Source organism: Nonomuraea typhae (genome assembly GCF_009760925.1).
GTDB classification, from domain to species: Bacteria; Actinomycetota; Actinomycetes; order Streptosporangiales; family Streptosporangiaceae; genus Nonomuraea; species Nonomuraea typhae.
In genome coordinates this window covers 99,996-210,161 of sequence record NZ_VRLV01000016.1, presented here as the reverse complement: position 1 = coordinate 210,161, position 110,166 = coordinate 99,996, and the positions used below count along the sequence as shown (strand labels likewise).

Below are 110,166 nucleotides of genomic sequence, written 5' to 3'. Positions count from 1 at the left end.
TCGCCACCCGGCCGCGCGGCGTCCGGGCCAGCAGGCCCTGCCGTACCAGGAACGGCTCGGCGACCACCTCGACCGTCTCGGGCTCCTCCCCCACGGCCACCGCCAGCGTCGACAGGCCCACCGGCCCGCCGCCGAACTTGCGCAGCAGGACCCCGAGCACCGCGCGGTCCAGGCGGTCCAGGCCCTCGGCGTCGACCTCGTAGAGGTTCAGGGCGGCGGCGGCCAGATCACGGGTGATCACGCCGTCGGCGCGCACCTCGGCGAAGTCGCGCACCCGGCGCAGCAGCCGGTTGGCGATGCGGGGCGTGCCGCGCGAGCGCCGGGCGATCTCGTGGGCGCCGTCGCCGGGCAGGTCGACGCCCAGCAGCCGGGACGACCGGGCCAGCACCCGCTCGAGCTCGGCGACCTCGTAGAAGTCCATGTGGGCGGTGAAGCCGAAGCGGTCGCGCAGCGGCGCGGGCAGCAGACCGGCCCGGGTGGTGGCGCCGACCAGGGTGAACGGGGCGATCTCCAGCGGGATCGCGGTGGCGCCCGGGCCCTTGCCCACGACGATGTCCACCCGGAAGTCCTCCATGGCGAGGTACAGCATCTCCTCGGCGGGGCGGGCCATCCGGTGGATCTCGTCGATGAACAACACCTCGCCCTCGGCCAGCGTCGACAGGATCGCGGCCAGGTCTCCGGCGCGTTCCAGCGCCGGGCCGGAGGTGATGCGCAGCGGCGCGCCCAGCTCAGCCGCGACGATCATGGCCAGGGTGGTCTTGCCGAGCCCCGGCGACCCGCTCATCAGCACGTGATCCGGCGGCCGCTGCCGGCGCAACGCGCTCTCCAGCACCAGCGACAACTGCTCGCGCACCCGCCCCTGGCCGATGAACTCCGCCAGCCGCTTGGGCCGCAGCGCCGCCTCGATCTGCAGCTCGTCGCCCCCGAGCTCGGCCGAAACCAGCTCCCGCTCCAACCCGCCGGACCCGCCGTACGCGGCATCCCGCTCCAACCCGCCGGACCCGCCGTACGCGGCATCACGCTCCGGACCGCCCGGCCCGCCGTCCAGGCCCCCGCCGGCGTCGTGCCACTCGCTCATCGCACGCTCAACGCCCTCAGCGCGGCCTTGAGCAGGGCGGCGACCTGCGGCTGGCGGCCCTCGGCCACGGCGGCCTCGGCTTCGGGGGCGACGGCGGCGACGGCCTCGTCGGCGTCCTTGCCGGAGTAGCCGAGGCCGACCAGCCCGGAATGCACCTGCTCGCGCCAGGCGGGCCTGACCGCGTCACCGGCGATGGCGGCGTTGACCATGGCCTCGGGGGTGCCCAGGCGGTCCTTGAGCTCCAGCACGATGCGCTGGGCGCCCTTCTGGCCGATCCCGGGCACCTGGGTGAGCGCCTTCAGATCGGCGCTGGAGACGGCCACCCGCAGGGCGTTGGGCGTGTGCACGGCCAGCATCGCCAGGGCCAGCTTCGGCCCCACCCCGCTGGCGGTCTGCAGCATCTCGAAGACGGTCTTCTCGTCGTCGGTGGCGAAGCCGAACAGGGTCAGCGACTCCTCCCGCACCACCAGCGAGGTGGCCAGCCTGGCCTCCTCCCCGACGCGCAGCCCCGCCAGCGTGCCCGGCGTGCAGTGGACCAGGATGCCCACCCCGCCGACCTCGACGACGGCGCCGTCGGGGGCGACCTGCGCCACCCTTCCCGCCACGGACGCGATCACAACCCCACACCCTTTCCAGTGGTACGGCCGGCCGCCCCGCCACCCGGAGCCGCCGAAGATCCGGGACCCGGGTCACCCGGGCCGCCGCCCCCACGCCGGGGCGCCAGCACGCGGGCCGCGGCGCGGGAGGTCTGGGCGCGGGCCAGGGCCTGGGCGAGGCGCTGCTGGTTGCCGCCGCGCCAGACGTGGCAGATGGCCAGGGCGAGCGCGTCGGCGGCGTCGGCGGGCTTGGGCATCTCGCTCAGCCGGAGCAGCCGGGTGACCATGGCCCCGATCTGCTTCTTGTCGGCGGTGCCGCTGCCGGTGATGGCGGCCTTCACCTCGGACGGGGTGTGCAGCGCCACCGGCAGCCCGCGGCGCGCGGCGCACAGGACGGCGATGCCCGCCGCCTGGGCGGTGCCCATCACGGTGCGGACGTTGTGCTGGCTGAACACGCGCTCGACCGCGACGGCGTCGGGGCGTACCTCGTCGAGCCAGCGCTCGATGCCCGCCTCGATGCCGACCAGGCGGGCGCCGAGCTCGTCGTCGGCCGAGGTGCGCACCACGCCCACCCCGACCAGGGTCAGCGCGGCGCCGGGCCGTCCCTCGACGGCGCCCACGCCGCACCTGGTCAGCCCGGGATCGACGCCCAACACCCGCACCGCACGCCCCCTCGATCGCCGAACACCTGTTCGGCACGGAACTCTACCTCCGATCCCCGGCCCGCGCACCGCGAACACGCGCTATGACCGGGCTTCGACGTCCCCTGCGGTTCAGAAGTAGTCCAGCATGTACGGCCGGCCGGCGAACACGGCGTCCAGGGTCTCGTCCGCCTCGTCCGGCCCGGCCAGGAGCCCCGCGCGCCGCAGGGTGGCGGTGGGCACCCCCGCGTACAGGGCGGCCATCCCGCCCGCGCCCAGCCGTGCCGCCTCCCGGGAGGGTCCGCCGGCGGCGGTGGCCGTACCGGATCCGCCGGAGACCTCCAGCCGCCACGCCCCCGAGTTGCCCGGCCGCTGCGCGTCCTCCACCTCCAGCAGCGCCGACGCGGTGAGCGCGGAGGGGTACCCGCGGCGGGCCACGGCGAGGGGCAGGTCGATCAGCCGGTGCATCCAGCGCACCTGCTTGGCCGTCTCCTTGGTGCGCTCGCCCGTCAGCCACAGCACGGGGTCGTCCGGCGCGACGGCGGCGGTGACGTGCCGGGCGATGGAGGAGGCGCTGCCGATGAGCGACCACAGCGCCCTGCCGGTCTCCTCGGAGGCGGCCACGACGGCGTCCACCTCCAGGTCGCCGTCGGACCAGCGGTAGACGGCGTAGCCGTCGTCGGCCAGGTAGAGGAAGTCGTCCTCCTCGGCCAGCCATACGCGCCAGGTGCGCTCGTCCCAGGTGATGGGGCCGCTGGCGCGGGATTCCGCGTGGGCGCGGCCGATGACCGACAGGAGTTCGGGGGCGTCGTCGGGGCCCATGCGGCGGAGTTTGACCTGGCCGTTGTGGCGGATGCGGCGCAGGGCGTCGGCCGGCAGGGTGATGAGGTTCTGGGCGCCGGCGTGCTCGTAGCCGAGCGAGCGGTAGATGGGGGTGGTGGCCGGGTAGAGGGCGGAGACGGCGTCGCCCAGGTCGGCCGCCCTGTCGATGAGGGCCGTCATGAGGGTGGTGCCGACGCCGCGGCCGCGGTCCTCGGGGTTGACGGTGACGCCCGCGACGCCGGCCATCGGCTGCGGCCGGCCGTGCCACCACTGGGTGAAGGCGCGGATACGGCCGGCGGCGGCGAGCCGGTCGCCGTCGAAGACGCCCAGGTAGCGGCCTTCGGCCATGATCGGCGGCATCGCCTTGAGCCAGAGTTCGCGCTCGCTGGGAGACAGCGGGCCGAAGGAGCGTCTGCGTATGTCGAGGATGGCGTCAAGGTGGTCGAGGGTCAGATCACGTGTGTCCACCGGACCAAGCTACTTGCCGACGCTGATGGCCAGGCGATCCAGGTAGAGCAGCTGGGCGGCGACGGCGGCGGCCAGGGCGACGAGGATGACCGGCAGCGGGGTCATCAGGCCGACGTCGGGACCGCCGCCCCGGTAGGCGCCGAGGGAGGCGCGCAGCATGACGACCGCGGGGCCGGACTCGGTCTCCCGGGAGACGAGGGTGGGCCACAGGCCGTCCTGGGCGTTGACGAGGGTGACGGCGCCGGCCAGGACGCCGGCCATGGGCAGCGAGGGCACGACGACGCCGCGCAGGAAGCCGGTCCGGGCGTTCTGGGCCAGGCTCCGGCACACCAGCGTCAGCACGAGCAGCGCGGGAACGCTGACGAGCAGGGGCGGGATGACGGCGGCGAAGGTGCCCACGAGGCCGAGGTCGCGCACGAAGGACCAGCCGGCGATGCTGAGCGGCCCGGTGCCGACCAGCAGCCAGGGCGCGAACGGCAGCAGGAGCCACTCGCTGCGCCGGCCCAGGGGACGCAGGCCGCCGATGCCGAGCGCGCCCAGATAGGCGACGCCGACCGAGACCAGGGCGCCGATGAGGGCGGGCAGCCAGGTCCGTACGTGAGTGCCGAGGGTGGCGGGCGCCGGCTCCGCCGTCCCGGACAGGGCGAGGAGCCAGGGGGCGGCGAGCGCCAGACCGGCGAGCGTGACGAGGACCAGGGCCAGGATCCCCGCGAGCCGGCCCGCGGGGGTGGCCGGGGTGGTCCCGGTGGCGACGTGGATGCGCAGGCCGGTCAGCACCACCAGGAGCACCACCACCAGGCCCAGGATCCCGGCCAGGACGCCGGTCGTCGTGGCGATTGCGGCCGCCGAGCCCAGGCGCCCGATCATGAAGCCCTCGGAGACCATCAGCGCCCCCAGGGTCTCGGTGCCCGTGGGGCCGCGCCGCGACAGCGCGCCGGAGAAGGTGTACGCCTGCAGGCCCACGGCGAGCAGGGTGAGCGCGACGACGGCGGCCATGACGGCGGTGGCCGGGAGCGGCCGTTCGCCGCGCAGGGCGGGCAGGTAGGCCAGCGTCGCGGTGGCGATGACGACGCCGAACGTCATCGCCCCGATCGCCGGCGGCAGCAGGAGGGCCGCGGAGTCGCCGAGCAGGCCGCGCAGGAACACGGCGAGGGTGGATGCGCCGCGCATGGCGCCGAGCCAGGCGGCGACCACGGCCATCGGGGAGAAGGTGATGACGGCCAGGGTGAGCACGACGCGTCCGGCCCGCCGTACCCCTGCTCCGCCGCGGTCGAGGGAGACGGCCAGCACGGGCGCGAACGCGACGGCGACCAGCAGCGGGACCAGCGTGAACAGAACCGAGAACAGCAGCGCCCGCCAGAAGACGGGCCCGCCGAGCAGCTGCGCGTAGGCGGCCAGGCCGATGAACTCACCGCCGTCCGCGCGCAGCAGGAGGCGGCCCGAGCGCATGCTGAGCAGGATCGTCTGGACGCTGGGCACCACCAGGGACACCACGAGCGCCAGGACGGCGGGCGTCAGGAGTAACCAGCCGAGCGCGGCCGGGGGGCGGGAGGCGGGGGCCGGGATCATGGCCCCTCACCCTAATGCCCGCTATGCGTCGAGCTTCTCCATGATCTCGTCGGCGACGTCGAAGTTGGCGAAGACGTTCTGCACGTCGTCGCTGTCCTCCAGCGCGTCGATGAGGCGGAAGACCTTGCGCGCGCCGTCCTCGTCGAGCGGCACGTTCATGGTCGGCAGGAAGCTGGACTCGGCCGAGTCGTAGTCGATGCCCGCCTCCTGCAGCGCCTTGCGGACCGGGACCAGGTCGCCGGCCTCGGAGACGACCTCGAAGGAGTCGCCGAGGTCGTTGACCTCCTCGGCGCCGGCGTCGAGGACGGCGGTGAGCACGTCGTCCTCGCTCAGGCCGTTCTTCGGGACGATGACGACGCCCTTGCGGTTGAACATGTACGACACCGAGCCGGGGTCGGCCAGCGAACCGCCGTTGCGGGTCAGCGCCACGCGCACCTCGGAGGCGGCGCGGTTGCGGTTGTCGGTGAGGCACTCGATGAGGACCGCGACGCCGCCGGGCGCGTAGCCCTCGTACATGATGGTCTGCCAGTCGGCGCCACCGGCCTCCAGACCGCCGCCGCGCTTGCGGGCCCGCTCGATGTTGTCGTTGGGCACCGAGTTCTTCTTGGCCTTGAAGATGGCGTCGAAGAGCGTGGGGTTGGCATCCGGATCAGGGCCACCGGTCCTGGCCGCCACCTCGATGTTCTTGATGAGCTTCGCGAAAAGCTTGCCGCGCTTGGCGTCGAGCGCGGCCTTCTTGTGCTTCGTCGTCGCCCATTTGGAGTGGCCGGACATTACCTAGAGCTCCCTCACCATGTTTACGAAGTATTCGTGCACGCGAGCGTCCCCGGTCAGCTCGGGGTGGAACGATGTCGCGAGCAGAGGCCCTTGGCGGACCGCGACGATCCTATCTCCCGGAGGCGCGGTAGCCAGCACTTCAACCTCCGAACCCACCGATTCCACCCAAGGGGCGCGGATGAACACGGCGTGGATGGGGGCGCCGGCGAAGGACAGGTCCGCTTCGAAGGAGTCGACCTGGCGGCCGAAGGCGTTGCGCCGCACGACCATGTCGATGCCGCCGATGGTCTGCTGGCCCTCGATGCCGTCCTGGATGCGGTCGGCCAGCATGATCATGCCGGCGCAGGAGCCGTAGGCGGGCATGCCGGCCTTGACCCGCAGGCGCAGGGGGTCGAGCATGTCGAAGATCTCGGCCAGCTTCCACATGGTCGTGGACTCGCCGCCGGGGACGACCAGCCCGTCGACCGCGTCCAGCTCGGCCGGCCTGCGCACGGGCACCGCCGTGGCGCCTGCCGCCTCCAGCATCTGGACGTGCTCACGCACGTCGCCTTGGAGCGCGAGTACACCGATCGTGGGCACGCTGGTCCTTCCGTCCTGGTCCGGGGTTCGCATCATTCAACACCATCGGGGGCGTTCGTCTTCCTACAGGGCGGCCCTCATGTGCAGCGGCTGGTGGTCGGAGACCCGGGTGCGGGCGTCCAGACGGCAGCTCAGGACGCGGCCGGTGAACAGGTAGTCGAGTTTCTTGGCCCGCATCGTGGGCCGCCGCCGCGGGTCGCACTCCTGGAAGCGGCCGTAGACGGGCGCGAGCGCGCGGGCGCCGGGCCGCAGGTTGAGGTCGCCGCCGAACACGTGCGTGTAGCCGGGCTTGGTGAGCGCGAACAGCCGGCGCACCTGCTTGCTCCGGTACGGCGCGCCGGGCTGACGGTCGTCGTAGGGCAGCCCGACCGACAGGTGGCTGGTGCACGCGCGCACCCGTTTGCCCGGCAGCTCGGCGCACACGGCGGCCCGTCTCACCGACCAGGGCGGGTAGGCCATGGGGTGCACCTCGAAGGTGGCCGGTCCGGCGGCCGCGACGGTGATGCTCTGGGTGCCGCGCGGGCGGCCCAGCAGGTCGGGGTGGCAGGAGTGCGGCCTGCCGTCGCGGTAGGTGAGCCCCCACGAGCGGACGGTCCAGTCGCGGCCGGTGCCGCGCTCCAGCCAGCCTTCCAGGGCGGCGTCGGCGCCGGTGCAGAACTCCTGCAGGAACAGCACGTCGGTGCCGCGCCCCGCCTGGGCGCCGATGGCGCGGGCGAGCTCGGGGGCGGTGGCCCGGTAGAGGGAGCAGGCGGAGTTGGTGCCGGCGCAGACGTTCCACGTCATGACCGAGATCTCGGGGCGGGACACGGCGATCGGGCTCACGGCGAGCCCTGCCGCCAGCACGGCGTGTCCGATCATGCCCGCTATGCAACCACGGCGTCCCCGAGGATGCGGCCGATGTCCACGCGCCGCGGGGAAGCCGGGCGGGACCGGCGGGACGTGGCCCTTCCTCCCCGCCGTGCGGCTCCTTCAGCCGAGCTTGGCCAGGACGGGCAGCGCGGCCTTGAGGGCGGCGCGTTCGGCGGGGGTCAGCGCGGCGAGTTCGCGGGCGAGGCGGCCGATCCTGGCGGTGCGTACGGCCAGCAGCCGCCGGCGGCCCTCGCCGGTGAGCTCGACGGTCCTGACCCGGGCGTCGGCCGGGTCGCTGCCGCGGGCGACGAGGCCGGCGTCCTCCAGGCGGTTGATCTGGACCGTCATGGTGGGCAGTTGGACGGCGTGCTCCTCGGCCAGTTCGCTCATCCGGCGCGGGCCGGATTCCAGGGAGCCCAGGACGGCGTACTGCTGGCTGGTGACCGGCTGCCCGGCGACCGTGCGGCGCAGGAGCAGGACCAGGTGGCGCAGTGCCGCGGAGACCTGCTCGGCCAGTTCGGCTGACTCGTCCCTCATGCTTAGCCAGACTAACTTAGTCTGGCTAAGCATCCAACCACGCATGGGGCGGCGGCCGCGCGGGGACGCCGCCCTCCGCGCCTTACGGCCGCTCGGTCTCCAGGCGGACCGTGTCCTCGATCGTGATCTCGCCGGCCGCCCTGGCCGCCGGGTCGACCGGGCGCAGGTAGGTCTGCTTCACGCCGGGCACCCGGTCTTCGACGACGAAGGTGGCCTTGGTGTGCACCCCGGAACCGGGCGCCTGAACCTGCGGCACCACCTTGAAGTCGGCGGTCATGAGCTCGCGCTCGATCTTGGTGAGCACGTAGCCGCGCTGGTTGTTGTAGAACTTCAGATGCGGGTTGATCTTCAGGAACGGGTGCGTCTTCGGGTCGGAGTCGCTGCCGTCGCCGCCGGTGCTGATGGAGGTGGCCACCAGCTCGGAGCCGACGGTCGGGCCCGTCGGGTCGTCGTAGTCGAGCTTGAGGTCGCTGGCCCAGTGGGCGTGCACGTCGCCGGTCAGCACGACCGGGTTGCGCACCCCGGCGTCCATCCAGCCCTGGGTGATGCGGCGGCGGGAGGCGACATAGCCGTCCCAGGCGTCCTGCGAGGTCACCTTCTGCGGGCCGGCGTTGTTGTCACGCTGGGCGAAGAAGACCTGCTGGCCCAGGATGTCCCACTGGGCGCGCGACTGGCGGAAGCCGTCCAGCAGCCACGCCTCCTGCTCGGCCCCGGTGATCGAGCGCGCCGGGTCCACGGAGGCCGGGCAGTCGCGGTAGCCGTCGCCGCAGCCCTGGTCGTCGCGGTACTGGCGGGTGTCGAGCATGTGGAAGGTCGCCATCCTGCCCCACCGCACGCGCCGGTAGAGCTGCATGTCGATGCCGCGCGGGATCGAGGTACGGCGCAGCGGCATGTTCTCGTAGTAGGCGCGGAAGGCGGCCTTGCGGCGCCGGCGGAAGTTCGGCTGCGGGATCTCGGGTTTCTCCGGGATCTCGTCGGCCCAGTTGTTGTCCAGCTCGTGGTCGTCCCACACCACCAGCCACGGCGCGGCGGCGTGGGCGGCCTGCAGGTCGGGGTCGGCCTTGTACTGGGCGTGGCGCTGGCGGTAGTTGGCCAGCGTCTCGGTCTCGGGGCCGTCGTGGTGGCGGACGTTGCCGCCGGGGATGACGTAGGTGTTCTTGGTGTATTCGTACTGGTAGTCGCCCAGGTGCAGGATGAGGTCCGGGTGCTCCTCGGCCAGGCGGCGGTAGCTGGTGAAGTAGCCGTGCTCGAACTGGGCGCAGGAGACGAAGGCCATCGACAGGGCGCTGCCGTACTGGAAGGGGAAGGGCGCGGTGAGGGCGCGGCCGATCGGCGAGACGTGGCGGCCGGTCTTGAAGCGGTACCAGTACTCGCGGCCGGGCAGCAGGCCGGAGATCTCGGCGTGGACGCTGTGGCCCCATTCGGGGACGGCGCGCACGACGCCGGTGCGCACCACGTGGCGGGCGCGCTCGTCGGCGTAGATCTGGTACTGGACGGTGTAGGGACGCGGGGGGACGCCGCCCATGCCGTCCTCGGCGACGGGGTTGAGGGCGAGCCTGGTCCAGATGACGAAGCCGCTGTGGTCGGGGTCGCCGCTGGCGACGCCGAGGGTGAAGGGGTTGGCGGGCAGGTCCCGGCCGTGGGTGGCGGCCTGGGCGGTGGCGGGGATTCCGGCTGCCGCTCCCGCGGCGAGCCCGGTGACGAGGAAGTGGCGCCGGTTGAGGTTGCGCACGGGGGAGGCTCCCTGTCGATCTTGGGAATCAGGGTCGCCCGTAGCCTCACTCAGGCCCATGACTTACGGGTGAACGCCACCTAACACGAAAAAGGCGACACCCAGCGGGATGTCGCCTTTTTCGGCATACCTTGCGTGATGTTGTACGGATATGCGCTAAAGCGCCGCGCGGAGTGCGCCAGGCGTCAGCCGGCCGGGATGTCGCGCCCGCGCAGCCCGGCGGCGCCCGCGGCGATCAACGCCAGCGCCAGCGCGCTCATCACCGCCAGTGGCGCCGCGCTCACCTGCTCGATCGCCGGCTTGGGGACGTGGTTGAAGATCGACAGCGCCTCCACCCACTCCCCCAGCCGCAGCTCCGCGCCGAGCCAGCCGAGGAACAGGCTCAGAAGCAGGACGGCGAAGGCCCCCACCGCGAGCCTGGGCAGGAACGCGAACAGCGCGAACGCCAGCCCGGCGAAGACCCAGACAGCGGGCACCTGGACCAGCGCCGCCTCCAGCATTACCGGCACCCGGCCCGCCACGTCGCCGGTGTTCACCCCGTGCGCCAGGCCCAGGGCGGCGCCGAAGACGGCCAGCCCGAGCGCGGGCCCGAGCAGGGCGAACAGGAAGTGGCTCCAGGCCCAGCGCAGCCGCCCCACCGGCGTGGCCAGCACGGGCTCGGCCCGGCCGCCGCTCTCCTCGGCGCGCAGCCACAGCGCCGCCTGGATCGCGTAGGCGGCCGCGACGACGGCGAACATGGTCATCATGCCGTCGAGGTACTGCTGCAGCAGGCTCCCCTGCAGCCCCAGCCCGGCCATCAGCTCACGGGCCCCGGGGCCGCTGTTGTCGAGCAGGTGGGTGATGCTCTCGGCGACGGCGCCCAGGCCGTAGCCGACGACCGCGAAGCCCGCCGTACGGCTGAGCAGCGCGCCCCGGTGCAGCCGCCAGGCCAGCGCCAGCGGCGTGCGCAGGGCCGGGGCCGCCGCCGCCCGCCCGGGACGCGCGTGGATCAGACCGGAGCCCAGGTCACGCCGCCCGGCCAGCACGAACGCCGCCGCGGCGAGGAGCGCGCTCACCAGCAGCCCGGGTACGGCCGCGCCATACAGGTCACCGGCGAAGGGACGCAGCCGCGCGCCCCAGCCGATGGGCGACAGCCAGGTCAGCCACTCCAGCGAGCCGCCGGACTGCCGGCTGACCGCGCCGAAACCGCGGGCCAGGAAGGCGGTGCCCAGCACGGCGAAGCCGATGCCCCGCGCGGCGCCCGCGCCGGCGGTGAGCTGGGCGCAGATCGCGCCGATCGCGGTGAAGGCGCAGCCGGTGAGCAGCAGGCCGAGCGCGTGGGCGAACGACCCGGAGGCGGCCAGGCCCGAGCCCATCAGCGCCAGCGCCGACAGCAGCGCGGCCAGGACGTTGGCCAGCAGCACCGCCAGCAGCGCCGCGGCCAGCCCGGCGTGCCGGCCCACGGCGGTGGCGCCGATCAGTTCCACGCGACCGGCCTCCTCCTCGGTCCTGGTGTGCCGGATGACCAGCAGGATGCTGACCAGGGCGACGATGACCGGGATGAAGCCGGCCCGCCAGGTCACCAGCTCGCCCAGGCCGGAGCCGGTCACCGGGCCGTAGGCGATGATGAAGGCGGTGTTGTGCACGCTGGTGTCGACGTAGTCCTGGCGGGCGGCGGCCGTGGGCGCGGCGGCGTTGAACGCCGAGACGAAGCCCATGGGGATCACGGCGGTGAACACCGCCCAGAACGGCACCAGCACGCGGTCGCGGCGCACGGCCAGGCGCAGCAGCATGCCCGTCCCGGTCAGGGCGCTCATCGCGAGGCTCCCGCGGGAGCGGTGTCGTAGTGGCGCAGGAACAGCTCCTCCAGCGTCGGCGGGCGGCTGACCAGCCCGCGGACCCCGGCCGCCGCGAGATGGCGCAGCACGTCGTCCAGCGCCGCGCTGTCGACGTCGAAGCGCACCCGGCTGCCCTCGGCGCGCAGGTCGTGCACCCCCGGCAGCGCGGCCAGGCCGTCCGCGGGGCCGGTCAGCTCGGCCTCGATCGCGGTGCGGCTGAGGTGGCGCAGGCCGGCGAGGCTGCCGGCCTCGACCGTGCGGCCGCCGCGGATGATGGTCACGCGCTCGCACAGGACCTCGACCTCGGCCAGGATGTGGCTCGACAGCAGCACGGTGCGCCCGCCTCTGCGCTGCTCCTCGCGCACCACCTCGCGGAAGACCTCCTCCATGAGCGGGTCGAGCCCGGAGGTGGGCTCGTCCAGCACGAGCAGCTCGGCACCGGAGGCGAGCGCGGCGATCAGGGCGACCTTCTGCCGGTTGCCCTTGGAGTAGGCCCGGCCCTTGGTGCGCGGGTGGAGGGCGAAGCGCTCGATGAGTTCCTTCTTGCGCGCCTGGTCGAGGCCGCCGCGCAGCCGTCCGAGCAGGTCGATCACCTCGCCGCCGGACAGGCCGGGCCACAGCGTCACGTCGCCGGGCACGTAGGCCAGGCGGCGGTGCAGCTCGGCGGCCTCGCTCCAGGGGTCGCCGCCGAGCAGCCGGACGTGGCCGGCGTCGGCGCGCATGAGCCCCAGCAGGATGCGGATCGTGGTGCTCTTGCCCGCGCCGTTGGGGCCGAGGAAGCCGTGGACCTCGCCGGCGCGCACGGACAGCTCCAGGCCGTCCAGCGCCCGGACGGGGCCGAAGTCCTTGACCAGACCGGTCACCGAGATGGCGTCAGTCATCGTTGTCTTCCTTCGTGTCGAGGCGCGCCTGCAGCGCGGCGGCCTCCTCTGGGCTCAGCCAGGGGTGGGAGTAGATGTCGAGCAGCACCCGGGCGAGCAGGTCGTCCCCGGCCGGGCTGAAGACCTCCACGCCCAGGCCGCGGGAGACGTGCTCGCGCAGGACGGAGACGGCCAGCGCCATGGCGGTGCCGACCGTGGCCCGCGCCTTGACCGGCACCGCCGGCGGGTCGGGCCGCTTCTTGTCGGCCTCGGCCAGCCATTGGGCGCTCAGCTCGGCCATGGCGTCGAACACCTCGGCCGCCGCCCCCTCGGCCAGCGCGCGGGCCAGGTAGGGCTGGTAGGGGCCGAAGGCCGTGCGGGCGACGGCCACGTAGTTGCGCCCGGCGTCGCGGCGGACCTCGTCGTTCAGCCGGCGGATGCCCTTGACGAGGAAGTCGTCGCAGGCTTCGCGCAGCCCCTGTTTGGAGCCGAAGTGGTGGCGCACCAGGCCGGAGGAGACGCCCGCGGCATCGGCGATGCCGCGGATGGTGGCCCGCTCGAAGCCGTGCTCGCCGAACTGGCGCATCGCCGCGTCCCTGATGCGGGCGCGGGCGGTGAGGTCTTCCGGATCGGGGGTGCTCATGAGGTGCTGTCCTATCCACAGGTGTAGCCGACTATACGCGCGTGTATGTGACTACACAAGCGTGTAGTTAGTCTAGAGGACGCGCAGCGCCAGCATGCAGACGTCGTCGTGGGTGTTGCGGCCGATCCGGTTCAGGACGCAGGAGATGGCCTCCTGCGGGTCGTCGGCCGGGCAGGCGCCGGCCGCCTGCAGCAGCCTTTTCAGCCCGGCGTCGAGGTCGTGGCCACGCCGTTCGACGACGCCGTCGGTGTAGAGGAAGAGCAGGTCGCCGGCGCGCAGCCGGGTGGCGGTCAGCTCGTAGGCGGCCGACTCCAGCGCGCCCAGCAACAGGCCCGGCGGCGGCTCAAGCAGCCCGGCCACGCCGTCGCGCACCAGCAGCGGCGGCGGGTGACCGGCGCTGGTCCAGGTCAGCACGCGGCTGTCGGGCTCGTAGTGGCCGATCACGGCGGTGCCGGTCACCGAGACGGCCTCGGTGTCGTGGTAGATCAGGTCGTTCAGCCAGGTGGCGAGCTGGGCGGCGTCGGCCCCGGTGTAGGCCAGGCCCGCCAGGCCGAAGCGCAGCTGCGCCATCAGGCCCACCGCGGCCAGGCCGTGGCCCATGGCGTCCCCGATGGCCACCAGGACCCGGCCGTCGGGCATCGGCCGGGCCTTGAACCAGTCGCCGCCCAGCCGGCGCACGTCCTCGGCGGGCAGGTAGCGCACGCCGAGACGGAGGCCGGGCAGGTCGAGGGCCTCGCGGCGGCCGGGAAGAATGGCGTCCTGGAGCCGGTGGGCGATCCGCTGCTCCTCCTCGGCCCGCCGGCGCTGCCGGGCCGCCTGGTCGTGGGCCTCCGACAGGGCGCGTTCGCGCCGGCGGCTGCTGGTGACGTCCTGGACCATCATCCTGATGACGACCGGGGTGCCCTCCTCGTCGAGGACGGGCTCGCCGACCGTGCGCACCTGCCGCACGCCGTACCGCCGCCTGATCCTGAACTCGGCGTCGGCCGGCACGCCGTGGTCGAGCAGGGTGGCCATGAGCTCGTCGAGGAGGGGCACGTCGGCGGCGAGGACGGCCGCGGGCAGCTCCTCCAGGGGCAGGGGGCCGTCGGCGGGGTCGCGGCCGAAGATCTGGTACATCTGGCCGCTCCAGTAGGTCGTCCCGGTGGCCAGCGTCCATTCGGCCCAGCCGAGCTCGGCCTCGCGCAGGGCGCGTTCCCACCGGGTGACCAGGCGTTCGTCCTCGCCGAGCACGCGCCAGCTGGCCAGGACGCCCTCGTGCAGCGCGACCGCGCGCACGCTCAGCGCGGCCGGCCACAGCAACCGGTCGCGCACCTCGACGTACTCCAGCTGCGCCAGCCACAGCGGGGGCCCGCCCTCGTGGACGCGGATGTAGGCCGCCAGCAGGCCCGACCTGATCACGCCCGGGTTGACCTGGGTCAGGCGCTCGCCGGTGAGCTCGGCCGGGCCGCGGCCGGTGACGTCGCGGGCGTGCTCGTTGCAGGCGGCCACCACGAAGTCGACGACCCGCTCCCCGGCGCCCGAGACCGGCACGAGGTAGGCGGCCGAGACGTGCACGGCCTCCAGCACGGACCGGACCCATCCCGGCGCCTCGGGCACGGGTGCGGGCCGCGGCACGGGCTCGACCGCCGCGGCCACGTCGAGCAGCTCGACGCCGGTGGCGGCGGCCCGCTCGGCGAGGTGGCGGGCCGCCGCGCCGGGGCTGAGATCATGGCGTACGGCGGTGCGGGCGACGGCCTCGCCGAGGATGGCCTCGCGGCGCATGTGCCGGCGCAGTCTGTCCAGCCGGTCGCGGATCCGTGCGGCGATCTCACCGCTTGCCGCAGTCACACCGGAGGACCTGCCCGGCCGGCGGCAAACCAGCGGGCAGCGGGGTAAATATCGCGTTATTTAGTGAAGTCGAGGCCGGCGAAGCCGCCGGCCGTACGCCAGTGATCCAGGTAGGCGAAGTAGGCCGACGCCCCGTACGGATAGCCCACGTTCAGCCAGCCCCTCGGTCCCAGGTCCTGGCCCTCGTTGTTGTAGTAGCCCGGCGTGCAGTCGGGCCCGCCCAGCGGTGAGCCGGGCCCCGACAGCAGCAGCTCCATCCAGGCGTCCTCGGCCTGTTCGCCCACCTCCACCCGGGTGAACCCGCCCTCCAGCGCCCGCCGTACGATCATCGCGATCGTCTGCCCGGACTCGGTCAGGTTGTGCGGGATGTTCGACAGCAGGTTCGCCCCCTGGCCGGGCTGGACGATGAAGGCGTTCGGGAACCCGTGCACGTGCGTGCCGTGCAGGGTCCGCATCCCGCCGGCCCAGTACTCCGACAACCGGACCCCGCCGCGCCCGCGCACCTCGAAGCCCGCCCGCCGGGTGAAGCCCGTGCCCACCTCGAACCCGGAGGCGTAGATGACGCAGTCCACCGGGTACTCCCGCCCGGCGGCCACCACGCCCGTCTCGGTGACGCGCTCGACGCCCTTGCCGCCGGTGTCGACCAGCCGGACCCCGGGCAGGTTGAAGGACTGCAGATACTCGTCGTGGAAGCACGGCCGCTTGCACAGCTGGCGATACCACGCCTTCAGGCTGCCCGCCGTCTCGGCGTCGGCCACGATCGCGTCCACGCGGGCCCGGATCTCCGCCATCTTCTCGAAGTCGGAGTCCTCGTAGACCTCGAGCATCCTGGCCGGTGTGCGCTCGTCCTCCGGCAGTACGGCGATGCGGGCGCGCACCCTGCGGGCGATGTCGGTCCATCCGTCCATCACCAGATCGTCCACGTCCGCGCCGCCGGTCTGGACGGCGGTGAAGTTCTCCAGCCAGCGCCGCTGCCAGCCGGGGGTGGCGATGGCGGCGAACCACTCGGGGTCGGTCGGCCGGTTGCCCCGCGCGTCCACCGAGGACGGCGTGCGCTGGAAGACGTACAGCCGCGCGCACGCGCGCGCCAGGCGGGGCACGCACTGCACGGCCGTCGCCCCGGTGCCGATGATCGCCACCCGCCTGCCCGCCAGCCGGTCCATGGGCGCGCCTGAGGGGTCTCCGCCGGTGTAGGCGTAGTCCCATCTGCTGGTGTGGAAGGCGTGCCCGCGGAACAGGTCGATGCCGGGGATGCCGGGCAGCTTGGGCACGTGCAGCGGCCCGACGCCCATGGCGGCGAAGCGCGCGGTGAAGCGGTCACCCCTGTCGGTGCGGACGATCCAGACATTCTGCTCGTCGTCCCAGCTCAGGTCGGTGACGGTGGTGTGCAGGAGGGCGTTGTCGTAGAGCCCGTAGTGCTGGGCGATGTTGCGGCAGTGCTCGAGGATCTCCGGCGCGTGGGCGTACTTCTCGCTCGGCATGTGGCCGAGTTCCTCCAGCAGCGGCATGTAGACGAAGGAGGCGGTGTCGCACTGGGCTCCGGGGTACCGGTTCCAGTACCACGTGCCGCCGACGTCACCGCCCTTCTCCACGATCCGCACGTCGGAGATCCCGGCTTCCTTGAGCCGCGCGCCGGTCAGCAACCCGGCGAAGCCGCCGCCGACGAAGACCACGGTGACGTGGTCGCTCTTCGGTTCCCTGGGCGTCACGGGGGTGTAGGGATCGCCGGCGTAGGAGGCGAAGCGGCCGGTCAGGGGCACGTACTGGTCGTTGCCGTCGGGGCGCAGGCGCTTGTCGCGCTCCTGGCGGTACTTGACGCGGAGGGCGTGCTTGTCGACGGTCATGATTCAGAATGACATTCTGGAATCATGTTCTGCAATGGACGGCCCGGGCACGCGAAAGGGCGCGGGAGGCTCCCCGCGCCCTGATGCGTGACCTACCAGCCGCGCTCGGCCAGGCGGTGCGGCTGGGGCAGCTCGTCGACGTTGATGCCGACCATGGCCTCGCCCAGGCCGCGCGAGACCTTGGCCACCACGTCCGGGTCGTCGAAGAACGTCGTCGCCTTGACGATGGCCGCGGCGCGCTTGGCCGGGTCGCCGGACTTGAAGATGCCCGAACCCACGAAGACGCCCTCGGCACCGAGCTGCATCATCATCGCCGCGTCGGCCGGGGTGGCGATGCCGCCGGCGGTGAACAGCACGACGGGCAGCTTGCCGGTCTTGGCCACCTCGGCCACCAGCTCGTACGGCGCCTGCAGCTCCTTGGCCGCCACGTACAGCTCGTCCTCGGGCAGCGTGGTCAGGCGCTTGAGCTCGGCGCGGATCGTGCGCATGTGGGTGACGGCGTTGGAGACGTCGCCGGTGCCCGCCTCGCCCTTGGAGCGGATCATGGCCGCGCCCTCGGTGATGCGGCGCATGGCCTCGCCGAGGTTGGTGGCGCCGCACACGAACGGCACGGTGAAGCGGAACTTGTCGATGTGGTTGGCGTAGTCGGCCGGGGTCAGCACCTCGGACTCGTCGATGTAGTCGACGCCGAGCGACTGCAGGACCTGCGCTTCGACGAAGTGGCCGATGCGGGCCTTGGCCATCACCGGGATGGACACGGCGCTGATGATGCCCTCGATCATGTCGGGGTCGCTCATCCGGGAGACGCCGCCCTGGGCGCGGATGTCGGCGGGCACGCGCTCGAGGGCCATGACGGCGACGGCGCCGGCGTCTTCGGCGATCTTCGCCTGATCGGGGGTGACGACGTCCATGATGACGCCGCCCTTGAGCATCTCGGCCATGCCCCGCTTGACGCGGGCGGTTCCGGTGACGGTGGTTTCAGGCGTGCTGCTGGACACGGTCTTCCTCACGGGCTCTCTCGGCTGGTCCGTCTGGGCGAACGGTAAGTTATCAAGCTCATCGTAGGTCCTGGAGCCCCCCTCCCCCGACATGCCACCTTGTCAGGGTTTGCCAGGACTTTTGTACGGTCGGCCCAAGGTCAGGGCGTGACCGGCTTACGGCTGGCGAGGGCGATCCACACCTGACCGGGGGCGAAGTTCATCGGCTCGCCCTCCGGTGTGGTGAACGTCGTGCCCGCCTCCTCCGATTCCCGCTCCCACTTGGCCTTGTACGCCTTGCCGTCCCGCAGCACGATCGCCGAACCCTTGCCGACGCTGTGCACGAGCGGCGTGTAGCTCTGGTTCTTGTCGTGGAACTGCGAGCGCACCGTCTTGGTGTACTGCACCACCACGGTCGGCGCGCTGAGCTGCCCGCCCTCGGCGGCCATGTCCTTCTTGCCGTCCTGCCAGATCATCCACTGCTTCTTGTCCGGCGACCACGCGAAGGTGAAGCGCGCCGCGGGCCACCTGACCGTGAACGACTTCTTGTCCACCCCGCCCTGGGCGGGCGCCTCGCCGAAGGTGAAGCCGATGTCCTTGGCCTTGGACGCCTTCGGCGCCGCCGACAGCAGCTTCTTGGTGGTGGCGAACAGGTTGTAGGGGGCGAAGCGGCCGGGCTGGCGGAAGTAGGCGCCGCCGTTCCTGGTGTCGCCCACGTCGAACAGCGACGCCTCGGCGATCAGCGGCAGCATCTTGGTCTGCGCGCCGGAGTAGGCGAAGGCGGGCTTGCCGAACTGCTGCGCGATGTGCAGGTCGGAGATGCGGGCGCTGCGCACCGGCCCCACCTTGGCCGGGATCTTCGAGGAGAAGATCGCCATGAGCCGGGTCAGCCCGGCCTCGACCTGCTCGACGTAGACGATGTCGGCGCTCTTCAGGCCCATCTGCGGCTTGCCCGCCGCGGTGTTCTCGATCTTCACGGCGAGGACGGGCTTGCGCTCCTCGTCCGGCAGGCCCGTGAACGGGTGCCCCGGGCCGGCGGGCTCCTCGGTGACCGGAGGGGACGTGGCCGCCTGCGGGACCGCGGGCGGGGCCGGCTTCTCCGACGAGCACGCCGCAACCGGCAGCAGCACCGCCGTCCCAGCCAGCGTGACGGTGATCATCCGCGGTAGCCGCACCTGTCCACTCCTCCGCCTTAACTCCAAAAACGGGAGAAGCTTACCGGCGATGAACAAAATCGGTCATTCGGTTGCCATACTCTTCGGCGGATCATCATCGATCTCGAAAAAACTGGGAAAATCGGTGTGACCCGCCAGGCGCAGCGTCCTGGCCAGCCAGCGCCGCTGCGCCGTACGCGTGACCGCGACCGCGTTGTTGTGGAACCGGCGCGAGTAGACCACCTTGGCCACGGCGGCGTCCAGCTCCTCCATCAGGTCCTGCCCGCCCGGCGCCTCGGCCAGCTTCTCCCGGAAGCGCTCCTGGTCCACCACCGCCCGCAGCGTGCGCGACAGGTCGCTCTCGGCCGGCTCCCGCTCCTCCGGCCCGGCGATCCTGGCCTCCTGCGCCGCGGTGGCCAGCATGAGCGAGGTCGCCGGATCCAGCAGCCGCGAGCCCGCCAGCAGCAACACCACCGAACGCCGCTGCTGCAACGCCGCGTCCAGCGCCTGCCCGGCCAGCTCCAGCCGGATGTGCAGCCGGTCCAGGCGACCGGCCCGCCAGGAGATGTAGACGGCCGTGAGCACCACGGCGATGCCCACGATCAGGATGATCACCGTGGAGGTCACTGCGCGTCCTCCTCCACCCGCCCGGCGCCGCCCGTCGTCACGGTCTCGTACACCCGCACCACATCCCGCGCCACCGTCGACCAGTCGTACTTGCGCACCGCCACCAGCGCCTCGGCGGCCAGCTTGGCCCGCCGCTCCGGCGCCGCCAGCAGCGCCCGCGCCTCCTGCGCCAGCGACTCCGGATCGCCGTTCCTGAACAACGCGCCCGCCTGCCCCTCACCCAGCACCCGCCGGAAGGCCGGGATGTCGCTGGCCAGCACCGTCGCCCCCGAGGCCATCGCCTCGGCCAGCACGATCCCGAAACTCTCCCCCCGCGTGTTGGGCGCGCAGAAGACGTCCACCGAGTGGTAGGCCCGGATCTTGTCCGCCTCGCTCACCATGCCCAGCATCGTCACCCGATCACGCAGCTCCTTCGGCACCTTCACCTCACCCGGACCGGCCACCAGCAGCTTGGCCTCCGGAATCGACTTCAGCGCCTCCAGCAGGATCGGCAGCCCCTTGCGCTCCTCGTCCACCCGGCCCAGAAACCCGATCGTGGCGCCGTCGGGACCCCAACCCTCCAGCGGCTCGGCCTCGGCGTACCGGGCCACCGTCACCCCGTTCGGGATCAGCACGGTGTCCCCGCCGAACTGCTCCACCAGGCTCTTGCGCGCCGCGTCGGAGACCGCGATGCGCCCGTGCAGCTTCTCCAGCGCGCTGCGCAGCAACGGCTCGGCCACCGCGATCGCCCGCGAACGGGTGAAGGAGGCGTGGAAGGTCGCCACGATCGGCCCCTTCGCCGCCCAGCAGGCCAGCACCCCGAGGCTCGGGATCAGCGGCTCGTGGATGTGCAGCACGTCGAAGTCGCCGTCGCGCACCCACCGCCGCACCCGCGCCGCCGAGATGAAGCCGAACGACATCCGCGCCACCGACCCGTTGTACGGCACCGGCATCGCGCGCCCGGCGCCCGTCACGTAAGGGGGCAGCTCGTCGTCGTCGGCGGCCGGCGCGATCACCGACACCTCGTGCCCCTGCGCGATCAGCGCCTGCGCCAGGTCGTCGATGTGCTGCTTGACCCCTCCCGGCATGTCCCATGAGTACGGGCAGACAATGCCGACCTTCATCGTGCCAGATCCTCCAGCCACAACCTCTGCAACATGTGCCAGTCCTGCGGGTGCGCCGAGATGCCCTTCTCGAATACCTCCGCCAGCGCCTGCGCCACCGCCGCCGTCCTCTCCTGCCGCGTGCCCTCCTCCGGCACCGGGATCTCGGGGCCGATGTCGATGCCCCAGTCCTCGCCGTCGAAGTAGACGATCGCCGGCAGCAGCGCGCACCCCGTCTGGACGGCCAGCAGCGGCGGACCGGCCGGCATCTTCGTGGCCGCCCCGAAGAAGCTCACCTCGACCCCGCCCTTGGTCAGATCCCGCTCGGCGGGCAGGCACACGACCCCGCCCCGCCGTACCCGCTGCGCGAGAGTCCCGAAGTTGTGGCCGTCACCGCCCGTGAGCGGCAGCACCTCCATGCCCAGCCCCTCGCGGAAGGCGACATACCGGCGGAACAGCGACTCGGGCTTGAGCCGCTCGGCCACCGTGGTGAACGGATGGCCCACGCCGACCAGCCACGCGCCCGCCTGATCCCAGTTGCCCATGTGCGGCAGCGCGAGCACCACGCCGCGCCCGTTGGCCACGTTGTCGTGGACGTACTCGGCGCCCGTCACGCGGGTGCGCCGCACCACCTCGGCCCGGTCCATCTTGGGCAGGATGAAGATCTCGTGGAAATAGCGGAAGTACGAGCGCATCCCCGCGCGGGTCAGCTCCGCCAGCTCCGGATGGCCGACCGGGAGACCGGTCACCCGGCTGAGGTTCGACTCCAAGCGGCGCACCGACCTGCCGCGCTTGCGCCACACCCGGTCGGCCATGAAGCGGAAGACCGCCGCCACGGGCTTGTGCGGCAGGTACGGCACGAGCGTCCAGCCCGTGGCGAACCCCGCGGCGACCACGCGGTCGGCCAGCGACGGCTTCTCGCTCATGACTCCCCCGTCTGTCGATACACGTGCACCACCCGCTGCACCACGGTGATCAGGCTGGCCACGGCCAGCAGCCACATCCCGGCCTCCAGCACGAACGGCACGAACGAGAAGCAGGCCGCGACCAGCCCCACGACCAGGCGCTCCGGCCGCTCGGCCAGGCCCACGTCGCACTCGACCCCCAGGGACTCCGCCCGTGCCTTGGCATAGGAGACCAGGCCACCGGCGAACACGTTGAACACCGCGACCGCGACCATGACGATCTCGCCCTGAAGCGCGAAGTAGACGGTCAGGCCCGCGAAGATCGCCGCGTCGGCGACCCGGTCGAGCGTGGAGTCCAGGAAGGCGCCCCACGTCGTGCCGCCCCCGCCGCCCAGCCGCGCGACCACGCCGTCCAGCAGGTCGAACAGCACGAACACGGTGATCACCAGGGCACCGGCCGTGAGCATGCCCATCGGGAAGAAGAACAGGGCCGACACCACGGTGCCGAGCGTTCCGATCGCGGTGACGGCGTCAGGGCCGATCCCGCGGCGGACAAGTGCCCTGCCCAGCGGGGTGAGGATCCGGGTCATGGCCGGGCGCAGGAGTTTCAGCATCGCGCTCCGATCGTAGGCCATCACAGCCCGCTGCAGTTTCTTTGCCTCACCCCCCTTGTGATATCCGCCACAGGGGTATTTGGTGAACACACCGCGTCCATGCGGTTTCCGAACCCTTCCGCGCGGGCGCGACGTTGGCACCCACCCCGACGACGCGGGAGGCGATGTGGCAGAGAAGAACCCGGGCGGCCATGCGGGAGCCGCGGGCAGGGCACCCACGGCCGACAGCGCGGATGCGATTCGCAATGTCGTACTGGTCGGCCATTCTGGAGCGGGCAAGACGACCCTGGCCGAGCACCTGCTGGCGGCGACGGGCACGATCCAGCGCATCGGCCGGGTCGAGGACGGCAACACGGTCAGCGACTTCGACGAGGTCGAAGTACGCCAGCAACGCTCGGTGAACCTGGCGCTGGCGCCCCTGGTTCACAACGGCGTCAAAATCAACTTCCTGGACACGCCCGGTTACGCCGACTTCGTCGGGGATCTGCGCGCCGGCCTGCGGGCCGCCGACGCGGCCCTGTTCGTGGTCTCGGCCTCCGAAGGCGTCGACGGCCTGACGCAGATGTTGTGGGAGGAGTGCGCCCAGGTCGGAATGCCCCGGGCGGTGGTCATCACCAAGATCGACCATCAGCGGGCCGACTTCGACGAGGTGCTCGCCACCTGCCAGGACGTCTTCGGCGACGGCGTGGCACCCCTCTACCTGCCCGTCATCACCAACGGGCACGTCAACGGCCTCATCGGGCTGCTGTCGCAGAAGTTCTTCAACTACGCCACGGGCACCCGGGCCGAGAAGGAGCCGGGCCCCGAGTACGAGGCGCAGATCGCCGAGCACCGCGACTCGCTCATCGAGGGCATCATCCAGGAGAGCGAAGACGAGTCGCTCATGGAGCGCTACCTCAGCGGCGAGCCCATCGACACCAAGATCCTCATCGAGGACCTGGAGAAGGCCGTCGCCCGGGGCAGCTTCTTCCCCGTGCTGTGCTCCGGCACCGGCATCGGCGCGATCGAGATCCTGGAGATCATCACCCAGGGCTTCCCCGCTCCGGCCGAGCACCCGATGCCCGAGATCACCACCCTCGACGGCAACCCCGTCAAAGGCATCACCTGCGACCCCGACGGCCCGCTCGTGGCCGAGGTGGTCAAGACGACCTCCGACCCCTACGTGGGCCGCATCAGCCTCGTGCGCGTCTTCTCCGGCACGCTGCGACCGGACATGACCGTGCACGTCTCCGGCCACGGTCTGGCCGACCGCGGGCACGAGGACCACGACGTGGACGAGCGCATCGGCACCCTCACCTCGCCGCTGGGCAAACAGCAGCGCGGCGTGGCCAAGGGCATCGCCGGCGACATCGTCGCGGTCGCCAAGCTCTCACGGGCCGAGACCGGCGACACGCTCTCCGAGGTCGACAACCCCCTGCTCATGACGTCCTGGACGATGCCCGACCCGCTCCTGCCCGTGGCCATCCAGGCCAAGTCCAAGGCCGATGAGGACAAACTCTCCCAAGCACTGGGCCGCCTGGTCGCCGAAGACCCGACGCTGCGGCTGGAGAACAACGCCGAGACCCGGCAACTGGTGTTGTGGTGCATGGGCGAGGCCCACACCGACGTCCTCCTCGACCGCCTGGCCAAGCGCCACGGCGTCGAGGTCGAACGCATAGAGCTCAGGGTGCCGCTGCGCGAGACGTTCGGCGGCCAGTGCAAGGCCATGGGCCGCAACGTCAAGCAGACCGGCGGTCACGGCCAGTACGCCATCTGCCACCTCGAGGTCGAGCCCCTGCCATCCGGCGGGGGTTTCGAATTCGTGGACAAGATCGTGGGCGGCGTGGTGCCCCGGCAGTTCATCCCCTCGGTCGAAAAGGGCGTCCGCGCCCAGATGGAACGCGGCGTCGTCGCCGGCTACCCCATGGTCGACGTGCGCGTCACGCTGTACGACGGCAAGGCCCACTCGGTCGACTCCTCCGACATGGCCTTCCAGATCGCCGGCCAGCTGGCCCTCAAGGAGGCGGCGACCAAGGTCCCGACCCTCCTGCTCGAACCCGTCGACGAGCTCGCCGTCCTGGTGGCCGACGACTACGTCGGCTCCGTCATGTCAGATCTGTCCTCGCGGCGCGGCAGGGTCCTCGGCACCGAGCCCGTGGGCACCGGCCGCACCCTGGTCAAAGCGGAGGTCCCCGAACTCGAGCTGACCCGCTACGCCATCGACCTGCGGTCGATGTCACACGGCACCGGCACGTTCACGCGCACGTTCCTGCGCTACGAACCCCTCCCGTCGCACCTGGCGGGCAAGGTGACCGCCGCCGACTGATCGCCGGTACGGCGGGGCCACGGCCTGACACCTCCTGGCTCCGCCGTACCAAGAATCACACAAACATCACGAATCCATTTCGTTTTTCGGCCAAAGCACCTCAGTGGCGATGTCAGACTGAGGAACCATGCGAACCGGACGTCCTCTGTTTGCCGCCGTCACGATCGCGGTCGTCACCACCGGGGCCGCCTACGCCCTCGGGCCGGCCACCTCGGGCACGACCACGCCGAAGAAGACGACGGGCAAAGCCGCCTCGGCCGCCACCGCCGTCTGCGCGCCCGACGCCCGCTATCCCAAGCGGCAGTTGCGCGGCGTCTGGATCGCCACCGTGCGCAACATCGACTGGCCCTCGCGCACCGGGCTGAGCCAGGACAGGCAGAAGGCCGAGTACGTCAAGATCCTCGACTCGGCGGCCAAGCGGCGGATGAACGCGGTCTTCGTCCAGGTACGGCCGGCCTCCGACGCCCTGTACAAGTCGTCGCTGGAGCCCTGGACGCAGTACCTCACCGGCACCGCGGGCAAGGACCCGGGCTGGGATCCGCTGCCCTTCCTCATCGCCGAGGCCCAGAAGCGCGGGCTGGAGTTCCACGCCTGGTTCAACCCCTACCGGGCCTCCTACGACGCGAACGTGGGCAGGCTCCCGGCCTCCCACCCGGCGCGCGTGCACCCCGACTGGGTGGTCAAGTACGGCGACCGGCTCTACTACAACCCCGGCCTGCCCCAGGTCCGCGAGCACGTGACGAAGGTCATCACGGACGTGGTGAAGCGGTACGACGTCGACGGCGTGCACTTCGACGACTACTTCTACCCGTATCCGGGCGGGGGCGGCACGTTCGACGACAAGGCCGCCTTTACAAAGTATCGTGAGGGCAGGTCCCTGGCCGACTGGCGGCGCGACAACGTCAACAAGCTCATCGCCCAGGTCGACAAGGCGGTGCACAAGACCAGGCCATCGGTGAAGTTCGGCATCAGCCCGTTCGGCATCTGGCGCAACAAGGCGCAGGACCCCACGGGTTCCGCCACTTCCGGCATGTCGGCCTACGACTCGATTTATGCGGATGCGCGGCACTGGATTAAGAACGGCACCGTCGACTATGTGATGCCCCAGCTGTACTGGCCGCGCGGCCTCAAGGTCGCCGACTACAAGGCGCTCGTCCCCTGGTGGGCCAAGGAGGTCAAGGGCACCGGCGTCGACCTCTACATCGGCCAGGCCCTCTACCGCGTCGGCACCAGGGACGACAAGGCGTGGACCAAGCCCGGCGAGCTCTCCGCCCACCTGACGCTCAACCGCAGGTACCCGCAGGTCGACGGCGACGTCTACTTCAGCGCCAAGCAGCTGCTCAGCAACCCGCTCAAGGCCATCGACCGCGTCACCGCCGACCACTACGCCCGGCCCGCCCTGCTGCCCCTCATCAAGGAGCGCGGCGGCCAGGCGCCCGCCCCGCCCGCCGGCGCCAAGACCGCCGGCGCCACCATCACCTGGACTCCTTCGCAGGGCGCACGTTCGTACGCCGTCTACCGGGTACCCGACCAGGGTGAGACCTGTCAGGACGCCGACGCCCGCAACCTCGTGGCCGTCGTCACCGGCCCGTCCTACCCCGCCGCCCAGCCGGGCACCTACGTCGTCACCGCGCTGGACCGGCTGCACAACGAGTCCAAGCCGGTGACCGTGAAGGTGCCCCCGGTCTGACGGAGCCGGGGCCCGTGCGCTCCGGCGATGCGCGAGACTATGTCGTGCACCACACGGGCTCGACCGCGGGAGGACATACGGTGAGGCGAGCGCTGGTCATCGTGACCATGCTGTTGGGCCAGCTGCTGCTGGCGGGGGCGCTCGCCCCGGCGGGGGCGGCCGCGGCGCCCGCGCGGGTGGCGCTGATCGGGGTCTCGGGCCTGCACTGGACCGACATCACCGCCCAGGACACGCCCCACCTGTTCAAGCTTTCACAAAGCAGCGCCCTCGGCTCGATGTCCGTGCGGACCGTGGGCAGCGTGACCTGCCCCTACGACGGCTGGCTGACCGTCTCGGCGGGCATCCGCTCGGCCGCCGGCTACAGCTGCGGCGCGGCGCCGGCCCCCGCGCGGAACGGCGACGGCGCGGTCATCCCCGACTACCGCTACCTCATCGACGTGGCCGGGCAGAAGAACGCCGGCGCCCTCGGCGAGACGCTGAAGCGGGCCGGCACCCCCACGCTGGCGATCGGCGACGGCGCCGCGCTGGCGCTGGCCGACACCACCGGCGCCGTCCCGGCCTACCGCGCCACCCCGCAGCAGGCGAGCGCGGCGGACCTCGAGCGCGCCCGGCTCATCGTCATGGACGTCGACGACCTGGTCCGCCCCTACCTGACCGGCGGCAAGATGGCCCGCGAGCCGGAGCGGCTGAACCCGGCCGACCGCCGGGCGGCCGCGCGCCTGGCCGACGCCAAGGCGGGCGCGCTGCTGGCCGCCCTCCCCGCGGGCACCACGGTCATGGTCTCGGGCGTCTCCGACCACGGCAACGTGCCCCACCTGCGGGTGGCGATGCTCAACGAGCCGGGCGCCCAGGGCCGCGTGCTCGGCGCCGCCTCCACCCGCCGCGCGGACATCTCGATCCTGCCCGACCTGACCACCACGATCCTGGTCAAGCTGGGCGTCGCCGTACCGTCGGCGATCATCGGGCAGGTCTGGGAGACCGGCGCCGAGGGCGCCTCGGCGGAGAAGATGGCCCACGCCGACGAGAGCGCGCAGACGATGCGCTCGGTCAAGGGCGCCTACTTCACGTTCCTGGCGGTGCTGCAGGTCCTGTTCTACGTGCTGGCCTTCGTGCTGCTGCGCCGCCGCAAGGGCCTGTCCTGGGTACGGCTGGCCGCCGTCACCCTGGCCGCGCTGCCGGTCACCTCGTTCCTGGTCAACCTGGTGCCGTGGACGTCGCACGTGGAGTTGTTCGGCGCGATGCTGGGCTTCTGGGCCGCGCTGACCGCGCTGGCGCTGCTGGGGCCGTGGGCCCGCCATCCGCTCGGCCCGCTGGCGGTGGTCGCGGGCGCCACCGCGCTGACGCTCGCCGGCGATCTGCTGACCGGCACGACGCTCCAGCTCAACAGCTTCATGGGCTTCAGCGCCGAGCAGGGCGCCCGCTACTACGGCCTGGGCAACATCCCGTTCGCCCTGCTGGCGACCGGCACGCTGCTGGCCACGACGGTCGTCGCCCATCGGTATCCGGGCAGGATCGGCGCCGCGGTGGTGGCCGTGGCGGGCACGTTCGCGATGGTCCTGGGCGGTTCGGGCCTCGGCAGCGACTTCGGCGGCGTCATCGCCTTCGTGCCCGGCATCGCGGTGACCGCCCTGCTCATCCTGGGCAAGCGCGTCTCGCTGCTGAAGCTGGCGCTGTTCTGCGTGGCCGGCGGGCTGGCGGTGACGGCGTTCGCGGTGGCCAACTACCTGAAGCCGGCCGGCGAGCAGTCGCATCTGGGCCGCTTCGTCGGCCAGGTGCTGAACGGCGAGGCCGTCGAGGTGGTCTGGCGCAAGTTCGAGGCGATGATCAGCACGCTGGTCAACCCGAACCTCGTGCCCATCGTGGCCGCCGCGCTCGGCTTCCTCGTCTACGCCATCCTGCGCCCGGAGAAGGCGTCCTCCGGCGTGGTTCCCGCGGCGTTCGCCTACTCTCCGGCGCTGAAGGCCGGGCTGATCGGCACGCTGGTCAGCGGGGTGGTCGGCATGCTGGTGAACGACTCGGGCGCGGCGATCCTGTCGATGGCGCTGGCCATGGCGATCCCGCTGCTGCTGTCGGCGGGCATCGCGGTGCTGCCGGGGTGGGGCGGGGACGGCCACGAGACGGACGGCGAAGCGGCCGGCATGGCGATGTCAGCCCCGGGGAGCGGGCGCGGCACTCCATAACTGCGCCTTCATCAGCAGGTGCGCCTGGACCGTCGACAGGATCGCGCCCGCGGTGTTCGCCGCCCTGGTCGCCAGGAAGAGCGTGTTGAGCGGGGCGAACTCGGGTTCGTGCATGACCTGGATGTCGCCCCGGTACAACTCGTCGGCGCATAAGTAGGAGGGCAGCACCGAGATCCCGCCGCCCGCCTTGACCGCGGCCAGCACGGCTCTGAGGTCGGGCACGACCACCTGGGCGGTGAAGGCGGGCCGTTCCTCGAAGACGGTCATCCAGTAGCGGCGCACGATCGGCAGGTTCTCGGCGTAGGCGATGACCGGCAGCCCGGCCAGCGCGGCGGCCCCGTGCTGGTCGACGTCGTGCGAGGTGACCTTCTTGGCGTGCTCGGGCGCCCCGACGAGCAGGAACTCCTCGTCCATGAGCGGGGTGGCGACGATGCCCTGCTGCCTGGGGCGGCTGGTGGCGATGACGAGGTCGTGCAGCCCGGCCGTGAGGCCGTCGAGGTTGTCGTCGGTCAGCCCGAAGCTGACCCGCACGCGCAGCCCTTCGCCGATCAGGTCGGCGAGGGCGGGCAGCACCCTGACCGAGATCATCTCCGGTGGCCCGGCGATGGACAACGTCCGCTCGGAGATGCCGGCCGGTTCGCTGCGGCGCGTGATGGCCGACTCCAGCTCGTCGAGCGGCCCGCTGACCTCTCTGGCCAGCTCGTCGGCGGATTCGGTCGGGACCGCCCCCCGTGGCGTCCGCAGAAAAAGCAACTGGCCGACTTCGGATTCCAAATTTCGGATCTGACCGGTAACCGCGGGCTGAGATATGGCGAGCAGGCCAGCGGCTTTCGTGAACGATCCGGTCCTATAGACGGCAAGAAATGATCGCAACAACGACAAATCCATCCCGGCGCCCTTCATTCCCCCTGATTGGCCGGTCCCACAGCAAACCTATCCAACACATCCGATAGGTGTTGCGGCTGCCGTCATATCCGTACGGATGACCAGGGCAAGAATGGACATTGACCCCAATACCGCCCGCGTTTCTGAGAAAGGGAGGTCCGAAAATGGCGCGTGCTGACATAGGCTCGGTGGCCGGTATCCCCGCGGAATCGGAGGATGACATGACGGTCACGTTGATCACCGGCGGTTCGAGCGGCATCGGCCGCGCGACCGCCCGGCTCCTGCTCGGCAAGGGTCACCGGATCGTGGTGACGGGCCGGGACGAGGCCAGGCTCAAGGCGGTCGGGCAGGAACTGGGCGTCACCACGGCACAGGGCGACGCCGCCGACTTCGCGGCGGTCCAGGCGGCCGTGGAGACCGCTCTCGAGACCTACGGCAGGCTGGACAACGTGGTGGCCAACGCCGGCTTCGCCACCCACGACACCCTGGACACCGGCGATCCCGAGCGCTGGCGGGAGATGGTCCTGACCAACGTGCTCGGCCCGACGCTGCTGGTCAAGGCGGCCCTGGCGCCCTTGCGCGCGGCCCGGGGCCGCATCGTGCTCCTGGGCAGCGTGGCCGGGGTGAAGAACACGCCGGGCAACGTCTACTCGGTCACCAAGTGGGCGGTGACGGCGCTGGCGGAGAACACCAGGATGCTGCTGACCGGCGACGGCGTCGGGGTCACCCTGGTGGCGCCCGGGCGGGTGGACACCCCGTTCTGGGACGGCCCGGTGCAGGGGCCCGCGCTCTCGGACGAGGACGTCGCCGCCACGATCGCCTGGGTGCTGGCCCAGCCCCCGGGTGTGGACGTCAACACCGTGCTCGTGCGCCCCATCGGCCAAGCGGTGTGAGGGCCGTGGCGGAGAGCCGGCGTCCCCCCTGGGACACCGGCTCTCCGCGGTCCGCGGTCAGGCTGCGACGGCCTCGACGATCGAGACCGGCGCCCCGGTGCGGGTCACCTTCTCCAGGCGCAGGCTCGCCCGTTCGAACAACCTGACCAGCTCGGCCTCGGTGCGCTCGCGCCCGGTCATGAGCATCGCCATGATCAGATCGTGCGTCTTGGCCGGGTCCTGGCCGTTGCCCGGCGCCACGATCGGGTCGATGACCACCACGCGGGCGCCCGGCGCCATGGCCTCGCGGCAGTTGCGCAGGATGGCCACGCAGTCCTCGTCGGACCAGTGGTGCAGGATCCGCTTGAGCACGTAGACGTCGCCGCCGCCCGGCAGGGCCACGAAGAAGTCGCCGGGGTGCAGTTCCCAGCGGCTGTCGTCGCCGACCCGGCCCAGGATGTGCCCGGTCAGCACGTGCGCCTCGTCGAACAGCACCCCGCGCAGGCCCGGCCGCGTGGTCAGCGCGTGCGCGAGCAGGCCGCCCCTGCCGCCGCCGACGTCCACGACGGTGCCGGTCTCCGGGAAGTCGCACAGCTCGACGGCGAGCTGGTCCACGGCCGCGGAGAAGGCGGCCATGCCGCGCTGGAACACCTCGCCGCCCTCGGCGCTCTTGACGTGGTCGCAGTAGGCCGAGCCGTAGATCTGCTCGAAGGCGGGCACGCCGTCCGTGAGCGTGGCGTCCAGCCCGCCCGCCGAGCGCCAGTGCATGTCGCCGGCGGTCATCAGGACGGCGTCGCGCACCGGCAGCGGGGCGTCCGAGCGCAGCGCGTCGCCCTGCGGGGTCAGCGAGAAACGGCCGTCCTCCTCCAGGAAGACGCGCCGGCCGGCCAGCAGGCGCAGCGCCCGGTAGAGGTAGCCGGCGTCGGTGCCGGTGGCCTCGGCCAGTTCCTCGGCCGTGCGCGGCCCGGCGGCCAGGTGATCGGCCACGCCGAGCTGGGCGATCGCGCGCAGCGTGGCGGCGTACACGTAGGAGACCGACTCCTCCAGCAGGTACAGCGCCGAGTGCTGCGCCGCGCTCATGCGCGGCGCGGCCGCCTCCTGCTCCTGCAGCTCCTGCACCACCAGCCGGGCCACGCGTACGGCGGAGGCCGGATTCTGGCCGGTGATCAGGCGGCGGTCGGAGACGGCGTGGGCGGCGAACGCGGCGGCCTTGGTGAACCGGGCGCCCAGCTCCACGAGCCTGCTCTCCAGCGCGAACGGCACCACCCCGATGAGGCCGACGGCCGTCTCCTCCTCGTTGGTGAACGCGCTGACCAGTTTGCCGTCCACGAGAGGGGTGCCGTCGGCCAGCCGTACGCCGACCAGGCCGGCGGGGCCGTGGCAGACGCCCGCCACCACGCCGCCGCGCTCGTAGACGGCGGCGAGAAGGCGGGCCAGGGCCTGGTTGACGGGGAAGTCCCACATGGTGCCGTGGCCGCCGACGAGGTAGACCGCCCGGTAGTCGGCCGGGTCGAGGTCGGCCAGCCGGAGGGTGTTGCACAGGGCCTCGCCGTTCTCGGCCAGGAACCGGGCGGCCTCGAAGTCGCCCGGCTTGACGCCGTCGCGGGGCGGTTGACCGCCTCTGGCCGAGGCGAAGTCCACGGTGTGGCCGGCCTCGACGAAGATCCGATGGGGCCGCGCGGCCTCCGGCACGTGGAAGCCGGTGGCCCTGCCGGTCTCCCCCAGTACGCCGTGGCTGGTCAGCACGATGAGAATCCTGGACATGGCAAGATCCCTTTCTAAGCGAGTTCGAGGGTCGCGACGGCGTCCAGGTCGAGCCGGGCGACACCGTCGCGGGCGGCCTCGGTCACGTCGTCGCGGGTGTGGTAGCCCCAGGTCGCCCAGAGCGTGCGCGCCCCCGTGGCGGCGACCGCTCGGACGTTGGGGAGGTTGTCGTCGAGGAAGGTGACCTCGGCGGGCGTCCTGCCGTGCCGTACGCACAGCTCGCGTACGGCGTCGGCCTTGCGTGAGCATTCGCCGACGACCTCGGCCACGGTGTCCTCGAGCCCGTAGCGGTCGAGGATGGCCAGGACGGAGGGCTCGTCCTTGGCGGTGACGATGGCGATGGCGCCGGCGTGGCGGCGCAGCAGGCCGGCGATGCCCGGGTAGAGGGTGTGCAGGCCGAGCCAGTAATCGGGTTCCTCGGTGCGGATCCGGGCCCGTGCGGCCGAGGCCGCCCTGGTGAACGCCCGGACGCGCGGCTCGGGGAGCGCATGGAAGATCCGGTCGAAGTCCTGCCTGCCGCGGACCTGGTCCGCCTGGGGCAGGTGCGCCACCACGAAGTGGTCGAGCGTCCGCGCGTAGGCGCGGACCGTGCGGAAGCGGCTGAGGAAGGCGGTGGGCACCTTCAGCCGGCGCGCGCTGCCGGGCGCCCACGGGTGACGGCCGCCCGCGCCCAGCCAGGTGATCAGCGCGCATTCCTCGAACGCGTCGGCGACCACTCCGTCGAAGTCGGCGACCAGCAGGCCGCCCATCACCCTGCGAGCTTCTCGACCGTGCCGAAGACCGCTCGCATGAAGGCGCCCAGGTAGCCGTAGTAGGAGCAGGTGATGATGTTGCCGTCGACGATGACGTCGCTGTCCACCACGTCGGCGCCGGCGTTGATCACGTCGTCGCGCAGGCCGATGTAGGCGCACGCCTTCCGGCCTCTGAGCACCCCCGCGCTGACCATGATCCAGGGGCCGTGGCACAGGCCGGCCACGACCTTGCCCGCCGCGTCCATGCCGCGGACGAAGTCCAGGACCCGCGCGTCCTGGCGCACCCGGTCGGGGGCTTCGTGGCCGCCGGTGAGGATCACCGCGTCGTAGCGGGCGACGTCGAGGTCGTCGAAGGAGACCAGCGGCTTGGCGGTCTTGTCCATGGGCAGCGGCACGCCGTACTTGCCGGTCACGCTCGCCCCGTCCTTGGTGGCGACGTCGGCGTACCACCCCTCCTCCAGGAGGCGGTAGTAGGTGTAGACGACGTCGTGGTCCTGGAAGCCGGGTCCGGTGATGATGACCGCGGTGAATCTCATGGCTGCCTGTCCTCTCTCTCGCACTGGGTGCGCGTCACGCAGAGGTAGAACTGGTCGATGTCCGGCCTGCGCGCGTCCTCCGGATGGCCGGTGAGGATCTCGACGTGCGAGTGGACGGCTCCCGACACGCAGATCGGGATGTAGAAGACGTCGGCGGCCCGGCGCCGGTAGTAGACGTCCATGCCGGCGCGGATCTCGAAGCGAAACCGGCCGTCCGGCGTCGCCTGCCGCATCTTGGCCTGGGGCAGGTACGGCACGCGCAGCATGGGCTGGCCGCAGGCGTGCGAGGTGCTCTCGTAGACGGTGCCGGCACGGTTGTAGTCGTCGCTGTACCGGATCAGGTCGAACTTGTTGCGCGGGGTCTCGACCTCGATGAGCTCCAGCGGCTCGTCGCCGATGTTGCGGGTGGAGTGGAACACCCCCGGGGCGATGCGCAGCACCGTCCCCTCCTCGACGGCGACGGTGCCGGAGAACGTGCCGATGATCCCTTTTCCGCTGAGACATAGCAGGTAGGTGAGCTTGCGCGGATGCACGTGCATCGAGGTTCCGTGCGGCGCGTTGATCCGCAGGACCCACAAATCGAAGAAGTCGTCGGCGTACGCGCGGTACTCGCACCCCCACGGCTTGAGAATGACGTCGTTGAGATAAGCGTCCCCGTCGAACTGTTCGTTGTCCGGCCTGGCGCCATTGGCCAGGAGTCTTTTGAGTTCACGCACGTCGACGGGCCCCGCGTCGATCGTGACCACTCTTCGGGCGGCGGACAGCCCTTGCATCTAACCTCCACTATTGTGCAACTCCGGTCCCCTTAGCGGTCAACTAACTACACCCGAACGGCATATCGCAAATAAGTAGAATTGCGTTCTGCCATAACAGACCGAATGGCTACAGGCTGCGGCATCCGGGTACGTTGCCCACTAACCCGTTTCGATAAATCCTGGGTAAGGAGATGACTGTGGCTCGCACTCTTGCCGTCGTGGTTCTGACCGGCCTGCACAAGCTTCCATCCGGCGTGAAGGCCGGTTTTTGGCTGCCGGACGCGGCGTACACCTGGCTGGCCTTGCACAGCGCCGGGTGGAGGGTGGTGGCCGTCAGCACCAGGGAGGGCAGGCCCGCCCAGCAGGGGGTGGACCGCTCCGATCCGGTGCAGCGGGGGTTCCTGGGCGATCCCGGGATCCTGCGGGCGCTGGAGGAGACGGCGCGGCCGGAGTCACTGGACGCCGACAGGGTCGGGGTGCTGGTCTTCGCCGGAGGTGTGGGCGCGTTGTGGGACCTGCCGGGCGACCGCTGCCTGGCCGAGCTGACCGGGCGCGTGGTGAGCGGCGGGGGCTGGGTCGCGGCCTGCTGCCAGGGAGTGGCGGCGCTGCTCAACGTCCGCCTGCCGAACGGGACGCCGTTCGTGAAGGAGCGGCGGCTGACCGCCTTCTCCCAGCACGAGGAGCAGATCCTGGGCATCAGGGGACCGCTCCAGTTGCAGAAGGAGCTGGCCGGGCTGGGCGCGCGCTACAGCTCCAACGAGCCGTTCCGGCCGCACGTGGTCCGCGACGGCCGGCTGATCACCGGCCAGAATCCCGCCTCGCTGCCGAAGTTGTCGCGCCTTCTGACGCGGCTGAAGACGTCCTAGCCCGCGGGCGTCTCCCACACCTCCGCGAGAAGCTGCCGGGTGTCGCGCAACATCTGGGGCAGCACCTTGGTGTGGGCGACCACGGGCATGAAGTTGGTGTCGCCGCCCCAGCGGGGCACCACGTGCTGGTGCAGGTGGGCGGCGATGCCGGCGCCGGCCACCTGGCCGAGGTTCATGCCCACGTTGAACCCCTGGGCCCCGCCGGCCTTGCGCAGGGCGCGCAGCGCCTGCTGGGTGAACGCGCCCAGTTCGGCCACCTCGGCCGCGTCGAGGTCGTCGTAGCCGGACACGTGCCGGAAGGGCACCACCATCAGGTGGCCCGAGTTGTAGGGGTAGAGGTTCAGCACCGCGTACACGAGGCCACCGCGGGCCACGATCAGGCCGTCCTCGTCGCCCATCTTGGGGATCTCGCAGAACGGGCAGCCGTCACCGGGCCCCGAGCCGGTCGGCTTGTTCTCACCCTTGATGTAGGCCATGCGATGAGGGGTCCACAACCGCTGGAAGTTGTCGGGCTCCCCGGCCCCTGCCTGATCGTGCATAGGTAGCAGCATAGGCCCAGCGCTTACCGGACAACCGGCGCAGATATCAGCCACAATCCCCCCATGAGCGAAGTATTAGCTGAGCAGCCGGATCCCACGCCCGCCACGGCCGTCGTCAAGGGCCGGATCACAGTGGCCGACGAGGTGGTGGAGAAGGTGGCCGCCCTCGAGGTGCCCGGCGTGGCCGACATGGCATGCGGGTCACCGGGGTGAACGTCACCGTGGACGACGTCCGCCTGCCCGGTGAGCCCCGCCCGGCGCCGCCGGAGGACGAGCCGTCCGCCGGAGATCCCCTGTGACGCACCCGGCGCGCGCGGCCGGTGGGGCGGGCGTTTAGTGTGGGGAGCATGGTTGATCAGCTGGAGCCCATGCCCGGGGACTGGACGCGCGCGCTGGCCATCGTGGCGCACCCCGACGACCTGGAGTACGGCTGCGCCTCGGCGGTGGCCACCTGGACCGACGGCGGCAGGGAGGTCGCCTACGTGATCGTGTCCAGCGGCGAGGCGGGGATCGACACGATCGAGCCGGAGAAGGCGGGGCCGCTGCGCGAGCAGGAGGAGCGCGACAGCGCGGCCGTGGTCGGGGTGTCCGGCGTGGAGTTCCTGGGATACCCGGACGGCGTGATCGAGTACGGGCTCGGCCTGCGCCGGGACCTCACGGCGGCCATCCGGCGGCACCGGCCGGAGCTGGTGATCACCCTGAACGGCGACGACACGTGGGGTGGCGTCATCTGGAACACCCCCGATCACAAGGCGGTCGCGCGAGCGGTGCTGGACGCCGCCGGTGACGCCGGGAACAGATGGATTTTCCCGGACGCGGGAGAGCGCTGGGACGGCGTCCGCTGGGTGGCGGTCAACGGCGTCGAGGACCCCACCCACGCCGTGGACGTCTCCACGGGGCTGGAGCGCGGGGTGGCGTCCCTGATGGCCCACGGTGCCTACATCGAGGCGCTGACCGGCGAGGACCGCGCCGCCTACGCCCGCGAGACCGTGGAGCGCCATCCCCGGGAGGCGGCGTCGCGCTTCGGCGGCAAGCCTGCCGTGACGTTCCGCCTGTATCTCCGCTGACCACAACACACAGCAAATAACTCTCTATTTCCCGTCAAATACACAAATAGAGGGATATTTGGCGCGCCATTTCGCATTTCCGGCGCAACATCTGGCGAGCCCCATTCCCCCCTTGCTAGGGTTTCGGCCCTGCGGAGACGCTTCAGCGAATCCGCTGCACCGGGCTGCCCATGCCCATAGCGCCCCGTGCACACATCCCCCAACTCGAAGGATCCGTCATGCCCAAGTCATGGCTCGTCGCCGTGCTGCTCTGCTTCTTCCTCGGCGTACTCGGCGTGCACCGCTTCTACGTCGGCAAGGTCGGCACCGGCGTTCTCCAGCTCATCACGCTCGGCGGCCTCGGCGTCTGGGCGCTGATCGACTTCATCATGATCCTGGTCGGCGCGTTCAAGGACAAGCAGGGGCAACCGCTGGCCAAGTGAGCACGAACGTGCTCGGCCGGGTGGCCGCGTGGCGGCCTGCCGCCCCCTTCCCCCAAGGCGGTCACCCGGCACTCCCCTTTCTCCGGATTTCGGCTATCTGGCGCTTCACCGGGAAGTCCCTTTCACGCACGATGGAGTTCCCCGATCTGAGGAGTGCTCCATGAAAGCGCACCCGCTTGCGATGATCACGGCTGACGAGATCCGCGCCGCGCGCCGCATCCTGAGTACGGCGGGGCACCTCGGCGAGCACGTGCGCTTCGCCTATCTGGGCCCGGAGGAGCCCGCCAAGGCCGACCTGCTCGTCTACTCCCCCGGTGACCTCGTGGACCGCCGCCTGCGCGCGTTGCTGCTGGACCGGGCCACCGGCCGCTCCCATGACACGATCGTCTCGGTCACCCGCGGCGTCGTGGACAGCTGCGAGCTCATCGACCCGGTGAGCGCGGGCCAGCCGCCGATCCTCGTGGAGGAGTTCGAGGCGGTGCAGCGCATCGTCGACGCCGACGAGGCATGGGGCAAGGCGCTGGCCAGGCGCGGCCTGACCCCGGAGACGGTGCGCGCCTGCCCGCTGTCGGCCGGCCACTACGACCATCCGGAGGAGAGCGGCCGGCGCATCGTGCGCAGCTTCGGCTTCCACCAGGACCACGAGCACGACCATCCGTGGGCGCATCCGGTGGACGGCCTGGTCGCCTACGTCGATCTGATCGCCGGGACCGTCCTGCGGGTGATCGACGAGGAACTGACCGAGGTCCCCCGCGAGCCGGGCAACTTCGACGACCCCGCCTACACCGGCCCGCACCGCACCAGCCTGCGTCCGATCGAGATCACCCAGCCGGAGGGCCCGAGCTTCACCGTCGAGGACGGCGTGGTGCACTGGGAGAACTGGACCCTGCGCATCGGCTTCAACGTGCGCGAGGGCCTGACCCTGCACCAGATCGGCTTCCGCGACCGCGACCAGGGCCGCGACCGGACGATCGTGCACCGGGCCTCGATCGCCGAGATGGTCGTCCCCTACGCCGACCCGTCACCGGTACGGTTCTGGCAGAACTACTTCGACCAGGGCGAGTATCTGTTCGGCCGGTTCACCGGCTCGCTGGAGCATGGCTGCGACTGCCTGGGCGAGATCCACTACACCGACGTGGTCGTGGCCGACGAGCGCGGGGAGCCGCAGACGATCGCCAACGCGATCTGCATGCACGAGGAGGACTACGGCGTGCTGTGGAAGCACTCCGACCTCTTCACCGGCTCGAACGAGACCCGGCGGCAGCGGCGCCTGGTCATCTCCTTCTTCACCACGGTCGGCAACTACGACTACGGCTTCTACTGGTACTTCTACCTCGACGGCACGCTCGCCTGTGAGTGCAAGGCGACCGGCATGCTGTTCACCTCCGCCTACCCGGCCGGGGGCAGGGAGTACGCCGCCGAGGTCGCCCCCGGCCTCGGCGCGCCCTTCCACCAGCACCTGTTCTCCGCCCGCCTGGACATGGCGGTCGACGGGCACGCCAACGCGGTGGACGAGGTGGACGTGGTCCCGGTCCCGATCGGGGAGGGCAACCCGTACGGCAACGCCTTCACCCGCCGCTTCACCCGCCTGGCCACCGAGGGTCAGGCGGCGCGCATGGCCGACCCGGTGGCCGGCCGTACCTGGCGGATCTCCAACCCGCACGTCACCAACCGGCTGGGGCAGCCGGTGGCCTACACGCTCGTCCCGGAGGGCGGCCCGGCGCTGCTGGCCGACCCGGCCTCCTCCATCGCCGCCCGCGCCGCCTTCGCCACCCGGCACCTGTGGGTCACCCGGCACGCCGACGACGAGCGCTATCCGGCGGGCGAGCTGATCAACCAGCATCGCGGCGGGGCCGGGCTGCCCGCGTGGACCGCGGCCGGCCGCGACCTGGACGGCCAGGACATCGTGCTGTGGCACACCTTCGGCCTGACACACTTCCCGCGCCCGGAGGACTGGCCGATCATGCCGGTGGAGCACACCGGGTTCACGCTACGGCCGGTCGGCTTCTTCGACCGCACCCCGACCCTGGACGTGCCGAGCTCCGGCGCCGCCCACTGCCACGACGAGTGACAGGCGAAGGGGGGCGCCGCGGCGCCCCCCTTCGGTCGGGCATCAGACCTGGATGCGGCGCTCCACGGCATCGGCGATCTCGGCGACCGCCTGCTCGACCGGCACGCCGTTCCTCTGCTCGCCGTTGCGGTAGCGGAAGGAGACCGCGCCGCCGGCGATGTCCTCGTCACCGGCCAGCAGCATGAACGGCACCTTGGCCTTCTGCGCGTTGCGGATCTTCTTCTGCATGCGGTCGTCGGCGGTGTCCACCTCGACGCGGATGCCGCGCTCCCGCAGCCGCTTGGCGACGTCCTGCAGGTACGGCGCGTGCGCCTCGGCGATCGGGATGCCCACCACCTGGACCGGGGCCAGCCACGGAGGGAAGGCGCCGGCGTAGTGCTCGACCAGCACGCCGAGGAAGCGCTCGACCGAGCCGAACAGCGCCCGGTGGATCATGACCGGGGTCTGCCGCGAGCCGTCGGCCGCTTGGTACTCCAGCCCGAAGCGCTTGGGCTGGTTGAAGTCGAGCTGGATCGTCGACAGCTGCCAGGTGCGCCCGATGGCGTCCTTGGCCTGCACCGAGATCTTCGGGCCGTAGAAGGCGGCGCCGCCCGGGTCGGCCACGAGCTCCAGCCCGGACTCCTCGGCCGCCTGGCGCAGCGACTCGGTGGCCTCGTCCCAGTCGGCCTGCTCGCCGATGAACTTGTCGGAGTCGTCGCGGGTGGACAGCTCGAGGTAGAACTCCTCCAGGCCGAAGTCACGCAGCACGCTCAGCACGAAGGCCAGCAGCGACTTGATCTCGTCGCCCATCTGCTCCTTGGTGGTGTAGATGTGCGAGTCGTCCTGCGTCATGCCGCGCACGCGGGTCAGCCCGTGGACCACACCGGACTTCTCGTAGCGGTAGACCGACCCGAACTCGCACAGCCGCAGCGGCAGCTCCCGGTAGGAGCGCCCGCGGGCCCGGAAGATCAGGTTGTGCATCGGGCAGTTCATCGGCTTGACGCGGTACTCGGTGCCGTCGAGCTCGAAGGGCGGGAACATGTCCTCGCCGTACCAGGGCAGGTGGCCGGAGGTCTCGAACAGCGACGACTTGGTCAGATGCGGCGTGTTGACGAACTCGTAGCCCGCCTCCAGCTGCCGCTTGCGCATGTAGTCTTCCATCTCCTTGCGGATGATCCCGCCCTTGGGATGGAAGACCGGCAGCCCGGAGCCCAGCTCCGGCGGGAAGCTGAACAGGTCGAGCTCGGCGCCGAGCCTGCGGTGGTCGCGCTTCTCGGCCTCCTCCAGCAGCTTGAGGTACTCCTCCTGCTTCTCGCGCGACTCCCAGGCGGTGCCGTAGATGCGCTGCAGCTGCGGGTTCTTCTCGCTGCCGCGCCAGTAGGCGCCGCCGGTGCGCATGAGCTTGAAGGCCGGGATGGACCTCGTGGAGGGCACGTGCGGCCCCCGGCACAGGTCCTTCCAGCACAGCTCGCCCGTCTTGGGGTCGAGGTTGTCGTAGATGGTCAGCTCGGCGCCGCCCACCTCGACGCTCTCCTCGTCGGCCGCGCCGCCCTTGAGCCCGATGAGCTCCAGCTTGTACGGCTCGGCCGCCAGCTCCGCCCGCGCCTCCTCGTCGGAGACCACGCGGCGGGAGAACAGCTGGCCCTGCTTGACGATCTCGCGCATGCGCTTCTCGACCCGCTTGAGGTCGTCGGGGTGAAACGCCTGCTTGACGTCGAAGTCGTAGTAGAAGCCGTTGTCCACCGGCGGGCCGATGCCCAGCTTGGCCTCGGGGAACAGCTCCTGAACCGCCTGGGCCATGACGTGCGCGGTGGAGTGGCGCACGATGGCCCGGCCGTCGGCGCTGCCGGCCTCGACCGGCTCGACCACGTCGCCGCCGGCCACCGGCGAGGCCAGGTCGCGCAGCTCGCCGTCGACCCGGGCGGCCACGACCGTGCGCCCGTCGGCCTCGAGGGCCTCGCCGTACGTCGTGCCGGCCGCGACCACACGCTCGGCTCCGGCGAGGGTGATGCGTAGCTCGGCTGACACGGTGACTCCCTGGAAATGCGGCGACTGGATGAAACCAGATGCTATCGCGCTTGGAAGCCCAGCCTGGTCAGCTCCTCCCGGCTGCCGAGGAAGACGTTGCGGTCGAGCGGGCTGTTGGAGTGCTGGTGGATCGTCCAGCCCTGCCAGGGCGTGGGCACGAGCGGCCGGCCGCGCGGCTGGGCGGGGGAGGCGATCCACAGCGGGTACTCCCCAAGGCCCGCGCAGTAGCCTGCCTTGGCGAACCACAGGAAGGTGTAGACGAAGGGGCGCACGCCCGCGTTGCGCTCGACGTAGTGGCACCAGCGGCGGGCGTAGCGGGCCACGCGCTCGGGCGGCAGCCCGTCGTTGGTCTCGAGGTCGAGCGCGACCAGGTCGCCCCTGCGCAGGCCGCCCGCGGCCGCGATGGTGCGCAGGAAGTGCCGGGCGTGCTCGGCCGGGTCGCCGGTCGGGCGGCCGAAGTGGTAGGCGCCGCAGACGATCCAGCTCTCTCGCATGCCCTGCCAGTTGCGGCGGAAGAACCGGTCGGTGTAGGTGCCGCCCTCGGTGGCCTTGGCGAAGGCGAAGGCGACGCCGGACTTGGCGTGCGCGTCCCAGTCGACCGATCCCTGCCAGTTGGAGACATCTATCCCATGCAGCAAGCGCTTCACCTTGCCGGATCTTATGTCGATCTCTCCGGGCGGACCCTTCGCCGCGCCGTACGTCCTATTCAACTAGCCCTTTGAGGAACTGTCGCGTGCGTTCACGCTTGGAGTACTCCGAGGCGATGAAGTCGGTGACGCCCGCGTCGGCGAGCTCCTGGATCTGGGCGCGCACGCTGTCCTCGTCGCCGACGATGGCCACGCCGCCCGGGCCGCCGGCGCCCTCCTTGTCGAGCATCGCCCGGTAGGAGGGCAGCTGGCCGTACACCGAGAAGACCTCGTCGGCGCGCTCGCGGGCGGCGGCGGGGTCGTCGGTGACGCAGACGGGCAGGCCGCAGACGATGCGCGGGCGGGGGCGGCCCGCCTCCTCGGCGGCGGCGGTGACGGCGGGCGCGACGTGCCCGGTGACGGTCTTGGGGCCGGTCATCCACAGGACGGTGCCGTCGGCGACCGCGCCGGCCAGGTGGAGCATGCGCGGGGCCAGCGCGGCGATGAGCACCGGCAGGCCGCGGCCGGGGGTGCGCAGGCGGACGTCGGCCTTGATCGTCTCGCCCTGGAAGGTGACCTCGCCCTCCTTGACCAGCGGGATCAGCGCCGCCAGGTATTCACGCATGTGCCGGGCGGGCTTGTCGTAGCTGTAGCCGTACATGTTCTCGACGACGATCTGGTGCGACAGGCCGATGCCGAGCGTCAGGCGCCCGCCGAGCGCGGCGTTGGCGGTCATCGCCTGCTGGGCCAGGACGGCCGGGTGGCGCGGGTAGGTGGGCACGACCGCGGTGCCGAGCTCGAGGCCGGGGGCGGCGTCGCCGGTCGCGGCCAGGGCGGTCAGCGCGTCGAGGCCGAAGATGTTGGAGACCCAGGCGGAGGGGAACCCGTCGGCCGCGGCGGCGGCCAGGTTCTCACGCAGTTCGCCGATGGGGTCGTCGCCCCTGGGCTCGTTGAGGAACAGTCCGATCCGCATCGTTACCGAACTCCATTCTAGTCTTTCCGGCCATCATAGGCTTGCCCCCATGACCCACGAGCGCGCAGGACACCTCGCCCAGCCGGCCGACCTGGTGGACGTCGCCCGGCTGGTTACCGCCTACTACGCCCTGCACCCGGACCCCGGCGACCTCGCTCAGCAGGTGGCCTTCGGCACGTCCGGGCATCGCGGGTCGGCGCTGAACGCCGCGTTCAACGAAGATCACATCCTGGCGACCAGCCAGGCGATCTGCGAGTATCGCACCGCCCAGGGCGTGTCGGGGCCGCTCTTCCTCGGGGCCGACACCCACGCGCTCTCGGAGCCCGCCCGGGTCTCGGCGCTCGAGGTCTTCGCCGCCAACGGCGTCGAGGTGCGCATCGACAACCGCGACGGCTACACGCCCACCCCCGCCGTCTCCCACGCCATCCTCACCCACCCGGGCTCCGACGGGGTCGTGGTCACGCCGTCGCACAACCCGCCGCCCGACGGCGGCTTCAAGTACAACCCGCCCAACGGCGGACCCGCGGGCACCGACGCCACCGGCTGGATCCAGGAGCGGGCCAACGCGCTGCTCGCCGCGGGCCTGCGAGGGGTACGGCGGGTGCCGTACGAGAAGGCGCTGGCGGCCGGGACGACGCGGCGACACGACTACCTCGGCGCGTACGTGGACGACCTGCCCTCGGTCGTCGACCTCGACGCGATCCGCGGCGCCGGGGTGCGCATCGGCGCCGACCCGCTCGGCGGGGCGAGCGTGGCCTACTGGGGCGAGATCGCCGAACGGCACCGGCTCGACCTGACCGTGGTCAACCCGCTCGTGGACCCGGCCTGGCGCTTCATGACGCTCGACTGGGACGGCAAGATCCGCATGGACTGCTCCTCGCCCTACGCGATGGCCTCCCTCATCGACAACCGCTCCCGCTTCGACGTCTCCACCGGCAACGACGCCGACGCCGACCGGCACGGCATCGTCACCCCCGACGGCGGGCTGCTCAACCCCAACCACTACCTGGCCGTCGCCATCTCCTACCTCTACGCCCACCGCGACGGCTGGCCCGCCGCCGCCGGAGTGGGCAAGACCATGGTCAGCAGCAGCATGATCGACCGGGTGACCGAGTCGCTGGGGCGGCGGCTGATGGAGGTGCCCGTCGGGTTCAAGTGGTTCGTGCCCGGGCTGCTGGACGGCTCGCTCGGGTTCGGCGGCGAGGAGAGCGCCGGGGCCTCCTTCCTGCGGCGCGACGGCTCGGTGTGGACCACCGACAAGGACGGCCTGATCCTCGCGCTGCTGGCCGCCGAGATCCTGGCGGTGACCGGGCGCTCGCCTAGCCGCCTGTACACCGATTTGACCGAGCGCTTCGGCGAGCCCGCCTACGCCCGTGTGGACGCGCCCGCCACCCGGGAGGAGAAGGCGGTGCTGGCCAAGCTGTCGGCCGGGCAGATCACCGCACGCACGCTGGCCGGGGACCCGATCACCGGCGTCCAGACCGAGGCGCCGGGCAACGGGGCCGCGCTGGGCGGGGTCAAGGTGGCCACCGCGCACGCCTGGTTCGCCGCCCGGCCGTCGGGGACCGAGGACGTGTACAAGATCTACGCCGAGTCGTTCAAGGGCCCGGGCCACCTGGCCGAGGTCCAGTCCGAAGCCCGCGCCGTGGTCTCGGCCGCCCTCACCTGACCGGCCGTCGCGAAGGCGTCACGGGGTCTTCGTCAGCACCCTCTCGTCGTCGTCCTGGACGGCCGGGAAGGAGCCGGTGTCGACGATGCCGTGCTCCTGATACAGGGCCTCGATGAGGGCGTGGGCCTGCGGCTCGAGCTTCCACAGGGCGCGCCATTCGCGGGCGGTCCCCACGGAGATGCCCACCTCCTGGGCGATGTCCACGGTCCTGGGCACGATGCGCTTGGCGATCTGCCGGTCCCAGTAGCCTCGGGCGGCCCGCATGAGCCGGGCCCGCTCGGCGGTGTCGAGCACCTGCGGGGTGGTGTCGAAGACGTCGTCGTCCTCCTCGTCCACCAGCTCCGCCAGCACGGGCGGCAGCGCGGGGCGGGCGGGCACGGGCTGATGGTCCTGCTCCTCGGGCTCCCAGGGCACCCGCGGGTCGGCGTCGACGAGCTTGGAGGTGTTGTACAGCGCGGCGATCTGGGCCAGCAGCGCCTCCTGCCGCTGCGGGTCCACGGCCAGGCCGGTGTGCTCGACGGCCTGGTCCATGGCCTTGTCGAGCCTGGACAGCGCGGCGCGGACCTTCCGCTCGGAGGCGCCGCCCTCGCGCAGCGCCTTGGCCCGCTTGGCGGCCAGCGCCACGCGGGTGAGGCGGCGGTGGGCGTCGACCTCGCTGGCGGTGCGGTCGCTGACCTCGGCCAGGCCGATGCGCACGAGCAGCCGTTCGGGGGTGAGCCGCCAGTTGATGCGCCCGGTGCCGCGGATGCGGTGCCGCTCGATGGCCATGCCGCGCTCCCACAGCCACGCGGCCACCAGCGGCGCGGCCAGCCGGAAGATCGCCTCGGGCAGGCTGCGCGCGTCCATGCTGGACAGGATCGCGGTCAGGCAGGTCAAAGCCCATACGGCGATGCCGTCGATGCCGGCGGAGTAGTTCTCGCGCATGTTGCGCCGCGCCCGGACCGCCGAGGTGATGATGGCGACCTCGATGAAGGCGAACAGCAGCAGCCGCAGCGGCCCGTCCAGCCCCAGGACGTCGCCGGAGAAGCGCCACATGCCCTGCGCGGAGACGCCGGTGGCGATGCAGGCGGCCACGACGGTCAGGACGTCCTCGACGGGCCGGGGTGAGATGTAGCGGTTGAAGAGCCACGCGCCGGCCCGCCACGCGACCTTGACGAGCACGAAGGCCAGGGCCAGCCCGATCAGGCCGAGGACACAGAAGATGGCGGTGATGACCGGCTTTTCCGCGACAAACTTGGCGATTTCCTCAAATGGGGGCATCTGTCACTGTCCGTCAGTTGGGCTGTCCGTGGGTATCCGACGAGATCATCGCAGAATGTCAGCCTCTTGTACGCCAAACCGGTTGCGCACCGTCATTTTCTCCCGTCACAGAAGATCCACCGGCATCACAGGAGATCCACGATCCCCCGGGTGCCGTCCAGCCGCACCCGCGCCCCGTCGGGGATGAGGACGGTCGCCCGGTCCACCCCCACCACGGCCGGCAGCCCCATCTCCCGCGCCACCACCGCGCCGTGCGTCATCATCCCGCCCACCTCCAGCACCAGCCCGCGCACCGCCGCGAACAACGGCGTCCAGCCCGGATCGGTGAACGGCGCCACCAGGATGTCCCCCGGCTCCAGCCTGGCGTCCTGCGGCCGCAGCACCACCCGCGCCCGTCCCTCCACGACGCCCGCCGACACCGCCTGCCCGGCCAGCACCCCGTCCCGGTCCGGGACCGCCCGCGCCACCGTGACCACCTCGCCGTCGCCGGTCAGCACCCTGGGCGGGCGCAGGGCCCAGTCCGCCTCGTGCGCCGCCCGCCGGCCGGCGACGAGTACGGCCGGCCGTACCCCTATGTCTTCCTGCGCCAAGAGGCGGCGCAGCTCCTCCAGCGTCAGGTAGTGCACGTCGTCCACGCGCTCCAGCACCCCGGAGGCCACCAGCCCCGCGGCCTCCTCGTGCAGCGCCCGCCGCAGGAGGGCGAAGAGCCGGACGGTGAAGTACTTGTCGTGCTCGCGCAGGGCCAGCAGCTCCCGGTGGACGCGGACCAGGCGGGTCATGAGCGCGGCCTTGGCCCGGCCGCCGCGGGTCGCCCGCAGCCGCGCGCGCAGCCGCTCCGCCGCCTGCCCGGCCTCCCTCCGGCCGCGGTGGAAGCGCTCGCGGTGTTCGCCCGGTCCCATGGTCGCGGCGTTGGCCAGGATTCCGGCGAACAGCTGGGCCGGGTCCTCCTGCCAGCGGGTCCTGGCGAGGTCGAGCTCGCCGGGGGCGCGCATGCCGTACCTGGCGAGGAAGGCGCGGAAGGCGTCGGTGAACTCCCCCGCGGGCCACTCGCCCGAGCCGTCGGTGCGCAGGAACGCGAGGACACCGGGCCGGTCGCGGGCGAGGTCGGCCAGGTCGCCGATGGCCAGGCCCAGCTCGGTGGTCACGTTGCCCGGCAGCGACTTGGCGAGCGCGGGCACCTCGGCGTCGTCGCCGAGCCAGCGCCGGCTCAGCGCGCCGATCAGCGCCCCGGCCACCATGCCCGCCACCGGCTTCAGCAGGATCCGCGTGTACATGCCGGGCGACACCTGGCGCAGGACGCGCTGGACGCGGCGGACCCGGGCGGACCCGGCCTCGCCCACGGCCAGTTCGGCCTCGGTCATGCGCAGGGTGCGGGTGATGAACTCCTCGGCCTCGGCACGGGCGGCGGCGGGCCTGGCCAGGCTCGCGGCGATCGTGGCGAAGGTGCGGGCGGCGAAGCGGGCCACGGCCAGCTCGGCACGCGGGCTGAGGCGGTGGGCGGCGCGGAAGCCCGGCCGCGCGGCGACCAGCGCGACCGCGGCCGCGGCCTGGTCGTCCATGGTGGCGAGCGCGCGGGTCAGCAGCGGGCGGCCGAGGCGGGTGGACAGCACCCGGGTGAGGTCGATGTAGACGCGTCCGCCCGCGGGCACCAGGTAGGGGCTCTCCTGGCCCGGGGCGCCGGCGCCGAAGGGGTAGAACGTGCGCAGGACCGAGCGGCCGAGCGGGGTGATGGGGTCGGTCATCATCTGCTGGTGGCCCATGGAGAAGTAGACCCGGGGCCCGTCCCCCAGGCGTTCCGGCACGGGGAACAGCGAGGTGATCGGCCGTGACTGCACGATGTGGAAGCGGCCGCCGGCCCAGGCCCATTCGATGTCCTGGGGTGTGCCGTAGTGGCGTTCGATGCGCCGGCCCAGCTCCGCCAGGGCGCGGATACGGTCGTCGGGCAGGGCCTGGCCGCGGCCCGCGGGCTCGACGGTGCGGGTCCCGCCGCCGGGCACCGGCTCGACCGCGACCCTCTTGCCGCCGATCGCCCGGCCGGTGACGACGCCCCGCCGTACCCGGTAGAGGTCGGCGTCGACCAGGCCCGAGACGATCGACTCGCCCAGCCCCCACGAGGCGTTGACCACGACGTCGCGGCGGTCGCCGGTGACCGGGTCGGCGGTGAACATCACGCCGGACACCTCCGGCTCGACCATGTGCTGCACGACGACGGCCAGGCCGACGCCGCGGTGCCCGAAGCCGCCGCGGGCGCGGTAGGCGACGGCGCGGTCGGTGAACAGGGAGACCCAGCAGCGGCGGACGGCGTCCAGGAGCTGCTCGCGGCCGACGACGTTGAGGAAGCTGTCCTGCTGACCGGCGAAGGAGGCGCCGGCGAGGTCCTCGGCGGTGGCCGAGGAGCGGACGGCGTAGGCGCGCTCCTCCCCCTCCTTCGTCCACGCGGCCAGCACCCGGGCCCTGACCTCGGCGGGGAACGGCAGCTCCAGCAGGTAGGCGCGCACCTGCCCGGCCAGGGCGCTCAGCGCGCCGAGGTCGGCGGGGTCGATCCGGTCGAGCCCGGTGTACAGCTCGGCCATGCGGGGGCCGCCCCGGACGAAGGTCTCGAAGGCGGCGGTCGTCACGCAGAAGCCGCCGGGCACGGGCAGGCCGGCGCGGGTCAGCTCGCCGAGGTTGGCGCCCTTGCCGCCGGCGCGGGCGATCTGGCTCGCGTCCAGCTCCTCGAAGGTCGCGATCAACGGGCACCTCGTTTCTTCGTCGTTGTTGGAGAATTCTGCCAGAGTTGACCAAGTTTCTTCAACACCGGTGAAGAAAAGTAAGATCGCAGGCGATGAGCGAGTCGGGCGCCGGACGGCGCGGCAGGTGGCGCAGCGGCGAGGAGAGCCGCCGGCGCATCCTCGAGGCCGCCCGCGCGCGGTTCGCCGGCCAGGGGTACGACGCGGTGACCATCCGCTCCCTGGCCGCCGACGCCGGGGTCGACCCGGCGATGATCCACTACTTCTTCGGCAGCAAGGACAAGCTGTTCGCCGCCGCCTTCGGCGGGCCCGAGAGCCCGCGCGCCCCGCTGGACGCCGTCCTCGACGAGGGCCTGGAGGGAGCCGGGGCGCGCATCGTGCGCGGATTCCTGGCCGCCTGGGACGACGCCGCCGACGTGGAGCCGCTGCTGGCGCTCATCCGGTCCGGCCAGGCGCCGGAGATGGTGCGGCAGTACATCGAGCGGGAGTTCACCGCGCGGCTGGCCGATCGCCTGCCCGGCCCCGACGCCGGGCTGCGCGCGCAGCTCATCACCGGGCAGCTGCTCGGCCTGGCGCTGGTCCGCTACAGCCTGCGCCTGCCCGGCCCCGCCGCCGCCGGCGCCGGGGACCTGGCCGCCGCCTACGGCCCGGCGATCCAGGCGATCCTCGACGGTCCCTGAGAGCTTTCTCACCCGATCGCCGGGGTGCGCGCCCTCGGGGGTAACCCTGGCCCGACCCCTGGCCGCCGGGCCGGGATCCCCCAAAAGCCCCCGGCATGCGGGCGGAGCGGAGACGGGTGCGGGCTCGGCTGCGTAACGTGTCGTCCGGATGTGCCCGCCGTACCCGGAAGCCATGGCGGTGGAGGAGGTGGACGAAGGCCACTCTGCAGGTGGGACCATCTATACCCGGGGTATCTCTAGGCGATTTATCCCGACATAATGCGATTGCGCCTCCGGCAGGATGGGTTTGATGTCTGAGTCCGAGTTCCCCCTAGTGCAGTTCATGCGCGAGGGCTTCGATCCCGTGGCCGAACTGGCCAGGATCCGCACCGAGCAGCCGGTGTTCCCCATGGAGATCCCCGGCGACCAGACCGTGTATCTGGTCACGCGCTACGAGGACGTACGCGCGGTCCTGGGCGACCACGAGCGGTTCAGCAACGACTTCGCGGGCGTCATCGGCCTGGGCTCGAACCAGGACGACCCGGGCGGCCTCGGCTTCCGCGACCCGCCCGAGCACACGCGGCTGCGCAAGTACCTCACCCCCGAGTTCACCATCCGCCGCCTGCGCAGGCTGGAGCCGAGGATCGAGGCGATGGTCGAGGAGCACCTCGACCGCATGGAGGCGGCGGGCAACAGCGCCGACCTGATCGAGACGTTCGCGCTGCCGATCCCGTCACTGGTCGTGTGCGAGCTGCTCGGCGTGCCGTACGAAGAAAGAGCGGACTTCCTCAAGCTCAGCACCGACCGCTTCGACTTCACGGCCGGGCCGGAGGCGTCGCTGCAGGCCATCAACGACGCGATGGTCTACCTGACCGACCTCGTCGCCCGCGAGCGGCAGAAGCCGGGCGACGGGCTGCTCGGCCAGCTCCTGCGCGAGCACGGCGACGAGCTCGACGACCGCACGCTGGCCAGCATGGCCGACGGCCTGCTCACCGGCGGCCACGACACCAGCACCAGCATGCTCGCGCTCGGCTCCCTCTGGCTGATGGAGAACCCGGAGGAGGCGGCCAGGGTCCGCGAGGAGGACGGCTACGTCAACCAGGTCGTCGAGGAGCTGCTGCGGTACATGACGGTCGTCCAGGTCGCCTTCCCGCGCTTCGCCCGCGAGGACCTCGACCTGTTCGGCACGCCGATCCGGAAGGGCCAGCTCGTGCTCTGCTCGCTGGCCGCCGCCAACCGCGACCCGCAGCTCGGCCCGCAGATCGACAAGGTGCTGCCCAGCCGCGAGACCATGGGCTCCCACCTGGCCTTCGGCCACGGCATCCACCGCTGCGTCGGCGCGCCGCTGGCCCAGATGGAGATGCGCATCGCCTACCCCGCGCTGCTGCGCCGCTTCCCGAACCTCCACGTGGCCGGCGAGGTGCCCTTCCGCAAGCTCGCGATCGTCTACGGAGTGGAGAAACTGCCGGTCGCCTGGTAGCCGGAACACAGGCAGCGTAACGTCACGTATGTGAACGGACACGCCATCGACCTGACCGCCATCAGCGCCGTCGTGTTCGACAGCGACGGCGTGGTGACCGACACCGCCCGCGTGCACGCGGCCGCCTGGAAACACGTCTTCGACGGCTTCCTGCGTGGCCGCTCGGCGCCCTTCGACATCCTCGCCGACTACGTGCGCCACGTCGACGGCCGTCCCCGGCTGGACGGCCTGCGCACCTTCCTGGCCTCCCGCGGCATCGAGCTGCCGCAGGGCTCCCCCGACGACGAGCCCGGCAGCCCGACCGTCCACGGCCTGGGCGCCGCCAAGGACCGCGAGTTCCAGGCCCAGGTCGAGAAGTACGGCGTGGCCGCCTTCCCCTCGGCCGTCGGGCTCCTGCACGAACTGCGCCGCCGGGGCTGCCGCACCGCCGCCGTCACCGCCAGCCTCCACGGCCGCAGGCTGATCACCGGCGCCGGGGTGGCGCACCTGTTCGACCTGGTCGTCGACGGTACCGACGCCGCCCTCATGAACCTGCCCGGCAAACCCGACCCCGCCCTCTTCGTGGAGGCATGCCGCCGCCTGGACCTGCCCCCGGCCCGCGCCGCCGTCGTGGAGGCGGCCCTGCCCGGCCTCGAGGCGGGCAGGAAGGGCGGCTTCGGGCTGGTGGTGGCCGTGGACCGCGACGACCGCGCCGCGGAGCTGCGCTCCCTGGGCGCCGATGTGGTGGTCCACGACCTCGGCGAGCTGGAGGCCGTCGGCCGGGTGCCGGTTTTCTAGCCGTTTGCCGGACAATGGAGGGGATGACGATCCTCATTGACCCTCCCCACTGGCCGGGCCCGCGCGGCCTCATGTGGTCACACCTGGTCAGCGACGCCTCGCTGGACGAGCTGCACACCTTCGCCGCCCGCCTCGGCGTCCCGCCCCGCGCCTTCGACCGCGACCACTACGACGTCCCGGAGACCGCCCACGCCCGGGCCGTGTCCCTGGGAGCCGAGGCGGTCAGCAGCCGCGAACTCCTGCGCCGCCTGGTCGAGGGCGGCCTGCGCAAGCGCCAGGGGCGATAGCGGACGCAACCTTGCCGCATTGGCTGAAAGAGTGGGGCTCCCCACGAGAAAGGCTCCTGCGCCATGTCCTTCCGCCCGGCCACGGCATGACCGTTCTGACCACCCGAGCGCTCAACCGCGCGACACTCGCCCGGCAACTGCTGCTCGATCGGGCCGCCCTCCCGGTGCACGACGCCGTCACGCATCTGTGCGGCCTCCAGGCGCAGGAACCCCAGGAGCCGTTCATCGGCCTGTGGTCGCGGCTGCGCCCCTTCGACCCCGCGGACCTCTCTGACCTGCTGCTCCAGCGGACGCTGGTGCGGACCATCCTCATGCGCCGGACCGTCCACCTGCTGACCGCCGGCGACACGCTGGCCTGGCGAGCCCGCCACGACGCCATGCTGCGCCAGCGGATGCTCGGGGTCTACCGGCGCGAGCTCGACGGGGTCGACCTCGAGGAGCTGGCCGCGGCGGGCCTGGCCGTGATGGCCGACGACGAGCCCCGCTCGATGACCGAGATCGGCCGCGCGCTCACCGGACGCTGGCCCGCGCCGGGGCCACGCGTGCTCGGCGAGATGGTGGTCGCCGCCCTCGTCCCGATGGTCCAGCTGCCGCCCCGCGGCCTGTGGCGGCAGAAGGCGGGCGTGCGCAACGCCCTGGTCTCCACCTGGCTCGGCCGCGACATCGACCCTCCCGCCTCCGACGCCGCCGCCGATCCGGTCGGTCAGGCGCTGGTGCGCCGCTACCTGACCGCGTACGGCCCGGCCGCCTCGGCCGACCTGCGCGCCTGGTGCGGCCTGGCCGGGCTGCCCGCCGCCGTGGCCGCGGTACGCGACGAACTGATCTCCTTCCGGGACGAGCGCGGCCGCGAACTCCTCGACCTCCCCGACGCGCCCCGGCCCGACCCGGACACCCCGGCGCCGGTACGGTTCCTGCCCGCCTTCGACAACGCGATCCTCGGCTACCACGACCGCAGCCGGATCATCGACGACGCGCATCGGGGCCTGTCGGTGGCCGGGGCACGGGTCGTCCTGATCGACGGCCGGGTGGCGGCCACCTGGACCGTCAAGGACGACATCGTGACCGTCACGCCACTGGACGACCGCCTCACCGGGGCCGGCCGCGCCGCCGTACACGAGGAGGGGCTCGCGCTGGCGGCCTTCCTGTCCGGCGGCGGTGGCGGCGCGGTGGAGATCACCTGATCCGCTACCGCCCGGGAAACGCGCCGGGGCCCGCACCTGTCAGGTGCGGGCCCCGGCGTTCACGCGTGGCGATCAGACGGGAACGATGTTCTCCGCCTGCGGGCCCTTCTGGCCCTGGGTGACGTCGAAGGACACCTTCTGGCCCTCGAACAGCTCACGGAAGCCGCCCTGGGAGACGATGTTCGAGAAGTGCGCGAACACGTCCGGGGTGCCGTCGTCCGGAGCGATGAAGCCGAAGCCCTTTTCCGCGTTGAACCACTTGACGGTTCCTACGGCCATGTTGATCTCCCTTTGATAGGTGCAGAACCGGAGCCCGTGCCCACGGACTCCGCGCCGCCGCGATGTGCCCATCCGGAGATGACCGGGAACAAAAAATGCACCCGAACGATCCTGCTCGTCAGGTGCACCAGAAGTCTCTATGGGATACCACAACTGCAACTGCATTCAACTCTAACAGACCCTGCAGAGTGCTCGCGCCCGCGGACGCCCGGGAGCCATCTGAAGATCAAAAAGGCCGCTTCCCTGATCAGGAAGCGGCCCTTGACCGTGGTGGGCGATACTGGGATCGAACCAGTGACCTCTTCGGTGTGAAGGAAAACAGGCGAGTCTGATCATGTCGATGTGAGTCGATCGGGTGCCTCTCACCTAACACAACGCTCCGGGGAGGGCTCGGGAAGTCTGCGGGAGCCGACATGCGATGGCTCCCAAGATTGGCTCCCGTGGCTCCTCCCTGGAGAGGGAGAGGAACCACATGTACGGTCCTGGCTACAACAACGGTCGTTTCCCCGAGGAAGCTCCCGTTCTCGTCAGATATCCCCTGCACGACTACCAGACCCATGACCGCGGTTCGTGGCCATGGCTACCAGGTGCTGTCCTGCACCAGTGCGGCCCCGACGAGTGGTGCGTCGTGGTCGAGGTGCCGGCTCTCGCCACACCCGACCCCAGCACGCCGAACGACAGCGCTCCCGAAAGTCTGCTCTACCCCGCCTGCTTCCGGGACGCGACCGAGATTCACGTCGTGAGTCCACATGTGTGGCAGCACGTCCGCGACTCGCTAGAGCACGGCTGACCATAGCCAACAGGCCACCGTCGTATTCGGCGGTGGCCGAGTTGGCGCCGGTCCGTCACGTTACGACGGGTCAGGGGATTCCCTGCCCTGCTCAGCCACGAACGATCCCAATCCGGGCTCGGTGTAGATCAAGCCGTCCTCGCGGAGCTTGGCGACAGCCTTCTGCGTCGTCGCGACGGCCAAGCCGAACTCGTTCATCAACGCCGTGATCGACGGCATGCGCTCCCCGGGTGGGTATTCGCCAGTCTCGATGCGCTCAGCGAGGATCTCATGGAGCTGCTTCCACCTCGGGATACTCGGCTTCCAAACGATCACCTCAGCACGATAGGTGCACTACGCACACCATTGCATCGCTCGTCTTCTAGGTGCACTAGGTATTTCAGGTCTACTATCCAAGACATGGAAGTTCCCGAGTTCGACGTACGGAGAGACCCCGTCAGGGAGCTACGTGCTGGACGTTCGCGGTCTCATGAGTCCGTACCACCGGCGAGTCGCCCTGTCCTCCGCGAGGTCGCCAACCGCCTGGTACACGAGTTGGCCGCCCGAGGCATCGAGTGTGAGGTCTTTGCCCTCAGCCGCACCTGTGCGTGGGTGCCGATCTGGGGAGGACTCACCGTCCGATGCGATGCCCAGACCTTCACGTGGATGAACGGCCATCAAGGCGCACGTCCCATCTACGCCCAAGCTCCCGCCGACGATCCTGCAACCGCCGCAGCCCTCGTCGCCGCTCGGTACAACGAGCTTGCCGCGCAGCACCCCACATACGGACGTGGCGCCACCGAACCCAATTCAGGAAGGGCGATGCCGTGATGCACGTTCCGCCCGGCATCATCGTGCCTTGTGCCTTTGGAGCGGGGGCTGATGACGAGCCGTTCGTGATGCCGCCCCCTCCGCCCGCCGGCGCCCCCTCCGAACCACGGCACCGGTGCGAGGCCGCCCACTGGTGTGGGTTGAGACACTGCCTCAACCATTGTGGCAACTTTCGATGTGGCATCTGTGCCCCGCCCCTGGCAGGTGAGCGGCCGTGCACTCCCCCAGAGATCACGCCCGCGTCCGTGTGCGGCTTGCACATCCTCCCCGTTATCGGCGAGCCCGCCGAGCCGACCTATGAGAGCACTCGCCATGCGGCGTTGCCCTGAGCCGGGCGCGTGCCCCCTATGGACGTCAACGGAGCACGCGCCTTTTCACACCCCGCTTCGGGTGGCACTCTCCCCTCCTCCGAAGCGGGGCCAAGCCCCCCTCCAAGCGACCGCGTTTCCTTGGCGGTCGCTTATCCCTGGCGCGGCCTGTACGTCAGGGCCGCCCCGAAAGGGCCTCCGGGCACGCCAGGTGATCCCACCCGGAGGCCCTTTCCATACAACCGTCAGGAGCCATCCATGAACTGCCAGATCCTCCCAAGTCCTAAAGCTTGGAGAATTTCTTTTATTAACCTGCCTGATTACACAGCCACTTCTCAGCCGGAAGCCCGTAACCAGGCGCGGTGATGTATGAATCTGCAACGCTTGGGCTACACGTCAATCGCCAGCCACCTGCGCATTCGAATCAACAGTGGATCATATGAGCCGGGCATACTGCTGCCGTCAGAGTCGGCGCTGTGTCGCGAATTTGATGTCAAGCGCACGGCGGTAAGGCGCGCCTTTAGCCTTCTTGAGCGTGAGGGACTGATAATAACGATACCAGCGAAAGGTCGCATGGTCAGAGGTGGCCTTTGCTCCACACCGCACCTCTATCAGCAGATTGCACGCGATCTTCGGGAGCAAATCCGCGCAGGTGAACTAACAGAAGAATGCCTCATACCGAGCGAGGCAAATCTACGCCGTCGTTACTCTGCGTCCCGCAATACTGTGCGGCGCGCAATGAGTGAACTTGAGGCCGAAGGGCTGATCATCGCGCGGCATGGAAGCGGCCGTTATGTTCGCGGCGGGTGATCGGCTATGGAGTCGATGGCCAGCGCACGGTGATCACTGTCGAGTCCGTTTCAGCCCGCCAGCTATGATCGATGCCAGGGCCGAACACAACATAGTCACCTTGTCGCGTCAGTGTGGCGGTTCCGACTGACATATCCACGCTGAAGTGTCCCTCAACGAGAATCACGAGGCATGTGCGGCCGTCACCTGGGGCCCACTCAGGGCGTGTCTGACCAGCAGGATGGATTCCCCACTTAACCTCAAGGTGTTCAGTACGGCGGACGCCGCCTGCTATGGGATCCATGAAGTGTCCGAGTATCCATCCTCTGTTGGTCTCGGAATCATCGTGAGCATTGCCGGTGTACCAGTTATCGGCCACTCTCGCCACCCGCTATCGGTTCTATGGTCGGAACATTCACCCGTAAGTCGTCAATCTCGGCCAGTCGCCGCAATCCTTGTGTCAATGCGAAGAGGCCCTCATTGCTCCATGCTGGATCAGCGATTAGCCCGTTAAGCGCGGCGCGATCGAGCGTCGAATACCTGCGCAGGCCGTGTGATTCCCAATTTGCCTTGATGTGTCCGCCGAAGTGCGCCCACCACTCCTCGTTCTCGATGACGATGAGGCTCGCGAACTCGAAATTGCCACTCACTAGGTTGAAGCCGAACCCGGTGCATTCCACGCGCCAATCTGCTTCGCTGGAGTGATCCTGCAGCCAGCGCATGGGTTCCGAGAGGCGGCTAGGGTGCATCGGATCCGCGTCCATGAATTCACCGAGAGTTGAATCGACATCATCGCGGCCAAAAAGCTCCTCCTCCATCTCGCGCTCTATTGTCGCGAGGAGGGATGCATCATTGCCGTAATCCACCAGCGGCCCATGGAATGCTTTGGGGATGACAGCGAGCCGGCGTGCAGCATTCAGTACGTGTCCTGAGCGTTCCTGAATTAACAGCAGGTAGTCTGGAGCGTCGCGGCGCAATCTACGCCCAGGTCTGGCAACGGCGAAAACCGTTGGCGTTCCCCCTGCGCAAAGTCTGCGCCCCACATCAACGACCGATGAGACGTCCGGGAGATACCGGTCACGCAACGGCAGCTGGCCAGGGGCAGTGTCCACGCCCATAGCCAGCGCGTCGATAAGCTCGGCCTCCATAAGATCCAAGGTCAGCGCATAGTTAACGAATCTCGTCACCCCTAGGGCGCCTTCGATTCTCCCCGGCTCAACGTCCACCCGCTCAAGTCGATAGAGTGGGGCATTTACCAGGCGAGCTTTGGTCTCAATTGCGACGGCTAGCCGATTTACTGCAGCCAGCGAGCCAATGGGTTCCATCGGAGACGCCGATTCATCGACTACACCGTTGAACTGGAGATAGTCATCCACGGCTAGCGGCACTCTGATATCGAGCCACGAATCCTTCGTCAGAATACTGGTCTCGACTACCCTGCTATCGACATGCGCTCGATAGGAGCGATATTCACCGACGCCGGCTTCGTAGTAACGCGCAAGCCCACGCGCTATCTGAACCCGTGAGATTCTCGACCGCGCACGAGCTTTGTCCTGGATAACAATGGGATTTAGCGACGAAAGTCTCTCCGCCACCAGGCGACGCGCTTCGCCGCGTTCCCATCCTGCCCCCTCATCCAGCCATTCGAGTGCGGCGGCGAAGTTGGCGTCTTCTGTGAGCCGAACCGCAGCCTGATTTACTTCCTCAGAATCAAGCGCAGCACCAGCCAAAAGCTTGAATCGCGCTTGGGCGCCCTGTGAGGCCATCTCTAAAGCAGTATCGAGCGCCTGCTGTATCTCTGGGCGTGGGCTCAGATTGAGATTTTCGTGCCACGAGGCAACAGTTCGAACACCAATTCCAAGGTGCGCCGCGAATGCCTCATTACTCATGCGCAATGCGGCCTGGAGCGCACATGCCCGCTGCCCCGTCCAGGCGTCTACAACAGGCACAGCGCTCCCTTGGAAAAGGGGCATCGGCGCCATGATGCAGGCTTCATGCATTGCTCATGCACCGTGCCTGCACTGCACCTGCATGGAATCCCCCATCCACCTTGCGTTGAATGAGAGATGTACAGAGAGGGCGAACAAGAAGGCCCGGAGAAAGGGAAGCGATTGCGCGGCCAATTCGTCCGGACAACCAAAAAGTCAAGGAGAGGAACTCGCGCCCATTCGCTCACCATTCGACCTAGCCCGGCTGAGTAGGTGTCAGGAACTTGCTCAGCGTAGCCCGACCGCACTCAACATGTCCCGTCCTGTCGGGATCTGGCCACAGAACTCGGAAGGAAGTGATCCACATGAGCCCTGTACAGCGCATTGACCGCCGCGAGCTGATCAACGGATTGCGCGCCCTTGCCGCGCTGCTCGACACCAACCCTCAGGTGCCTGTCCCCAGGTACAGCGACACGACGATGTCGATCTACACCCGCTACGAGACCGGCGCCACCAACGACGGTGAGGCGATCGCAGAGGTTCACCGCATCGCCGCCCTGTTGGGGACCACAGTCACCGTCAACGACGGGCACCACTTCACCCGCGTGAGCTTCGGTCCCGTGGGCTACGAGGCCAGGATGATCACCCGCGAGCGGATGACGCTCCACGCCGCGCGCACCTCTTACTGCGACGTGATCTCCCTCGATGGCGACGAGGGGGCGTGAGCGATGGACCTGGCACTGTTCGCCGCTGCCCTAGGCGTGGTCGGGTCAATCTGCGCTCTGGCCCTGTTCATGGCGTTGGTAGTCGCCATTCGCCGTGATGATCGCCGGCACGCCCCCAGCGGAGCGCTGAGCCGATGCGTCTTGGGCACCTACGCCCACCACTGCCACCAGAACGCCTCCTGCTCGGAGAGGAGGTGAAGCCCGATGCGAACCCCGCCCAATCCTCCTGCTGGCCGCTGCCTGTGCGGCGCTCCCGCCGACCACGGAACCCGGCGCTGCTCGAAGTGCCGCGCGCGCTGGCGCTGGTGCCGCCGCAAGTCCCGCCACGACGGCATCTGACCCTGCCCCCTGCCGATGCCCCACTGAGAGGGAGGTGAAGCCCCCGTGAACGTGTCTGTCCCGCTGGTGCTCCTGGTCGGCGTGGTGGTGCTGATCGCCTGGCGCTACCTAGGCATGAAGCTCTGGCACGCGATCGCCGCGCTGCTGTTCGGCTTCCTGCTGGCCGCTACCGCGCTCGCCCCCGACATCCGCCGCGTGATCCGTGCCGTACTCGGCTGGATCACCGGCGGTCCATGACCCCGACCGAAGGAAGGTGATGCCTAGTGACCCAACGCCACCCATACCCGCCCACTGACCTGCAAGGAGCTGCCACCCGCAACACCACCGCCGCCCGCCTCCTCACGGCGTTCGCCCAGGGCGCTCCCGCTCTCGACGAGATGTGGCAGCACATACACGCCGCTCTGGCAGACACGCCCGACCTGATCAACCAGATAGCTGATCTGCGCGCCGAGCTGGCCGCCACCCGCCGCCGCCGCGCCGACCTGATCGCGGCCATCCGCGCCACCCTGGCCGCCCACAAAGAGCGCGAACACGACCCGCTGTACTACATCCGTGACGAGCTGGCCGCCCAGCAGCGCGCCGACGCCCGCCACGCCCCCGGCACCGGCGGCGGTGGTGGCCAATGAGCCCTACCCCCGCCGACCAGCCGCTCACGCCGCGCAACGGCGTGCCGCTGGACGGGTTCGACTGGGCCACCCGCCCGCCGAGCCTCGGCACCGCCCCCGACGCCGCTCCACCCGACCGTGCCGCTAGCTCCGGCCCCCGGGGCGGCGACGGGGTGCCCGACCCCGACGAGCAGGGCGCAGACCAGGGCGCGTTCTACGACCGGGAATCGGTCCCCGAGAATCGGCGCACGATCGGCCCGCCGGTCGATCCCCCCGGCAACGAGGTGCCCCCGGACAGATCCGAGTCCGGTCGCAGACGCGCCCCGGTCATCCCGCCGTGGATGCGCACGAGGGCAGGCAGACGCGCCATGCTCGCCTGGTGGGCCCGGGACGCCGCGTACGTGCTTGGCTACCACACGGTTCGCCTGCCCAAATACGCGGCCAAGACCCTGCTGTACGCGCCGGTCGGGGTCATCTCCGGTATCGCCGGCGTGCTGCGCTGGGCCACCGCGGAAGAGCACAACCGGGAGATGCGGCAGGACGCAGCCAACCGTAACGACGCCGCCACCTGGCTCAAGCTGGACAAGCAGCGCGAGCGCCAAGCACGCTGGCGCTGGTCGGTGCTACTCCTGCTCAGCCTGCTCACCGGGGCGACGGTGGCCAGCCTGCTCCTGCTGGACGTGAACGTGCCGACATGGGCACCGTGGGCAGTGCTGGCCGCACTCACCCCGATCCTGGCGCGCGCCGGACGTCCGGAAGACAAGCCGATCACCGACCGCGTCAGCCACAGCCCGCGCTATCGAAAGCTCACCGCCGAGCTGGTGCGCCGTGCGCTGCTCAGCATCGGTATCGCGGCGATCAACCAGGCCGTTGCCAAGGACCAGCACGCGATCAGCTTCCCCAGCGAGATCCACCGCGACGGCCCGGGACACCTGGCCATCGTCGATCTCCCGTTCGGGGTGGAGGCATCCGACGTCGTCGCGCGGCGGGGGCGACTGGCCTCTGCCATGCGGCTCCCGCTCGATCAGGTGTGGCCAGAGCCTGCCCCAGGCCATCCCGGGCGGCTGGCACTGTGGGTCGGCTACCAACCGGCCAGCAAGACGCAGACACCCGCGTGGCCGCTGTTGAAGGGCGGCAGCGTGGACGTCTTCACGTCGTTCCCGATCTTCGTCACACCCCGGATGGAGATCGTCAACGCCATGATGATCTTCCGTAATTGGCTGGTCGGCGGTCAGCCCGGGTCGGGTAAGACGTTCCTGCTGCGGCTGCTGGTGCTGGCCGCCAGCCTCGACCCGCGCGCTGAGCTACGCGGGTATTCGTTCAAGGGCGTGGGTGACTTCGCGGTGGTGGAGCCGGTCTGTGCCGAGTACGGCGACGGCCAGGACGACGACACCATCGGTAGGGCTGCCGCCCTGATCAAGTGGCTGTATCACACCGAGTGCCAGCAGCGCGCCGCAAGAATCGCCCACTATCACGCACTCGGCATGGCCCCGGAGAACAAGGTCACGCCCGAACTGGCCTCCCGCAAAGGCTCGGGGCTGCACCCGCTCGTGGTGTTCCTGAGCGAGGTACAAGAGCTGTTCCAGCACCCCGTCTACGGTGCCGAAGCCGGGGAGTTGTGCGAAAAGGTGATCAAGCTCGGGCGTGCGCTCGGCGTGATCCTGCTGCTGGACACCCAGATCCCGGACAAGGACAGCCTCCCCACAGGGATCACCCGCAACGTCAACACCCGCGTATGCATGTCGGTCCGCGATCAGGTCGCCAACGACATGATTCTCGGCACCGGCATGTACAAGGCGGGATACCGCGCCACCGTGTTCGAGCCCGGTGACGACACCGGACCGGGCGATGCCGGGTGGGGCATCGTCGTCGGCGTCGGCAAACCCGCCGCCCTGCGCAGCTTCGAGGTCAACGCCGACCAAGCAAAACAGGTCATCACCCGGGCGATCGCAATGCGGGTAGCCGCGGGCACCATGCCCGCCCCCGACACGCAGACCCGGCCCGACCCGCCCGCGTACGACCTGCTGTCCGATCTCGCGCGTATCTGGCCGGCGGAGGAGGAAGCCGCGTGGAACATGCTCCTGTGCGAACGGCTGACCGAACTGCGGCCACCGATCTATGGGGGGTGGCGCTCCGAACAACTCACCAGCGCACTCAAACCGCTCGGGGTCAAGGTCGGACCGATCGGCCGCCGCATCGACGGCAAGAAGCACACCAGGCGCGGCATCTACCGCGCCGAACTCGCCCGCGCCATAGCGGAACGTAACCAGAACCAACCCACCGACTGATCGGGAATGGTGCTTCCGGAAGCAACCGGCCCTGCTTCCGGAAGCACCCCCGCTAGCACCCAGAAAGGCCATCTGACCAGGCCGGTAGCAGATAGCAGCCAAACCTGCGGCCAACCCTTGGACCCCTTCAGGAGGTGGTTTCTTGACCCCAGACACGCTCATCGCTTCCGCAGTCATCGCGCTCCCGATCCTGCTCACGCTGCGTTACATCTACCTGTGTTACGCCCGACCGTTCCGCAAACACACCCGATGCAAAGGCACCGGCCGCATCCCCTACCTGTTCGGCCGTGGCTGGCGCTTCTGCCCCCGCTGCAACGCCACCGGCCTACGTCTGAGAGCCGGCCGCCGCGCATGGAACCACATTCGCCGACTCCAGAGAGAGGGGTGATGTTGCTTGCAGGCATACACAGTCGAGCAGGTGGCCGACATGCTGAGCATCGGGCGCGACAAGGTCTACTACCTTCTCCGCACTGGACAGCTCAGAAGCATCAAGATCGGCAAGCTTCGCCGGATCACGGATCAGCACCTTGCCGACTTCATAACCTCACTCGAACCCGTAGACGAGGCGTAGAGCAACGTGCTACAACGTTCTACATAACCGGGTGCAGCGCACACCGGTACAACGCCTCTTGATAACTGCATGACACGAAAGGAAGCCGTCAATGACGCGCGACCGAACGACTCTGCCACCCGTCCGGGTGGATGTGGAGCTGAAAGACCGTCTCCGCAGGCACGCAGAGTCGCAGGAACGAGATGTGTCGTGGGTGATCAGGAAGGCGATCGAGGAGTACCTCAACCGTCATGAGAAGGGGTGATCCCTTGGCCAAAATCCTGATCGGCAAGTACGAAGCGACCATCTACCCCGAGGGAGGGGGCTACACCGGAGCCATCTCCCTCGGGTTCCTCCCCAACGGGAAGCGCCACCGCATCAAGCGCAAAGGCAAGACCAAGACGGCAGTCAAGGACAAGCTGATCAAGGTCGTTGACGATCTTGAGGCGGGCATCACAGCATCGGAAAACTACCTCGTGCGCGATGCCGTCAAGGACTGGCTTGCCAAGGGCCTCAAGGGACGATCCGATGGGACCATCGACAAGCTCACCGGACTCGCCGAAACACACGTGATACCGAAGCTGGGGGCCGGCAAGCTTCAGGGCCTAACCGCCGACGACGTGGACGAGTGGCTTGACGGACTCGCTACCAAGCTCGCCACCACGACGCTACGCGAGGTTCACAGCATCCTGAAACGATCTATCCGGCAAGCCCAAGCCCGCAACAAGGTCCTCAGGAACGTTGCCGAACTGGCCGCCACACCAGTAGGTCTGGACGGCCGGCCCAGCAAGGCCCTCACGTACGAGCAAGCCAATGCGCTGCTCAAGGCCGCAGCCTCGTCAGCCCTGAATGCGTATGTCGTACTCAGCCTCACCACGGGCGTGCGCACCGAGGAAGCCCGCGCACTGTGCTGGGATCACGTCGTCGCCTGGGTACCCAAGATCAAGTCTTGGCGACCGGTGACCGAAGTCGGCTTCAAACACAAGAAGTTCGCCATCTACGTATGGCGCACCGTCCGACAAGGGGGTGACACCAAGACCCGCAAGTCGCGGCGCACGCTGGAACTGCCCAAGCTAGCCGCGAAGGCACTCAAACTACACCACACACGCCAGGCCGCTCAGAAGCTGAAGGTCGGCGAAGCGTGGCAGGCTCACAACCTGGTGTTCTGCACGAGCGTAGGCAGCCAACTGGACGCTGCGAACGTCCGGCGCTCTTTCCGCAGAGTCACCAAGGCGGCAGGGCTCGGGACCGGTTGGTCCCCCCGCGAACTGCGTCACTCGTTCGTCTCCATCATGAGCGATCAAGGCGTACCCATCGAGACGATCGCCGATCTCGTCGGGCACGCGGGCACCAGCGTCACGGAAGCTGTGTACCGCCACCAGCTCAGGCCCGTGATCACCAAGGGTGCCGACGCAATGAACACCATCTTCGGCGACAGCCGAAGGGTAGAGTCCGGGTGAGATGGCTCCCCGATTGGCTCCCCTCGACTTCTCAGACACGCAAAAGGGGCTCCGGATCTACTCCGAAACCCCTCTTGACCTGGTGGGCGATACTGGGATCGAACCAGTGACCTCTTCGGTGTGAACAGGGCTTTCCGTCATGGCCCACCCCTGCTCAGCACGCTCCGCCGCAGGTCAGAGGCGATATCGGGTGCGACGGGGTACCACGAGACACCACCGGAAACGACGGTGAGCGACGCCGTCTGCTCCCACTCTGCTCCCACTTGATCATGGCGATGGCGCAGCGAGCGGTAAGACGAGACTTACCGAAGCGCCACATAGGCTGCCTCGAACGTGCGTACTAGAGTTGCAAGTTCGCACCTCGAGCCTCAGGAGCTACGTTGATCAGTCCTGACCCGGCAGCCGCTCAACTCGCCCACCGCCAGCTCGCCGCCCTCCGCCAGACATTCCCCTCCTGGCGCATCGGGTGCAGCCGGGCCGGCATGTGGTACGCGATCAGGTCCACCTCGCCCGAGGCGCCGGCCATGGCCGGCCTCCACCGCTACATCGTCCAGCCCAGCGCCGAGGCTCTCGCCGCGATCCTGACCCAGCAGCTCAGCCTCATCCAGAGAGTCAGGTTTCGTCCTGGCTCGTAGGCCACTCCTCGCGAGGGCGCACGTAGGTGCCGATCTTCGGCTTGATGACCAGCCACCCCTCCTCGACGAGCGACCTGATCGCATGGAGGGCGGTGTTTCGCCCGACCCCGTACTCGTCCTGGATCTGGTGGATGGCCGGCATGCGGCCCTGCGGGCGGTAGGTGCCGTCCTTCACGCGGTCGCGGAGCGCATCGGCAACCCGCTGCCACTCATACTGCGGCTCCCACCTTCTGATCATGGACCGAACGTAGTGAGCCCATCACTCCCCCAGTTCACCAGGCACGTCCCAGGTGGTACTAGGTAGACCCAGGTAGTCCTGTGTGTGAGCGCTGCTCGCATCGGGTAGGGGAGGTCGGGAAGCGGCGGCGCGGAATCACCTCCCTAGCCGGGGGTGTCGGGCCGCGTCGCCGCGCCAGCAGAGACCGAGCCATGCCTTGCGTCCTGCACAAGACAGTAGGCGCAAGGACCAAGACCGCCTACTAGCCCTCAGGTCACGAGATCGGGCGCCGCACCTTCAGGCTGTGGCCGGCGGAACGTCGATCTCGTATTCGTACAGATGCCGTTCGCCGATGGCCACCGTGTCCAACACCTCGACGGGAGTTCCGGACTCGTCCAAGGCGACACGCAACGTGCGAGCCACCGGGACGCCCGGATCGATCCGGAGGTCGACGCACTCATCGGGGCGAGGAAGCCTGGCGGCGATCCGATCGATGAAGCGGGCGATGCGGCGGCCCATCACATCCTCCACGTAGGCCAGCGCCCCGCCCGCGATGCGCTCGTTGCGTGCGATCGCCGTGTCGGCGAACTGGGCGGCGGGATAGTAGCCGTCGCTTCGCTGCACCGGCTCGCCGTCGACGAAGAAGAGCAGCCGCCGCATGACGACGTTGGCCCCATCGGGGATCTGGAGCCGCTCGGCGATCTCGGGTACCGCCTCCACGATCTCCACGAAGAGCAGCCGCTGCTCCGCCTTCTGGCCGGACGCCGCCATCTGGGCGTTGAAGTTGGGAGAGCCGCCTTCCCGCCGCAGCCGCCAGACCGCGCCTGTGGACTGCATCAGGGTGGGCGCCTGTCGGCGCACCCGCGACCGAGCACCTTGCGTGCTTTGGATGTGCCCCTCGCGCTTCAGCTCGTTCAGAGCCTTCCGGACGGTCTCGCGAGAGGTCCCGAACCGGGCCACCAGCTCGGACTCCGAAGGGACGAGGTCTCCAGGCGCGAGCGTGCCGTCAGCGATCTGTCTGCGAAGTTCGGCAGCGATGCGCCGGAAGGGTGCGCTCACCGTGCCTCCTGCCGTCGTGGTCATGCGGTGTACGCCCATCCGCTCCAGGCCGAGACGGCGATGAGCACCGCTGGGCCTTGCGGCGGGTTTTCACGGTACTGGTCATAGCGCTCCGACAGTCTGCCGACCGCCCGATCACGCCGCGCCCCGGCCTCGACGATCTCGGCGGTGCCGTCCGCGCGTGCCCACCAGAGGCTGTTCCAGTCGTCGGCGTACTCGTCGACGAGCAAGGAGACGCGCGGGTTGTCCGCGATGTTACGGAGCCGGCGGAGGTTCAGGGTCTTCTTCGGCTTGTGATCGATGACGAAGGCCACCGTGTCGCCGTCCACGTCGAAGGTGACGGGCACGAGGTGTGGCACGCCGTCGCGGTCGGCGGTGGCAAGTCTGGCGACTCTGGCGGACGCGAATCTGCTTCGGGCTTCCACCTGATCCATCTCTGTATTGAACACCGAAGGGAATCCTCTCCAAGTGCTTGCCTAGTCAAGTGTGCTCCATCTACAGTCACTTGCATAGGCAAGACGCGGAAGCCGCATCTGCAGAGCGGAGGAGTCCCGATGGCAGCCACATCACGGCCTTCACTGCCGGCGGTCACATCGTGATCCCGCACGACGACGCCATTGCCGGCCGCCTCATAGACCTCCGCCTGGAATACGACCAGTGGGCCATCACCCACGTTGATCACTTCTGGGCAACCAGGGTGGAGAAGCTCACGCCGCCCGGCTGCCAAAGCATGATCCGTACCGGCGACATCGACGACCTCGCCGACCAACTCTTCGAGCAGGAACGACGACGGGCACGGCTCCAGCAGGAGTCCGCCCAGATCCCGCAGCAGTACCGCAGACCGCCCGGCTCCTGGTCCCTGGTCTCCCTCGCGCTGGGGTGTGCAGATGCGGAGGCCAGACAGGAGCCGGGCTTTCACCCCTGAGCCCGTCTGGCCCGTGTGATCGCCGCAAGCTCGCGGGCCAGGCGGTTCCACCTCCCGGCAACCGCCGAACGCCGGGATCCCAGCGGCCCCGCCCAGTGCGGCCCGGGGGCGGGGCCGCGCAACTCCACAGACGTCCTTGCTGATTCACCTATCGGCAGGGGCACGGGTGGCCCCGCGCCTCGGCCGGAGGGGGCGAGGACGGGGCCACCCGCTTGACCCGGAATGAGGGACCACGTGACCCGCCCGAAGGAGATCGGCACCTGCCGGTACTGCAAGAACACGATCCAGAAACACGGTGAAGGCTGGTACACGGACCTCAACAGCCCGCCGCCCGCCGGCGTCTCGCTACAGATCGAGTGCCCGAAACGCCCTATCGAGGGATCACAGTCCTACGGACGACACGAGCCCAAGAAGCAGCTGCTGCCGAGGGTCTCCTAGAGATCGTGGTCCCGTCCTTCCGGGTGGGCGGGACCACCCATCGTCCGGCGCGGCGTCCACGTCCTTCCCTCGCGCCGTGCCGGACCCCAAGTCCATGAACAACAGAAGACCCCGCCAGCGCTCGCAACGCCGGCGGGGTCCTCCAACAACCGGCACCCCTATCAAGGAGAGGGCCGATCATGCTGAACGTACGTGAACGGCGGGAGCCTGTCCCCCGTTTCCTGCCGCTGTTACTACTCCGCTCCTGGTTCGACGGGGTACTCGTAGACCAGGTCCCACTGGTGGGTGGGAGCGACGTAGATGTTCACCTTCACCGGGCGGTCGTCACCGGTCCAGCCGGTGTGGACGATGTAGTACACGCGCTGATCTTCGGTCATCCGGAGGAAGGCAGCCTCTGCCGGCGTCGGCGGGCGCACTCTGATGCGCTCCGTGATGCGGGCCTGCCCGTGCCCGAGCTCGGCCAGACGAGAGCTGATGCCGCCCACACCGGGATCGACCTCCGCGATCGGCGTCCCTTCGGCGATGCTGAGCGGGATGTAGCTGGTGGCGATCTGGATCGGGACGCCTTCCGCCCGCATGTACCGGGCCCGGACGACGACGCTCTGCTCGTCTGGGTCTACGCCCAGCACAGCTGCTACGTCGGCTGGCGGTTTGCCGGGGGCGACGGTGTTGTCAGATTGCAGCTTGTAGCCCAGTTCGGCCAGCTCCGAGGCGAGTGCGCCGCGGACTCCCCCGCGCTCGCGGTGCTCCTTGCTGTGGCGGATGGCGGCGTTCCGCACCAGGGGCGGCAGCTCATGGACGGACATAGAGGGCTCCTCGAGTTACTCCACGCCTCAGACCTGGTTACCGATCTGCTCCGACAGGTATTCGCGGACAGGCTCAAAGATGCCTGGCAGCAGTTCGTCGACCTCGGACAGACTCACCCACTTGACCTCGGCAAGCTCTTCGGGATCTCCAACGATCACGTCTGTCTTCCCTGTGGGAGAGCACGCCAAGTAGATCATCGTGCGACCAGTCTTCGGGTGGATCCGACGCGCGATCTCCCTCTCGGCCGCCACCACTCGCAGACCCGTTTCTTCCTTGACCTCGCGGACAGCCGCGTCTGCCAGGGATTCGCCGGGCTCGACCTCACCCGCAATGAAGGTCCAAGGCGGCGTCCCGTCGTTGCGCTTGCCCACCAAGACGCCCCGCTCGCAAGTGACGATGGCGGCGACGAGGGGTGGACGTTCTGGCTTGGTGGCTTCATCAGGCACGTGCTCGATCTCCTCTGTGAGGCTGCGTCGCGGATCTCCCGCTCAGGCACCTGCGAGCTAAATCGTCGAACAGGCCGGACACGGCAAGCTGAGCAATACGCGGCGTTCTTCGTTGTAGTGGGTGACCACACGCGCTCCGAGGCAGTAGCGGCAGGTCAGAGTCGTCGTTCCTATGTCGTGCCAGATCTTGTGCTCCCACGCAGGTGGCGGTTCGGCCGGCGGGAGAGGAGGGTTCTCCTCTGGGTCATCAGGCCCCCCTACGGTGCCGCGGCCATGGCAGAAGGCGCACTCGATGCGGAGCGTACCGAGCGCCTCCCAAGTGCGGCCTTCGCACTGGGGGCAGTTGATCGCGTCAGGCATCCTGCCAACCGCTTCCCTTGCAGGCGCGGCATTTCACCCACTGCTTCTTCTTGCCTGGCTGGCCGTTACCCTCGACCCACTCGCCGCCCTCGCCGAGGCAGGCACCGCAGCGGTGTCGCTTTGGCTTCTTCTGCTCGTCGTCATCCTTGGCCATGCTCCGACGGTAACTCGCGGCATGTGGCTCGTCACGCGATTCCGCTGGTACTGGCACAGGGCGATGTCAATCCATCGGGACGTCGTAGGTGAATATGTGCCGGGAGCCGTCAAACAGAAACTTCGTCACCTCGACCGGCCGCTCGTCGGCGTAGATCGTCCGAGTGAGCTCAACAACCGGAGTCCCTGGCGGGAGTGTGAGCGTCTCGGCTTCCGACGGTGTAGGCATGCGGGCGATTAGGTCCTCAACTGCTCTCATCTGGGGGTGTCCGAGGAGTTCGGCCAATTCGCCATGGACCCCGCCGGAGATCTGCTCCAATTGCGCAATTATGGTTCCCGTAACCTGGGATGCCAGAAAATAGCTGTCCGCAATCTGGGCAGGCTCTCCGTTGATCGTCAGCACATGTCGGCGCACGACAAGGGCAGCCCCCTCATCAGCCCCGAGCAGCTCGGCGATTTCTCGTGGGGCAGGAATAGTGGCGACTTCAAGTAGGTGCCGCTCTCGCACCATCCCTTGCGCTTGGGCTTCCGCTTCGAGAGGGGCGGTCCCCTCTGGTCGCCCGGAGCGCAAGTGCCGCTTCGTGCCGTATCGGCGAAGTCGCTGAACACTGCGCACGAAGACCCCCCGCCCGACCTCACTGACGAGCAGACCTTCTGCCCTGAGCTGCGCCAACGCCTTTGCCACGGTTGTTTTGCTGACCTTGTAGCGCGCGATCAGCTCTCGCTCAGACGGCAGCAGCCCGCCAGGCGCAAGACGCCCGGACTGGATTTCATCCCTCAAGTCGTCCGCGATCTCCTGGGCAACAGATCGCGCCATTACAAGCCTCCTGATCAGAGGGGTCGCTCGACCCTCCCGACCAGCCTAGGGGGATCTCCACAGGGAGGCCACATGCAGCCTGTTAACTCTCACTCACCCCTTGACACACCTCCCTGGGGAGGTTCAGTCTAACCATAAGTTCCCTGGGGAGGTCTCCCCGGGGATGAAGTTCCGTGGAGATGTCCGGTTTGGAGGCTCTCGTGGGCGCCGACCCTCGTGATCAGATATCGCGCTCAAGGCGCCTGATGAAGACCCGCGAAGTTGCGGAGCTGTTCGAAGTGGAGCCCGAGACCGTCGTGGAATGGGCGCGCTTGGGCAAGCTCCGGGCAGTTCGGACCCCGGGCGGCCAGCAGTACCGATTCCGCGCCGCTGACATCGCCGCGGTACTTGGCGAAGAGGTGTCGAGATGAACTCGCCCTTCGACTCGATCAAGCGAACAGACGAACTTGGCGAGCACTGGCTTGCCCGCGACCTCATGCCGCTCATGGGCTACATACAGTGGCGACAGTTCAACGATGCCGTAGAGCGGGCGAAGCTGGCTGCCGCCAACGTGGGTGCCGATGTGGAGTCCATTTTTGCGGATGCCCGCAAAAATGCAGGTCAGGTTGGGCGTGCCGCCAAGGACTACCGGTTGACGCGGTACGCCGCCTACCTCGTGGGAATGAACTGCGACCCGCGCAAGCCCGAGGTGGCCGCCGCCCAGACCTACTTCGCGGTCAAGACCCACCAGGCAGAGGCCGGCCACGCAGCCGTCCATCGGGAGCCGTCCCGTAAAGAGCTCGCGTACATGGTCATCGAGGCGGAAGAGCGCGCCGAGTTGGAGGCCGCCCGCGCCGACAAGGCCGAGGAACGCGCCGAAGTCGTAGAGCGGAAATTCGCCGAGTTTGAGGGCGGCCCCGGCATCACCCTGACCAAGTTCCACAAGAAGTACTTCAGCGAAGTCCGCGAACGTGTCTTCTTCGAGCACCTGTACAGCAAGGGCTACCTAATCGACCAGCGCCGCCAAGGCCCGTGGGACCAGAAGCGCCAGTGTTACAAGGACGGGCCTCAGCACTTCGAGCCCAGCTACAAGGGCAAGCCGTTCCTGTACCTGCACGAGGCTGGCATCCACGGCGGGAAGCGGCGCTTCAAGACGCTGGTCCGCCCCGGCGACCCCGAGTTGCTGTTCAAGGCCCAGCTCGTCCGTGAGGGGCTACGTGGCAATCAGCACACCGTCAACCCGCTATTCGCCGTGACGAGAACGTCGTGACGACTCCGGACATGTTGAAGGCGGCCCTCATCCGCCAAGACCCGGGCCGCCCGCATGTCCCACACCATCCAAAACCGGAAGGGACAGCTCTCATCATGACATACCCCACCCCGACGGTCGACGTCTCCCTCGAACTGCTCCAAGCCTTGGCAGACCGCCACATCAGCACAGGCCGCGCCGTCCACGAACTCATCGCCCAAGCCAGACGCACACTCGGAACCGCCGAGAACTCACTCCCCGAGGGCGTCGTCAGCCTCGACGACTACCGGCGCCACCATGGACGGATCGCATGACCCCCACCAATCTGATCGAGCTACCAGGCGTACCCCAGTTCGTTCCCTGGGTCGCCGCAGCGGTGATCGGCCTCGCAGTCCTCGTGGTCACCTGGTGGCAGCTACGCCGTGGCCTCCGTCTTCTGCTGAAGGTCGCCAAGCGCCACAGCGCCGAGGACAACCTGACGATCGTCGCCGCGACCATCGCGACCGGCGTCTCGGCTACCGGCATGTGGCGCTTCTTCGAGAACGTCCTGCACCTGCCGTGGCCACTGCGCATCGTGCTGTTCGCGTTCATCGAGGTCGCGGTCGTCACCTCCGCCGTGCGCGCCAAGCGCTCCATGCGAGAGAACTTCTCCGCCGGCATCGACGGGATCGCCGTCTGGGTCCTGGCCGTCCTGACCGCGTTCTTGTCCGCGATGCACTCCGAGTCCTTCCCCGAGGTGGTCTTCCGGCTTTCCTCTCCCCTGGTCTCTGCCTGGCTGTGGGAGCGCGGGATGCGGCTGGAGCGCCGCCGGCTGCGCGGAACCTCGGGCATCCACTGGCGTCTGACGCCTGAGCGGGTGCTGGTCCGGCTCGGGATCGCGGAGGCGCGCGACCGCAGCGCAGCAGACGTCGACGCCCACCGCCGCCTCACCCGCGTGGCGCTGGCCGCCAAGCGGGCCAAGGCGCTGCGCGAGCGCGGAGCCTCCGAGCGGAAGGTCCGGGCCGCCATGGCAAGACTCGACCGGCGCCTCGACCAGGCCGTCGCCCACACTGGTCTCGCTCAGGACGAGCGCATGCAGTGGGCGCTCCTCGACCAGGTCACCACCCTGTTCGGCGGAGCCAGCCTCACCACCCTCCCGGACACCCCCACGTGGGCGCACCTCGACCACCCGGCCGTCACCGGCGCCGCCAAGCACCGCGAAGCCGCCCAGCTCGCCGAAGCGATGAACGAGTGGACCGCCGCCATCAACACCCAGCGCGACCCCGAAACGTCGGCGGCGATCAAGTCGATGGCCGCCTACATCGCCCGGCTTGAAGGTCGTCCGACACCCCGGTTTGAAACTGCGGATGAAACCGTCCGCTCGGTTGATGTCGAGGTTTCAGAAGCGGAGATCGACGACCTGATCGACCGGCTCCGCGAAGAGCCTCCACCGCCCTCGGATGAAACCGGCGATGAAACCGAGGATGAAACCCGCGCCACCGAGGCGATGTGGGCCTACTGGCAGAAGATCGTCCAGGAAGAGCGGCGTCTTCCCACCGGCACCGAGCTGGCCAACGTCGGCAAGTGCACGCCCCAGTACGGAGCTCGAAAGGCGCGCGAGTGGTCCGAGGCCATGGACGGCCGGACGCGCCGCGCTCTGCGGCCCGGAAAGAAGGCTTCAACATGAATCCCGTCATCGAAATCGCCGTCGCCTTGTTGGTGATCTTCGCTCTCGTGCGGGCGTCGATCATTGAGCCTCCCGCCTCGGCCCGCGACCCACGCCAGTACCGCGCGAGGCTGCGGTCCATGCGGTGGTGGCAGCCGGCGTACTGGATCGCCGCGGTCATGCTCGTGGCGCCGCTGATCACCGCCTGGAACGCGCTGCGTTTCGCCGCCTACCTCGCCGCTTTCCTCACTGCCTGCGCCTCCGTACGGCTCGCCAACGCCACCGCCATGGACGGCCGAGCCATTCGCGTCTACCGGGCCTCTCCATGGAGGGAGTTCGCGCCTTGACCGAGAAAGCCCGCCCCGACCTGCGCCTCGTCCCCCGCAACGCCGACGATGCCCCCGACCTGCCGCTACCTGCCGAGGACACTGGCGCTGAGCTTGACACCGTCGTCTACGACGCCGAGCTGGTGGACGCTGCTGAGCCGCGGGCCAGGCTGCTGCCGGACGTCATCGTCGAGGGCATCACGGTCGTCCGGTCATCGCCCAAGACGGCGAAGGCCGTACGTGTGGTGGCGCTGCACGGTGTGCGGGTGGCGCAGGGCTGGCACTCCTGGTGGGTGCGGGCCGGGGACGGGCTCTCCTACGGCGTGTACCGCCGCCAGATCCGCGCCGCTGAAGTCATCGGCGACCAGGAAGCTCTCGCCGCCTGGGTGGACCGCAAGGAACGGGCTGTGGCCGCGCGCCGCTCCCGGCTCATGGATCTGCCGCTCCTGGCTGTGAACGTGGCCAAGTTCTTGGGGATTTCGCTGCTCGGGGCGCTGATGCTGCTGCTGGCGCTCTCCATCGCGGTGTGGGCCACAGGTGTCGGCAGCTTCAGCACCGTGTGGGAACTGACAGGCGACCTCATCGGATTCATCCTGACCGTGCTCAAGTACATGTGGCCTGCGATTCCGGCTGGCATTGTGGTGGCCGCGTGGCGGGAAGGTCACCGCAAGGGGACGCCCCCCACCTGGCTGGCCAAGGACGGCGACGCCGGCGGCCGTAACAGCACCCCAGTCATGATTACGCCGTCGGTGGTCGTCACCGCGTTGCGAGACATCGGTTACGCCCCGCTGCGCAAGGCCATCAAGGACATGGGCGACGCCGGAGCGGCAATGCTCAGCCCCATCCGTATCGCTGGCTGCGGCGTCGAAGTCGACGTCACCTTGCCGTCAGGGACCTCTACCGACGAGATAGAGAAACGTCGGCGCAAGCTCGCGGAAAACCTCGGCCGGCACCTTCACGAGCTGTTCATCACCATCCCCGAGCAGGCGCGCACCGTCCGCCTGTGGATCGCCGACCCCGGCGCACTCGATGAGCCGATCGGCCCGTCTCCGCTGGTCACGAGCAAGGAGATCGACGCCGACTACGAGAACGGCCAAGCGCCTTGGGGGCAGAACTTGCGCGGCGAGGCTGCGACCATCAGCCTCTACCAGAGGCACCTGCTCATCACCGGCCTGTCGAACCAGGGCAAGACCGCGGCGCTGCGGGCATTGGCGCTGTGGCTGGCGTTCACCAACGTGCGGTTCCGGATCGCCGACCTCAAGGGCATCGGCGACTGGGCCATGTTCAAGGGCATCGCCGAAGTCCTCATCCAAGGCCCCACAGACGAGCACGTCGCCGCAGCCACCGCGATGGTCGAGTGGGGCGTGGACGAGATGGAGCGCCGCCTCCAAGCGCCTCCTGGCACGCGATTCGATCCGGTCGTCCTCATCGTGGACGAGGCGCAGCAGGCGTTCATGTGCCCGGCCAAGGACGAGGACGGCGTCCCCTACGGCGGTACCAAGTCCAACAGCCGGTACTTCATCGCCACCCGGAAGATCCACAACCAGGGGCGGGCTGTGGACGTCCTGCTCTGGCAGGGTACCCAGAACCCCACTGACCAGAACCTTCCCGTCCTGGTCCGCGAAGGTGCCCACATTCGCGCCTCCCTGGTCGTCGGCACCGAGTCCCAGTCCCGCATGGCGCTTGGCGAGAACGCCGTGAACGCGGGCGCTGCCCCTCACCTGCTACGACAGGACCTCGACAGGGGAACGGTCGTCACCAACGGCGGTGGCATGAAGCTCCCTGTCGGACAGACGTCCATCACGATCCGCACGCACTACGTGGCAAAGGAGGAGGCGGCCGAGGTCGCCGACCGCGCTAGGGCGCGCCGCGCTGGGACGGCCACCCTCGACGACATGCCCGTCGAGGACAGACGCGATCCGCTCGCCGACATCGCCGCCGTGCTGCGAAATGAACCCCGGGTGCTGACACAGGAGGTCCTTTACCGGCTCGCCGAGCGTGACCCGGGCCGCTACCGCACGTGGGCCTTCGCCGATCTGACCAGGGTCCTGGAGGACGCCGGCGCGGCCCCCTACAAGTCGGATGGCCGCATGGTCGTCGGCCGTGATCGCGTCATCAGCGCGCTCGCAAACCGGGAGGAATCGGATGCCTAAGACGACGAATGACAGCCGAAGCGATCAGGGAGGAGGGCAGGGAGGCAGGGAGAACTCCCTTTCCGCCTCCCTCCCCGAGAATACGGCCCTGACCTGCGTAACTCCCTGCCGGGGAGGCAGGGAGGCGCCCTTCAGGAGGGGCGCTGAGACCCCCCGAATGTGCTGGTCTCGTCGCCTCGCTCGCCTCCCTCCCTGACGCATTCGGCGCGGTGGTTGCGGATGCTCTCCCGGCCTGCCGGGCGAGGTGTCCGGAGCAACCGCTCCACTCACAAGGGAGAACCGAATGAAGTTCCAGAGCAAGGGCGACACCTACCACGGTGACGGTCCCGTCACCTGCGGCGGCTGCGGCACGGTCAGCACCATCCCGCACGTGACCGCCAACCACTCCTGCCCCGGTTGCGGCCGAGTCCTCAACGGCCACGGCCGCAGCAAAGAGCCGGACCTGAGCTGACCCATGCGCACCAAGAAGCTGATCGCCTACGCCGCCGTAGCGTTCGTGATCTTCTACCTGTTCACCCGTCCCGCCCAGGCCGCCGCTGCGGTGAACGCCGTGTTCGCAACCAACATCGTGAGGTGACCATGGGCCTCAAGCGAGTCGTCACCGACTACATCAAGGGCCAGTCCACCAAAGGCAACTGCGGCGACTGCGGCCACGGTTCTACCGCCGCTCCTGGGTGCGCCTGCACTGCGTCTTGGTGTCCCTGCCACAGAGGCTTCTATGGGCACGGCGCACACGGATGCTCGGGCCGCGACGAAGACCACTAGCCGGCACCCAGACACCACGAGGAGAACCCTGATGAAAAACGAGATCACCTTCACCACGGCAGGTGGCGGCACCGTCGTCTGGAAGTGGCACAACGACGACAGCGGCGGCAGGTGGGTGTGCCAAGCCTGCGGCGACAAGGGCTGGGGTTACGACACCGAAGCCAACAAGCACGCCGGAGGGTGTTGGGCCCGCTGAGAGCGCCGAGGACCCGCCCGACACTTCCCCGGCACGGCGGGCCCTCGGCACCGCTACCGACAATCATCAACTGCGATCAGAAGGAAGCTGCAATGAACCTCAGCGTCAGAGTCACCTTGTTCACCTGCAAGCACTGCAGAAGGCAGCACAACAACCCGCTCACTCACGCTTGCCGTGTCGGCATGGCCGAGCTCGGCGTCCCGGCCTCGATGCGCAAGGCGCAGAAGGCGAAGGAGGCAGCAGCCCGCAAGAAGAACAGCCACTGAGACCGGCGGGGCCCAGGACGCGGCTCAAACCCTGGCAGGCACAGCCGCGCCCGGGCCCCTCAACCCCACAGGAGGGATCGCACCCATGGTGAACGAAAGCAACAGGTCACGGCCACCCAGTGAGACGTGCGAGGCCGTGGTCGCCGACACGGACGGCAAGCAGAGCGACTGCGACCGGGACAACACCGGCCACCGCATCCACCGCAACCCGGAAGAGTTCTGGGTCAAGGCTCCGGGCGGTTTCTTGCGCTGGCCCCGGCGAGAGTCCAAGTAGGGCGTCCCGGGTTGCGGATCTTCTGCCAGCCTTGCGATAGACACTTGAACTATCTAACAGGGTGACCGGAGGTGATCCACATGCCGCCGTCCACGGAGCAGCTACACGGCACGACCACCGGGTAGATCCCCGGCGGCCCCGCCCAGGACGGCTGGGATTCCACACATTCTCAGCCGTTTCTGGAGCGCTCCTCGAATGCTGTAACAGCCCGTCCGCGCTGCCGATCTCCGAGTGACGCGCAGCTCCACGAGAGGACGCAGGCCATGGCAGGGGTTATCGGCATAGCCGTCGTAGGCGTCATCGCGGGCCTCGTAGGGGTCGATTCCTGGCGCAAGCGGCGCTATCTGGTCTCCATCCTGCTGTGGATCTTGATGCTGGGTGCCATGGTCGCCGGCATCGCCCTCTGGATCGAGATCGGCTAACAACCGGCCCCTGCCGTATGGCAGAGTGCCTCGCACTGCCCCGGGTGGGCTTGCGCGATAACCGGGATTATGTCGAGTTGGTGGTCGTGCACGACCCTGTCGGTACAGCGCAGATGGCGATCATGTCCAGATCGGGACACATCGGTCACCTGAATCGTTATCAAGGACAGCGCGCGAGTTCTGACGTACGGTAGCGTCCTCCCTCCCATGCGTGACCAGCAGTCAGGGGAAACAACCGGGAGTGAGGGAGTAATACCTGTTCGGAACCGAGTTTTCTGTCTTAGCCAGAGGTTATGTTGATACCGAAAGACCGATTCGAACGCCTGGTCGGGGGTCTAAGAGGAGGTCGGGATGACAATGGTTCAGCGGAGACCCGAACAACCCGAGAGCGTCGAAGTGATCGAGTTGACAGCGGACGAGTACGAGGCAGCGAAGCAGCACGCCTTGGACGAGCTCGGGGTCACCTATGACGAACTGGCTCGACAAGCTAAGGATCGGCGGTTCACGTCACTCAGGCACCGCAAGCTCTGGCTCCTCATCCGCGAATACTGACGTCGCGAAAATCCTGCAAGAGGCTCGCAAGTTCGGGGAGTACGTCCAGCAGGCCCTCAACAGCACGATCTGCGACTACCTGAAGATCTCGGCGGTCGTCCATCCGAAGCAGCATGGTGTCGTCATCGTGGCGCGCGGCATCAGCAAGGCCAACCTGCTGACCGAAGCCTTCCCACTCCGAACCATGCCCGACAGCCAGACACGCGCCTGGATGGACCTCTCCTTCCGTTTCTGCTTCGACCCCGAAGGCGAGTACTTCACCGTCCTGTCCGCGTTCGTCGCTATCTACGCTGACGCGGAGGGCGTAGATCGCCTCTGCCACTTCGACTACGAGCGCGACAAAGCGGACGGCTACCCAGAGGCTCACATCCAGGTGTACGGCGACTCACCTGTCCTGCGGAAATGGGGCGGCCGGCTGCTTGAGCGGGGACTCGACCGGCTCCACTTCCCGGCCGGTCACCGTCGTTTCCGCTGGTGCCTGGAGGATGTCATCGAGTTCGTCATCGCCGAGAAGATCGTCCATCCGAAACCGGGCTGGCGGGACGTCATCGAGCCGGGCCGGAAGAAGTTCCATCAGCGACAGCTCAGAGCAGCCATCCGGCGGGACATGGAAACGACGATCAGGTACCTGGAGAGCGAGGGGTACACCGTGACACCACCCCCGGCCAAGTAGGCCACCGCCTACGCCGTCTCCTCACCGACGCTCTCGTCCGGCTCCCGCAGTTCGGTCAGGTCGAGCAACTCCTGGAGCACGTCCATTGGGTAGATGCCGGGTACTCCGAGCGCCATGCCGTTCCTGGTGACGCGGTACCAGACCTCTCCTGGCTGGGCGCCGGCGTCCCACATGCGTGCCAGCAGCAGGTTCGAGTCCGGGTCGCCGAGCTCAACGGGCTCGACACGCAGCCCTCCGGGGCCGACCAGGTAGCGGCTCACCGCGGGGAGCTGAAGGGCGGGATGTCAGTGGGGCGCAGCCTCATCAGGTCGTCTTCGATCTCCGCGGCGAACGCCCGCAGCCGCCTCACCCCGTCGAGCAGGGTCTTGGTGTCGAAGCTGCTGAGGTTGCTCGCGGCCTGCTGGAGTCGTGCGAGCGCCAGGTTGCGGGCGGTCTGCTGGTCGTCCATGGCCTGACGGTACGTCCTGCGCCGGTGTGAGCAAAGAGGCGCGTCGCTCATGACCTGTGAACCTCATTCGGGTCTCGCGCATCTAACAGGTGGAGACGTCGGGGCGTGCGGCGCCCGGGGTTCTCCTCCGTGAGGGCGTCGCCCCAGTCCCCCACGCTGGGGCGGCGTCACCCTAGATGCGGCCTATACCCACACTCCCAGCCGCCGGCGCCAGACGTTACGGTCGCCGACCACGAAATCTTGCTCGGCTTGTTGGCGCGTGTCGTCCCTAGCCTCCCCACTGTCGTGTTGAGACGTTGATCCTGGCTCCCCGACATCTCCCCTGACCAGGACAAACCTGGCCATGCTCGGGGCCAGGAAGGCTCCCGCCATGCGGCAGTCCCCCTTCGCCGCCCTGCTCACCCTCCTCCTGACACCTCTCCTCCTCATCCCGCTCTTCGCTGGCCCCGCCGTGGCTATCCCACCGGGCATGCCGACCACAGCCCAGGCTCTGCAGGAGCTGGCGCTCATCGCAGTCGCCCCGGAGAGCCACGAAGACACCTATGATCGCGATCTCTTTCCTCACTGGATCACGATCTCGGGCCAATGCAACACCAGGGAAACCGTCCTTAAGCGGGACGGCGACAACGTCGTCGTCAACACCTCATGCGCAGCCGTATCCGGCTCTTGGTACTCGCCGTACGATGGCGCCACCTGGACCGCCGCCAGTGATCTTGACATTGACCACATGGTGGCCCTGTCAGAAAGCTGGCGCTCCGGAGCCTGGGCCTGGACCACGACCAAGCGCCGCGCCTTCGCCAACAGCCTGTCGGACACACAGCTCTGGGCCGTCACCGACAACGTCAACCAAGCCAAAGGCGACCAAGACCCCACCACCTGGAAACCACCGCTCGCCTCTTTCTGGTGTGACTACGCGAAGTCCTGGACCGACATCAAGTACGACTGGGGCTTGAGCGCTCAGCAGGCCGAGATCGACGAGTTGGCCGACATGCTGGCCACCTGCTGACCCGAGATAGCTGAGCGCCCGTCCCCGAAAGCGGGGGCGGGCTCTCGTTTGCCAGGCTCAGTAACGGTACGCCTCACTCCGCCGGCGCCGCCACACTCTCTCGAGCCGCCTTGCTGAGGGCCATCCACCGCGCATGCCGGTTCTCTCCGCCGGCCAGCCACGGGTGCCGGTTGATCTCCTCGACGAGCCGCAGCCGGTCGGAGCGCGCCTCAACGAGATCCGCCTGGCGCTCAGGGTCCGGCTCGGCCTCCAGATTGACCACGTCCACACTGGACGGCAGGCCGGCGGCGATCTCATAGCAGCGTGCGTCTGCGGCGTAGTACTGCCGTTTGAGCTCGAGCACGTCGGCGGGTATGTCCAGGTCAGCCATGATCTCCCCCAATTTGAGCGCCGTTCGGCAGGATCATACGACTAGGCCGACGGAAGCGCGTCTCCCGGTATCGGCGTGTTCAGCTGGCGGGTGTGTATTTTGCCAGAATATGATTAATCACATGATCCGAGAGGACTCCCCGGAGGGGACGCTCGCCCGTTTAGAGACCGCCTGCCAGGAGATCTTCCGCGCCCTGGAAAGGGGCATCCAGACCGCCGACCACATCCACGACGAACGCGGCTGGAAGCCCAAGGGCGACATCCACTTCTACCGTCACATGACCCGTCGTGAAGCAATGGAAGAGCTCAAGCAGCTCAACCCGGAACTCGACGACGACGATGATCTCGGGCTCCCGATGAGCGGTCTCATCTTCCACCTCGAACACGACATCGTCCGCACGTGGCACACGCAGGACATCAAGATCCCGAAACCGACCACACGAGCGAAGCTCAACTTCGTCCACCAGATCCCCGAACGCCAGATCCCCGTCGTCGGTGACGACGAACTCTCCCTCGACTTCGAAGAGATCAAAGCGCGGCAGGTCAAGAAGAACCACGTCATCATCCACTGGACAGCCGAAGGCTCCACCATCGTGAGATTCGACTTGGTCAGGCCGGTCGGCGTCCATGGTGGCCAGGTCACAGTGGATTGGCGAACGCCTCTGCTGGGCCGTTACACCCAGGTCGAAGATCTGCAGTACCGTCGCCGGGACACCCAGACGGCACTCGGGGAGGAAGAGTCACAGTGATCTACGGAACTCGGCTGACGCAAGCGCGCGAGTTCTGCCTGCTCACCCAGAGAGCCCTGGCCGACGAGATCGGCATCAGCCAGGGCACCCTGTCGAACGCCGAACGAGACCTCACCGAACTGCCCTTCTCCGTCCTGACCCAGTTCGCGACCACGACCGGATTCCCCGTCGACTTCTTCCAGCAGGCGCCACGGGTCACCTTCGAGGGCCTGCCGACTCACTTCCGGGCGCGGGCCGGCATGAGCGTCAAGGAGTCGAACCAGGCCAAGCGGGGCGGCGAGATCGTCGCCGAAGCAGCCGTGACCATGCTCGACCATCTCGAAGGCCCCGCCCTCACCCTCGCCTCGATGCCACTCGGCACGGACCCCGAGATAGCCGCGAAGGGCGCCAGGGACGCGTTGGGGCTCAGCCCGCACGAGCCGGCCATCGGCCTGCCAGTCCTGCTCGAGCACGCGGGAGTTCTCGTCGTCGCCCTCCCGCTGCCCAACACCCGCCGCGATGCGTTCTCACTCTGGCTGCAGGATCGGCTGGTCCTTGCCCTCCTCGACGTCGACGCCGGCGACCGGCAACTGTGGTCCACCGCCCACGAACTCGGCCACGGCCTCCTGCACCGCGGAGCCGGCGCCAGCAAAACGCTGGAGCAGGAGGCAGACGAGTTCGCCATGCACTTCCTGACCCCGCTTGATGCGATGCGGCGAGAGATGCCCGCACACCCGACGATTCAGGACTTCGCCCTTCTGAAGAGACGCTGGGGCGTGTCCATCGCCGCACTCATCCGCACCGCTCGCCGCCTGGAGCGCATCGACGAGCAGCGCTACACCAGCCTGTTCAAGCAGATGGCGGCCCGCGGCGAACGACTTCGAGAACGAGCGGCCATCGCACCCATCAAGCCGCGCGGCTTCCGCGCCATGGCAGAAACCCTGTACGGCCCGCACCCGGCCCAGGGGCTGGCGAGATCGGCCAACTGGACGCCCGCGTTCGCCGAGGACGTTCTCAGCCGGCACGCGACCGGGAGCGAGCTACCAAGCCGCCGCATCACCAACGTGGTGAGCATCAGCTCACTTCGAGCCCGCCGCGCTTAGCTGCCCTCCCGAAGGCGCCCACGGCGTCGCGAGGCCGAGGGCGCCCACTGGGATACCAACAGAACGCCACTCTGAGACAACCTTGCGTGACTCTCGGTCGTCTCACTCTTCGGGTCGCCACCCACACCAATCCCCGAAGGGTGCAACGATGCGCTCTCTCCCCCTTGCCGTACTCGCGCTCGCTCTTGTGACGGGCTGCTCGGCCGCCACCAGCTCCACGCCGGCGTCGCTCCCCACTTCCACGGAGAGCGCGGTTCTGGCCGCAGAGTCCGCCACGCCGACACCTGCTCTGGCCGGCGAGACGACGTCGTCTCCCAGCCCGACACCGACGGTGTCGCCCACCACGCCGCGGCCGAAGAAGCCCAAGGTGAAGATCCGGACTCCCAGGCCGACACCGAAGCCCACCCGGACGCGCAAGCCCCGGCCGTCCATCCAGTCAGGTGTGCACCCGGGGGCCTTCTGCTCGCCACAGGGCGCTCTGGGGCGGACGAACGCGGGCACGCTGATGCGGTGCACATCGAAGGGCGGGGCGCAGGCGAGGTGGCGCAGCGCTTGAGGTTCCCGGGCCCCGCCCTCTGGGAGGGCGGGGCCTTTGCGCGTCTTCGCGAGTAAGGATCATCCCCCTACGGAGGGTTCTCCGCCACCGCGGTAGAAAGATCCGCTCCCGCCCAGGACGAGGCGTTGCGCACCTTCGCGGTGTGGACCATCGTGAGCGGGCGGCAGCGTCGGCGCCTCGCGCCCCGGTCCGTCAGGACTGCGCACCGGACGGTCCGGTGAGACAGGAGACGAACGTGTCGGACGACAACCGCGACGACGGGCCGAAGAAGCACCAGTGGATCCGCACCATCGTGGCTGTGGCCAAGCTGGTGCTGTGGATCCTGTGGGTGACCTTCGACCCGCGCCACCCCTCCTAGGGATGGCTGGGCCTCCTGCCGGCGGACTCGGTGGTATCAGCAGGCAGGAGGCCCATCGACAGCGTAGGCCGCCGCCGTCAACGATGACGCGAGAGATCTTTCCTACCGCGTAGAAGAATCCCCTTCCCCGCGGGGTGCTGGGCTCCGCCGCGGCGGACTTCTCCTTCGGCCTGCTCGACTCGGTCTCGCGCAGGAAGCGCTCCTGCTGGTATGGCCAGCCTCGGGAGGCGAAGGCTCTGGTGTGTCCGGATGAGGACATCGGACTCGTACAGCTTGATGCTGTACAGCGTGACGCTGTATGGTCTGGATATCCAATCAGAAAGGCGCCCCGATGAACACCACCGCTGCCGCCCAGACCGCCGGAGTCACCGTCGCCACCATCCGCCACTGGTGCCGGACCGGCGTCGTCGCCGCAGCCAAGGCCGCCGGCCGGTGGATCATCGAAGCCGCCTCACTCGCCTACCGCGTCACCCTAGGCAAGGAGCGCCGCATGAGCCACGCCCCAGTTGAGCACCGCGTCGACGACACCACCACGGTCATCGCCACCTACAGCGACCAGCTCGGCCCCGCCTGCTGGCGCGCCAGCGAATACCGGAACGGGCACCACATCGGCACCATCGGCGACGGCCAGACCGCGCAAGAGGCCATCAATCATGGCCTCGACATGCTGCGGCGGCTCGCCGAGCGGGACGCAGCTGCTGAGGCCCTCGAAAACAGCGGCCTGTACGCGGACCTCACACTGCGCAGCCCCGGCATCATGGGCCAGCTCGCCGACGCGATCCCGTCCCCCGCCCCGGCCGGAGAGTGCCACTACTGCGGCCTGGACGAGCGCACCTGCGACTGCAGGTAAGGAGCCAGCCACATGGCCACCGTGAAGATCCAGCTACGCGAGAGCACCCCTCACCTCGACAGCGACGGCGAACTCATCACCACCGGAAATGGCCACGGGGAGAAAGTTGCCCGCGTCCGACCGGGCTACGACGAGGTCGACCTGGATCGCCTGTCGCCTCGCGCTCGTACCCTGGCTGAGGCCATCGCAGCCGCTCCGCTGGCCGTCGCCGCCGAAATTTGGGTCGAGTCCGATACGCCGATCAGAGAGCGCCTCGCCGACTGGGAGCACTGGTACACCTCCGAGCAGGCCGGGCAGCCCGAACGCCGCCCATGGAGGGGCTGGAGCCGCTATCCGGCCACCTCCGGCAAGGACCCGCACGACTGGCTGGAAGAGCAGGCCGCGAAGATCCCGCCCGGCTGGCATGTCCTCGGGCCCACGCCGCGTGAGCGCATCGACTCCGGAGCCGAGACAGGGATGACCATGGAGCAGGTTCTCGCCTTCTTGCGGGAGCGGGGCCGGCCGATAGCGTCATCCACCTGGCGCGCCTACGTGGCTCGTGGTCAAGCTCCCCGCCCTGCCCGCCATGTGGCCCGGACGCCGCTGTGGGATCCCGCCGAGATCCTGCAGTTCGCAAGCGGCCCAGGGAACGCGTAACCAGCGAAAGCGGGGCTCACGAGGCGAAGAAGTCCCGGGGTTCCGACGTGTCCGGAAGCGGACAAGTTGGTGTGAACCTATCCCGTGTTTGGAACGTCCCTAAACCACAAGGGGTGGGGATGCCCCTCGGGAGGCGAGGGACCAGTCCGGCCGCCGCGGCGCGCAGGCCCGGCGGCCGGACACCAACCCCCGCACAACGCCAAGAAGCCCCGCCCGCCTCCCGAAGGAGACGAGCGGGGCCTTCCGCTTCACGGCGGGGGCGTCCACGTTTCGAGGCGACGGCGCTCTACGACGATACGCCTCAGACCTATCGCGATGTCGAGTTCAACGCGACATCACGGCATGATCGAACCTAGTCGTCGTCCCAGACGACGCCCATCAGCTCGGCGGCCTCGACCGCCAACGGCAGCGACCACTCGGCGAACTGGATGATCTCCTCGTTGAGGATCTCCATCGCCCGCCGGTCCAGCCGGTCGAACACCGCCTCGACGTGAGGCTCCAGTTCGTGGCAGACGAACGTGCACACGTCGCTGCCGCCGTACACGCATCCGCCGTTGCAGCCGTGGAGGCAGTCGCCGTCCTCGAACCGCATAGAGTCCCGGAAGCGCCCAGGCAGCAGCTCGCGGGCGAAATCCCGCTTCTCCCTGGCCCGCTCCACCTTCACGCTTCGCGGCCCGTCACCGCGCGAGCAGACCACACGCCCCCACGCCTGGCGGCCGAGCATCGGAGCCATCACACCTCCCGCGCCACATCCGGATCATCAAGCGGGATGCCCAGCAGCTCAGCGACGTGCCTGGAGATCGGCGGCTGTGTGGTGACCCGCTGCTGGCCAGACTCGAACACCGCCAGGACGCGGCGCGGGTCCTCGTCATCCTCGAAGAAGTCGGGTGCGGGACGCATTAGACCTCCATCACCAGCACTTGATCGTCAAGCCACTCCGCAAGACGGGCGGCAGGTCAGTTCGTGACCGTGAGTTTCACGGGCAAAGGCGACCCGCAGCCCGCGCACGTCAGGTGCAGCGCTCCGCTGGACGGCGACCAGAAGCCGCCCGAGGCCGGCATCGCCGCGAGGCGCAGATGGTCCGCCAGCTCGTCTGAGAGGCGGACAGACACCACGCTCATGCCCGGGTGACCGCCGTCTCCTTCGGCTCCTGGTTCGGCCGAAGCATGAGGCCCAGCAGCGCCGACAGGGCGGCGATGATGACGCCCTGCTGCTCAGTGGTGAACGTCAGGCCGTCGATCCCGAACGCCACGATGCCCGTGAGAATCGTCTGCGCGGCGCCGGTGATCGCGGCGACGACGAACGGCCTCGTGGTCAATGCCACGGTCAGCGCCATCACGCCGTTCGCGACCGTCATCGTGTAGTCGGCCGCGCTGCCCGTGATCACACCGAAGGCGACCACGACCGCGAGCAGCGACTGCAGGCCGTACAGGATCGCGGCCGGGTCACGGCCCAGGATCTTGAAGCCGTCCACTACTCGCTCACGACCTCGCCAGGCACCAGCTCGATCGTGGCCGTACCCGCGGGCACCACATCGACGGCCAGCGTCGCCGACAGGCCGAGAGCCGGGATGGACGCGGTCAGGACCGCCGACCCCGGAGCGCCGGACACGACCGTGCAGGTGCGGGTGTCCTCAGACACCTGCAGCGTGGCGACGTCCGGGTTGTCCAGCGACCACTCGATCGTCTCGACGGTGTCGTAGCCGGCGGCGTCCTCGGTGTCGCAGACGATGCTGCACTTCTGGCCGGTGTTCATCTGCATGATTGCTCCCTGAATGTGATCGACAGGCTCACCTGTCCACTCGTTGACGACCGGGCCCGGCACCAGCCGGATCCGGGAAGTGCCGGCCAGCCAAGCAGCGAACACGTCCGCAGTGCGGCGGATCGCCAGCTCGGCCTGCCGGGCGGTGATGTCACGGTCGACGCCGCGATGCAGCCTGAGACCGAACGCGGCATGCACGGCGACAGCGGCGTTCAACGCCGCGGCACGCTGACTGTCCATCACCGCGCGTAGAAGCTCTTGGTGATGCGCATTTGAAAGTGCTCCTCAAGGAGGTGACATACGAAGGCGCACCTCTGCGGGTGCGCCTCAGGTGACTGAGAAGTGGCACACGAGCACCGGATCTCAGTCGTGATCAGTTGGCCTCATCGATCAGGACGCGCTGATCAGAGCGGCCCAAGTCAGTGGGCCAATTTCTTTGTCCGCGGTGAGCTTCTTCGCCTTCTGGAAGGCTGCAACCTTCTCCCCCATAGCCCGCGTGTACGTCATGTCGTCGTAGACGCCCGGGTCGATGCCGTAGCCATGAGACATCAGCAGGTAGAAGGCGCGCTTCACCGCGGTTCCCTTGGCGCCGACCTTGAGCAGCGGCATCTTGGCCACGAGAACCTCCACTTCGTCCTTCGGTGCGTCGGCGGTGTAGGGCGGGTTCCAGAAGCCTGCGATGACGCCCGCGCTACGAACGCGCCGCTTGCAGGCGTCTCCGCTGTTGCCTTCGATGGTCTGGATACGCCCGTCGTCCAGGACCTTCTCGATGATCCCGACATGGTCGATCTTGGCGATGGTGTTTGTGCCAGCCCAATCGAAAAACACGATCGCGCCAGGCTCCGCGAATCGGCGGATGCTCTGCACCGTGCCCTCATGCCAGCGGCCCAGGTCGCGGCCGTCCTCTGCATGCCAGATTGTGTACGCCCTGTCGCCGTCTGGTAGGACCGCAAGCCCGTTGCCGGATTCCCGCGCCGCTTCGGTGATGGTGATGTTGCACCACGGCGCCTGCAAGAACTCGGCTCCGTGCCGGGCCGCGTACCGGCGGGTCAGTACATTCGGCCTGCCCTCAGTGCCCAGGTAGGAGCGCATCGCCGCCAGCATGCTCGCCGCGCTCACGCCGACCCCACACCGCGGTAGACGCCATCCTGGTCCGGCTCGCCATACAAGGCGCGCAGGACGAGCTCCTCGTCGCCCTCAGATGGCCCCCACTGACGGACATCCACGCCCTCGGTGGTGAGCTCGGCTTCGGTCTTCTCACTCATTGCCCCTCCATCGCCTGAGGCCGGTCAGTGGAGCCGCGCAGCTCATTGAGGGTCCGCTCCAGAATGTCGAGCTGCCGCTGCATGGTGCGGATCTGGTCGCGAAGCGCCTTCGAGACGTCCTGCTCGTGCGCCAGTTGGTCGTTAGCCCGATCGACGGTGGCCCGAAGCTGGTCGAGGTCCTTCTCCAGCCGGGCGACGAGCTTCTCGTAGTAGGCGATGTTCTTGTCGTACGCCTCCTGCTCGACCTTGCGCTCGGCCAGCTGGTTCGCCCTCGTGCTGGCACGAAAGGAGAAGCCTGCGCCGACCACCGCCGAGACGCCGGCGACGATGGAGACCCAGATTTCAGGCGTCATCGTTCACCTCCGGCCGCGGTCCCAGGCTTCCGGCCAGTTGGAGATCAGGGCGATGACACCGGCGAAGAACAACCAGATGGACGCCGACACCCAGCCGCGCGGCAGCACGCCTGCGATGCCGCCCACCAGGTGGATGGCCCCGAACGCCGCCATGAGCCCAGCCGCGGCCGAGTAGGCGATGCGGTCCCACCGCTGCCACGCCTGCACCAGGCAGCACGCGCCAGCCAGCAGCCACAGGGCCGCCCAGACATTGAGCGGGAACAGCGTCGCCAGCCACACGTAAGTGGGGTTGGCGCGCGTCTCCGGTGGAGCGAGGAGAAATCCCAAACCTCCGTAGACGGTGTAGAGGTAGGCGACGAACAGGAGAAAGACGCCGCGCCGGCCGAGGCGCCGCCAGAGGGCGTGCAGATGTCGTCGCAGCACGAGACGCCTCCCGGCATCGGTCTTGGAGGGTGAAGGAGTGCCGCCCGTCCGCACCCTCGTGGGCTTCCGGCCCAGAAGACGGGCGGCACGATCAATGAGGTGGCCGTCCGTGCTCCCATCACCGGCATGCACGCAGCACCCTCAGGAGTGAGCCGATGACCGGACGTCCACGATCAGCTGGCGATGGCTCCACCGCCGCGAAGGGATGACAGCAGGTTGTCGAGGGCGATTTTGGTGCCTGCCGCGTCCGCGCGCAGATTGGTCAGCATGTTCTGCACAGAGCTGTCATACGTGGGGCCTGCGGAGGAGGAGGATGTGAAGTCCGGCGGGTCAGCAACCGAGACGCCTGGAACTACCTGCGGCTTCAGGGTGTAGGAGAGGCCAGAGGAGTCCCTCCAGTACGGGTCCGCGCCGGAGGCGTACAGGTGGCCGCCCGTATCCGGCACGGCGGGAGTCGACTGCGAGGGGATCTCCCAGCCGGCGGATGCCTTGGTGAGCGGCTGCCGGACTCCCAGCAGCGCCTTCAGCTCTTCCACATCGCGTTCCAGTTGCCGGATGCGTTCCCAAGGGTCGCCGGGGTAGACGTTAGGCACCTGGCGCCTCCTGCCCCTCGAGCACCAGCCGTGCTTCCTCTTTGCCGTGGTCGCGGGAGGACGGTGTGATGCCTATGCCGATGATGCGCCGGGTGCGCCACTCGCCGCGGTGCCACTCGTTGTTGAGATAGAAGCGGGCGGCGTCGCCGAGGTTGTTGGGTGTGAGCGAGGGGATCTTTCCGAGCGCGACGGTTGCCTGATCGACACGCAGCGCGCCTGCTGCTTTGGCCGCCCAGAAGGCGGCGTAGTCGTCCAGGGTGGCGGCTTGTGTGACCGTGCTGTAGGACAGGGTCCGGTCCAGGCGCGGCCACCCGGCCGCCAGGTGGGCGGTCGCGGAGTGCACGCCGGAGACGACGGGTGTGGAGGTGGTGGAGGCGTCGGTGGAGACGGTGGAGCCGCGGGCCCGCCAGCGGGTGGCGCCGCGCAGGGCGTCGATCTCCTCTGACCAGTCCAGGATGTCTCCGGCGCTGCGCCCGTCCGCGAAAAGGTGCGGCGGCGGGTCCAGGGTGCCGAGCGTCGGGTAGCCCCACACCCAGCGGCGTACGAGGGAGCCGCCCACCAGCTCAAGGTTGATCATCCATTCGAAGCCGTCGTCCACCTGCGCCAGCTCGATCAGCCGCTGCCCGTAGGTGCCGCCCTCGGACTCCAGATAGGTGCGATCGCGGACGACGCCGGAGGTTCCGGCTTGGAGGCTGAGGGAGATGTTGGCGTTGGCCTGCCCCAGCAGTGAGTTCAGCAGGCCCCGGGCTATCGCGATCTGATCGTCGCCGCCGAAGACGAGATCATCCTGGATCTCCACCCGGGCCAGGTAGGCGTCCAGTGTGGAGCCCTGCAGCGCGATCGCGGGCGTGCCGCGCCGGCCTCGGGACGGGGTGGCCTTGGTGATCCAGTACTCGCCCCAGGGCTCGCCCTCGCGGTAGATCTGGCAGGTGATCACACCTGGGCCGCTACCAAGTTCGGTGGCGTCTCGCGGGATGATCTCCGCGACCTGGTCGCCGACCTTGCGGGACGGGATCGGGATCGCCGCATTGAGGGTCCCCGGCTGGAGGATCCGCTTGTCGAAGGCGACGTTGACGAGGTCAAGGTCACCCAGATACGTGCGGTCCAGCAGCCGCGTGAAAACGTACCGGTAGCTGGAGGAGCCGCGGCCGGGAGCAAAGGGCTGCACCACCGGCGGCTGCGGAACCGGCGCCTGCCTCGCCCGGACAAGGACCGTGTACGCGCCCGCATACACCAGCACGTTGGACGCGAAGTGCGTCTCCTCGTCGACCGGCGCCGTCGAGGCCAGCGGACTGACGCACATCGTGATGGCGACGTCGTCCTCAGACTGCGCCGACCCGATCAGCGTGTACCCGAGCGGAGTGCTCCACGAGACCGGCTGGTTGTTGGGCACCCCTGCGGCGATCCGCAGATCCAGCCCCAGCGGCCACTCCGGCAGAGCAGACGGCGACTCCACAGCCGTGGTGGCCGGCTGCACCTCAGTGCCATACACCTGCGGGATGCCGAGCGCGTTACCCAGGGCGGCGATGACGATCGCGCCGTCCGCGGTTTCGGCCTGCGAGATCGTGTAGGTGGGTTCTGCGGCGGTCGCGGTCCGCCAGTAGACGTCGATCGCCGACAGCCAGTTGATGTCACCGGAGATGCGGCCGAGCCACTCCCAGCCCGGAGACAGGTCCGCTACCCCGCCCGAGTCCACGACCAGTCCGGCGATGAGCTGGTCGCCGGGCTTGTATCCGGGCGGCGGCTGGCAGGTCCAGGAGGAGCCGACGCCTGTGCCGGTGATGGAGCTGCGGACGAACGCGGTCACCCGTCACCCCCGGCTCTTTAGAGGGTGGCGTCCCGCCACAAGAAGTCGGCTCCGCCACCGCCGCCGGACGTGACCGTGTAGGTGATCAGGTTGGAGCCGGCGGCGAGAACGAAGTCCTGGACCGGGACGGATGAGCCGGCGAGGGTGGACATCTGGTTGTCGCCATCCATCGTCACCGTGCCATCGCCGGTGACGATCTCCAGGATTTCGCCCTCGGGCACGACGATCGAAAACTGCAGCGTCCGGCCGAGCGTGGAGTTGACCAGGACCGGGTTGGTGACGGGGCCCTCAAGCCGGATGATCGGATGCGTTGCGGCGTTGCCTGCATTGGCGATGGCGGTCGGCGTGGACACCGCGACGGTGACGCCGTGCGGCTCCAGCCCGTACAGGCGCGGATCCCCGCACGCGATCACCACGCCGACCGTCGGCAGACCCACGTTGTAGTCGCCGTCCAGCACCAGCGGCCGGGCGATCACCTGCCCGAACGCCAGCTTCGGCTCCCCATACGCCTTGATGACCAGCGGCAGTGGATCCTCCGACTCCGGGATGCCGGTCGCTGAGGTGATCGCGTCGATGAGTGTCTGTACCTGCGTCGGGTCATCGCGTGAGTTCGGCTGCAGCTGGAAGCTGACGATCCGCTGCTGGGCTAGCTTCCGGGCATCCCACGCGCCGTGCTGCGTCGGCTTCTCCACATTGAGGTTGTCGATGCCGGGCATCGACAGCCAGCCCTCCACTGGGACCAAGACCCGCACGTCCGTGGTCGGCCCCCACAAGGTGCCGTTCCACTCGATCTCTCCATCGGCCCCGGTCAGGCTGTCGCCGGGCTTGATCGGAATCGAGACCGTGAGCGTCGGCCATTCCGAGACACTCTCGAAGGCCGACAGGGTGAAGACCTGGTCGCGGACGAACGACAGTGTCGGCCACTCCGACGCCGACTCGAACGGCGGCAGGAAGAGGCTGACGTTCGGCGTCGTCACCTCTACTGCGGGCCACTCCGAGACCGACTCGAAGACGCCCAGGGTGATCTCTCGCAGCGAGAACCGCAGCGGGCTCTTGATCGTGGGCGGGATCGGATGCGACCGGCCGAGACGAGCCACCACGCCTCCCAGCTAGTAGACGGAGGCGCGCTGTATCGCCTGGCCGATCACGACAGGCAGGCGCGGCATGAACTCCACGGCGGGCTTGATCTCGACCGCCACCCAGTTCCACGCAGGCGCTGCGCCGGCCGAGTTGAAGTTCAGCGTGACGGTCGATCCAGCTGTCGCGGTGTCGGCCGCCTTGTGGACCGCGATCCCGCTCGTCCGCTCATCAACATCCCAGGGAAAACCAGTGTCAGAGCTGGTCGGGGCACCTTGAATGTTCCAGTCCTGGCCGATCCCGAACGCCCTCGAGTTCGCTGCCGTCGAGGTATACACGTTCGGCGTGATGTTGTCCGTCGTGGATGAGCCCTCACCCACCGCACCCACCGGGCCGGTCACGTCGGCTCCGGTCACCACGAACACCTTCAACGCGCCGGCGTCATCCTCACGGCTGCTCGTGACGGACACGTCAATCCCAGTCTGCGCGGCCACATTGACCGCCGTGTAGATCGCCACGATGCCGTCCTCGGCACCGCCCTCGCTACCGTCTCGCCGGGACCGGAGAGTCCAGGTGAGCGAGGTACCCGTGTTTCCGAGCGTGAGCGTCGCTCCGTTCGCACCGCTGGCCTCGAACGCCATGCACGCCACCAGCACCGAACTTGCCGGCGGATTGAACGCCGCAGTGGTCTGAGTGGACGAGGCGCCCGCCACGATCGCCGGCGTAGAGCCGTGGATCGCGATCGCCATTCACGCCTCCTGCCACACCACATAGGTGTACGCATTCACTGCGGCACCTGCCGTCACCCGCACCCGCAGGAACTTGCTGACCGGCACCATCGGCTCGCGGCCCAATGGCCACAACTTCACGTACTGGGTGGTGGGCGACACCAGCTGCAGGTCCATGTAACGGGTGGCCGTCGTGGACCCCTCGGAGGTGGAGGTGTAGCCCGTCGCCGACGTACCCAATGTCACCAGGCTCGCGGGCGCGTTCGGGTCGTCGTACGGCTGCACGCCGGCGGCGACATGCGCGGTCACCGTCGCCGCTACATCCGTCTGGATCAGCTCACACCGGATCGGAGTCGCTGCGGCGGAGCCGTCGAAGCTGATCCCCCACTCCACGATCCGGATGACCCGCGTGGACGGTGTGGCGATCTGCAGCAGCGTCTTGATCGACGTACCGGTCGTGACCGGCGAGAGCGCCGCCGTCGTCGGCATCGCCCCGTTGGCAGCCCAGTACAAGGCCATGACCTGGCCCTCCTCACATGCAAAAGCCCCGCACCTGGGCGGGGCAGAGCGGAAAGAATCGGGTCAGGCGGCGTTGCGTAGCACTGTGCGCCAAAGTCCGGTGGCGTCGGGCGTAACGGTGTAATCACCGTCGGAGCTGTCGTAGCTCTGACCGAAGTACCGCAGAAGGAACGCGCGGTTGGAGATGCCGGGCGCGTATACAAGCAACCCCTCAGCCGCGATCGTGGCGCTCGTCCAGCTCGTGGCCGAGAACCGCCAGCCGACCTTGTTCGCCACCCCGGACAACTCGGCGAACGAGACCACGGTCAGGTTGTTGCCGCCGGCGGAATAGCCGGGCCCGGACGTCTCCCCGCTGTTCCAGGGGCTCGAACTGTAGGCCGGGTTGGTCTGACTGAAGTCCGGCGTCACCGAACCCGTCCACAGAGCGCCCTTGAACGTCCCCGGCGTCGTGTTACCGACGTCGATCGTGACGGTCTGCCTGAACACCTTGACGTAGGTGTCGTTGAACCATCCGTCTTGCGTGATCGCCACGGATGCCTCCTAACCGAGGTTGATCGTGACGTGTTTGCGCTGACGGCCTGACGAAGTGGTCTCTTCGGTGACGATGTGACCGGCCTGATCCCGGACCGCTTTGAATCGGCCGCCGTCGGGCGTGCGCCCCTCGGCCACCTGGTCCCGGGTCACCCAGGACGTTTCCCCGACGACCACATCAGCCGTGCGGCCCTCACCTACGCGTTCTCCGCCGCGCATCCATTCGCCGAATGTCAGGCCGCTATCTGGATCCCAAGGCATGGCTGAGCCCGCCCTCCCATCAGGTGGTTGTGAAGAGCGGGCTCAGCCGCGGCTATCGAGGACCTGACCAATCTGTGCCGACACCACAGCAACATCCACGGACTCGCGAATCGTTGTGCCGAAAAAGTTCACCGATGCGCCGCCACTGGCGGTCGCCGCCGAATCACGAGATACGCCGGTGCTGCTATGCGCAGATCCTCCAGGGCTTCTCATCGCTGTCATTTGCTGTGGCGTAGACACCTTGGATGGTGCCGACCGTTCGGATCGCATGCCGAAATCTGAAGCAACCTGCTGCACGAGTGCTTCGGCTCTGCTCCTGAATCGCGGCTCGTAGGGGATGAACGCCTCAGGCCCTGAGCCCTCGCCGAACAGGACTGTCGGGCTCGTAGCTACATGTGGGCCGGGGCGTCTCCCGCCTGCGGCGTAAGCCTCTATGCCGCCGGTGGCAAATGCCCTCATGGCGTGCCCGCCGCCGTAGGAGAGGATCCCGCCGGCGCGTGCCTTGATGTTCTCCTGCTTGCGGATCATTGCTTCGCGGAGGGTGAAGGTCGCCGATACCTGCATGCCGTCGAGGCGCTTGAGCTTCTGCCAGAGTTCCTCGGCTCGATCTCTACCAACGCCGAGTTCCTTGGCCAGGTCGATGAATTCCTGCTTGGTCTTCGGCATTCCGGGCGCGTCGACCTTGGTTTCGATCTTGCTGGGGATGAGCCCCATCTGATCGGCCATCGCCTTGGCCTGAGTCTTCGTGTAGCCCATCTTCTCGGCGACTTGGATGAACGCATCCCGTTGCTGCCTGGCCTTCTCGTTGACCAGTTCCATAGGAACGCCCTGCTGTTCCAGGGCGGTCCGCACGTCATTGGAGGCTCTGGCGACATCCAGCAAGGCGGATCGATTGTTCCAGTACGCCTGTGTGTTGGTGTTGGTCGCGGCGCCGTTCTGCGTCGCTGCGTCCTTCGCCCGAGTGAGCGCGGAAGCGAACGCGATGTTGGCCTGCTCGGCCGCGAAGTTCGAGCCGGTCAGCTTGTCCAACTCGTCTCGCAGCGACATCACCTGGCCGGAGGCTGTCGCTGCCTGACCACCCATTGCGGTGATGCCAGATCCGGCAGTCTGACTGGATGTAGCGGTCTGCCCACCGGCCTCGGCGAGCCGCTGGTGTGCCGCAACCGAATCGCCCAGCTCCGTGTTGGTGTCGCTGAGCGCCGCCTTGAGCAGGTTGGCGGCGCGCACGTTTTCGTCCACTGTCCCAGCCCACGAGCCTCCGATGACCTTGGCACCCTGAGACACGTCGGTGAAGCGGGCCATCGCTGCGTTGACACCCTCAAGTGCGGCCTTGTTGCCGAGAGCGGCGTCGGTCACCATCTGCAGAGGGATGCCGAGTTGCTGCGCCGCCTTCAGGGCGCCTTCGGTTTCGAGGCGGTTCTTCGTCCACTCCCGCGTGTCCGCGGTAACGGCGCCGCTCTGCCGGTCCAGGGTCGCGGTCAGCTCCCTGATCCGTCCTTCGGCTTCAACCTGCCGTTGAGCGAAGATCCCAAGTGCGGTGATGCCTGCGGCGATGGCGACGCCCCAAGGCCCGCCGGCCCCGAGAGCCCCGGCAAAGGATGCGATCTTCCCTTTGGCGCCGCCAGCGGAGTTGCCGACTGCGTCCATCCGGGTTTGCAGGTTGGTCAGGGCGGTCACGGCCGCGTTGATCGCCTGGCCCGCTTTGACCGCGGTGTAGACGGCGCCGATAGCGATGGCGATCATCTGGATGTGGCCGGGGTCCATGCCTCGGACGATCGATGCGAGGAGATTGAGTCCTGCCAGCGGCCCGACGCCGAGGGGGGCGAGCGCTGTGACGATGTTGCCGATGGCGCCGGCAACATTCTTGATCATCTCCCAGACGCGTGGGGCGTTCTCTTGGACGAACAGAATGAACTGGCGGAACTCGTTCGATCCGGCCAGTTGCTGACCCCACTGGGAGAACGCTGCCGTCGCTCTCTCGATCCCGCCGACGATCGTGGGAGTGAAGGGCAGGAACGCGTTGATCATCCCGGCGATGCCGGTCGTCACGTTCCCGAAGCTCCGGCCGAGTCCAACGATCGCGGTCGGGATCTGCTGAGTGACGTTGGATAGGAACTGAGACCAGAACGGGCCGGCAAGAGCCCGCTGCGCGTCCCGCTCCAGGATCAGGAACGAAGCGGCGGTGGCTGTAACCATCGGAGACAGGCGCGGCAGCTGTGAGGAAATGAGGTCCAGGCCGCCTGAGATGACCTTGAACGTGTCCGCTTGAAGGGATTGCTGCCAGCGCGTGTACTCGTCGATGAACGCCTTGAGGTCGACGGCCAGCGCCTTCTCGGCCTTACTCAGGTTGGCGAACGCATCGGCGAGTTTCGATGCGCCACCTCCGCCGCCGGACATGGCGGCCTGCTGCTGGAGGTGCAGCATCTTGAGCTGCATCTCCGCTTGGGCGACCTTGTCCTGTGCCTGGCGCAGGTTCTCCAGGCCGCGCTGGTATTCCTTGGTGCCCTCGACGCCCTTTTTGTTCGCCGCGGCGGTGTCCTCGCGGGCGCGCTGGGTCTTGACCTCCTGCTCACGGGCCCTCTGCTGCGCCATCTCGACGCCGAGCATCGCCCGCTCGATCTCCAGGTCGGATGCATCGCCGCGGGCCAGCAGCTCCGACAGGCGCGCCTCGGCTTCGCGGACGGCGAGAGCCGCGTCCTTCTGGCTGAGGATGCTGCGTTCGAGGCTGAAGTTCATGTCCTCAAGCGCCCGGCGGCCAGCCTCCCGCGCTCGTGTGAGGTCTTCCTGTGCCTGCTTCTCCTCGCGCTGAGCATCGGCCAGCCGCTTCTCCGCCGCCTCAAGCTGGAGCGCCTGCTGAGCCGCCTGGGCCGCTGACTGTCCGGCTCCGCCCGTAGCTCCTCCGGCGCTCTTGGCTGCCGCCTCCTGCGCCTTCAGCGCCTCCGTGACGCGGCCGAACCCTGGTGCGGCTGCGGCGGTGAACGCCGCGGCGCCGAGCCCGGCGGCGGTGAAGGCCGCTCCGAGGCCGGCGACCCCGACAGCGATCGTGGTAACCGCCGGTAGCGATGCGAGTGCAGCGGCTACGAGGGCGATGTTCGCGAGTGCGCCGGAGACGTTGGCGTCCACGCGCACGTGGGCCTGGCGTCCGTCCAGGCGGGACACCTCGCCGTCCATCGCCCGCAGTTCGGCCAGCGCGGTGCCGATGTCGGCGCGGACGTTGATGTCCACTTCGGAGCGCTGGAGCTGCTCCAGTTGCCGTTCGATCTCCGCGATTTCGGTGCGGGCGGCGTCGGCATCGATGTCGATCCCGATGCGCTTGCTGGCGAGCTTTTCCAGTTCGGCACGCAATTGCGCGAACTTGATCTCGGCTGCGGTCGAATCGGCGTCGATCTGGATCTTCGGTAGTGCCCGCGTGGCTGCTTCGAGGCGCTGGCGCATCCTGTCCGCGGAAGCGCCGGTCTCGGTCATGTTGCGCGACAGGTCCTGGGTGCTCTTCTTCGCCGCACCCATGCCGGTGACGAAGTCGGCCACCCGGGCGCGAAGCGAAATGCTTACTGACCTGTCGGCCACGAGGTTCACCCCCGCCCGGCAGGTAACGAGTTGGGCCGTTCGCGTCGGGTGAGGCGTTGGACCGTGTCATCATCACGACGAGTCGGGGGCCCGCATCGAAGAGGGGATCCTCAATGACCACCTTCAAGAAGCTGATGATCGTCGCCGTGGTGCTACTCGGCGTCGGCGCGATCGTCGGATTCGTCCCCGTCAGCAGCCAGGGCGTCAACTGCGGCAGTGCGTTCGTCGAAAGCCGCGACGCCCGGGTCAACGACCTGACCAACGCTCTTCTCAGCGAGAACGGCCAATCTCTCTCGGGACGGGTTAACGCCGCGGCAGGGTGCTCCGACCTGCGCAACCTCCTGCGCATCCCAGGGTTCATCCTCGTGGGAGCTGGTGTGGTGGCGTTCTTTGCCGGGGTCATCATGAACAACGACCGCCAGCGCCGGGCCGAAGCCGCGGGTAGCTAGTCGACCTGCTCGACCACCCATACCTGAGCCTCGGGGCGGACGACGGCGCCCTTCTTCTCGTGGGCTTCCTGGGCCTTCTTTCGCGCGTCACACACGTGGCAGCGCAGCGGGTCCGGGACGTGGAAGGAGTGCGCAGGCTCACCGTTGTGCATGGCGGTGCTCTCTACGAGTTGCCAGCCGCATCCTGGGCATTTGTTGGCCTGGTAGTGCATCCATGCCTTCGCCCACGCGAGATCCTCATCAAGCCAGCGCGGCTCCCACGTGGTCGTCGTGTGGGTCAGCCGGCCACCGTCGTAGTGGTACTCGGTCACTGCGGCTGCTTGCCGGCCGAGCAGCTCGCTGCGTGGCACACCCCACGCAGCGGCTACTTCGAGTTCTTCTTGGAGCTCTGCAGAACCGCGGATGCGGCGTAGGAGAAAGGGACGTCCACGTCCCTCTTGTTCACGCTCCAGGCGGCTGCGAACAGGGAATCCCACTGCGCCTGCGTGAGGGCGTCGGCGAGTTGCCCGGTCTCCGCTTCCGTCATCTCCGGCTCGACGGCGCACGCTGAGACGAGGGCGACGCCGAAGGTCTCCCAGTTGACGTCGTTGCCGGTCTCTTTGTCCTCATCGGACGGCGGATGAGCAGCGACCAGGTCACTGAACGCCTTGCGTGGAAGGCCGCGGAAACGGAACACGGTGGTGTGCTCGCGCATCCGCTCGCGCAGCTCCATGATCTGATGGGCGAGCTGCGTGGCGAGCGGATTCCCGCCGCCTGCGAGCGTCCCGTCGGCGGGCTGCTCGCGGGCAATCGCCAGGTCGCGATCGAGATCCTCAAACTCGGCCTGCAGGTCGCCTGCGAGGCAGATCGGGACGGTCTTCTCCGGGCGCCGGACTTTGGTCAGCAGGTCCGCGACAACAGGGGGCTTTGTGTCCATCAGGCCGCCACGGTCGCCTCAGTCGTGTACGTGCCAGACGGGTACAGCTTGAGCTGCACCTTCTCGTAACTCTCACGCTCAGGAGCCATCGGCCGGCGCTCACCACAGGTCACCGTGTACACCTCGACCTTCTGCGACGCGGCGTAGGCGGTCGCGGCCGTGACACCGCGACGGACCACCAGATAGCCAGCGGTGCCGCGCGTCATGACCGACCACATACGGTCGGAGCCAGCCGTGGAATCCCGGTAGTAGGTGAGCTCGATCTGAGCCTTGCTGCGCCCAGGGCTTTCGAAGTCTTGAGTGCTCGCCAGCACATTGCCCTCGACCGCGCCCTCATCGAAGGAGATGTCGAGGCCGTCATCGGTGACGGTGTTCTCCAGAACTACGATGCCTGCGTCCGTGAGCTCGGCGACGGTCGGCGCCGAGAGGGAGTTGATGGTCGGGACGAAGGTCGCCTTCGTGTTCCCGTCGGTGAGCCGCTTGGCCATGGCCTGCTACTCCTTGTCTTCTGAGGCAGGCCGGGGCGCCGCCTTCTTCGTGGTCTTGGTGGCCTCGGCGGGCTCAGGCTCGTCGCCGGGCTCGGGGATGGGGCCGACGATGGTGTGGCCCTCGCGGTTCTCCCAGAACGGGAGCGCGGTGGAGTCGACGGGGAACTCGTTGCCGTACTCGTCGCGGATGAGGTGCTGGCTCACGTCAGCCCCGGACGACGAAGTAGGTGACGCTGGTGGTCGCCGACCACGTCAGCGCGATGAGCCCGTCACTGGGGTCGGCCCACTCGCGCAGGAGCTTGACCGCCTTCGTGGTGGCGTTGGTGATCGTGCGGACCGGGTCTGGATTCGCCTCGCCGTAGGAGTTGGTCCCAGGCACGGCGACCGTGACGGTCATGGGCGAGCCGCCACCGTTGGTGATGATCAGGAACAGGTTGTCGTCCGGGGTGATCTTGTCTCCGGAGGCGGCAGACCTGGAGGTCAGGGCGGTCCCAGCGACCGTCATCGCCTCGGCGGTGTAGGTAGCCATGCGGGCTCTCCTCAGGGCATGAAAAAAGCCCGCTCGGAGGCGGGCCGGAAACTGGATGTCAGGCTGGATCTGACCTGGTCAGGTACTGCGAGGTGCCGTAAAACAACGCGGTCGATTCGTCCTCACGCCGAACTGGCTGGCTTCCCTCTTCAACGGCCGGCCAGATCCTCCGACCAGGCAGCTCGGGAGCGCTGCCGAGTACCGCGGCAGCCATCTTGTCGGCTACCCACGCAGCCTGATCTCGGGTCTCCCCCACCGAGGTGACCTGGTAGCGGAGCTCGTTCGGCCCGTCGTTGACGAGGTTGCGGTGGAACCCCGACTTCATTCCGGTGTCGAAGAAGATCACCGCATACGGCGGAGCCGCATCCTGGGGTGCCTTCGCATCATGGATGGTCAGCGTTACCGGCACAGCGAGACGCCAGCGATCTAGCAACGCCTGGGCGAGCGGCCTCGACGGTAACGGAGTCACAACAGGCTCCGGACGACCTCATCGATGGACGCCACGAACTTGGGTTCCTCCTGGATCGCCGCCCGGGCACCGTCCCAGTGGGGCGGCTGGTTGCGTGACCCGTACTCGAAACCGCGCCCCATGCCGCCCTGGGGCAGCATCGACTCGGGCCCGATCTCCCACTCGATTGCCGAAGCGGTAGGCACCTGTCCGGCGGTGATACTGCTGGGGTAGCGCTTGCCGTGTCGGCGTGCAGTCGCCCGCGCGTTCTTCCGCCACTGCTCGCCGAGTGCCTTGGCGTGACGCTCAACCACGGGATGGGTCCTACGAGCAGCCTCGTGCTCGGCGTTGTCGAGGTAACGGACAAGGCCGAGCAACTCGGAGACGTCAATCTCGGCCATCAGCCCTCCTTGTCCTCTACGAGCAGGCGCCGGGCCGTTGCGGCCCCGGCGAGGGAGATGGCGATCACCTCAAGGTGGCGTCCGATCAGCCAGGTGTCGTCGGACGCGGTGATGGTGAGCTGGTCTTCACGCTGGATTTCGGGTGCGGCGTCCCACGGGAGCACGGCCACATACGAGTGCAGGGTGACCTCTCGCTCGCCCCATTCCGTCTCCGATGAGGAACGGGGCTTCACCCGGCATGCGCCGGTGTATATGGGCGCCCACTGCTGCTCGAGGACGCCGGTGGTCTCGTTGAGGACTGGATCGCCGTCCTTGCGCTCCACCACACAGGTGTCGCGCATGAGCTGCAGCGCCGCCGCCCGGCCTTGGGCGAGGACGCCGGAGACACTCATCGCGGCCTCACCACGTACGCGCCCGGCGAGGAGCCGAGGAACGCGGCCAGTTGCTGGCTCTCCCCCGGCAGCAGCCCGGACGCGGTTTCGATCGCCTCGACCGCGTAGGTGACCGCGTAGTCATCGATGGACTCGGAGCGCTTGCCCACTTCCATGCCTGGCGCTTCCTCGGTCTGGCCCAGCCGTACGGCGACTGAGCAGACGAGGTCCAGCAGCTCGTCGGGGATGGTGGCGAGGCCGTGGGTGTAGGTGACGAGTACGTCTGCGCACCACAGCGGGATGCAGTGGATGTGCTCCATGCCGTCCCACCGCCACCCGGTCAGGGTGGCGCCGCCGTCCTCCGGCAGCCGGACCACGGTGGAGACCGCGGTGACCGGTCCGCCCGGCAGCATGACCTTCCCGCCCTCCACCCTGAGGCGGACGGTCGAGGTGGTCGAAGAGATCGGCCTGCCGGCATCTCTGCGCAGCCGGGCGGAGGCTCGGGCCAGGAACTCCATCTCCCGGCCTGAGGGCAGGGTGTAGCCGAGCCTGACCGCGTCAGCGGGAGAGGCCAAGGGCAGAGGAGGCATCGGGTCCTCCTATGCCTGGGCGCCGAATCGCTCCATCAGGTCGTTCTTCGTCATCGCTTCGGCGTCATCAATGGGGATGCCATGCACCCTGTGCGCATAGCCGACCCAATGAGCCTTCGAGGCGCTGGTGGGCGGCGGCGCTTCGACGGCCGGGGCGTCGTCAACGCTCATCTCGGATTCTCCGGCTGCAGCCTCCACATACGCACTTCCGTCCGCGTTGACCCGGAGCAGGTAGCCCTTGGTGAGCTGCTCCTGCATGACTTCGTTGAGCGGCAGGCTGAGCTCCCAGACGACGTTGCCGGAGCCACGAAAGTGTCCGGTTTCCGTCATCAGGTGCCCCTCGGCACCTTGAGGATGTCGATGCTGCCCGCGAAACCGGTCTCGAAGTCGATGTGCATGGTCCCGTCCGACTGGAGGAACCGGCCGGACTCGAACGGGCCGAAGTAGCGGACCCCGGAGGTTGCCGCCACCTCAACGGTCAGGTCGCCCTGACCGGCCGCCCACGCGGGCGGGTAGTCGCCGGCGCGCAGGATGAAGTCGTGCGCGGTGGCGTCGGTGTGGGTGACCCGGATGACGGTGAGCTCCGGGACGGCCGCGTTGACGACAACGCCGTTGGTGACGAGTGTGGAATCCACGGTCGTCGGGCCGGTGGCGCCGTTGAGCGAGCTGTTGGCCACCAGGTTCCGGTAGGCCACGGCGGTACGAGCCATGAGTCAGTCCTCCGTTCAGCCGGTGGTGATGGTGCAGGAGGCGAGTGCCTCGGGGCGGAGAAGCTTGGCCCCGTACAGCGCGAGCCCCTTGACCGCGTCGGAGAACCCGCCCTCGGGCCGGTACGCCTCGGTCTTGTTGATCTGCTCGGCATAGGAGATCGCCATGTCCGTGCCCGCGGTGATGACGTTCTGGTTCGCGCCGGGGACCGGGGTGTTGTTCGACATGAGGATGTCGAACCCGGCGGCCCGGCCGACCATGCCGTTGCGCAGGCCCTCGGTGGTGCCGGAGGCGTCCAGCCGGACGAATCGGTCATCGCGCAGCAGCACGCCGTGGAAGACCGGCGGGATGACGACGAAGCGTCCCTCGGTTGGAACGTCCGCCTGGTCGAGCACGACCTTCAGCGGAATGAGGACGTCGTTGTACGCCTTGGCCGCCTCCGTCGCCCACGAGGTCGGGTTCGAGGTGTCGATGGTGACAGCAGTGACCACGTTCGCCGCCGGAATGCCGGTGTACAGCCCGGCCACATACTGATCGACGACGTCGGCCAGCTTGTACGCAGCGCGAGACATGGCCTCGGGAATGACGTCTCCCTTCGCCTGGCGGGCGTCCACGTCGTCGACCTTGAACGCGAAATATTTCACCTGGTCGATGAGCAGCGTCCGCTGGGCGTCGGTGAGTTCCTCGGGCGTGATGGTGGTGCTGTTCGGCACGTACGTGGCCACAGTCGGGTCGGAGATCGACGTGATGCGGACGGTGTCGCCCGCCTCCTGGATCTCGCCCTCGTAGTCGCGGTTCACAACGCCGGGGCCCGCGTACACGAGCTTCTTCCGGAGCGCCACCAACAGGCGGGCGGACCAGATCTCCGGCACGAAACGCCTGATAGACATTTCAGCCTTCCTTGTTGATCAGCTAGCGCGCGATGCCGAGAAGGTCGTCGAAACGTCCCTCGTCCTGCGCCTTGACGATTTCCTCGGGCGACATCCGCTTGAGGTCGTCCTTGGTGAACTGGGCTGGCTTCTGGGGCCCCTTGCGGGCACCGCCGTCCCCTGAGCCCTGGAATCGCCGGGTGCTTTGCGCTGCCACAGCCAGGTAGGGCTTCTTTTCGAGAAGCTCGTCGAGAGCTTCTTTAATGGCCTCGGCGTCGATCTTGTCGCCGTCGAGGAAGTCCGCGATCTCGCTGGAGCGCATCAGGTGCGTGACTGCATCGCCCGCGTCCTGGAATCGCTTCGCAGCAAGTACTTCGATCTTGTCGCTGACGCGGTCCTTCAAAACCTCCGCCTTGACCGCGGCCTTGGCCGCTTCCGTCGCCTCCCTGCGGATGGCATCCAGATCGGGGCCCTTGTCGTCGGCGTCGTCGCCTGCCGGCTTCTGCTCTGCCGCTTGCCGCAGCCGGGCCAGTTCGGCGAGAGCCTCATCCCGCTCCCTCGCCGCCTGCCTGCGCAGACGATCTGCCTCGCGGCGCCGGTCCTTCTCCGCCTGCAGGGCCCGCTCGCCCTTGGGGCCGAGCGGCTTGTCGTCGTCAGCGCCAGCATCCCGGCCGGAGTCATCCGCACCGTCATCGGTGCTGGAGTCGGCCTTGGCGTCTGTGTCCGCGTCGCCCGAAGAGTCGTCCGCGTCAGAGACGACGACATCGTCATCGCCGTCCTCCGAGGCGCCGAGCGCGGGCCAGATCGGCTTTCCATTGCGGAACAGTCCGAGCGCCTGAAGGCCAGTACGAGGGTGGAAGGGCAGGGTGGATTCGGTGGTCATGCGAGGTGTCTCCCATTGCGGAAGGTGGAGCCCTGGCGTTGCGCGAGGGCATGCGAAACAGCCCGGCCAGCGGAGGCAGGACGGGTTAAGAAGGTCAGCGTTCGATCAGGTAGCCGTACTGCCGCAGCAGGTCGACGGCGAGGTCCCGGTCATCTCCGGCTTCGGCCAGGATCGACTCCGGCATCAGCCGAACTCGGCCGCGAAGGCGCCTGCCCGCGACGCCACGGCGGGAGGTTCCGGTTGTGGTGACCAGCCGCTGGCCTGCAGTCCGCATGCCGCGGCGGGCATTCACCACCTGGCCCATGTCGGCGCCGAGCCGGAGGGCTTCGGCGCCCGCCTTGCCGAACCGCTGGTTCTGCTCCTCGGGCGACATCTGCTTGAACAAGGTCTGCGGCGATGGGAGCGACACATCATCGCTGGTCACGGGCATCATTTCGCAGTCGCAGTTGGGGTGGCGTTGGAAGCCCGTGGAGTGCGGATACACCCGGCCTGCCAGGATGATGCATCGCGAGCAGGCGGGCAGGTTGACCACCCGCACGTACATCGTCCATTCGCGCTGGACGGTCATGCCCGCCTCGACGGCTCCACGTCCGGCGTCGGCCGCCTGTGTGGAGGCGATCATCGCCATGTGAGCGGTCGCTCTCCGCATCGCATCTTCGATCGGCACACCATCTGCGAGGAGCCGTTTGAGAGCGATGACCGGCTGGTACATGAGCGTCTCCAGCGGACGCCCATCCGACGCGCTCCGCCCGAACGCCTCCGGCACCACCTCAAGTTCAGGCGCGCCAATCCGTTGAGCCTCAGCCAGCTCCCGTAAATAGACAGGCACCAGCGCCGCCGCACTCACCTGAGCCCGCGCCATCGTCTCCACGATCGACGGCCCGACACCGGCTTGCCACGACTCGGTCAGCCTGTCGCGGTTGATGCGCCGCCACAGCCCGAGAATCGCCGCTACCACCGCCAAAAGGACGGACCGCTGGCGCCGCTGGTGGGCGACGGCTATCTCTCGCGGCGTCGCCACCGGCTACTCCTCGGCCGGGAACGGGATCTCGCCCGCCGCCGCGCTGGGCGGCGGAGGTAGTTCGACTCCGCCGTTGACCATCTGGTTGAGCGGGTCCAACTGCGCCTGCTCGTCGATCATCGCCATGACCCGCTCCACCTCCGGCGGTTCGAGCCCGTACTGCTCAGCGATCCACCTGGTCGGGAAGCCCATCGCCTTCAACTTCATGAGCGCATCGACCTTCTGGCCGATCGCCCTGAACTGCGTGTCCGCCCACACCACGACACCACGGCGGCACGCCTTGGCCTTCGCCTCGTCGCCCATCGCGGCAGCCATCAGCGAGTTAATCTCCCTGATCCCGCTGTTGCAGTAGACGATCCGCTCACCGGTCTTGGCCACCAGGCCGGTCTCCGCGGCGGTGAGCGCCTCCGCAGACAGGTTGGCGACCTTGCCGATCAGATAATGCGGCGGGGTCCGGGTCTGCGCGGCCAGGTGCTCGATCGCCCGCTCGATCACGTTGCTGTAGGCGGCCAGATCCGCCGCCGGCCACGAGCCGATGGTGGCGCCGCCGGTCAACCACAGAATCCGCTCGTTGATGAGCGTGTCCAGTTGGATCGGCCGCTCCCCGACCTTCTGCCCGTTCTCATCCAAGATCGGCAACTTCGGGATGTCGGCGCCCATCACGACCCGCTGCGGCAGCGACGCGAAGTCCAAGGCGTTCATCAAGTACGCCCACGTCAAATTGATGGCGTCCTGCATGGCCATCACGCCCGCAATGTCGCTGATGGGGTCATCATCGAGCAGCGTCTGGTTGCGCAGCTCCACCATGGGGACGCGCCTCATCGGATTCGCGACCGGCCACGTGTCATCGTTCGGACCCCGCCGCGGTAGCCAGCCCTCAGGCCCAGCCGACCGCACCACATCGCTACCTTGAGGGACGATCAGCCCTGCCACGCTGTAACCCGTCCGGGCATACCGTGGCCGGTCGAATTTCCACACGAAGAGCTTCTCGTACAGGGTCGCGTACTCGCGAGTGTCGTCCGCCCACAGCTTCAGCCCGGCGATCGGCTCGCCCGTGTCGGAGTCGTAGGCGACGATCGCCTGATCGGGCCGCTCCCACGTCACCCGAGGTTCGTCATCCTCGGTGCCCCACACCAGGCAGTATGCGCGAGCCGCGGCCATCATGACGACGAACGCCTCACTGGAGCCGCGTTCACAGTCGGCCAGCCGCCACGCCTCCGACAGCTCAGCGTCAGTCTCTTGCTGCCCCGGCAACCGGATCCCGAGGACATTCATCCGCTCCGCCGGCGCTGCAGCCACGGGCGCGGTCCAGTTGTCGGAGAAACCCTTGAACCGATCCGCGAAATAGTCACGGAACTCGGGCGATGCGTAGCAGAGCTTGTGCTCGCCCTTGTAGTAGTCCAGCCGCTTCGTCGTCTCCGGCTCCCGGCGCCGCAGTTCGTCCGCGAGCCGGTTCAACAGCGCGACCGCCCGGCGGGCCTCATCCGAGACCGTCACCTCGGAGACAGGCAGAGGCATAGCCACCGGGCGTCACCTCCGCCGTGTCGATGACGCCGTGTAGATCAGGTTCTCTGTGGGCTTCTCAACCGTGAACAAGCCAGCAGCGAGCGCGTCACCGTACGCCTCGTGCGCGAGCACCGAGCACACGGTCAGGTCGATCTTCTGGGTGTGGCTGGCCTTCGCCAGCACATACCGCTGACCAGGGCGCGGCGCCTTTCTGGTGTTGCGGACGTGGATCGCCGTGATCGGGCAACCGTCATGCGTGAACGGCGAATCTGCCTTACCGACGTCCACCAGCAGCCGCTCGTTCGCCGCATGCATCTGTACCGGCCGGTACGTCGCCCATCTGATGACGACCTTGTCGCCGTACCGCTCGGCCCAAGCGTCGATCTCCGATGACCATCCGGGCGGGTCGATGTAGGCGCGCACCACCCGGTAACGGGTCATCAGCTCGTCGAAGGCCGCCGCCACCTCCAGCCGCGGCACCTGCCCGCCGTATGCGGCCGGATCCCACACCGTCGGCTGCCGGCCAGGGCCGAACGTCGGGGTGAACTGGTATCCGTCAGCGGTCTCCGCCCGGATACCGGTCCAGTCATCAGAGTCTGAGCCGTCCATGCCGAGCACCACCGGCACGCCATCAGGGACGTCGCGCGGCGCCGCCCTGCCATCCCACACGTCGCCGTCGATGAAGTGGCCGGCGCCGTACACGATCCGGTTGCCGAAGAACCGCTCAGCCTGAGCCGGGTCCCGCTCAGCCAGGTCCGCGGCCTCCGCCTCAATCGAGTCGAGGTCCACATGGCCGCCGTTGTCCTTCAGCGCCTCCGCGTACACGATCCGATGGATCCGCCGGCGCTCGACCTTGTTCCGATAGGAGAGGTGGCCAGGAGGCTGGACGAACTGCCGGTAGATGTCTTTCGCCGACGACTCGAACTGCTGCTGGGCAACCGAGTTCTCCGACGGATCCCACGCGTTCGTCGTCGCCGACGCCCGCCCACCCATACCCGCAAGACCGCGGTACTGGGTGTCGGCGACCTTCGTCATCCGGTTCGTCGGCGTCCACAGCCCGACCTCGTCCTGCGGCGCGAAGGTGATCCGCTGGCCCAGCCGCGACTGAGCCGACGACGTCACCGTGTCCACCCGGCCGCCGCCCGGCAAGCGGATAAACTCCTCGCCCGTCTTCGGGATCAGGTCCGACAGCGGCCCCAGCTCGATCATCGGCCGGAGCGCGCCGTAGATGTTGTCCGTCTGCTCCTCTGACACCGCAGTGATCTGGATCAGCGGCGTCGGCCACGGCATGCCCATCGGCTCGCCGCGCTCGTAGGCGTACTCCCAGCCGCAACCACACTCGAAATCCGAACACGCGTAACCGTCGTCCCGCCCAGCCCAGCCCGCGAACAGCGCAGGCCCGACACCCTCCACGCAGATGTGCGCGGCAGTATGCGGCCCCTTGCCGATCTTCTGCGGCCCGACCAGCAAACCGCGCCGATACACGAAGGCCGGACCCAGGACCGGATCCTCCGGCTGCCACACAGCATCGCCGCGCACCAGGTAGAAGGCGGCGAGATAGCGCAGCTGGTAGTCGTACAGGTTGAACGGCGCCCCACGCCGGAACCCGTCCGGGATCACGCAGTGCGCCTCGACCCACGCCGGCGCGACGAGCAGAGGACGAGAGCTACGCTCCCCCGCCATCAAGAGCCTTCAGTCGGTCACGCATCGACCGCCCGGCCGGAGCCTTCGCCGCAGTCTTCGTCGCCCGCTTCTCCGCGACCTCGTTCGGAGCGATCCGCCACCGATTCCGCAGCATCCCCTGCGTGGACAAGCCCAGCGAGTCGAAGTACTGGCGGACAACCTTCTGCAGCTCGATCGACGATTTCGGCTGCTCCGCGCGTGCCAGCATCCGCACGCACATCGCGACCTCGTACCACTGCCCGAGCCGCTCCCACATCAACGCCTGCGGCTTCGTCCACAGGTCCGCCCACAGCTCCCACTCCCGGCCATCGGGCTCAAGCAGAGGCCACTCCGGAGGGTCGGCTTGGCGCCCCTCGGCGGGAAGGGTCGTCCAGGTGGCTGCATCGCCCGGACGATCACGACGTAGAGCGTTCGGGTCCGGCGGCGGGCCGGAATTGGCATGTCCGCCTCTCGGCATGGCAATCACTCCTCCGCCGCATTGCGCGGCATCGGTGATGGTCACATTGCGTCACCATCGGGAAGTCGATCAAGGACCTTCTGTCCTGGCGGACCCAGGAGGCACCTCCCCCGCGGTCCTCTGTTTCAGCATGTTTGCAGTGATCATCCCCCACCCCTTGTGGAGGGTGGCCAGCTGCGGACAGTTACCTCGTTTACGGGGAGATGTGGATCACTTCGCGGTGTGCTGTCCACATGCATGTCGAATACTCTGCGGTGAAGGTCCGCGGGTCTCGGTACATGGGTGATCTCACGAGGTATGTGAGGGCCGGTACTGAGGTTGATCTCGTGCGTGAGCCGGACAACCCTTACGACTCCAACGCTGTGCTGGTGTTCGCTGTGGTGCCGAGCGAGGGCGAGATCCCGGTGGCTGTCGGCTATCTGGCGAAGGGTGCGGCGTCGAAGGTGGCGCGGGACATGGACGCCGGCCGTGCGTTCCGTGGCGTGTTCGTGGGTGGCGGCGTCGATGCGACACCGTACGTGGTGGTGCTCGCTGCGGGTGAGGGAGAGGACTTGAAGCTCACCAAGCTCAGGCATCGGTAGTTGACGGTTCACAGCATGTCGCGATGTGGTCTGAGCTGTGTGACGGGATAGAGCGAGATTTCCGTTCGGGAGACGTGGCCCTGCCGATCGTGGACATTCGGTTCATGGACTGGGCGACGATTGTGTCGGCGAGCATCGGGACTGTCATCGGCGGCGCTGTGTCGATCTTCACCACGTGGCTGACGTTGCGCCGTCAGGCTGCTATCGAGCGGGGAAGGCGCGCCGATGATCGTGAACGTCAGGCTGTGGTTCAGGCTCGTGAGGCGCTGGCTCGTCTGATCCGGCTTCCCGATAAGCCGAGTGACCGGCTGACGGTACAGCTCCTGGGGAATCAGATCTCCTTCGAGGATTACCACGACGAACTGACCGGATTTGAGGATCTTGATTTCGCGTGGAGCGAGGAGAGGGACGGCGTGCTGCTCGACCTTCAACTCGCCATCGACGACATCGGCGATGCCGCCGTGTGGGGTGAGTTGGATCAGGCGCGCCGGCTGCTGAGTCTGGCGGACTTCCACTGGGATGTGATCTTGGATTCGGAGTCGCGCACAAGGCAGGCTGCGTGCCTGTACGCCCGCGAGTGCCTGCGGAGCCTCAGCATCGGCATGCCGGTTCCTCCACGCAACAAAGCATTCGCCTCTGCCCTGTCGGCCATCGGCGCGTGGGAAGAAGACCAAGCCAGATTTGCCAAGGCGATGGCCGAGGAGCGGCGGCTGAAGAGGCCGACTCGTCAGGCTCCCGCCCAACAAGCGTGAGCGCTGGTGTTGTGCCGTGGGTTAGCTGTCGATCAGCCCGGTCTGGGCGAGCGTCAGCAGGAACAGGCCGACGCAGACGAGCACGAGGACCCAGGACTTCTGGGTGCCAGCTACGACTGCGGCGGCGAGGAAGGCTACGAGAGCGAGGATGAGAAGGATGTCCATCGGCGATCACCCACGTCCTGGTTGTTGTTCAGCGTGACCGAGATCGGGTCTCCCGTGCGTGGCGAGTTGTACCGAGAGTGACCGAACGGGCCGCGGTACGGCTCTAGATCTGTCTCGGCCACATACAGTGCGTGCGCCTCCGGCTACGGTGCAGGCCATGGCGAGGGACGACGACGAGGCACCGCCCGTCTGCAGAGTTTGCCTCGGAGCCCAGGGCGAGTGGATGGAGCTGAACGGCGAGGAGAACAAGCAACGCGTCTGGGTGCCGTGCTCCAACTGCGGCGGGACAGGGCGAGCATGACCGACCCGATCACATGCCCGGAATGCGAGGGCCGTAAGGGCGAACGGTTGGGCCCGCTGTTCCTCCGCTGTCTCTTCTGTGGCGGGCTCGGCTGGGTCGGTGGCGACAACGAGCCCGCCGAGGCGTGCCAGAAGCCTCCGCCTCCGCCGCCGACCGCGTCGGACCACAAGGTGTGGCTGGACCCGTACATCGCGGCAGCGTTCCCGTGCCGGATGTGCCTCGGGTCGCGGCAGGTCGCCCACTACAACAGGGAGGCGAGGTTGATGGCATCTGCGCCGTGCCCGTGCACCTTTGAAGGAGCGCCCGACTCGGCCGACTAGGTGGCCGTTGATCATCGAGCAGCCCAGCCACCCGGCTGTCTCCTGCCCGTCTCCTGCTTATGGTGCTGGGAGCACAAGCCTCGGCCGTAGCGGGGATCGTCCGGGTCGAGGCCACGCTGTACGAGTTCCTTGCGGTCCAGCGGGTAGTGGTCGGCGTCCGTGCTGGGCTCGATACAGTCCGGCATCCTGCATGTCGGGTCTCGTGCGAGAA

The 110,166-nt window shown here is 68.8% G+C and carries 127 protein-coding genes (1 of these 127 cut by a window edge); 48 read left to right on the top strand and 79 right to left on the bottom strand.

Going from position 1 to position 110,166, the window contains the following annotated elements; genetic code table 11:
- From ruvB to pgsA, 21 genes are all read right to left on the bottom strand, one after another.
- On the bottom strand, positions 1-1,078 hold the 5' portion of the coding sequence (gene ruvB / locus FVE25_RS43185; protein ID WP_246268337.1) for a Holliday junction branch migration DNA helicase RuvB. Its footprint begins 95 nt before the window's first position; only the first 1,078 of its 1,173 coding nucleotides appear in the window; its start codon is at positions 1,076-1,078; its stop codon lies beyond the left edge, outside the window.
- Positions 1,075-1,695, bottom strand: a complete 621-nt coding sequence (gene ruvA, locus FVE25_RS43180; protein ID WP_157253308.1) for a Holliday junction branch migration protein RuvA — start codon at positions 1,693-1,695, stop codon at positions 1,075-1,077. Before ruvA ends, ruvB begins: the two co-directional genes overlap by 4 nt.
- Positions 1,692-2,336, bottom strand: a complete 645-nt coding sequence (ruvC, locus tag FVE25_RS43175) for a crossover junction endodeoxyribonuclease RuvC (protein ID WP_157253307.1) — start codon at positions 2,334-2,336, stop codon at positions 1,692-1,694. The genes ruvA and ruvC overlap by 4 nt, the downstream gene beginning before the upstream one ends.
- A gap of 111 nt (positions 2,337-2,447) precedes the next feature.
- Positions 2,448-3,605: a GNAT family N-acetyltransferase gene (locus tag FVE25_RS43170; RefSeq protein ID WP_246268328.1), complete on the bottom strand. Its 1,158-nt coding sequence runs from the start codon at positions 3,603-3,605 to the stop codon at positions 2,448-2,450.
- A 9-nt stretch (positions 3,606-3,614) separates the two neighbouring features.
- Complete coding sequence (locus tag FVE25_RS43165) at positions 3,615-5,174, bottom strand: hypothetical protein (protein WP_157253306.1); 1,560 nt, start codon at positions 5,172-5,174, stop codon at positions 3,615-3,617.
- Between the two features lie 21 nt (positions 5,175-5,195).
- A complete protein-coding gene (locus FVE25_RS43160; protein WP_157253305.1) occupies positions 5,196-5,948 on the bottom strand; it encodes a YebC/PmpR family DNA-binding transcriptional regulator in 753 nt (250 codons plus the stop codon).
- 3 nt (positions 5,949-5,951) lie between these two features.
- Positions 5,952-6,566: a pyridoxal 5'-phosphate synthase glutaminase subunit PdxT gene (gene pdxT / locus FVE25_RS43155; RefSeq protein WP_281367968.1), complete on the bottom strand. Its 615-nt coding sequence runs from the start codon at positions 6,564-6,566 to the stop codon at positions 5,952-5,954.
- A gap of 27 nt (positions 6,567-6,593) precedes the next feature.
- Positions 6,594-7,388 (bottom strand): endonuclease/exonuclease/phosphatase family protein, encoded by a 795-nt coding sequence (locus tag FVE25_RS43150; RefSeq protein ID WP_157253304.1) that lies wholly within the window; start codon positions 7,386-7,388, stop codon positions 6,594-6,596.
- 111 nt (positions 7,389-7,499) lie between these two features.
- Positions 7,500-7,916, bottom strand: a complete 417-nt coding sequence (locus FVE25_RS43145) for a MarR family winged helix-turn-helix transcriptional regulator (RefSeq protein ID WP_157253303.1) — start codon at positions 7,914-7,916, stop codon at positions 7,500-7,502.
- Positions 7,917-7,998: 82 nt separating this feature from the next.
- Positions 7,999-9,648, bottom strand: coding sequence for an alkaline phosphatase D family protein (locus FVE25_RS43140; RefSeq protein WP_246268326.1), 1,650 nt, complete (start codon positions 9,646-9,648; stop codon positions 7,999-8,001).
- Positions 9,649-9,833: 185 nt separating this feature from the next.
- Positions 9,834-11,444, bottom strand: a complete 1,611-nt coding sequence (locus FVE25_RS43135; RefSeq protein ID WP_157253301.1) for an ABC transporter permease — start codon at positions 11,442-11,444, stop codon at positions 9,834-9,836.
- A complete protein-coding gene (locus FVE25_RS43130) occupies positions 11,441-12,346 on the bottom strand; it encodes an ABC transporter ATP-binding protein (protein ID WP_157253300.1) in 906 nt (301 codons plus the stop codon). Before FVE25_RS43130 ends, FVE25_RS43135 begins: the two co-directional genes overlap by 4 nt.
- On the bottom strand, positions 12,339-12,968 hold the full coding sequence (locus tag FVE25_RS56585; RefSeq protein ID WP_157253299.1) for a TetR/AcrR family transcriptional regulator: 630 nt from the start codon (positions 12,966-12,968) through the stop codon (positions 12,339-12,341). Before FVE25_RS56585 ends, FVE25_RS43130 begins: the two co-directional genes overlap by 8 nt.
- A gap of 72 nt (positions 12,969-13,040) precedes the next feature.
- Entirely contained in the window at positions 13,041-14,795 is a 1,755-nt protein-coding gene (locus tag FVE25_RS43120) for a PP2C family protein-serine/threonine phosphatase (RefSeq protein ID WP_157253298.1), read from the bottom strand.
- Between the two features lie 56 nt (positions 14,796-14,851).
- Positions 14,852-16,639 carry a flavin-containing monooxygenase gene (locus FVE25_RS43115; protein ID WP_157253297.1) on the bottom strand — a complete coding sequence of 596 codons (1,788 nt, stop codon included), beginning with the start codon at positions 16,637-16,639 and terminating at the stop codon, positions 14,852-14,854.
- A 92-nt stretch (positions 16,640-16,731) separates the two neighbouring features.
- Complete coding sequence (pdxS, locus tag FVE25_RS43110; RefSeq protein ID WP_181019899.1) at positions 16,732-17,637, bottom strand: pyridoxal 5'-phosphate synthase lyase subunit PdxS; 906 nt, start codon at positions 17,635-17,637, stop codon at positions 16,732-16,734.
- 140 nt (positions 17,638-17,777) lie between these two features.
- On the bottom strand, positions 17,778-18,791 hold the full coding sequence (locus FVE25_RS43105; RefSeq protein WP_246268324.1) for a DUF3048 domain-containing protein: 1,014 nt from the start codon (positions 18,789-18,791) through the stop codon (positions 17,778-17,780).
- Between the two features lie 63 nt (positions 18,792-18,854).
- On the bottom strand, positions 18,855-19,397 hold the full coding sequence (locus FVE25_RS43100) for a LemA family protein (RefSeq protein WP_157253295.1): 543 nt from the start codon (positions 19,395-19,397) through the stop codon (positions 18,855-18,857).
- Complete coding sequence (locus tag FVE25_RS43095; protein WP_157253294.1) at positions 19,394-20,500, bottom strand: glycosyltransferase family 4 protein; 1,107 nt, start codon at positions 20,498-20,500, stop codon at positions 19,394-19,396. The genes FVE25_RS43100 and FVE25_RS43095 overlap by 4 nt, the downstream gene beginning before the upstream one ends.
- Entirely contained in the window at positions 20,497-21,405 is a 909-nt protein-coding gene (locus FVE25_RS43090) for a phosphatidylinositol mannoside acyltransferase (RefSeq protein ID WP_181019897.1), read from the bottom strand. Before FVE25_RS43090 ends, FVE25_RS43095 begins: the two co-directional genes overlap by 4 nt.
- Positions 21,402-21,998 (bottom strand): phosphatidylinositol phosphate synthase, encoded by a 597-nt coding sequence (gene pgsA / locus FVE25_RS43085; RefSeq protein WP_181019896.1) that lies wholly within the window; start codon positions 21,996-21,998, stop codon positions 21,402-21,404. The genes FVE25_RS43090 and pgsA overlap by 4 nt, the downstream gene beginning before the upstream one ends.
- Before the next feature lie 166 nt (positions 21,999-22,164).
- Between pgsA and FVE25_RS43080 the strand changes: the two genes are divergently transcribed.
- The 3 genes from FVE25_RS43080 (at position 22,165) to FVE25_RS43070 (ending at position 28,173) form a co-directional block, all read left to right on the top strand.
- On the top strand, positions 22,165-24,303 hold the full coding sequence (locus tag FVE25_RS43080; RefSeq protein WP_157253292.1) for an elongation factor G-like protein EF-G2: 2,139 nt from the start codon (positions 22,165-22,167) through the stop codon (positions 24,301-24,303).
- Positions 24,304-24,430: 127 nt separating this feature from the next.
- The gene (locus FVE25_RS43075; protein WP_157253291.1) at positions 24,431-25,993 is read left to right on the top strand and encodes a glycoside hydrolase family 10-like protein; all 1,563 of its coding nucleotides are present in this window, start codon (positions 24,431-24,433) and stop codon (positions 25,991-25,993) included.
- 80 nt (positions 25,994-26,073) lie between these two features.
- Positions 26,074-28,173, top strand: coding sequence for a hypothetical protein (locus FVE25_RS43070; protein WP_181019895.1), 2,100 nt, complete (start codon positions 26,074-26,076; stop codon positions 28,171-28,173).
- On the opposite strand, the gene FVE25_RS43065 is transcribed toward FVE25_RS43070, so the two are convergent.
- Positions 28,141-29,061 (bottom strand): LysR family transcriptional regulator, encoded by a 921-nt coding sequence (locus tag FVE25_RS43065; RefSeq protein ID WP_157253290.1) that lies wholly within the window; start codon positions 29,059-29,061, stop codon positions 28,141-28,143. The two genes, FVE25_RS43070 and FVE25_RS43065, sit on opposite strands and share 33 nt — an antisense overlap.
- Before the next feature lie 218 nt (positions 29,062-29,279).
- Between FVE25_RS43065 and FVE25_RS43060 the strand changes: the two genes are divergently transcribed.
- Positions 29,280-29,951 carry an SDR family oxidoreductase gene (locus tag FVE25_RS43060; protein WP_157253289.1) on the top strand — a complete coding sequence of 224 codons (672 nt, stop codon included), beginning with the start codon at positions 29,280-29,282 and terminating at the stop codon, positions 29,949-29,951.
- Positions 29,952-30,008: 57 nt separating this feature from the next.
- Here FVE25_RS43060 and FVE25_RS54670 read toward each other — a convergent pair whose 3' ends face one another.
- Genes FVE25_RS54670 through FVE25_RS43035 form a run of 4 tightly spaced genes read right to left on the bottom strand, consistent with a single transcriptional unit; the run spans position 30,009 to position 33,755 of the window.
- Positions 30,009-31,694, bottom strand: a complete 1,686-nt coding sequence (locus FVE25_RS54670) for a methyltransferase (RefSeq protein WP_219825910.1) — start codon at positions 31,692-31,694, stop codon at positions 30,009-30,011.
- 14 nt (positions 31,695-31,708) lie between these two features.
- The gene (locus tag FVE25_RS43045; protein ID WP_157253288.1) at positions 31,709-32,443 is read right to left on the bottom strand and encodes an HAD family hydrolase; all 735 of its coding nucleotides are present in this window, start codon (positions 32,441-32,443) and stop codon (positions 31,709-31,711) included.
- Positions 32,443-32,982 carry a DJ-1/PfpI family protein gene (locus tag FVE25_RS43040; protein ID WP_157253287.1) on the bottom strand — a complete coding sequence of 180 codons (540 nt, stop codon included), beginning with the start codon at positions 32,980-32,982 and terminating at the stop codon, positions 32,443-32,445. Before FVE25_RS43040 ends, FVE25_RS43045 begins: the two co-directional genes overlap by 1 nt.
- Entirely contained in the window at positions 32,979-33,755 is a 777-nt protein-coding gene (locus FVE25_RS43035; RefSeq protein WP_157253286.1) for a cupin domain-containing protein, read from the bottom strand. Before FVE25_RS43035 ends, FVE25_RS43040 begins: the two co-directional genes overlap by 4 nt.
- Before the next feature lie 179 nt (positions 33,756-33,934).
- Between FVE25_RS43035 and FVE25_RS43030 the strand changes: the two genes are divergently transcribed.
- Positions 33,935-34,603 (top strand): type 1 glutamine amidotransferase domain-containing protein, encoded by a 669-nt coding sequence (locus FVE25_RS43030; protein ID WP_157253285.1) that lies wholly within the window; start codon positions 33,935-33,937, stop codon positions 34,601-34,603.
- Here the strand turns inward: FVE25_RS43030 and FVE25_RS43025 are convergent.
- Positions 34,600-35,142 carry an HIT family protein gene (locus FVE25_RS43025; RefSeq protein ID WP_246268317.1) on the bottom strand — a complete coding sequence of 181 codons (543 nt, stop codon included), beginning with the start codon at positions 35,140-35,142 and terminating at the stop codon, positions 34,600-34,602. The genes FVE25_RS43030 and FVE25_RS43025 overlap by 4 nt on opposite strands.
- A 63-nt stretch (positions 35,143-35,205) precedes the next feature.
- On the opposite strand from FVE25_RS43025, the gene FVE25_RS43020 reads away from it, so the two are divergent.
- From FVE25_RS43020 to FVE25_RS43005, 4 genes are all read left to right on the top strand, one after another.
- Positions 35,206-35,355, top strand: a complete 150-nt coding sequence (locus tag FVE25_RS43020) for an Asp23/Gls24 family envelope stress response protein (protein ID WP_157253283.1) — start codon at positions 35,206-35,208, stop codon at positions 35,353-35,355.
- Positions 35,356-35,489: 134 nt separating this feature from the next.
- Positions 35,490-36,209, top strand: a complete 720-nt coding sequence (locus FVE25_RS43015; RefSeq protein WP_157253282.1) for a PIG-L deacetylase family protein — start codon at positions 35,490-35,492, stop codon at positions 36,207-36,209.
- A 218-nt stretch (positions 36,210-36,427) separates the two neighbouring features.
- Positions 36,428-36,631, top strand: a complete 204-nt coding sequence (locus tag FVE25_RS43010) for a TM2 domain-containing protein (RefSeq protein ID WP_157253281.1) — start codon at positions 36,428-36,430, stop codon at positions 36,629-36,631.
- 160 nt (positions 36,632-36,791) lie between these two features.
- A complete protein-coding gene (locus FVE25_RS43005; RefSeq protein ID WP_157253280.1) occupies positions 36,792-38,702 on the top strand; it encodes a primary-amine oxidase in 1,911 nt (636 codons plus the stop codon).
- Positions 38,703-38,744: 42 nt separating this feature from the next.
- Here FVE25_RS43005 and thrS read toward each other — a convergent pair whose 3' ends face one another.
- From thrS to FVE25_RS42990, 3 genes are read right to left on the bottom strand one after another with little or no spacing between them, the layout of a single operon-like run.
- Positions 38,745-40,739: a threonine--tRNA ligase gene (thrS, locus tag FVE25_RS43000; RefSeq protein WP_157253367.1), complete on the bottom strand. Its 1,995-nt coding sequence runs from the start codon at positions 40,737-40,739 to the stop codon at positions 38,745-38,747.
- A gap of 11 nt (positions 40,740-40,750) precedes the next feature.
- On the bottom strand, positions 40,751-41,356 hold the full coding sequence (locus tag FVE25_RS42995) for a glycoside hydrolase family 25 protein (protein ID WP_157253279.1): 606 nt from the start codon (positions 41,354-41,356) through the stop codon (positions 40,751-40,753).
- Positions 41,357-41,411: 55 nt separating this feature from the next.
- Complete coding sequence (locus FVE25_RS42990) at positions 41,412-42,308, bottom strand: LLM class F420-dependent oxidoreductase (RefSeq protein ID WP_157253278.1); 897 nt, start codon at positions 42,306-42,308, stop codon at positions 41,412-41,414.
- A gap of 49 nt (positions 42,309-42,357) precedes the next feature.
- On the opposite strand from FVE25_RS42990, the gene pgm reads away from it, so the two are divergent.
- The gene (gene pgm, locus FVE25_RS42985) at positions 42,358-43,977 is read left to right on the top strand and encodes a phosphoglucomutase (alpha-D-glucose-1,6-bisphosphate-dependent) (RefSeq protein WP_157253277.1); all 1,620 of its coding nucleotides are present in this window, start codon (positions 42,358-42,360) and stop codon (positions 43,975-43,977) included.
- A gap of 18 nt (positions 43,978-43,995) precedes the next feature.
- Here the strand turns inward: pgm and FVE25_RS42980 are convergent, their stop codons facing one another.
- Positions 43,996-45,237 (bottom strand): hypothetical protein, encoded by a 1,242-nt coding sequence (locus FVE25_RS42980; protein WP_157253276.1) that lies wholly within the window; start codon positions 45,235-45,237, stop codon positions 43,996-43,998.
- A gap of 125 nt (positions 45,238-45,362) precedes the next feature.
- The gene (locus FVE25_RS42975) at positions 45,363-47,969 is read right to left on the bottom strand and encodes a phosphoenolpyruvate synthase (protein WP_157253275.1); all 2,607 of its coding nucleotides are present in this window, start codon (positions 47,967-47,969) and stop codon (positions 45,363-45,365) included.
- A 92-nt stretch (positions 47,970-48,061) separates the two neighbouring features.
- On the opposite strand from FVE25_RS42975, the gene FVE25_RS42970 reads away from it, so the two are divergent.
- The 5 genes from FVE25_RS42970 (at position 48,062) to FVE25_RS42950 (ending at position 52,350) form a co-directional block, all read left to right on the top strand.
- Positions 48,062-48,646, top strand: a complete 585-nt coding sequence (locus FVE25_RS42970) for a TetR/AcrR family transcriptional regulator (RefSeq protein WP_157253274.1) — start codon at positions 48,062-48,064, stop codon at positions 48,644-48,646.
- Between the two features lie 289 nt (positions 48,647-48,935).
- Positions 48,936-50,105 carry a cytochrome P450 gene (locus FVE25_RS42965; protein ID WP_246268315.1) on the top strand — a complete coding sequence of 390 codons (1,170 nt, stop codon included), beginning with the start codon at positions 48,936-48,938 and terminating at the stop codon, positions 50,103-50,105.
- 30 nt (positions 50,106-50,135) lie between these two features.
- Complete coding sequence (locus tag FVE25_RS42960; RefSeq protein WP_157253272.1) at positions 50,136-50,882, top strand: HAD family hydrolase; 747 nt, start codon at positions 50,136-50,138, stop codon at positions 50,880-50,882.
- A gap of 23 nt (positions 50,883-50,905) precedes the next feature.
- Positions 50,906-51,169: a DUF4031 domain-containing protein gene (locus FVE25_RS42955; RefSeq protein ID WP_157253271.1), complete on the top strand. Its 264-nt coding sequence runs from the start codon at positions 50,906-50,908 to the stop codon at positions 51,167-51,169.
- Positions 51,170-51,255: 86 nt separating this feature from the next.
- Positions 51,256-52,350: a winged helix DNA-binding domain-containing protein gene (locus FVE25_RS42950; protein ID WP_157253270.1), complete on the top strand. Its 1,095-nt coding sequence runs from the start codon at positions 51,256-51,258 to the stop codon at positions 52,348-52,350.
- A 72-nt stretch (positions 52,351-52,422) separates the two neighbouring features.
- Here the strand turns inward: FVE25_RS42950 and FVE25_RS42945 are convergent, their stop codons facing one another.
- Together FVE25_RS42945 and FVE25_RS42940 are read right to left on the bottom strand one after the other, a co-directional pair.
- Positions 52,423-52,629, bottom strand: coding sequence for a cold-shock protein (locus FVE25_RS42945; protein WP_157253269.1), 207 nt, complete (start codon positions 52,627-52,629; stop codon positions 52,423-52,425).
- An 850-nt stretch (positions 52,630-53,479) separates the two neighbouring features.
- A complete protein-coding gene (locus FVE25_RS42940; RefSeq protein ID WP_219825909.1) occupies positions 53,480-53,734 on the bottom strand; it encodes a GntR family transcriptional regulator in 255 nt (84 codons plus the stop codon).
- A gap of 1,172 nt (positions 53,735-54,906) precedes the next feature.
- Between FVE25_RS42940 and FVE25_RS42935 the strand changes: the two genes are divergently transcribed.
- A complete protein-coding gene (locus FVE25_RS42935; protein WP_157253268.1) occupies positions 54,907-55,347 on the top strand; it encodes a GntR family transcriptional regulator in 441 nt (146 codons plus the stop codon).
- Between the two features lie 347 nt (positions 55,348-55,694).
- On the opposite strand, the gene FVE25_RS42930 is transcribed toward FVE25_RS42935, so the two are convergent.
- Positions 55,695-57,275 (bottom strand): transcriptional regulator, encoded by a 1,581-nt coding sequence (locus tag FVE25_RS42930; protein ID WP_157253267.1) that lies wholly within the window; start codon positions 57,273-57,275, stop codon positions 55,695-55,697.
- Between the two features lie 344 nt (positions 57,276-57,619).
- Between FVE25_RS42930 and FVE25_RS42925 the strand changes: the two genes are divergently transcribed.
- The 8 genes from FVE25_RS42925 to FVE25_RS42890 all read left to right on the top strand — a co-directional run bounded on the left by FVE25_RS42925 (position 57,620) and on the right by FVE25_RS42890 (position 63,856).
- Complete coding sequence (locus FVE25_RS42925; protein ID WP_157253266.1) at positions 57,620-57,979, top strand: hypothetical protein; 360 nt, start codon at positions 57,620-57,622, stop codon at positions 57,977-57,979.
- A gap of 384 nt (positions 57,980-58,363) precedes the next feature.
- On the top strand, positions 58,364-58,555 hold the full coding sequence (locus FVE25_RS42920) for a hypothetical protein (protein WP_157253265.1): 192 nt from the start codon (positions 58,364-58,366) through the stop codon (positions 58,553-58,555).
- A 26-nt stretch (positions 58,556-58,581) separates the two neighbouring features.
- Positions 58,582-58,944 (top strand): hypothetical protein, encoded by a 363-nt coding sequence (locus tag FVE25_RS42915; RefSeq protein ID WP_157253264.1) that lies wholly within the window; start codon positions 58,582-58,584, stop codon positions 58,942-58,944.
- Between the two features lie 152 nt (positions 58,945-59,096).
- On the top strand, positions 59,097-61,211 hold the full coding sequence (locus FVE25_RS42910; RefSeq protein ID WP_219825908.1) for a cell division protein FtsK: 2,115 nt from the start codon (positions 59,097-59,099) through the stop codon (positions 61,209-61,211).
- 394 nt (positions 61,212-61,605) lie between these two features.
- The gene (locus FVE25_RS42905) at positions 61,606-61,782 is read left to right on the top strand and encodes a helix-turn-helix domain-containing protein (protein ID WP_281367967.1); all 177 of its coding nucleotides are present in this window, start codon (positions 61,606-61,608) and stop codon (positions 61,780-61,782) included.
- A 91-nt stretch (positions 61,783-61,873) separates the two neighbouring features.
- A complete protein-coding gene (locus tag FVE25_RS57190) occupies positions 61,874-62,026 on the top strand; it encodes a CopG family ribbon-helix-helix protein (protein ID WP_157253263.1) in 153 nt (50 codons plus the stop codon).
- Between the two features lie 4 nt (positions 62,027-62,030).
- Positions 62,031-63,221, top strand: a complete 1,191-nt coding sequence (locus tag FVE25_RS42895; RefSeq protein WP_157253262.1) for a tyrosine-type recombinase/integrase — start codon at positions 62,031-62,033, stop codon at positions 63,219-63,221.
- Positions 63,222-63,601: 380 nt separating this feature from the next.
- Positions 63,602-63,856 carry a hypothetical protein gene (locus tag FVE25_RS42890; protein ID WP_157253261.1) on the top strand — a complete coding sequence of 85 codons (255 nt, stop codon included), beginning with the start codon at positions 63,602-63,604 and terminating at the stop codon, positions 63,854-63,856.
- On the opposite strand, the gene FVE25_RS42885 is transcribed toward FVE25_RS42890, so the two are convergent.
- From FVE25_RS42885 to FVE25_RS42875, 3 genes are all read right to left on the bottom strand, one after another.
- Positions 63,834-64,094 (bottom strand): winged helix-turn-helix domain-containing protein, encoded by a 261-nt coding sequence (locus FVE25_RS42885; RefSeq protein WP_157253260.1) that lies wholly within the window; start codon positions 64,092-64,094, stop codon positions 63,834-63,836. The genes FVE25_RS42890 and FVE25_RS42885 overlap by 23 nt on opposite strands.
- 276 nt (positions 64,095-64,370) lie before the next feature.
- Positions 64,371-65,132, bottom strand: a complete 762-nt coding sequence (locus tag FVE25_RS42880) for a GntR family transcriptional regulator (protein ID WP_181019892.1) — start codon at positions 65,130-65,132, stop codon at positions 64,371-64,373.
- A 20-nt stretch (positions 65,133-65,152) separates the two neighbouring features.
- A complete protein-coding gene (locus FVE25_RS42875) occupies positions 65,153-65,566 on the bottom strand; it encodes a TIGR03668 family PPOX class F420-dependent oxidoreductase (RefSeq protein ID WP_157253258.1) in 414 nt (137 codons plus the stop codon).
- Between the two features lie 161 nt (positions 65,567-65,727).
- Here FVE25_RS42875 and FVE25_RS42870 point away from each other — a divergent pair, with 161 nt between their 5' ends.
- Together FVE25_RS42870 and FVE25_RS42865 are read left to right on the top strand one after the other, a co-directional pair.
- Positions 65,728-66,057, top strand: coding sequence for a hypothetical protein (locus FVE25_RS42870; protein ID WP_157253257.1), 330 nt, complete (start codon positions 65,728-65,730; stop codon positions 66,055-66,057).
- A 234-nt stretch (positions 66,058-66,291) separates the two neighbouring features.
- Positions 66,292-66,495, top strand: coding sequence for a hypothetical protein (locus FVE25_RS42865; RefSeq protein ID WP_157253256.1), 204 nt, complete (start codon positions 66,292-66,294; stop codon positions 66,493-66,495).
- Between the two features lie 233 nt (positions 66,496-66,728).
- On the opposite strand, the gene FVE25_RS42860 is transcribed toward FVE25_RS42865, so the two are convergent.
- The 4 genes from FVE25_RS42860 to FVE25_RS42845 all read right to left on the bottom strand — a co-directional run bounded on the left by FVE25_RS42860 (position 66,729) and on the right by FVE25_RS42845 (position 69,078).
- Positions 66,729-67,301 carry a UTRA domain-containing protein gene (locus FVE25_RS42860; protein WP_157253255.1) on the bottom strand — a complete coding sequence of 191 codons (573 nt, stop codon included), beginning with the start codon at positions 67,299-67,301 and terminating at the stop codon, positions 66,729-66,731.
- 27 nt (positions 67,302-67,328) lie between these two features.
- Positions 67,329-67,748, bottom strand: coding sequence for an NUDIX domain-containing protein (locus tag FVE25_RS42855; protein ID WP_157253254.1), 420 nt, complete (start codon positions 67,746-67,748; stop codon positions 67,329-67,331).
- Positions 67,749-68,100: 352 nt separating this feature from the next.
- Positions 68,101-68,262 (bottom strand): hypothetical protein, encoded by a 162-nt coding sequence (locus FVE25_RS42850; protein ID WP_157253253.1) that lies wholly within the window; start codon positions 68,260-68,262, stop codon positions 68,101-68,103.
- 66 nt (positions 68,263-68,328) lie between these two features.
- Entirely contained in the window at positions 68,329-69,078 is a 750-nt protein-coding gene (locus FVE25_RS42845) for a GntR family transcriptional regulator (protein ID WP_157253252.1), read from the bottom strand.
- Positions 69,079-69,323: 245 nt separating this feature from the next.
- On the opposite strand from FVE25_RS42845, the gene FVE25_RS42840 reads away from it, so the two are divergent.
- The 13 genes from FVE25_RS42840 (at position 69,324) to FVE25_RS42785 (ending at position 77,578) form a co-directional block, all read left to right on the top strand.
- Positions 69,324-69,488 (top strand): helix-turn-helix domain-containing protein, encoded by a 165-nt coding sequence (locus FVE25_RS42840; protein WP_157253251.1) that lies wholly within the window; start codon positions 69,324-69,326, stop codon positions 69,486-69,488.
- Positions 69,485-70,327 carry a DNA replication protein DnaD gene (locus tag FVE25_RS42835; RefSeq protein ID WP_157253250.1) on the top strand — a complete coding sequence of 281 codons (843 nt, stop codon included), beginning with the start codon at positions 69,485-69,487 and terminating at the stop codon, positions 70,325-70,327. The genes FVE25_RS42840 and FVE25_RS42835 overlap by 4 nt, the downstream gene beginning before the upstream one ends.
- 95 nt (positions 70,328-70,422) lie before the next feature.
- Positions 70,423-70,620 (top strand): hypothetical protein, encoded by a 198-nt coding sequence (locus FVE25_RS42830; RefSeq protein WP_157253249.1) that lies wholly within the window; start codon positions 70,423-70,425, stop codon positions 70,618-70,620.
- Positions 70,617-71,972 (top strand): hypothetical protein, encoded by a 1,356-nt coding sequence (locus tag FVE25_RS42825; protein WP_157253248.1) that lies wholly within the window; start codon positions 70,617-70,619, stop codon positions 71,970-71,972. The genes FVE25_RS42830 and FVE25_RS42825 overlap by 4 nt, the downstream gene beginning before the upstream one ends.
- On the top strand, positions 71,969-72,298 hold the full coding sequence (locus FVE25_RS42820; protein ID WP_157253247.1) for a hypothetical protein: 330 nt from the start codon (positions 71,969-71,971) through the stop codon (positions 72,296-72,298). The genes FVE25_RS42825 and FVE25_RS42820 overlap by 4 nt, the downstream gene beginning before the upstream one ends.
- Positions 72,295-74,430: an FtsK/SpoIIIE domain-containing protein gene (locus FVE25_RS42815; RefSeq protein WP_219825906.1), complete on the top strand. Its 2,136-nt coding sequence runs from the start codon at positions 72,295-72,297 to the stop codon at positions 74,428-74,430. Before FVE25_RS42820 ends, FVE25_RS42815 begins: the two co-directional genes overlap by 4 nt.
- Before the next feature lie 283 nt (positions 74,431-74,713).
- Entirely contained in the window at positions 74,714-74,881 is a 168-nt protein-coding gene (locus FVE25_RS42810; protein WP_157253245.1) for a hypothetical protein, read from the top strand.
- Positions 74,882-74,884: 3 nt separating this feature from the next.
- On the top strand, positions 74,885-75,007 hold the full coding sequence (locus FVE25_RS56580) for a hypothetical protein (protein WP_281367966.1): 123 nt from the start codon (positions 74,885-74,887) through the stop codon (positions 75,005-75,007).
- Positions 75,008-75,226: 219 nt separating this feature from the next.
- On the top strand, positions 75,227-75,391 hold the full coding sequence (locus FVE25_RS42805) for a hypothetical protein (RefSeq protein ID WP_157253244.1): 165 nt from the start codon (positions 75,227-75,229) through the stop codon (positions 75,389-75,391).
- Between the two features lie 92 nt (positions 75,392-75,483).
- A complete protein-coding gene (locus FVE25_RS42800) occupies positions 75,484-75,657 on the top strand; it encodes a hypothetical protein (protein ID WP_157253243.1) in 174 nt (57 codons plus the stop codon).
- 85 nt (positions 75,658-75,742) lie between these two features.
- Entirely contained in the window at positions 75,743-75,931 is a 189-nt protein-coding gene (locus tag FVE25_RS42795) for a hypothetical protein (RefSeq protein WP_157253242.1), read from the top strand.
- A 263-nt stretch (positions 75,932-76,194) separates the two neighbouring features.
- Positions 76,195-76,353: a hypothetical protein gene (locus tag FVE25_RS42790; RefSeq protein ID WP_157253241.1), complete on the top strand. Its 159-nt coding sequence runs from the start codon at positions 76,195-76,197 to the stop codon at positions 76,351-76,353.
- 466 nt (positions 76,354-76,819) lie between these two features.
- Complete coding sequence (locus FVE25_RS42785) at positions 76,820-77,578, top strand: hypothetical protein (protein WP_157253240.1); 759 nt, start codon at positions 76,820-76,822, stop codon at positions 77,576-77,578.
- An 8-nt stretch (positions 77,579-77,586) separates the two neighbouring features.
- Here FVE25_RS42785 and FVE25_RS42780 read toward each other — a convergent pair whose 3' ends face one another.
- Both FVE25_RS42780 and FVE25_RS42775 read right to left on the bottom strand, forming a co-directional pair.
- Positions 77,587-77,838: a hypothetical protein gene (locus FVE25_RS42780; RefSeq protein ID WP_157253239.1), complete on the bottom strand. Its 252-nt coding sequence runs from the start codon at positions 77,836-77,838 to the stop codon at positions 77,587-77,589.
- A complete protein-coding gene (locus FVE25_RS42775; RefSeq protein ID WP_157253238.1) occupies positions 77,835-78,026 on the bottom strand; it encodes a hypothetical protein in 192 nt (63 codons plus the stop codon). The genes FVE25_RS42780 and FVE25_RS42775 overlap by 4 nt, the downstream gene beginning before the upstream one ends.
- A gap of 469 nt (positions 78,027-78,495) precedes the next feature.
- On the opposite strand from FVE25_RS42775, the gene FVE25_RS42770 reads away from it, so the two are divergent.
- The gene (locus FVE25_RS42770) at positions 78,496-79,032 is read left to right on the top strand and encodes a GmrSD restriction endonuclease domain-containing protein (protein ID WP_246268313.1); all 537 of its coding nucleotides are present in this window, start codon (positions 78,496-78,498) and stop codon (positions 79,030-79,032) included.
- Between the two features lie 73 nt (positions 79,033-79,105).
- Here FVE25_RS42770 and FVE25_RS42765 read toward each other — a convergent pair whose 3' ends face one another.
- The gene (locus FVE25_RS42765) at positions 79,106-79,402 is read right to left on the bottom strand and encodes a hypothetical protein (protein WP_157253236.1); all 297 of its coding nucleotides are present in this window, start codon (positions 79,400-79,402) and stop codon (positions 79,106-79,108) included.
- A 121-nt stretch (positions 79,403-79,523) separates the two neighbouring features.
- On the opposite strand from FVE25_RS42765, the gene FVE25_RS42760 reads away from it, so the two are divergent.
- Together FVE25_RS42760 and FVE25_RS42755 are read left to right on the top strand one after the other, a co-directional pair.
- Positions 79,524-80,150, top strand: coding sequence for a hypothetical protein (locus tag FVE25_RS42760; RefSeq protein WP_157253235.1), 627 nt, complete (start codon positions 79,524-79,526; stop codon positions 80,148-80,150).
- Positions 80,147-81,232, top strand: coding sequence for a helix-turn-helix domain-containing protein (locus FVE25_RS42755; protein WP_157253234.1), 1,086 nt, complete (start codon positions 80,147-80,149; stop codon positions 81,230-81,232). The genes FVE25_RS42760 and FVE25_RS42755 overlap by 4 nt, the downstream gene beginning before the upstream one ends.
- 102 nt (positions 81,233-81,334) lie before the next feature.
- Here the strand turns inward: FVE25_RS42755 and FVE25_RS42750 are convergent, their stop codons facing one another.
- Positions 81,335-81,664 carry a hypothetical protein gene (locus FVE25_RS42750; protein WP_157253233.1) on the bottom strand — a complete coding sequence of 110 codons (330 nt, stop codon included), beginning with the start codon at positions 81,662-81,664 and terminating at the stop codon, positions 81,335-81,337.
- A 359-nt stretch (positions 81,665-82,023) separates the two neighbouring features.
- Here FVE25_RS42750 and FVE25_RS56575 point away from each other — a divergent pair, with 359 nt between their 5' ends.
- The 3 genes from FVE25_RS56575 (at position 82,024) to FVE25_RS54665 (ending at position 83,632) form a co-directional block, all read left to right on the top strand.
- Positions 82,024-82,146: a hypothetical protein gene (locus FVE25_RS56575; protein ID WP_281367965.1), complete on the top strand. Its 123-nt coding sequence runs from the start codon at positions 82,024-82,026 to the stop codon at positions 82,144-82,146.
- Positions 82,147-82,477: 331 nt separating this feature from the next.
- Positions 82,478-82,996, top strand: coding sequence for a hypothetical protein (locus FVE25_RS42745; protein WP_157253232.1), 519 nt, complete (start codon positions 82,478-82,480; stop codon positions 82,994-82,996).
- Between the two features lie 12 nt (positions 82,997-83,008).
- On the top strand, positions 83,009-83,632 hold the full coding sequence (locus tag FVE25_RS54665; RefSeq protein WP_219825905.1) for a hypothetical protein: 624 nt from the start codon (positions 83,009-83,011) through the stop codon (positions 83,630-83,632).
- Positions 83,633-83,984: 352 nt separating this feature from the next.
- Here the strand turns inward: FVE25_RS54665 and FVE25_RS42735 are convergent, their stop codons facing one another.
- The 15 genes from FVE25_RS42735 to FVE25_RS42665 all read right to left on the bottom strand — a co-directional run bounded on the left by FVE25_RS42735 (position 83,985) and on the right by FVE25_RS42665 (position 96,478).
- A complete protein-coding gene (locus tag FVE25_RS42735) occupies positions 83,985-84,365 on the bottom strand; it encodes a hypothetical protein (RefSeq protein ID WP_157253231.1) in 381 nt (126 codons plus the stop codon).
- The gene (locus tag FVE25_RS42730) at positions 84,365-84,532 is read right to left on the bottom strand and encodes a hypothetical protein (protein ID WP_157253230.1); all 168 of its coding nucleotides are present in this window, start codon (positions 84,530-84,532) and stop codon (positions 84,365-84,367) included. Before FVE25_RS42730 ends, FVE25_RS42735 begins: the two co-directional genes overlap by 1 nt.
- A 217-nt stretch (positions 84,533-84,749) precedes the next feature.
- A complete protein-coding gene (locus FVE25_RS42725) occupies positions 84,750-85,106 on the bottom strand; it encodes a hypothetical protein (RefSeq protein ID WP_157253229.1) in 357 nt (118 codons plus the stop codon).
- Positions 85,106-85,633, bottom strand: coding sequence for a hypothetical protein (locus tag FVE25_RS42720; protein WP_157253228.1), 528 nt, complete (start codon positions 85,631-85,633; stop codon positions 85,106-85,108). Before FVE25_RS42720 ends, FVE25_RS42725 begins: the two co-directional genes overlap by 1 nt.
- A gap of 150 nt (positions 85,634-85,783) precedes the next feature.
- Positions 85,784-86,485: a CHAP domain-containing protein gene (locus tag FVE25_RS42715; protein WP_246268311.1), complete on the bottom strand. Its 702-nt coding sequence runs from the start codon at positions 86,483-86,485 to the stop codon at positions 85,784-85,786.
- A 23-nt stretch (positions 86,486-86,508) separates the two neighbouring features.
- The gene (locus tag FVE25_RS42710; protein ID WP_157253226.1) at positions 86,509-86,658 is read right to left on the bottom strand and encodes a hypothetical protein; all 150 of its coding nucleotides are present in this window, start codon (positions 86,656-86,658) and stop codon (positions 86,509-86,511) included.
- Complete coding sequence (locus FVE25_RS42705) at positions 86,655-87,011, bottom strand: coiled-coil domain-containing protein (RefSeq protein ID WP_157253225.1); 357 nt, start codon at positions 87,009-87,011, stop codon at positions 86,655-86,657. Before FVE25_RS42705 ends, FVE25_RS42710 begins: the two co-directional genes overlap by 4 nt.
- A gap of 3 nt (positions 87,012-87,014) precedes the next feature.
- Positions 87,015-87,434, bottom strand: coding sequence for a hypothetical protein (locus tag FVE25_RS42700; protein WP_157253224.1), 420 nt, complete (start codon positions 87,432-87,434; stop codon positions 87,015-87,017).
- Between the two features lie 173 nt (positions 87,435-87,607).
- Positions 87,608-88,027 carry a hypothetical protein gene (locus tag FVE25_RS42695; protein WP_157253223.1) on the bottom strand — a complete coding sequence of 140 codons (420 nt, stop codon included), beginning with the start codon at positions 88,025-88,027 and terminating at the stop codon, positions 87,608-87,610.
- Positions 88,020-89,834 (bottom strand): hypothetical protein, encoded by a 1,815-nt coding sequence (locus FVE25_RS42690; protein ID WP_157253222.1) that lies wholly within the window; start codon positions 89,832-89,834, stop codon positions 88,020-88,022. Before FVE25_RS42690 ends, FVE25_RS42695 begins: the two co-directional genes overlap by 8 nt.
- Positions 89,835-89,851: 17 nt before the next feature.
- On the bottom strand, positions 89,852-90,811 hold the full coding sequence (locus FVE25_RS42685) for a phage distal tail protein (RefSeq protein ID WP_157253221.1): 960 nt from the start codon (positions 90,809-90,811) through the stop codon (positions 89,852-89,854).
- A gap of 132 nt (positions 90,812-90,943) precedes the next feature.
- On the bottom strand, positions 90,944-91,660 hold the full coding sequence (locus FVE25_RS42680) for a hypothetical protein (RefSeq protein WP_157253220.1): 717 nt from the start codon (positions 91,658-91,660) through the stop codon (positions 90,944-90,946).
- A complete protein-coding gene (locus tag FVE25_RS42675; protein ID WP_157253219.1) occupies positions 91,661-92,158 on the bottom strand; it encodes a hypothetical protein in 498 nt (165 codons plus the stop codon).
- 63 nt (positions 92,159-92,221) lie between these two features.
- The gene (locus FVE25_RS42670; protein WP_157253218.1) at positions 92,222-92,689 is read right to left on the bottom strand and encodes a hypothetical protein; all 468 of its coding nucleotides are present in this window, start codon (positions 92,687-92,689) and stop codon (positions 92,222-92,224) included.
- A gap of 303 nt (positions 92,690-92,992) precedes the next feature.
- Positions 92,993-96,478 (bottom strand): coiled-coil domain-containing protein, encoded by a 3,486-nt coding sequence (locus FVE25_RS42665; RefSeq protein WP_157253217.1) that lies wholly within the window; start codon positions 96,476-96,478, stop codon positions 92,993-92,995.
- A gap of 152 nt (positions 96,479-96,630) precedes the next feature.
- On the opposite strand from FVE25_RS42665, the gene FVE25_RS42660 reads away from it, so the two are divergent.
- Positions 96,631-96,966, top strand: coding sequence for a hypothetical protein (locus FVE25_RS42660; protein ID WP_157253216.1), 336 nt, complete (start codon positions 96,631-96,633; stop codon positions 96,964-96,966).
- Here FVE25_RS42660 and FVE25_RS42655 read toward each other — a convergent pair.
- The 17 genes from FVE25_RS42655 to FVE25_RS42575 form a co-directional block, all read right to left on the bottom strand.
- On the bottom strand, positions 96,963-97,277 hold the full coding sequence (locus FVE25_RS42655) for a hypothetical protein (RefSeq protein WP_157253215.1): 315 nt from the start codon (positions 97,275-97,277) through the stop codon (positions 96,963-96,965). The two genes, FVE25_RS42660 and FVE25_RS42655, sit on opposite strands and share 4 nt — an antisense overlap.
- 53 nt (positions 97,278-97,330) lie before the next feature.
- Positions 97,331-97,882, bottom strand: coding sequence for a hypothetical protein (locus FVE25_RS42650; RefSeq protein WP_157253214.1), 552 nt, complete (start codon positions 97,880-97,882; stop codon positions 97,331-97,333).
- Positions 97,882-98,370 (bottom strand): phage tail tube protein, encoded by a 489-nt coding sequence (locus FVE25_RS42645; RefSeq protein WP_157253213.1) that lies wholly within the window; start codon positions 98,368-98,370, stop codon positions 97,882-97,884. Before FVE25_RS42645 ends, FVE25_RS42650 begins: the two co-directional genes overlap by 1 nt.
- Positions 98,371-98,376: 6 nt before the next feature.
- Entirely contained in the window at positions 98,377-98,574 is a 198-nt protein-coding gene (locus tag FVE25_RS42640) for a hypothetical protein (RefSeq protein ID WP_157253212.1), read from the bottom strand.
- Position 98,575: 1 nt separating this feature from the next.
- Positions 98,576-98,899, bottom strand: a complete 324-nt coding sequence (locus tag FVE25_RS42635) for a hypothetical protein (protein ID WP_157253211.1) — start codon at positions 98,897-98,899, stop codon at positions 98,576-98,578.
- 58 nt (positions 98,900-98,957) lie between these two features.
- Positions 98,958-99,308 carry a DUF3168 domain-containing protein gene (locus FVE25_RS42630; protein ID WP_157253210.1) on the bottom strand — a complete coding sequence of 117 codons (351 nt, stop codon included), beginning with the start codon at positions 99,306-99,308 and terminating at the stop codon, positions 98,958-98,960.
- Between the two features lie 56 nt (positions 99,309-99,364).
- Positions 99,365-99,748, bottom strand: a complete 384-nt coding sequence (locus FVE25_RS42625; protein ID WP_157253209.1) for a hypothetical protein — start codon at positions 99,746-99,748, stop codon at positions 99,365-99,367.
- Positions 99,748-100,140, bottom strand: coding sequence for a DUF6093 family protein (locus FVE25_RS42620; RefSeq protein ID WP_157253208.1), 393 nt, complete (start codon positions 100,138-100,140; stop codon positions 99,748-99,750). The genes FVE25_RS42625 and FVE25_RS42620 overlap by 1 nt, the downstream gene beginning before the upstream one ends.
- Positions 100,137-100,709, bottom strand: coding sequence for a head-tail connector protein (locus FVE25_RS42615; protein WP_157253207.1), 573 nt, complete (start codon positions 100,707-100,709; stop codon positions 100,137-100,139). Before FVE25_RS42615 ends, FVE25_RS42620 begins: the two co-directional genes overlap by 4 nt.
- A 9-nt stretch (positions 100,710-100,718) precedes the next feature.
- Positions 100,719-101,039, bottom strand: coding sequence for a hypothetical protein (locus FVE25_RS42610; RefSeq protein ID WP_157253206.1), 321 nt, complete (start codon positions 101,037-101,039; stop codon positions 100,719-100,721).
- Positions 101,039-101,419, bottom strand: coding sequence for a hypothetical protein (locus tag FVE25_RS42605; RefSeq protein ID WP_157253205.1), 381 nt, complete (start codon positions 101,417-101,419; stop codon positions 101,039-101,041). The genes FVE25_RS42610 and FVE25_RS42605 overlap by 1 nt, the downstream gene beginning before the upstream one ends.
- A 15-nt stretch (positions 101,420-101,434) precedes the next feature.
- Entirely contained in the window at positions 101,435-102,307 is an 873-nt protein-coding gene (locus FVE25_RS42600) for a phage major capsid protein (protein WP_157253204.1), read from the bottom strand.
- Between the two features lie 22 nt (positions 102,308-102,329).
- A complete protein-coding gene (locus FVE25_RS42595) occupies positions 102,330-103,169 on the bottom strand; it encodes a hypothetical protein (protein ID WP_157253203.1) in 840 nt (279 codons plus the stop codon).
- 94 nt (positions 103,170-103,263) lie between these two features.
- On the bottom strand, positions 103,264-104,190 hold the full coding sequence (locus FVE25_RS42590) for a VG15 protein (RefSeq protein ID WP_157253202.1): 927 nt from the start codon (positions 104,188-104,190) through the stop codon (positions 103,264-103,266).
- 3 nt (positions 104,191-104,193) lie between these two features.
- Positions 104,194-105,708: a phage portal protein gene (locus FVE25_RS42585; RefSeq protein WP_157253201.1), complete on the bottom strand. Its 1,515-nt coding sequence runs from the start codon at positions 105,706-105,708 to the stop codon at positions 104,194-104,196.
- 12 nt (positions 105,709-105,720) lie between these two features.
- A complete protein-coding gene (locus FVE25_RS42580) occupies positions 105,721-107,316 on the bottom strand; it encodes a hypothetical protein (protein ID WP_219825904.1) in 1,596 nt (531 codons plus the stop codon).
- Positions 107,317-107,362: 46 nt separating this feature from the next.
- Positions 107,363-107,881: a phage terminase small subunit gene (locus tag FVE25_RS42575; protein ID WP_246268309.1), complete on the bottom strand. Its 519-nt coding sequence runs from the start codon at positions 107,879-107,881 to the stop codon at positions 107,363-107,365.
- A gap of 188 nt (positions 107,882-108,069) precedes the next feature.
- Between FVE25_RS42575 and FVE25_RS42570 the strand changes: the two genes are divergently transcribed.
- Positions 108,070-108,417 carry an HIRAN domain-containing protein gene (locus FVE25_RS42570; protein WP_219825903.1) on the top strand — a complete coding sequence of 116 codons (348 nt, stop codon included), beginning with the start codon at positions 108,070-108,072 and terminating at the stop codon, positions 108,415-108,417.
- 23 nt (positions 108,418-108,440) lie between these two features.
- A complete protein-coding gene (locus FVE25_RS42565; RefSeq protein WP_157253198.1) occupies positions 108,441-109,169 on the top strand; it encodes a hypothetical protein in 729 nt (242 codons plus the stop codon).
- Positions 109,170-109,190: 21 nt separating this feature from the next.
- Here the strand turns inward: FVE25_RS42565 and FVE25_RS42560 are convergent, their stop codons facing one another.
- Positions 109,191-109,334: a hypothetical protein gene (locus tag FVE25_RS42560; protein WP_157253197.1), complete on the bottom strand. Its 144-nt coding sequence runs from the start codon at positions 109,332-109,334 to the stop codon at positions 109,191-109,193.
- Positions 109,335-110,166: the final 832 nt, after the last annotated feature.

Bases quoted from the DNA above. Each gene is read 5' to 3' on its own strand.
- FVE25_RS43165 (WP_157253306.1), bottom strand. From the start codon at position 5,174: ATGATCCCGGCCCCCGCCTCCCGCCCCCCGGCCGCGCTCGGCTGGTTA.
- FVE25_RS43160 (WP_157253305.1), bottom strand. From the start codon at position 5,948: ATGTCCGGCCACTCCAAATGGGCGACGACGAAGCACAAGAAGGCCGCG.
- pdxT (WP_281367968.1), bottom strand. From the start codon at position 6,566: ATGATGCGAACCCCGGACCAGGACGGAAGGACCAGCGTGCCCACGATC.
- FVE25_RS43150 (WP_157253304.1), bottom strand. From the start codon at position 7,388: ATGATCGGACACGCCGTGCTGGCGGCAGGGCTCGCCGTGAGCCCGATC.
- FVE25_RS43145 (WP_157253303.1), bottom strand. From the start codon at position 7,916: ATGAGGGACGAGTCAGCCGAACTGGCCGAGCAGGTCTCCGCGGCACTG.
- FVE25_RS43135 (WP_157253301.1), bottom strand. From the start codon at position 11,444: ATGAGCGCCCTGACCGGGACGGGCATGCTGCTGCGCCTGGCCGTGCGC.
- FVE25_RS43130 (WP_157253300.1), bottom strand. From the start codon at position 12,346: ATGACTGACGCCATCTCGGTGACCGGTCTGGTCAAGGACTTCGGCCCC.
- FVE25_RS56585 (WP_157253299.1), bottom strand. From the start codon at position 12,968: ATGAGCACCCCCGATCCGGAAGACCTCACCGCCCGCGCCCGCATCAGG.
- FVE25_RS43115 (WP_157253297.1), bottom strand. From the start codon at position 16,639: ATGACCGTCGACAAGCACGCCCTCCGCGTCAAGTACCGCCAGGAGCGC.
- FVE25_RS43095 (WP_157253294.1), bottom strand. From the start codon at position 20,500: ATGAAGGTCGGCATTGTCTGCCCGTACTCATGGGACATGCCGGGAGGG.
- FVE25_RS43090 (WP_181019897.1), bottom strand. From the start codon at position 21,405: ATGAGCGAGAAGCCGTCGCTGGCCGACCGCGTGGTCGCCGCGGGGTTC.
- pgsA (WP_181019896.1), bottom strand. From the start codon at position 21,998: ATGCTGAAACTCCTGCGCCCGGCCATGACCCGGATCCTCACCCCGCTG.
- FVE25_RS43075 (WP_157253291.1), top strand. From the start codon at position 24,431: ATGCGAACCGGACGTCCTCTGTTTGCCGCCGTCACGATCGCGGTCGTC.
- FVE25_RS43065 (WP_157253290.1), bottom strand. From the start codon at position 29,061: ATGGATTTGTCGTTGTTGCGATCATTTCTTGCCGTCTATAGGACCGGA.
- FVE25_RS43060 (WP_157253289.1), top strand. From the start codon at position 29,280: ATGACGGTCACGTTGATCACCGGCGGTTCGAGCGGCATCGGCCGCGCG.
- FVE25_RS54670 (WP_219825910.1), bottom strand. From the start codon at position 31,694: ATGTCCAGGATTCTCATCGTGCTGACCAGCCACGGCGTACTGGGGGAG.
- FVE25_RS43045 (WP_157253288.1), bottom strand. From the start codon at position 32,443: ATGGGCGGCCTGCTGGTCGCCGACTTCGACGGAGTGGTCGCCGACGCG.
- FVE25_RS43040 (WP_157253287.1), bottom strand. From the start codon at position 32,982: ATGAGATTCACCGCGGTCATCATCACCGGACCCGGCTTCCAGGACCAC.
- FVE25_RS43035 (WP_157253286.1), bottom strand. From the start codon at position 33,755: ATGCAAGGGCTGTCCGCCGCCCGAAGAGTGGTCACGATCGACGCGGGG.
- FVE25_RS43025 (WP_246268317.1), bottom strand. From the start codon at position 35,142: ATGCACGATCAGGCAGGGGCCGGGGAGCCCGACAACTTCCAGCGGTTG.
- FVE25_RS43020 (WP_157253283.1), top strand. From the start codon at position 35,206: ATGAGCGAAGTATTAGCTGAGCAGCCGGATCCCACGCCCGCCACGGCC.
- FVE25_RS43015 (WP_157253282.1), top strand. From the start codon at position 35,490: ATGGTTGATCAGCTGGAGCCCATGCCCGGGGACTGGACGCGCGCGCTG.
- FVE25_RS43010 (WP_157253281.1), top strand. From the start codon at position 36,428: ATGCCCAAGTCATGGCTCGTCGCCGTGCTGCTCTGCTTCTTCCTCGGC.
- FVE25_RS43005 (WP_157253280.1), top strand. From the start codon at position 36,792: ATGAAAGCGCACCCGCTTGCGATGATCACGGCTGACGAGATCCGCGCC.
- FVE25_RS42990 (WP_157253278.1), bottom strand. From the start codon at position 42,308: ATGCGGATCGGACTGTTCCTCAACGAGCCCAGGGGCGACGACCCCATC.
- pgm (WP_157253277.1), top strand. From the start codon at position 42,358: ATGACCCACGAGCGCGCAGGACACCTCGCCCAGCCGGCCGACCTGGTG.
- FVE25_RS42980 (WP_157253276.1), bottom strand. From the start codon at position 45,237: ATGCCCCCATTTGAGGAAATCGCCAAGTTTGTCGCGGAAAAGCCGGTC.
- FVE25_RS42970 (WP_157253274.1), top strand. From the start codon at position 48,062: ATGAGCGAGTCGGGCGCCGGACGGCGCGGCAGGTGGCGCAGCGGCGAG.
- FVE25_RS42965 (WP_246268315.1), top strand. From the start codon at position 48,936: ATGTCTGAGTCCGAGTTCCCCCTAGTGCAGTTCATGCGCGAGGGCTTC.
- FVE25_RS42955 (WP_157253271.1), top strand. From the start codon at position 50,906: ATGACGATCCTCATTGACCCTCCCCACTGGCCGGGCCCGCGCGGCCTC.
- FVE25_RS42950 (WP_157253270.1), top strand. From the start codon at position 51,256: ATGACCGTTCTGACCACCCGAGCGCTCAACCGCGCGACACTCGCCCGG.
- FVE25_RS42945 (WP_157253269.1), bottom strand. From the start codon at position 52,629: ATGGCCGTAGGAACCGTCAAGTGGTTCAACGCGGAAAAGGGCTTCGGC.
- FVE25_RS42935 (WP_157253268.1), top strand. From the start codon at position 54,907: ATGAATCTGCAACGCTTGGGCTACACGTCAATCGCCAGCCACCTGCGC.
- FVE25_RS42925 (WP_157253266.1), top strand. From the start codon at position 57,620: ATGAGCCCTGTACAGCGCATTGACCGCCGCGAGCTGATCAACGGATTG.
- FVE25_RS57190 (WP_157253263.1), top strand. From the start codon at position 61,874: ATGACGCGCGACCGAACGACTCTGCCACCCGTCCGGGTGGATGTGGAG.
- FVE25_RS42885 (WP_157253260.1), bottom strand. From the start codon at position 64,094: ATGATCAGAAGGTGGGAGCCGCAGTATGAGTGGCAGCGGGTTGCCGAT.
- FVE25_RS42875 (WP_157253258.1), bottom strand. From the start codon at position 65,566: ATGGATCAGGTGGAAGCCCGAAGCAGATTCGCGTCCGCCAGAGTCGCC.
- FVE25_RS42860 (WP_157253255.1), bottom strand. From the start codon at position 67,301: ATGTCCGTCCATGAGCTGCCGCCCCTGGTGCGGAACGCCGCCATCCGC.
- FVE25_RS42850 (WP_157253253.1), bottom strand. From the start codon at position 68,262: ATGGCCAAGGATGACGACGAGCAGAAGAAGCCAAAGCGACACCGCTGC.
- FVE25_RS42845 (WP_157253252.1), bottom strand. From the start codon at position 69,078: ATGGCGCGATCTGTTGCCCAGGAGATCGCGGACGACTTGAGGGATGAA.
- FVE25_RS42840 (WP_157253251.1), top strand. From the start codon at position 69,324: ATGAAGACCCGCGAAGTTGCGGAGCTGTTCGAAGTGGAGCCCGAGACC.
- FVE25_RS42835 (WP_157253250.1), top strand. From the start codon at position 69,485: ATGAACTCGCCCTTCGACTCGATCAAGCGAACAGACGAACTTGGCGAG.
- FVE25_RS42830 (WP_157253249.1), top strand. From the start codon at position 70,423: ATGACATACCCCACCCCGACGGTCGACGTCTCCCTCGAACTGCTCCAA.
- FVE25_RS42825 (WP_157253248.1), top strand. From the start codon at position 70,617: ATGACCCCCACCAATCTGATCGAGCTACCAGGCGTACCCCAGTTCGTT.
- FVE25_RS42820 (WP_157253247.1), top strand. From the start codon at position 71,969: ATGAATCCCGTCATCGAAATCGCCGTCGCCTTGTTGGTGATCTTCGCT.
- FVE25_RS42810 (WP_157253245.1), top strand. From the start codon at position 74,714: ATGAAGTTCCAGAGCAAGGGCGACACCTACCACGGTGACGGTCCCGTC.
- FVE25_RS56580 (WP_281367966.1), top strand. From the start codon at position 74,885: ATGCGCACCAAGAAGCTGATCGCCTACGCCGCCGTAGCGTTCGTGATC.
- FVE25_RS42805 (WP_157253244.1), top strand. From the start codon at position 75,227: ATGAAAAACGAGATCACCTTCACCACGGCAGGTGGCGGCACCGTCGTC.
- FVE25_RS42800 (WP_157253243.1), top strand. From the start codon at position 75,484: ATGAACCTCAGCGTCAGAGTCACCTTGTTCACCTGCAAGCACTGCAGA.
- FVE25_RS42795 (WP_157253242.1), top strand. From the start codon at position 75,743: ATGGTGAACGAAAGCAACAGGTCACGGCCACCCAGTGAGACGTGCGAG.
- FVE25_RS42790 (WP_157253241.1), top strand. From the start codon at position 76,195: ATGGCAGGGGTTATCGGCATAGCCGTCGTAGGCGTCATCGCGGGCCTC.
- FVE25_RS42785 (WP_157253240.1), top strand. From the start codon at position 76,820: ATGACGAACTGGCTCGACAAGCTAAGGATCGGCGGTTCACGTCACTCA.
- FVE25_RS42775 (WP_157253238.1), bottom strand. From the start codon at position 78,026: ATGGACGACCAGCAGACCGCCCGCAACCTGGCGCTCGCACGACTCCAG.
- FVE25_RS42770 (WP_246268313.1), top strand. From the start codon at position 78,496: ATGCCGACCACAGCCCAGGCTCTGCAGGAGCTGGCGCTCATCGCAGTC.
- FVE25_RS42765 (WP_157253236.1), bottom strand. From the start codon at position 79,402: ATGGCTGACCTGGACATACCCGCCGACGTGCTCGAGCTCAAACGGCAG.
- FVE25_RS42760 (WP_157253235.1), top strand. From the start codon at position 79,524: ATGATCCGAGAGGACTCCCCGGAGGGGACGCTCGCCCGTTTAGAGACC.
- FVE25_RS42750 (WP_157253233.1), bottom strand. From the start codon at position 81,664: ATGGACGGCCGGGGCTTGCGCGTCCGGGTGGGCTTCGGTGTCGGCCTG.
- FVE25_RS42745 (WP_157253232.1), top strand. From the start codon at position 82,478: ATGAACACCACCGCTGCCGCCCAGACCGCCGGAGTCACCGTCGCCACC.
- FVE25_RS54665 (WP_219825905.1), top strand. From the start codon at position 83,009: ATGGCCACCGTGAAGATCCAGCTACGCGAGAGCACCCCTCACCTCGAC.
- FVE25_RS42735 (WP_157253231.1), bottom strand. From the start codon at position 84,365: ATGGCTCCGATGCTCGGCCGCCAGGCGTGGGGGCGTGTGGTCTGCTCG.
- FVE25_RS42730 (WP_157253230.1), bottom strand. From the start codon at position 84,532: ATGCGTCCCGCACCCGACTTCTTCGAGGATGACGAGGACCCGCGCCGC.
- FVE25_RS42720 (WP_157253228.1), bottom strand. From the start codon at position 85,633: ATGGACAGTCAGCGTGCCGCGGCGTTGAACGCCGCTGTCGCCGTGCAT.
- FVE25_RS42715 (WP_246268311.1), bottom strand. From the start codon at position 86,485: ATGCGCTCCTACCTGGGCACTGAGGGCAGGCCGAATGTACTGACCCGC.
- FVE25_RS42710 (WP_157253226.1), bottom strand. From the start codon at position 86,658: ATGAGTGAGAAGACCGAAGCCGAGCTCACCACCGAGGGCGTGGATGTC.
- FVE25_RS42705 (WP_157253225.1), bottom strand. From the start codon at position 87,011: ATGACGCCTGAAATCTGGGTCTCCATCGTCGCCGGCGTCTCGGCGGTG.
- FVE25_RS42680 (WP_157253220.1), bottom strand. From the start codon at position 91,660: ATGGCGATCGCGATCCACGGCTCTACGCCGGCGATCGTGGCGGGCGCC.
- FVE25_RS42675 (WP_157253219.1), bottom strand. From the start codon at position 92,158: ATGGCCTTGTACTGGGCTGCCAACGGGGCGATGCCGACGACGGCGGCG.
- FVE25_RS42660 (WP_157253216.1), top strand. From the start codon at position 96,631: ATGACCACCTTCAAGAAGCTGATGATCGTCGCCGTGGTGCTACTCGGC.
- FVE25_RS42650 (WP_157253214.1), bottom strand. From the start codon at position 97,882: ATGGACACAAAGCCCCCTGTTGTCGCGGACCTGCTGACCAAAGTCCGG.
- FVE25_RS42645 (WP_157253213.1), bottom strand. From the start codon at position 98,370: ATGGCCAAGCGGCTCACCGACGGGAACACGAAGGCGACCTTCGTCCCG.
- FVE25_RS42635 (WP_157253211.1), bottom strand. From the start codon at position 98,899: ATGGCTACCTACACCGCCGAGGCGATGACGGTCGCTGGGACCGCCCTG.
- FVE25_RS42625 (WP_157253209.1), bottom strand. From the start codon at position 99,748: ATGGCCGAGATTGACGTCTCCGAGTTGCTCGGCCTTGTCCGTTACCTC.
- FVE25_RS42620 (WP_157253208.1), bottom strand. From the start codon at position 100,140: ATGAGTGTCTCCGGCGTCCTCGCCCAAGGCCGGGCGGCGGCGCTGCAG.
- FVE25_RS42615 (WP_157253207.1), bottom strand. From the start codon at position 100,709: ATGCCTCCTCTGCCCTTGGCCTCTCCCGCTGACGCGGTCAGGCTCGGC.
- FVE25_RS42610 (WP_157253206.1), bottom strand. From the start codon at position 101,039: ATGACGGAAACCGGACACTTTCGTGGCTCCGGCAACGTCGTCTGGGAG.
- FVE25_RS42605 (WP_157253205.1), bottom strand. From the start codon at position 101,419: ATGGCTCGTACCGCCGTGGCCTACCGGAACCTGGTGGCCAACAGCTCG.
- FVE25_RS42600 (WP_157253204.1), bottom strand. From the start codon at position 102,307: ATGTCTATCAGGCGTTTCGTGCCGGAGATCTGGTCCGCCCGCCTGTTG.
- FVE25_RS42595 (WP_157253203.1), bottom strand. From the start codon at position 103,169: ATGACCACCGAATCCACCCTGCCCTTCCACCCTCGTACTGGCCTTCAG.
- FVE25_RS42585 (WP_157253201.1), bottom strand. From the start codon at position 105,708: ATGCCTCTGCCTGTCTCCGAGGTGACGGTCTCGGATGAGGCCCGCCGG.
- FVE25_RS42570 (WP_219825903.1), top strand. From the start codon at position 108,070: ATGCATGTCGAATACTCTGCGGTGAAGGTCCGCGGGTCTCGGTACATG.
- FVE25_RS42565 (WP_157253198.1), top strand. From the start codon at position 108,441: ATGTGGTCTGAGCTGTGTGACGGGATAGAGCGAGATTTCCGTTCGGGA.
- FVE25_RS42560 (WP_157253197.1), bottom strand. From the start codon at position 109,334: ATGGACATCCTTCTCATCCTCGCTCTCGTAGCCTTCCTCGCCGCCGCA.